The sequence below is a fragment of the Micromonospora matsumotoense genome (assembly GCF_900091525.1).
Lineage (GTDB): Bacteria > Actinomycetota > Actinomycetes > Mycobacteriales > Micromonosporaceae > Micromonospora > Micromonospora matsumotoensis.
This window is the reverse complement of the sequence record NZ_FMCU01000015.1, coordinates 57,672-173,014: the sequence shown is the minus strand read 5'-3', so window position 1 is coordinate 173,014 and position 115,343 is coordinate 57,672. Positions and strand designations below refer to the sequence as shown.

Genomic DNA, 115,343 nt, shown 5'->3' with positions numbered 1-115,343 from the left:
GTGATCGGCGCCATGGTCATCGGCCGACCGCACCTGCGCACGGCGGCCCGGCCGTTCCTCGCCGGGCTCGGCGTGGCCGCGCTCCTGTCCGCCGTGCTGCTCGCCTACCCGTTGTACGTGCAGCTCTTCGGGCCGGGTTCCTACCACGGGCTGTCCCGGTTGATCCGGGGCTACCGCACCGACCTGGGTGCGTTCGTCGGTTGGTCCCGGGAGTCGCTGGCCGGCGACGCCCGGTCCGCCGATCCGCTGGCCCGCAACCCCACCGAGGAGAACGCCTTCTTCGGCTGGCCGCTGGCCGTCCTCACGGTCGCCCTGGTCTGGTGGCTGCGGCGCAACGCCCTGGTGCTCGGCCTGGCCGCGCTCGGGCTGCTCTTCGCCGTCCTGTCGCTGGGCCGGGAGGTGCAGCTCAACGGGCGCAACACCGGCGTCCCCGCCCCCTGGGCGCTGCTGGAGAAGTTGCCCCTGCTGCATTCGGTGGTACCCACCCGCTGGTCGCTGGCGATCACCCCGATCATCGGGGTGCTGCTGGCCCTCGGCGCACAGCGGGCCCGGGACCTCGCCCACCGGCACCCGACGGCCCGGCGACAGATCCGCTTCGCCACGGCGACCGTCCTGCTGATGGCCCTGCTGCCGCTGCTGCCGACCCCGTTGCCGGCGACCCGCCTCGACCCGGTGCCGGAGTTCGTCACCGCCGGCGGGTGGCGTCCCTACGTCACTGAAGGCCGCAGCGTGGTGACCCTGCCGCTGCCCGACAACACCTACGCCGACCCGCTGCGCTGGTCGTCCCGGACCCGGCTGGAGATGCCGCTGGCCCGGGGCTACTTCCTGGCCCCCGACACCCGGCCCTGGTCGCCCGAGCCGGACGCCGCCCTGTTCACCGCGCCGTACCGGCGGACCAGCAACTTCTTCGGTGGGATCGCGCGGACCGGCACCATCCCGCCGATCACCGCCGCGGACCGGCGGGCCGCCGTGACCGACCTGCGCTACTGGCGGGCCGGTGTGGTGATCCTCGGCCCGCACCCGCAGGCCGACGCGCTGCGCCGGGCGATGACCGCGTTGACCGGCATCACCCCCACCTGGACCGGTGGGGTCTGGCGCTGGGACGTCCGGCCGCTCACGGGTTGAGCGGGCCGGGCCGGTTCAGGCCGGGCGGACGCAGCAGCCCTGGCAGACCTTCGGGCTGGGCAGGGTGAACGCCAGGCAGCAGGTGCGCCGCTGCACGGTCGGCTCGCCGCCCCGGCCGGGCACCAGCTCGACCAGGTCCGCCATGCCGAGGGTGTCGAGCAGGGTGTCGATGGTGCACGCCGACGGGCCCGGCAGGACGTCCGCCGCCCGCAGGATGCCGTGCGCGATGCCGGAGGCCACCGAGCCGAGCAGGGTACGGGCACCCACCCGCACCTCCGCCTGGATCGCGGCGATCATCGGGGCGAGGTGGGCGTCGAGCAGGGTGGCCCGCAGGACACCGAGCAGCTCCGCCTCGTCGGCGACCACCCGGACCCCGGGCTGTCCGGTGACGGCGAGCGGGTCACCGGGCAGCACCGCGACGGTCGTCGAACGGCGCAGACCCATGGTGAGCAACTGCCGGTGGTCCTCGAAGTGGATCAGCACGTCGGCCGGATCGAGCAGCGGCACCCGACGGGCCGAAGCCCAGCCGAGCGCCACCGGCAGCGCCGTCCAGTAGCTGTAGGACTTCCAGGCCAGCGCGGTGCAGGCGTGCGGGGTGCCACCCCAGCGGCGGGCGGCGGCGCGCAGGAACTCGGGCATCCGGGTGCCGTCGACCAGGGTGGTGGCGGGGTGCCAACCGGCCTCGTCCGTCACCACCAGACCGGGCGCGAGACCGGGCAGCGCGTCGGTGCCGAACATGGCGCGCAGGGTGGTGGTCACCGGGGCGAGTCGACCGGCGAGATCCTGACCCGGCATCACCGCCGTCATCTCGACCACCCTCCCGTTCCCGCTCGGCCACCGCAGGTTGACGGGGCCTCCTCGGCCACTCCGGTGCCGGAGGGGTCGTCCGTGAAGCTAAGGCTAGCCTAACCATGCCTAGGGCCCGGAGGGAAGTCTCTCCGGAGATGGATCGGGAGGTCGGGATCACGGTGTGCGTCCCGTCGGCCCGGATCACCCGGTTCGGCTACTGCCCGGCGGAACGCAGGGTAACCGCGGGTGATGTCAAGGCATATGTCGGCAACGTGCCAGTTCGGTGCGGGGAGACGGAGAAAACGTGAAGAATTGTCGTCCCGGCTGTGCTGCGTGAGGAAGCTGATGACGACCTCTTCCCTGGAGCGGGCCGCCGATTCGTTCGCGGCGGAACTCGCCCGGCACCGGACGGGGCGAGGGCTGACCAAGAAACAGCTCGCCACGATGATGGGGTTCGACCCGTCGTACGTGAGTCACGTCGAGGGGCGTCGACACCGGCCCACCGAGGACTTCGCCCGCCGCGCCGAAGCCGTCCTCGACGCCGGCGGCGTCATCTGGCAACGCTTCCGCGAGTACGACCAGCTCCGCCAGGCCCGTACCGCCCCCGGCCAGCGTGAACCCGCATCCCCCGGACGATGGCTCCCCCCGGGCACCGGGCTCGTCGTCGAACGGGAGACCGCCACCCTCACCCTGGTCGACGGCACCTACCGGTGCGTGATCCGCCGACGCCTGCACAACGCCGGCACCGAACCGGTCACCCGGTACCTCGTCCGGGTCGCCGTCGACCGGTGGCCCGACGACCCGGGCCGCTCCAACCGGCACCACCGCGAACACCCCCTCACCTTCGCCGAGCTGCGCTTCCGGGCCGTCCACCACGACGGCGGCGCGCGCGAACCGATGCACTGGCGGGTCCGCCACGACCGGGACGCGTACAAGGAGATCTGGCTGCTGTTCGAGAACGCCGACGGGCCGTTCCCGCTGCACCCCGGCGAACGCGCCGAGGTCGAGTACGCCTACCGGGTCGGCCGGGTCAAGTGGGGCCCCTGGTTCCAACGGGCCGTCCGCCTGCCCACCCGGCACCTGGCCGTGCGGCTCGACCTCCCGGCGGCCCTCGACCCCCGGGTCTGGGGGGTGGAGACCTCGCTCTCCGCCGACGAGGGGCCGCTGCGCACCCCGGTACGCCGACACGACCGGGGGGACCGGGTGGTCTTCGACTGGTCCACCGACGATCCGCCGCTCAACACCCGCTTCCGGCTCCAGTGGCGGTTCCGGCAGGAGCCCGCGGAGACCACGACGCCGGTGCCGCCCCGCGCCGCCGACCGGCTGCGCGCCCTCGGCGTGCTGCCCCCCGACGCCACCCCGCCCGGCCGCCCGGCCCGCCCCTTCGACCTGCCCCGGGAAGCCACCGCCGCCCGCGAGGTGGTCGGCCGGCTCACCGAGCTGTTGGCCCAGGCCGACGAGGTACACACGTTCAGCCCCGGCATGGGGCTCGCCGCCCCGCAGCTCGGCCTGGACGCCGCCGTCGCCGTGATCCGCCCCGCCGACCGGGCCGCCCCACCGGTCGTGCTGGTGAACCCCCGGTTGGTCAGCGAGAGCCCGGAAACCGTCGAGCAGTACGAGGGCTGCCTCGCCGCCGCCGACCACCGTGGCCTGGTGCCCCGCCCGCTGCGCGTCGACGTGGAACACGCCCGCTGGGACGGCAGCCGGATGATCACCTCGTTCGCGTACGGGATGGCCCGGTTGGTCGCCCACGAGATCGACCACCTCGACGGTCGGGCCTGGACCGACCGGATGGCGCCCGGCGTGCCGCTGGTCCCCGTCGAGGAGTACCGCGACAGCAACGCCTGAACCCGCGCCCGTCCCGGACCGGTGACCCGCACCGGTCCGAGCTGTGGAGAGGGGACCGGGGCGCGTGCCCCAGGGGGCGGGGGCACGCGCCCCGGTTTCGGGGGGAGTAAAGCTCTACAGGTTGCCGAAGGTGTCGTACCGGATGTGCTGCGGCGGGACCTCGTCCTCGGCGAGCGCCCGCAACGTCGCCCGGACCATCGGGGCGGAACCGGAGACGTAACAGTCGTGCGACGTCCACGGGCCGTAGCGGGCGACCACGTCGGGAACGTCCCCCCGCTCACCGTCGAAGTCCGGGTCGTCACTGCACGACGGGGTCACCGACAGCCAGGGGTGCGCGGCGACCAACTCCTCCAGGCCGGCCAGGCCGTACAACTCGTCGGCGTGCCGGGCACCGTAGAAGACGTGCACCCAGCGGGCCCGGTTCCAGCCGGCCAGTTCCTCCACCATCGCCTTCACCGGGGCCAGGCCGACCCCGCCGGCCACGCAGAGGATGTCCCGCCCGGAGTCGCGGTCCACCGTCATCGAACCCATCGGCGCGGCCACCCGGAGCAGGTCACCAGGCTTGGTCCGGCGGACCAGCGCACCGGAGACCCAGCCCGCGCCGGCCGGCGTACGGACGTGGAACTCCAACACGTTGTCGTCGTTCGGGGCGTTCGCCACCGAATACGTCCGCCACACCTGGGGCAGGTGTCGGGGCACCTCGACGCTGACGTACTGGCCGGCCTGCCAGACCAGCGGATGCTGGAGGGCGCGGACGGTCAACACGGCGGTGTCGGTGCCGTACCGCTCGTGGGTGAGCACCTCCGCATGCCAGTACGGCGGGTTCTCGTCCGACTCCGCGCCGGCCAGCATGGTCGCCGTGATCGCCGCGTACGCGTCCCGCCACGCCTGGTCGTACTCCAGGTTCCAGCCGGTGCCGGCGGTGCTGCGCAGCGCGTCGAGCAGCGCCACCCCCATCGTCGCGTAGTGCGCGGCGTCGACGTGGTATTTGCGGTGGTCCCGACCCAACGAGCGCAGGTACTCGTCGAAGCTCTCCGGGTCGTCCATCACCTGGGTGGCGGTGACGATGGCGTCGAGGATCCGATCGCCCTGGCCGGTCATCTCCACCGGGAAGAGCTTGCGCAGCCCGGGATCGAGCAGGAACAGCCGGGCGTAGAAGCGACCGCTCAGCCGGTCCCGGTCCTCCTCGACCAGGGTCCAACTCTCCTTCAGCAGCCGAGCGAAGTTGTCCACGGGCGGTGGTCCTCCTCTGACGGCGGATCGGGCCCCGATAGAATGTCCACGGAGCGTGTGCGCCGGTCGCACAGAATGTGCGATCGGCTCATCTGGGCCCACCGGCCGGTGCCGTCGGTCCACCCCGTCGGGCAGAGTGGTGCGGTGACCGTTGAGCAGCACACCCGCCCGGCGTCCCGGCGGGTCCTCGGCACCGAGACCATGCTGGTGCTCGGCCTGTCACTCGGGCAGTCGGCCGTCTACGCCGTGGTGTCGCTGACCGCGAAGCTGACCGCCGACGGGCCGCTGTCGAAGCAGACCGCCTCGCTCAACACCTCGCAGTCCGCCCGGCCCTGGCTCGACCTGACGTACCAACTGCTCGGCATCGTCTTCGCGCTGCTGCCGGTGCTGCTCGCCGTACACCTGCTGGCGCGGGACCCCGGCGACCCGGCGCGGACCCTCGGCGTGGACCTGCGACGGCCCGGGTCCGACCTGGCCCGGGGCGTCGGCCTGGCCGCGCTGATCGGCCTGCCCGGCCTGGCCCTGTTCTGGGCGGCGGCGCAACTCGGCGTCAACGCCACCCTGGTCCCCGCCGGCCTGCCGCCGCTGTGGTGGGCGGTGCCGGTGTTGATCCTCGCCGCCGTGCAGAACGCCGTGCTGGAGGAGGTGATCGTGGTCGGTTACCTGGTCACCCGGCTGCGCCAGCTCCAGTGGCGGCTTGGCGCGGTCATCGCGACCAGCGCGCTGCTGCGCGGCTCCTACCACCTCTACCAGGGCTTCGGCGCGTTCGTCGGCAACGCCGTGATGGGCGTCGTGTTCAGCCTGTTCTATCTGCGCACCCGGCGGGTGATGCCGCTGATCGTGGCGCACACCCTGCTCGACGTGGTCGCCTTCGTCGGCTACTCGTTGCTGCCCAAGGACTGGTTCGACTGGCTCTGACCGCCGCCGCCCCTGCCGGCGCTGCCTTCCCCGCCGTCGCGCCGACCCGCTGTCGGTGTTTCTGCGCTGGCCGCTGCTGTCGTTGCGGTGGCCGCCGGTGGTGAGCGGGTTCGGCGGGGTCCGGCCCTACCCGAGGGCCCGGCCCGGCCGGTAGGCGGCCATCGCCCGGACGGCGAGCCGGTCGGTCGCCGCCACGTCACCCAACGCCGCCGCCACCACCGCCGCCCCGGGCAGGAGCCGGGCCGCCAGCCGCAGCGCGGCCCACCCGCCGGCCTGGGCGGCCAGCGGCGCCGCCAGCCGCCAGGCCGCCTCCGCCGCGCGCGGCCACGGCCCGTCCCCGGGCCCGTCCGCCGCCCGCGCCGCGTCCAACGCGCTACGCGCACTGTCCGCGTCCGGGTGTACCTGGGTCAGCACCAGCAGCTCCACCGCCCGGTCCGGGTGGGCCGGGTCCCGGCCGTACGCCGCCGCCAGGTGCAGCACCAGCGCCGACTGCGTCCAGAGCACCGCCGCCAGCTCGGCCACCGGCGCGAACAGCCCGGCCACCGCCGCCGTGGCCCCACCCACCCCGGCCCACCGCACGAACCGCCGGGTGGCCAGCCGGGCCAGCCCGTCCGGACCGGCATCCGGGTACGCCTCCCGCAGGCCGCGCGCCCACTCCCGGGCGCCCGGCCCGATCCCCTCGACGGCAGCCAGGGCCAGCAGCTCGGGTGCGAACCCGGGGTGGGCCAGCAGTCGGACCCGGAGCACCGCCAGCTCCAGTCCCCCGGTACGCCCCACCGCCGTGCTGCCCGTGCTCCCCACCGTGCTCTCCGCTGCCGCGTTGACGGGTGCGCTGATGGGGGTGGGCTCAGGGCTGATCGGTGCGGTGCCGAGGGTCGATCCGGCAGGTGGGCGCTGCCTGGTGGTTGGTCGCCGCCTGGTTGCCGGGCTCTGCGGGGTGGACGGGCTCTGACTGGCGGTCGGGGCCGGGGCCGGGGTGGGTTCCGAGGGCGGGGCGGTGGGTGGGGCGGCTGCCTCGGGGGTGGGGCCGGGCAGGGTCGGCTTCTTCGACGGGGTTGCTCTCTTGCGGGGCGTGGCCCGAGGGGTGGGCCGGCCGGTCTCCTCCGCTGGTGTCGTCTTCCGGGGGGCCCGCTTCCGTGCCGGCGGTCCTGCCGGCGCCGAGATGTCCGTCGCCGTCGGGGTGCCTGTCTCCGCTGAGGTGCCCGCCCCTGTCCGGGTGTCGGGCTCCGCCAAGGTGTCCGCTTCCGACCGGGTGTCCGTTTCCCTGCGGGCGCTGGCGGGCCCGGCGGGGCTGGCGGGCCGGTCGGGCGGCTCCTGGCCGTCCGTCGGAGAGGTGTTGCCGGCAGCCACACCCGCCGCCCGGCTGCGGGTGGTGCGTCGCGCGGCTGGCGTCCCGGGGGTCGCGTCGCGTGCCGGTGGGCCGTCCGTCCCGGCCTCCGCCGATGCCGCCGGAGGCTCGTCCTTCGCACTGGTCGACCCGCCTGCCGGCGGGCTGTCGTCGGCCGCGCCGCGCGGCCGGATGGCGGGCACCGGAGGTGGTACGGGCGACTCGGCGGCGGGCGGTTGGAACAGCACCGGCGGCGCCGCCTTGCCCGGTCGGGCAGGCTTCGGCCGGGCCGGCGCGTCAGCGTCGGAGGGCTGCTGCTGCCGGGGTGGGGCAGGCGGCGGAGTGAAGGTCGCCTCCGGCGAGCGGCGACGCGCCGGGACGCTGGTGGGACGGCGGGGCGGGTCGCTCGGCGGCTGCTCCTGCATGTGGAAGGAGCGTAGTCGCGAACGTGACCTCGCACACGCTGGAATACGCCGCACGGTTCGCTGGGACGGCTGTCCTCGGCCTGCTCCGACCAGCGTGCTGTCACCCGTCGGGATAGTCGCTTTGCCCCGGGTGGGGGCGGACCTGTATCCTCGTCCGCGGTGGTCCGCAGGGTCACCGAGGAGACTTCGCCTAGTCTGGTCTATGGCGCCGCACTGCTAATGCGGTTGGGGTCTTAAAGCCCCTCCCGGGTTCGAATCCCGGAGTCTCCGCGCAAAACCGGTTGTGTAGACTGGTCGAGCACCGGGCGCCCGTAGCTCAATGGATAGAGCATCTGACTACGGATCAGAAGGTTAGGGGTTCGAGTCCCTTCGGGCGCACAAGATCAACAGGGGTCTGACCTGCCGAAATGGCAGTCAGGCCCCTTTGCTTTTCTGTCCCTTGTGGTCGGTTGGGTGCTCGGTGGGTGCTCGTGCGACGAGCATCCCTCACGTCCTGGCCTGTCCGGTGGGCAGTTGTCGTGTCCGGCTGGGTTTTGATCATGGTCTGGCGTGCCGATGCTGACGCCCGGATCCTGGGCCAGCTTTGCTGGGAATCTGCAACGCCATCCAGGCTGGCTCGCGGCATGTCGAGCTGTTCATGACGGGGCTGATGTCTGGGCATCCCCTCGTGGCTGTTTTCGGCTAGTGTCACGTTGCCGTGAGGGATGTGTAGCGAACGGTGATCGCCGCCTCCGGTGATGGTGGAGGGCATCTTGGTGGATCCGCAGCAGATCAGTGACGTGAAGCGGGCGCTTGGGCGGAGACTCGCTGGTCGGCGTCGGGCGCGTGGGCTGACTCAGGATGACGTGGCGCGGCGGGTGCACAGCACGCGAAGCACGGTGGCCAACGTCGAGAGCGGCCGGCAGGTGGTGGATCGGGTTTTCTGGGTGCAGTGCGATTCGCTCCTTCAGGCCGACGGTGAGTTGATCAGCGGCTATGACGAGTACCGCTTCCTCGACGTGCGGCACAAGGAAGAGAAGGCCGAGGCGGCGCGCCAGGCCCGGTGGGGAGCAGTCCTCGATCATCAGGCGATCGTCGAGGCGAGCGCAACCGACCGTGACGCGTCACCCGGTTCGGCGGTACCCGCCCCTACCCTTGGGCTTCGCCGCGATCGTCGTCGGACAGAGCCTGCTGAAGTCGGTTTCCCGGCCGTCATGGATGAGGTTGACGGCCTGCGCCGGTCGCTCAACGAGGCCCTGAGCATGGGACCGGTCACCGCAGCCGGACTCGATGAGTGGGAACGGATCGTTGCCCACCACGGTCGTGCGACTCGTGATCACTCGTCGGGCACGCTGCTTCGTGGGATCGCTGGCGACCTCACTGAGTTGACAGAGCTCATCGGGCGGAGCCCGTCGGCCTCCGCTCTGCGTCGCCTGACCGGGATGGTCGCGCAGATGTCTGGTCTGATGTGCCTTGTTCTGTGCAGGATCGACGACAGGATCGCAGCGTATCGGTGGGCGCGTACCGCCCGGCTCGCGGCCGTCGAGGCGGGCGACCCGATGATTCGATCCTGGGTGCTCGCTCAGGAGGCCCATGTCTACTACTACAGCGCGGACTTCCGCGAGACCGTGAACCTCGCACGCCACGCGCGGGACGTCGCCGGACATGAGGCGTCCGTCGGGACCGTGCTGGCCGCGGCGATCGAAGCGCGGGCGTTGGCCGCGATGGGGAGGCGTGAGGAGACCCGGACGGCTCTGGGGCGCGCCGAGGGCCTGCTGTCCCGCTTGGAGGGAAACGCGCTGAGTGCCTCCGCGTTCGGTTACAGCGAGGCCCAACTCCGTTTTCATGAGGGGAACGCCTACACCCGGCTGGGAGAGGTCGACCCGGCACTGGCCGCGCAGGACCGGGCGCTCGAACTGTGTTCCCCTGGTGACTACACCGACTGGGCACTGACCCGACTGGACCGCGCTACCTGCCTGACCAGGATGGGCCACGCGTCCGATGCGGTGGAGTCGCTCGCGGAGACGATCGGGAGCCTGGATGAGGCGAAGCGGCAGGGCATAATCGCCGAGCGAGCACGCATCGTCCTCGGCGAGCTTCCTCCCGTGCAGCGTTCGTCCTCCACCGCACGAGACCTCCGAGCGGTCCTGGCTTACGTCCGATAGGAAGGCGCAGTTCCGTGGCCCTGGTAGCAGCCGCCGAGCCCGTCCACGTCGATGCGATCGCCGTGCTTCTCGAAGAACTGGACACCTTCTACGGCGGCACCGACGTGGAGCCGCTGGACGTGCGGATTCGCCAGATCAACGAGGCGCTGTTCGGTGACCCGCCCCTGGCGTATGCCGTACTGGCCTGGGACGCGGAAGCGCTGGTCGGGATCGCCACGTACTCCTTCCTGTGGCCTGCCGCCGGCCTCACCCGCTCGCTTTACCTCAAGGAGCTGTACGTGGCGGAGAAGGCCAGGGGTCGCGGCGTCGGGAAGCTCCTCATGGACCGGCTCGTCGAGGTATCGGTCGCGAACTCCTGCAGCCGGATCGAGTGGACCACCGATCGCGACAACGAACAGGCGCAGCACTTCTACGACAAGCTCGGTGTCGCGCAGAACGGCAACAAGATCTTTTACCGGCTAGAGGACGACTTTCTGCCGGCAGATGCCAGGTAAGGGTGTGTCGCTGACCATGATGGTTGCCAAGGACGCGGAGTGAACGCGGGTGCGTGGGGAGGACGGCCAGGGTAACGAGCAGGGAGTCGAGACCGCCGGAGCACTCCCAGGTGCGTGGGAGGACACCTCTTCCCCCTTCAGCAGGGCTCGATGTCGGGCCGATGGTACGGAATCTCACCATCAGCTTCGGAACATGTAGCGTGGCCCACGCAGTAGGTGGCTCTGCCAACGGCCAACTCGCTGGCTCTCACGCCCGTTGGTGCCGGATGTGATCCGACCGCCGCGCGATCCCGCCCGGCCTGAGCGATACCTAGGTCGATGAAGAGCCAGAGTGAAGTCGTGGTGAGTTTGGCTCGCACCAGACCATGCTGCACCGGCCAGGTCGCCGGCATCCGGCCTACCTGAATTCAACCTGGACTCCCGGGCCTGAGGCGACGGAAATCGGTAGCGGCGTTGAGGATGCTTGACTTGTGAACGAGGGTTGGCGTGACGTAGAGGCAGGCCGTCGCGAGCTCGACTGGTCCATTGCGGTCGGTGATCCGGCAGAGGCTGCTTACCTGACACCACTGGGTCGTCAGACGGCGTGTCGCATGATCGAAAACCTCGAGGCGTTCTTCGGGCCGGGTTGGCTGCACAAGGCTGTGCATCCCGTCAACGGTGTAGCTGGTCCGACCATGGGGCCATACTTCGCCTCTTTGATGGGCATCGGCGCCTTCAGAATGGTGGTGGGGTTGTGGGCGCGTCTGCAGTATCTGGTTGATGCCGCGACGCCGGGCGTCGGCCATCTGCGCCGAAACCTACGAGCGAACCCTGTCGCCGACGAATTCCGCCATCACCTTGCTTTGGCGAGGCTCGCGGTGCAGGCGGAGTTAGCGGGCGCCAGGGTGATGCTGGAGCCCAGCAAGCCCCGGGGCGGTCCGGGAGATCTGCGGGCGGTTCGCGCCGGCAGCGACGTATTCCTTGAGTTGCGGACGCTCGGGCCGGACAAGAAGTTCCTGGAGTACAACCAGCAGGTCGACCAGGCGCAAGCGCTTCTCCGGCAGCTCGCGCATCGGTACGGGGTGCACTGGGACGGCGAACTGCCACACGAGCCGACCGATCAGTGGCGGGAAGCCGTGGGCTCCGCCGCGCAGAAGTCCGCGGCAGACAGCGCAACCGTCGAGGTTGCACTGGAAGATACGACTCTCACCGTGCGGCCCGGCCCGGCGCCGGCCGGGACGGGTGTCGCCGGCCCGGTATGGGCGGCGGATCAGGGCCCTCGTCTGCTGCGTGCACTTATGGCGAAGGCCGTCAAGACAGAGTCAGCTGGAGCGGCCTGGCTGTGGTTGGAGGACGCCGGCGCCCTGTGGCCGCTTTCGACGTTTGCCCAGGACTCTCTCCCGCGTAAGGAGGAGGCACTTCGCCAGGCCTTGGACCCGTTGTTCGACGCCCATCCGCATGTCCTGGGTGTGGTCCTCACCTCCGGCCAGCAGCGAGTCGGCACTCCTGGTGACGACATCGATCATGTCGGCCACCGTGGCGTAGCTTTTCGGCGGACGTTGCCAGGTGGGCTGATGCGCGAGAGCGTCGTCGTCCACCGTCGCCTAGCCGTGCCGGGGCAGTACCGCCTCATGGCTGACATGTGCGCCGACGAACCGGCATGGCTTGACCGTGCGCTCGAGGTCCTCGGCATATCCGGCGGCCTCACGGCCCTAACCATCCGGCCTGCTGCGCCCATCCAGCGATTGTCACCCGGAGCGCCACGGCCATCAGGCCTCTATCTGCCGTCGTAGGCCCAGCGTGTGCCCTGTCCCCGGCCTACGGGGTCAGAAGACTACAGGTTTCGAGTCCCTTCGACCGCACAAGATCAAAAACGGCCTGATCTGCCGATATGACAGTCAGTCCCCTTGATCTTCGTCCCTTTGGTCGGTTGGGTGCTCGATGGTTCTCCTGCGACCAGCATCCCTCGTGTCCGGCCCTGTCTGGCGGCGTCCCGCCGGGTACGAGGCCGTCTTCACGGCGATGCGCGCTGTGGGCGTGGCGTGGAATTCGGTTACGGTGGCTTCGCTCTGCGTCAGTTGTCCTTCGCGTTGACGGCGTAGTCGTGGGGGTCGGGGTGTCGTGATCGATCCGCAGCAGGTCCAAGAGGCGAAGCGGGCTCTCGGTGTGAAGCTTGCGGGGCGTCGTCGTGCGCTTGGTGTGACCCAGGCGGATGTGGCGGCGCGGGTGCATACATCAGGCTGCACGGAACTTGCGACGGCCCATCACACATCGTGTGCGACAACACGAGTGATCTCTCAACCCCCACCGACCCGACGGAACAGATGTTCTACGTCATCGACTTGCGGTACGTGCACCTGATCGAGTGCTGGCTGCCGCGCAGTGGCGGTGCTGAAGATGTCGATCGGCACTCGGGCTTGGGCGGCAAGGGTGCGGCTTCCGTAACCAGCTTCTTCGAGTAGCTCGACGCTGCGTCCCAGTAGGGACGGGTGTTCGGTGGCGGTACCTTCGCCGGGCTCGCGACGGCGCCAGCCGCGGGCAGACAGGGTGACCATCGCCTTCTGATAGGTGTTCTCGGGTATCACCCTGAGTTGGCGGCAGCGCATGAGTAGTGCCTGAAGACTGACGCCCCACCGCCCCTTGAGATCAAACAGGGTGTTCCAGTCGGCCCGGGTCGGGAGTTCATCGATGATCGTGTCGGCGGGCATGAGGAACTCGGCGGCGAAGCGGTTCGCCTGGTCCTCGACGATCTTGCTGCCGGGTTCGGAGTCGCCGTGCATGACTAGATGGCCGAGTTCATGCGCGACGTCGAAGCGTTGCCGGTAGTAGTCCTGTTTGATGGGGTTGAGCAGAATGATCGGCCGGTCGCCGGCCTCGATGGAGAAGGCGTCCACGGCTGCGGCTTGGAGGAGGGAGTAAACGACCAGGACGCCATGGTTCTCCAGCAGCCGGATCAAATGACCTGCGGGCCCGGTACCCAGTTCCCAGTCGCAGCGAACCCGTACGGCTGCGTACTCGGGCTGCCCGACAGCTATTTCCTCTGGCGGTACCGGGTATCGCGGGACGTCACGGCCGGGAAGTTCGACGTACTTCTCAAGGGACGCGGCAACATCGGCGGCCAGGCAGCCGTAGGCGTGGGCCTGGTCGCGGACCAGTTGGGTGGTGGAGCGCAGCGACCGGAAGTGCGGCATGGGTACCGGGTTTTGCGGGGAGTCGCCGCCCATGAAGAACGATGGCTCGACCTTCAGCGCGAGGGCGAGTTGAGCCACGGTCGCCGAAGCCGGCCTTTTCGAGCCGTTCTCGTACCCGGCGACCGCGGTCGGGGTCTTCCCGATGAGATCGGCCAGCCCGTTCTTACGCAGCCCGGCGACCTGCCGGGCAAGGGTGAGGCGGCGTCCGTTGAACAGCCGCGCGGCGTCGGCGAGCCGCGCGGCCGGTGGTGGTGCGTTGTTCATGAGCCGGTCGGCTCCCCGGCAGTCTCGCCGCCAGCAATGCGGGGCCGCAGACGCACGGGCGCGTCCGGGACTTCGACACCACGGGTGGGCGGGGTCTGCTGAGGTACGGTCGTGCGGATGCCGTCGCCACTGTCGGGGCGGTGCAGGGGCCGCAGCCAGTGCCAGGGGGATCCGCCGCCGGTGTTGAGCCGCGCCCGCCCTAAGTGGAGCTCGGTGGCGCCGCTGTGCGGGTCGACGCTATGGGCGAGAATCAAGTCAACCATGGCTGCGATGTTCGCCGCCATCAGCTCGCCGACGGTCATCTCGTTCAAAGACTGCCCGACCGGCTGGTCGTAGGTATATGGCAGCAGGATCTGGTCCGGGTTCGCCGATTTGAGCTGACCGGCGATCCGCTGCTTTGTGGGGCTCTTCCGCGTCCAGGACAGTTCGTTGACCTTGCCGAAGTCGAACGCGGTCGGAAACCAACGGTACCGACCGAATTTCCACGCTGGTGAACCGCTGACGTCCGCTCGCTCCACACCCTCGCAATGCGGCAACCCGTCCTGCTCCGTCGCGGCCAAACCTGCGCGTAGTACGTCCTGGCCAGTATCACCGATGCCAGAGTCCTCGCCATCGGTGAGGACGTAGCGCCCCTGTCGGAACACCCGGTCCTGCCGGTCGACCAACAACTTATGCGCGGTGTACCCCAGCACGGCTTGGTCGTGACCGGTCTCGGGGTCGAAATCCGCCCATGCCCGCGCATGCGCCGACCCGGCGGCCCACAGCAGCACAGGGATGATCCCACCCTTAGCCAACGCCGAGATCACGCTTTCCTCTTCGGTCACGTCGAGGACTGTAGCACTTGGTCGAAGTTGATGTATAAAACTGAACCGTTAGGCTACGGATCAGAAGGTTAGGGGTTCGAGTCCCTTTGGACGCACAAGATCATGATGGTTCTGACCTGCGGAACTGCGGGTCAGGCCTATCTTGCTTTCCAGCCTGTGTGGTTGGTGGGTGCGATGTGGGTGCCGCCCCTGATGGTGATTTCTTCTCGCGCTTTGTGGTCCTGGCTTGCGGCTTCGACGCGGCACCAGGGGCGCTGGGGACGACGATCCTGATCACCCACCGGCTGGCCAACGTCCGCCACGCCGACCGCATCTTCGTCCTGCACCACGGCCGTCTCGTCGAGTCCGGCACCCACGACCAGCTCATCACCGCCCACGGACGGTATGTCGAGCTGTTCATCCTCCAGGCCGCCGGTTACGACATCACCACCGGGCCCGCCCCGACGGTGCCCCGGCAGACCACGACCGCCTGACGGAGCACCATGACGATGTCGAATCCCACGAAGGTCGTGTCCCCGACGTTGGTGATCATTAGGGGAAACTCCGGTAGCGGGAAGACCACGGCCGCCCGTGAGGCCAGGCGCCGCTTCGGACGTGGTGCCGCCCTGTTGGAGCAGGACTACCTGCGCAGAATCATTCTCCGGGAACACGACAGCGCCGATATCGACCCGGTTGCGCCGGCGTTCATCACCGCGACCGCGCGCACTGCCCTCGACCTGGGCTACCACGTCATCGTCGAAGGCATCCTGCACACCCAACGCTATGCCACCGTGCTGCACCAGCTCATCGGCGACCATCCCGGACCGGCCGCCGTGTTCTACCTGGATGTGTCCTTCGACGAAACCGTCCGCCGGCACCTAGGCCGGGACGAGCCGATTCCCGTCACCCCCGACGAGATGCGCCGCTGGTACACCCACCGCGACCTGCTCGACATCCCCGGGGAGACCGTCATCGAGGAGACCAGCACCTTCGAGCAGACGGTCACCACGATCCTGCACGCCAGTGGCCTCACCACCGTCGTACCGCAGACGCCCTGCCCGCGACGATGCCCGCACTGCGCCCGCAAAGCCGACCAGACGACCGCTGCGACGGAGGTCCCTTGACACCACGTCCGGACCGGAACTCCGCAGCTCAGAGCAGCCCGTGTCCACCGTGAGATGCTCAAGACGTACGCCGCCAAGGAAGAAACAGGTGCGACCTGCGGATGTGAAGGTGACGTTTTTCGACCTCGCCGACCCTGAGGCCGGGACAACGATGATCGGGCCATCGCCCGGCTGGCCGTGATCGGGCCGGGTCTGCCGTGGGAGGCGAAGAACCAGGCCGTCGTGCACACCTGGTATCCGCAACGGTTCGGCGGACTGCCAGTCCCACCGGTGCGCGGCATCGTCGAGGGGGTCGCCACTTGGCCTGAGTACGCGACCGTCGTCGCGATCCACCTTGACCCCGACAACCACACCGCGGTCTGCGCGCCGCACGGCCTCGACGACCTCCTCGACGGCGTGTGGCGGCGCAACCCCTGCCGAGTCAGCGAGAAGACCTCCCACGAGCGGCTTGCCCGGCACCGCCCGACGCAGCGGTGGCCGGGAGTCCAGGTCACCACTGGTCATCCTGCCTGATGCGGCAGTGGCTGCGGCTGACCGAGCCCGGCGCGGTGTGACTGCTCAGAATAGAGCGGGCTGGGGGGTATGGGACGGTGTCTGCCTCGCGGGGGTCGTCGGTATGCCGGCTACGGCGACCAGTTCGGTGATCGTTGGCGGTGCCGCCCAGCGTTTGTTGATCAGTTTAGGCAGCAGCATCGCTGCGGCGATGGTGTCCCAGAGTGCGCGGTGTGGCTGCGATCCGGGTGCGGCGGCGTTGACGTGATCGGTGAGGCCGAGCGCGTCGATGAGTGAGGCCAGGCTGTGCGGGCGGCCGGTGGCCAGCGTGCGGGCGAGGCGCAGGGTGTCGATGAGGCCGGCGGGCTGGATGCCGGGGACCTGGCGGTGCAGTAGTCGCCAGTCGACGTTGATGTTGTGGCCGACGAGGTAGCGGCCGTTGATCCGGTCGGCCAGGACTGACGGCAGCACACTCGGGCGCGGGGCTGAGCTGACCGCTACGGCCTGCGTGCCATCATGAGCCATGCGTTCTCTGCGGCGCCGGTTGGCTTTGAGCATGGACATGGTGGAGCGACGGCTGTCCCGCGCCAGTGCGATCCGACGACGCTGGCCACTTTTCATGCTGGCCGCCTCGGCGGTTACTACGTGCGGAGTCTTGGCCTTTCTCATCGGTCCGGTGGCTCGATGGCTGACGCCGCTGACGGGCGTGTCCGACAAGGACGTCTCGGCGTCCCTCAACGCGACACGTCAAATGCTTCTCGTGGCCGTTGCCGGCGTCGTGACGGCGGCCGGGCTAGCATTCACTGCGCGTACCTTCTTTCTGACCAGACGCGGTCAGTGGGCAGATCGGTATGGCAAGGCGGTAACGCAGCTCGGGTCCGCAGAGCCAATGGAGCGAGTCGGCGGGATCTACGCCCTGGAACGGCTGATGGCTGAGTCCCCGCAGGACCACTGGACGGTGGTCGAGGTACTGGCCACCTTCGTCCGTCGGCATGCCGCACGGCCGGAGGGCAAGTCAGCTGACGGCGAGTCGGCCGCGCCACCCCTGGTTGACGTTCAGTCAGCCCTGACCGTGCTGTGCCGCAGACCCCGGAGGTCGGAGACCCGCGCTCTCGATCTCTCAGGCACCAATCTCCGCGGCGCGGTGATGTCCGATGGGCATTTGCCCCTGACGCGCTTCGACAACTCGTGCCTTAAGGGGGCTGACCTCAGCGGAGCCGACCTGCGCGGCGCATCGTTTCTGGACGCCGACCTCACGGAGGCGCTACTGGTGAACAGCGGTCTCGAAGATGCGTTCCTTACCGCCGCCGATCTGAGCTGGGCTGCCCTTGCCGGGGCACGGCTGGATCGGGCGAGTCTCGTAGCGGCACGACTAGAGGGCACGATCCTTGAGGGAGCCCAACTCTACGGTGCTCTGCTGACCCCACCGGACGTCAACGGTCTCACCGCCGACCAGTTAACGACAGCGTTGCTGGACGACGCCACGGAGCTACCGTCACACCTTGCCACCTCCTCAGGAACGGACCGGGCCGCCCGTGCCTGACAGCTGCCGGGGCACGAGGAGGCGAACCCACCACCGGCGGTAAACCTGATCGATCGTCTTGCGTGCGGCGTCTAGGGCAGCGCCGCACTCCTTGTTCTCAGCCCGGAGTTGCTGGTTCGCCCGCTGGAAGTTCGCCCTATCTCTGCTCATCTCGGACAGCGACTGCCGCAATTCCACGGCCTCCCGCCCTGCCTTTTCCTGGATCGAGGAAAGCTCCTCGGTTAGCCGCTTCATCCGAATGCCCCATGCCTCGTCGATTTTGCGGAGCTCCTCCTGAGTATCGCGCAGTTGCAGTTCGGCTTGGTACTTAAGCCGTTCCTCATACTGCGCCCGTTCGAACTGAAACTCAACCAGCCGGTAATTCACCTCCGCAAGCTCGGTAGCGATCCGCTCGCGTTCGGTGCTGACGGCGTAGAGCTCGCCCTTCAACCGTTTGATCTCTCGGCGCAGCCGGCGGCGCTCGGACTCCAATTCGTTGATCCGCTGCGCCAGCCGGTCCTCGTCAGCCTTCCTACGCAGGGCCTCGATCAGGGCCGAGACACGGTCGACCTCACCCTCGACCGAGCGCATGCCGCGGACGATTTCATCGTGGTGCTCGCGCTCGGCGTCCGCGCGTCGTCGCAACTGCCGGCCCAGCGCCTGAAGGTGCTCAGGATCACTCGGGATCGCGATGGCGTGCTCCCCGGCCGTCGTGTGGCCCGATCCGGCCTGACCGAGCTCGAAGCTGCCCTCCTCCTTGACGGCGGTAACCCATAATTTTTCGATCACCTGCACGTCACCACCGAGGGCCTCGGTGACTTGCAGCCAGTACTCCCAGGCCGGCAGGGCCGGACCGGAGAACATCTTCATCACCGTCTCCGGGACGACACCACCGGCCGTACGGGCGGCGATCTGGACCGGGTCGAGCATGCCAAGGACGGAACAGACCTCCCGAAAATGGTCCTTGAGGTCTTCGAGAGCCTTGGCCGACGTACGGCCATTCGACGGCATGGCGACTCCTGACAACCGTGACTGCGGGCTCTCTCGATGGAGAACCACCGTACCGGCTACGCAGCCTAATATGACCGCACGAGGCGGCCGGAGGTGTCGGAATCCCGTCCCCCGGAGCAGCTCGTGTACGTGGGGGACGCGCCTGACTACCCGGGCCGCGTGGTCAGGCCCGATGGCAGGCAATACGCGCTGTTGCAGAGTCGAGTCATGATTGCGGTGTGGCCCGCCGCCGGCTGGCCCTCCGGCATGGTGCCTTGCACATCGAGCGGCAGGACGTAATCGGCGTAGTCCGCTAACTTGATCTTTAACCTGCTGGGTGGTGGCATCGGCCCGGATGATCATAGGGACAGCCCTTGATGATCATTCCTCTTGTCTAGTACTCCAGCCGGGTACTGCGTCGATTTACGTGTTCGGCCTGGGTGCGGCGCGTCTGGACAGAACCGTGATCGTGTCCGGGACGGATCACATCCTGGCAGGCAAGAATAACGCTGCTCAGCTTCCATGGTCGTCTGCGGCGGAGGTGGAGTCGCTCAGCAGCTGGTGGAGATAGTCGCACACTGTTCGCCCAGCGCCACGGGCATGCAGTGATCGGACGCACTGACGAGGCTTCCTGGCTGTTCCCGGGCGGGCAGGCCGGGCCAACCGATGAGCGCACGCCACGCCATGCGACGCCTGCAAGCCTTCGATATCCGAGGCCGGCTCGCGCGCAACACCACCCTGATGGAGTTGGCCTCCGAGCTCCCGGCAGTCGTGCTCAGTCGCCTGCTCGGCCTGAATATCGACAGCGCCACCACCTGGAACCCCAGCGCAACCGGACACCGCGCCGCCTACGCGGCCACCTCTCACGCCGCCGGGAGTCTCCCCGCTGGGCCGTCCACGCTGATCTCGGCTCCGCCATCCCCAAAGAAACACCCGACACCGCAGAAGAGAAGACCGGCGGCGAGACGAAGGGCGAAGGAGAAAGATAGGCTACATCGCCGCCGAGCACTTCCGCCGAGCCGACGTCCCGGAGACCACTGGCCGGCGCAATATTGGTAGCTTCCTCTGACGCAAGTCAGATGTCGGAGCTATCTACGATGACGCTCTGACGAGTTGCAACCTTCCTCGTTGAATGGCAGACGGGTTGTCTAGTAACTCGGCTTCCTGAACGACCGCCAGGAAGCCTTTTGCGACTGGGTAGGCATCCCTCGCTTCCAGCGTCGTTTCAATTACTATCGTACTCTCGTCTACATCGACCGAGACCGAGCTGTTGTAGATTTCGTTCCCTTGACTTTCAAAGGAGAGTAGCTTTTCCATCAGCTGTGTAGCGCGTTGACCGAGGAACGCAGGAGAGAGGCCTTGACCTTCGTCTGCCAAAACGGCTGCTCGAAGAGTGATCCGGACCCGCATCTGACCTCGCCCCTTCTTTGCTGCCCTGCCAGCAATTCAACGCAAATGCCCATTGCAGGAGGTCATCGGCGTACTCCTTGGGTTTAGGTGGCATGTTGTTGACGATGCGATAGTGTCGCCGACATGGGCAATATATGTTTCGATAACTTATCGTCTTCTCCTCGTTCTCCTGCGAGTAGCCTATGATGAAGCGGCAGAGTGTAAGGATCCTTACAGCCCGGGCGATCGATGGGTGGACTTCGAAGCGCGGCAATTCTCTCTCCTGTTGCGCTAGCCGACAACCTCTCCAAACGAGAGACATGCTCGAAGGTTGCGCTGTTCAGCAGCGTTTCGACCGGGCGACGGACACCGTGTGCGACATGGGCGGAAAGCTCTGCCGGTCATGAGGTGGGTGGCGAGGTCAAGGGCGCAGGACGGCAGCGGTGCCGGTGTGTGAGGCGGTGGATCCTCCGCTGCGGTGTCCAGTAGACAGCTTTCTGCTGGAGAGGGATGAGTTCTAACCGGGCGGGAGCGCAGGTCATCGACCGGCTGCCCCTTGGCCTCCAAGATCGCGACCAACAGACCGAGGAGGCCGCTCATTCAGCGCGCTGGTGCCCCGAACTCGTCTGCCATGGCCACCAAGCCGTTGATCACCCGCAGAGTGCCCGGACACCCGAGGTCGGAATGCGCGGCTACACCAATGCCGGAGCCCGGTGACCGCAGCGTCTCATTGCCCTCCGGCGAGGCGGGGTGGCGTCAGGCCCGCATCAGTGAGCCTCTGGTGGTAGCGGCCGAGGAGCGTCTCGGCGTCGTGGGGTCTGCCGAGTGTGATGAGTGCGCGGGCAGCTTGGTCGTGGAGGTCTTCGTTGTAGGGGTCGATGTGGAGGGCGTCTTGGAGGTGAAGTAGCCGTGCTGTCGGGTCGGCAGCGTCACGGGCAAGGGCGGTATGGGAGTCGATGACGTGTCGCCGGGTGCTTTCGCGTATCGGGTCGAGCCAGGGCCAGCTGTGGTTGACCGCGATGTCGCCGGTGTAGTGGTCGATGATCGTCTGGTAGGCGTGGGTGGGGTGGGTGACGGTGGTGGCGGCGTGGGCGATGGCGGCGTGCAGTTGCCAGAGGTCGACGTCGATCTGCTGGTGGTTGAGGTGGTATCGGTCGTCGGTGTGGTCGATGGGGTGGGGGTGTCCACTGGTGGTGATGTCTTTGCGCAGGTCGCTGAGGGTGGTGTAGAGGCGGCGGTTGACGGTGTGGGGGGCCAGGCCTGGCCAGATCATGGTGGCGAGATCGCGGGTGGCGAGGCCGGCGGGGTGGACGGCGAGGGCGACGAGGATCTGCAGGGCGGCGCTGCGGCGGATGATTATTGGTTGGCCTTGTGCCCGCAGGATGGGCGTGCCGAGGACATGCAGGGCGAAGGTCTTCGCCGGGGCGGGTTCGGGCGGTGGGGTGGGTTCTGCTGGTCGTTGTCGGGGGATGACCGCCGTGGGTGCCCTGGTGGGGGCGAGAACGGCGAGCAGGTCGAGGGCGGCGGTGGCGGTGAGTACGCACAGTCGCGCCTGCCCACCGCCGTTGGCGGTGCGTCCGTCTGACGCGATGTGCCAGGTCGCCGGGGTCCAGTGGCCGACGAGGGTGCCGGTGGTGTGGGTAAGTGCGGTGGTGAGCCGGGCGGCGGTGGTGGGGTCGGTGGGCGCGTGGGTGAGTAGCGTCGGCGGTGGTCCGGACGGGTCCTTCATCAGCACGGTGATGGCGTCGTCGGGGGTGTCGGTGACGGTCAGTCCGGGCACGTCGTGCAGGGGTGGGGTGTGTGGTCCGAGGAGCGTGTGGAGGTCGGTTCGGCTGGTGACGACGGTGGTGGGGTGTCCGGTGGGGCGGAGGGCTTGGAGCAGGGTGGTGATGAGGAAGCCGCGGGCGGCGTCGGCGGCTCCAGGGCCGGTCAGGCCTACCCCTCCGGTCGGGATGACTGGTGAGGGCACCGGGCTGGCTGGGGTGGCGGCAAGTGTGGCTTGGACGGCGGTGACGGTGGGCGGCAGGGCGGTCAGGTCGCTGTCGTCGCGGTGGCGTCCGGGGGGTTGGGGTAGGTAGACGCGGCGGCGGCGTAACCAGACCGCGGCACCGGCGGCGGCGATCTGATGTGCGGTGTCGGTGGGTATCCATCCTCCTGGTACGTCGACACCTGCGGCGGCTGCCTGCGAGGGCTGGGGACGGGGGTGCTCATCCGTGCTGGTGGGAGTGGGGGCGGGTTGATCGACTGTCGCGGTGGCGGTGGTGGTGGGTGCCCACAGGGCGGCGGCGCCGGCCATGCCGGTGGCGGTGGCCTGCATGGGGGTGGGCAGCGGCACGCGTCGTAGCCGCCGGATGGTCGTCGCCGCGCGTGTCACGGCGGCGCGTAGGGCGATGCCGACGACCAGGAGCCACAGCATCCAGGCGAGGAGCGCCAGACCGGCGGTCAAGGTTTCCTCGGTCAGGGGATCGGAGACCCACTGGTGGAGTTGTCCCTGGGTGAGGTGGGCCGGTAGGGGCCATCCGATGGCGTAGGTGAGCACGAGCGGCGGGCCGACCAGCATCGCGGTGAGTGCCGCCGCGGAGGCGACCTGTCGGGGCCACCTCACCGCGCCCACTCCTGGTGGTCGGGCTGGCCTCCGCACCGAGGGCAGGGGCGGTCGACGGCGGCGGGGTGGTGGCTGGTCATCAGGTGGTGGCCGGGGTGCGGACGAGGCGGGTCCACAGCCGGTACACCCACCACACGGCCACGGCCGTGGCGTAGATACCGGCGAGGGTGCCGGTCATGCGGGGCGCGGTGATGGCGGAGGTGATCACCGCCAGCGGCGCGCCCAGGACCAACCGCAGCGCCCAGGGACGGACCAGCGCCATGACCGTGCCGATGCCGAGCAGCAGTCCACCTACACGGCCGGACAGGTCGATCCAGAACACCATGTCCGGCCACCGGTCCGCAGTCATCGAGTACTGGACCAGGCCTATCCCGACTGCGGCGGTGAGCACGGAACTGGCGGGGAACGACAGCAGGGCCGACCATCCGCCGGGCGGGGTGCGCCACTGGCGGGCGGCGACAACAGCGGCGATGAGGGCGAGGACCGCGACTGGTGCGAGGGGGAGCAGGGCCCATCGCAGGAACGGGCCGACCGGCATCTTCAGGTACTGGGCGGCGATCACCGCGTAGAGGCTCGCGATGGCCGCGCCCAGCGACACGGCCGACAGGATGCCGATACTCACGGTGCCGGCAGGGGATCGTGTCGTGGGTGCGGCGCTGTGGGCGGCGGCCAGGGACCCCAGGAGCGTGCCGGCGCACAGGCAGGCGATGACCGCGAACACGGCGGCCATCGCCAGTTGTCCCCAGGACGGTTCCGCCCACTCGTTGGGGTAGACGCCGCCGCGGGTGACGGTGAGCAGCATCTGCGTGATCATCACCAGCGACGCGAAGCCGGGCACCGCGATGCCCAGCGCCCGCCGTGCCGGCGGCACCGGCTCCTGCCCCGCCGTGTGCTCACCGTTGGCGGTGCTGCTGCTGCTTGCGCCGGCGGCGCCGCGGGCCGCGGCGAGCGCCGGGTCCTCGACGACCCACGGGGCCAGGCCGGCCAGTTCGGCGATCACCGTCGCGGTCTGCGGTAGCCGTGCCGTGCCGCCGACCAGGACAATGCCGGCCAGGTCCGCCGTGGTGAGTTCCGCGGCGGCGACCGCGTCGGCGGTGAGCTGCCCGACCCGTTCCAGGATCGGCCGGGCCACCTGCTCCAGCACCATGCTGGTGGCCACCACCGCCGTGCCGGTGGGCTGCGGCACGGTGATGGCGGCGTGGTAGGCGAGAGTTTCCTTCGCGGCCCGTACGCTCACCGCCCACGCCCACCCACCGCCGTCGGCTCCGCCGGCCAGGATGGCGGCGAGGGCGTGGTCGATGGCATCCCCACCGGCGTCGGGGTCGGCGAGGGTGGCGAGGACCTCGAACCCGGCGGGACCACGCCGCAGGACCGTCACCTCCGCCCCACCGCCGACGTCCACCACCGCCAGGTACGCGCCCACCGGCATCTGGGCACCGGTGGCCAGCAGGTGCTCGGCCACCGCGACCGGCGCCTCCACCAGCCGGGGCTGTCCCAGCCCGGCGCGGTGCGCCGCGTGCCGCATCCACGTGCGCCGTCGGGGCCCCCAGCCGGCGGGCACCACGAGCCGCACATCCTCCAGGGGCGCGCCGGTCAACTGTCCGGCCTGCTCGGCGACCCGGCGCAGGGTGGCCGCCACGAGGTCCGCCGCCTCGAGCTGCCGGCCATCGACGGTGAGAGTCTGTTCGGCGAACCGTTGGGGCGCGGGCACGAACCGGTGCGGCTGACGCACTGCGGCCTGCCACGCCTGCTGCCCGGTCCACACACTGGTGTCCTCGGCCACCCATACGGCGCTGGGCATCGCGGGGGCACCGTCGACGGTGACCGGGGTCCACCGGCCGTCCGGCCACGCGAGCACCGCCACCGTGCTGGCGCCTCCGTAGTCGATCGCCAGCCGCGCCTGCCCCGACATGCGGATCAGTCAAACATGAAAATGATCCTCACGTCACCCGTGAAATGCGCCTCCACGCTGCGCCGAGGCGACACGAGCACATCGATGGACAACATTCACCCGGCAGCCACCGCCCTGCCGCCATCGGCCGCGACGGCCACCGGAGAGACCGTGCCGGTGACGGCAGTACGACGGATAACGATGCCTACCTTCCCTGCGGACGGCCCCGCCCGTCTTCACCCCGAGAACTCGGCCAACGAGGGTATCTGGGCGCTGAGCTGCGTTTGTAAGGTCGTGTGAGGTGCTGTGACCTTCTGTGAACCGCCGCAATGGTCCCCACCAGCCTGTCCGGCCCTAGCGTTGCCCGCACACCCCGGCCCGGTTGGCAGGAAGGGACGTCATGGGCATCCGGACAACCGCTCGCATCGGCAAAACCCTGATCGCCGCCACCGTCATCGGCGCTCCCGCGCTGCTGCTGTGGGACCTCGCCCGCCCCCGCGTGCGGCAGCCGACCGGCGACGAGGTGAAGGCGTGGATCAGCCAGCCGCTGACACCGGAACTCCTCGCCGTCCTGGCGATCGCCGCAGGGTGGGCGCTGTGGGCGCTGCTGGCCATCACCCTGCTCACCCACCTGTCCGACCGCGCGGGACGCCGCCTGCACCGGCTCGCCGGGCTACGTCTGCCGGGGCCGTTGCAGGGACTGACCGCCGCGCTGCTCGGCGCGACCGCCGTCACCGCCGCCGCCAGCGGCGCGACCCCCGCCGTCCTGGTCGCCGCAGACTCGCCGGCAAACCCCAGCCCGCCACCCCTCACCGGCGACCACGGCACCCGCCCCGCCACGCCAACGGTGGGCCCGGACGGCGGTGGCACCGAGAGGCGGCCCACGGTCGTCGTGCGTCGCGGTGACAGCCTGTCCGCGATCGCCGCCCGCCGCCTCGACGACGCCGACCGGTGGCGCGAGATCTACTCCCTCAACCGCGGCGCGCGGTTCACCACCGGCAGCCTGACCGACCCTGACCTCATCCGCCCCGGCTGGCGGCTACGCCTGCCCGCCCACCCGGACACCCCGGCTCCACCCGCGCCCTCCACGAGCTCACAGTGGGCACCCAACACCGACCCGAACAACATCCCATCCCCACCACCCGATACGGACACCCGCCCACCGGCCACACCAGCCACCACCACACCCGAAGCGCCAGCCACACCCCGCCCTGACCGTGACCGTTCACCTGCGGACTGTGACCGCCCCGGGGTGTCCCTCGGCGACCGGGGATGGATCGACGCCGCCTTGGCTGCCGCAGTGCTGGCCGCTGCCACTCTCGCCTGGACCAACCGGCGAACCCCACCTGGCCCCACGTCCTCGAAGACCCACGGACACGATCCACAGACACGGCCGCTGCCCACAGTCCTGGCCCGCATCCGCCGCGCGCTGCCCATGCCCACCCCTTTTACCAGCGGAGATTCCGACAGCAGGCCCCGCCCCCTCAGGGCGAGGGGCACACCCGCGGAGGTCACCGCCAACCCAACCCCCGCCTACCCGGAAATGGTCGGGTTCCCCCGCACCGGCCCGATCGACGCCCTGGCCGACACGAACCCGGTCACCCCCGAGCCGACCAGCCGCACGACCGTCGGGTGGCCGGCGGCAGGACTCGGACTGACCGGACCAGCCGCGCAGGCAGCAGCACGCGGACTCCTCGTCTCAACTCTCGCCACCGCCGCACCCGAGGACCCGGAGCAACACGGCCAGGTCGTCATCCCCTCCAGCGTCCTGACCACCCTGTTGCGGGACCACGCCGACCTGGTGGCAGACACGCCCCGCCTGACCGTCACCGATACCCCCACAGACGCCCTCAACCTGGTGGAGGAGCAGGTCCTGCGACGCACCCGGGTCTGCGGCGGATACGAGGTCGACACCGTCGCCGCGCTCCGCGACACCCACCCGACGGCAGAAGCGCTGCCCCCGCTGCTGCTCATCACCGATGCCACCGCACCACACGAACGTGCCCGCACCGCCGCACTGCTTACCCAGGGACAGCGCCTCGACATCCGCGGTGTGCTGCTCGGCGCCTGGGCGGACGGGAACACCGTCGCCGTCGTCGCCGACGGGTCGACCACCGCCGCCGACGGCGAACAACCCCACGACACGTCCCTACCGGGTGTCGGTCGACTCACCGTGGTGACCCCCGCCGACACCGTCGACCTGCTGGCCGCCCTCGCCCGAGCGCACGCCGACCTCCATCCGCGTTCCCCCCGAGGCCACATCGCTGGCATCCAAGAACCACGACCGCGTCCGGCCGCCGGAGATACGGCCGCCGACGATGGTCTGCCTCCCGACGACGCCGACGAGCCGACACCCACCGAGAGCACCCATACGACGACGATCGCCCACCACCCGAGCATCACACCGTCGGACATCGACGACCAGCCGGACGATCACGGTGAAGGAGTGGCAGTGCAGGTCCTCGGCGGCGCTTACATCCTGCGCAGAGACACCAGCATGCCGCTGCGGGCGAAGGCCCTCGAACTGCTGGTCTACCTCGTCGTGCACGACGGCGAAGCGACCCAGGACACGATCATCGAGGACCTGCTTCCCGACGCGCCCCTGACGAAGGCCCCGCACCGGCTGCACACCTACGTGTCCGCGCTGCGCAAAACCCTCGCCCGCACCGGCGGCCACGGCATCTACCTCACCCACCCCACTCACCGCTACGCCCTCAACCGGCAGACGGTCGACGCCGACCTGTGGCGGATGCGCGCAGCGCTCTGCGACGCCGACCGCGCCACCGATGACAACGACCGGTTGGCGGCACTACGTCGTGCCGTCGACGCCTACGGTGGCAGCCTCGCCGACGGCTTCGACTACGAGTGGATCGAAGCCCACCGCGAAGGCATCCGCCGGCAGGCACTCGACGCCCACCTCGCGCTGGCGCGCACGACACCGGACCCGGACGAGGCCCTCACGGTCATCCGGGCCGCCATCCGACACGACCCCTACGCCGAGCCGCTGTACCAGCAGGCGATGCGAACGTGTGCCACCCTCGGACACCTCGACGAGATTCACGCCCTACGCCACGCCCTCACCCGCCGTCTGGCCGAGATCGACGCCGTGCCGAGCCAGGCCACCCTCGCCCTCGCCGACCACCTGTCCCCCGGCCCGTCACCTGATCGGCTCGCGGGACAACCGCGTACCCGCGGCAACGGACGCCAGCTATGACAGCGCCTTCCCTACCCCCGCGCGGTACCGGTCAGCCCGAACCCTCCACCGCCCCGACCGGACCTGCGACGCCCACCACCGATGACCATCCCGGCCCGCGACCCACACCGCCGCAGCCCTGCGAAGGCACGTCGCGGGAACCCGGCCATGACCGGGTACCCGTACGAGGGTCCAACGCTGTCCCGGCGACCCGCGACGACCTCGACACCGACATCCTTCACGCGGTCAGGCGTGCCACCCGAACCCGCCAGGCGTTCTACGTTCTAGTGCTGGCCGTAGCCCTCGCCGGCCAGGTCACCGGTGCCGCCCAAGCCCTCGGCATCCCGCTCGCCGTCGCCGTCCCCGCCGTCGCCACCCTCGAACTGGGCGGCGTCGTGGTAATGGCCGACGCGGACGTACGCCGCCGGCTCGGCGAGCGGGCAATCGCCTCGCGCCTACTCTCGGCGGCGATCGCCGCCGCGGCGGTGACGTTCAACTGGACCGCCCACCCCCAGCACCTCCTCGGCGGCTTCTACGCCGGCATGTCCGCCCTTGGATACCTCGTCTGGCTCATCCACGCCGGCAACCAACGCCGCGACCGGCTCCGCGCCACCGGGAACCTCCCACCCACACCACCGGCCTACGAGATCGTCGGACACTGGATCCGGCATCCCGCCCTCACCCTGCGAGCCCGGACGATCGCCAAGACAGACGGCCTCGACCTCTACGAATCCCTGAAGGAAGCCCGCACCGCGATCACCCGCGAACACCGCAACACCGCGATCGCCCGACTGCTACACCGCAAGATCCGTACGAACCTGGACGCCACCACCGCCGACATCGCCGTTCGGGTATACGACCTCGACGAGATCGCCACCCGCCTCACCAACACCGCCGACTACCACGGGCTGACCACACTCCTCGCCACGGACCTCACCCCCGAACGCATCATCGCCGCCAACGCTGCTGGCTGCCGCCCTCGCTGGCGCAGACGACAGGGCCACACCAAGACAGCGAGGGTCGCCCAACCCAGCGAATCTCCGCCAGTCGCCTCCGCCCCGCCTGCGGCTGACCCTCCGGAAGACGGCGGACAGGAGCCGCAGTCACAGCGGGAACCCGAGCCCATCACCGACAACGCGCAACACCTGCTTGCTACAAGGCACGACGGTGTTCCAGCACGATCACCCGCGCCGCCGCCGGACGAACCGATCGTCGTGCACTCGGCAGGTCGCAGCGAGAGCGGTAGCGATGCCGCTGGCGATCACGAGGCGTCGGCAATTCCTCAGGGAACCGCAGAGGCAGTCGCCTACTGGCTGCGCAAAGAACCGAACATGGACCCCGAGTTGCTTGCCGAGAGGATCGGCAAGTCACTGCGTTCGGTCTACCGGCACCTGCCACCGGACTACCCCCGACGACCGGGAATCGCCAGAGACCGGACGCGGCAACACGCGCGCCCCGTGCGACGTGCCGGTCAGCGCGAGTGACGCCTGGCAAGCAACGTCCATCCGTCGAACGTGGGGCAGGTCCGCAAGCCAACCGGAGCACCAGGCAGCCCAGTCGAGACTGCATTCGCTATCGAGAGGCGAACCGTGCAAGCTCTTCGAGGATTTCTTCGAAGGCGGCCGATCTCGCACCAGAGCTCGCCACGAATTTTCTTACCTGATTGAGAGTTCTCGATGGGCAGTTCTTGTCAGGGATGTTCTTTTGGTTGAGGAAGTAGCCTTTGCTCGGCACGGGCGTGACAACCAATCCAGTTCCAGCATGAATGTCCTCAACCCCTCCGTCGAATTTGACATGCATATCAATCTGGTATAACCAGATGTCGGAATATTCTGGCAGCTTCCCAATGCCAATTGAGAATACAAGCCTCTCGGTCTTTCCTGCCGGTATTTGATGCCGCACCACTTGATTAATGCTGAACGGAGTAGGCCTGTCTGGGAAGGGGATCTTTATGTCGTAGCGTCCCGCTATCTCGATTGGACTCCCGCCCTTTTCGCAGGTCTCGATTTTCTGCGAGTATCGGAACGTGAAATAGACTTCAGAGACGACTGCGACTTGATCACCAATATTCTTTAGTACCACGTCGAGGACCGGTGACTCTATTTCAGCTTTGCCCGCTGGGGATCCAAGGTCAAGGACGTCAGCCTGTATGCTACTCAGCTTCTCAGCAGAGAAGGCTGATACTCTCAGCTTCGGTCCAATCGGCTCAGGGGCGGGCTTTACTCCTACGTAAAAGGCGGCACTAATACCCGCTAAAGTGGCTATTAAGCCAAGAGAGCCGAGTATTGCGTTGAGGGCGTACGTCTTATTGGCGATTCTGTTGGTTTCTCGCCCCACGGTAATGGCTTCGGTGTTCTCCGCAGCTCCGGGTTGGGGTGCGTGCCCACTTTCGGCGCTCTTCCTCGCTTTCCTTGCCCGGGAAGATCTTGACACGATGACTTACTCCTCCAAAGCTTGATTACCGAACGCCGAACGCCGAACCCAACCGCATACGGTCCGTTCGTCAGTAGTGAGCCGGGCAAGTAGGAATTCCTCGTGTGTTACAGAAACTTCAACGCGACCGTAGACTTCCGGTTCGCCTATTTCCGGAGCCGCTTCCTCTGGGGCGACTTTGGCAGCGATGGGATTCCTAATAACGGCTTTCTGCATGTCCTCGCTGAAACAATCCCTGTCCGGAGCGCTAGGGGCTGGGTGGATCCGAATAGGATAGCCGTTTCGCGCACTTACGAAGTACTGTAATTTCTTCATGGGCGGAGCCGCGCAAGTATCTTTCTGGCTTTTCAGGGAGGTTGATACTTGAAAGCCGGATTCTGCGGGATGGACCTCGGTCTGGGCTGCGTCACACCTTGAGTGTCGGTAGAAAGGGTAGTGCAACTGTTGTGCAGACCCGTCTTGCCATACCCACATGTACCAGGACAGCTGCATTCCTTGATCAGCGGACTGCAGTGCGAGAGCAGCATCCTCATCGCCGTCATCGTCCACGTCAGCAAATGCTGGGGAGCCGAAAATTTCGTACTTTAGGGTTTCGTTTTGCCTCGAAGGAGAGTCAATTTTACCCTCGAATCTTCCATTCTTGAGCTTTAGGTTGAGCAGAATAGGCGTTCCACTCAGAGTCGAATAGTCCAGCCATAAGGTATTTCGAAAGTCGAACGTGCGGATTCCCTGATCAATATCATCCGGATCCGGATTGTTAGTAGGAGGCGATGAGCAGCCGGTGACTGCGGTCACCAAGATCAGTGTGGCCAGTGGAGCCAGCGGGGTCCAGGGTGATCTGCGATGGTCTGGCACGTTGTAATCCTACCGCGTGGCGTCCAATTCCTATGCGGGGTTCATCTGGCCCTCCTCAGCCTGCGTGACTACACGTGGGGCTTTTGACGGGAACAGGTGGACTATTGCGACGCCATTGGACGTAACAAGTCGATGAAGGTCAATCCTGAAGTCCGGGGGTGGGCTGGGGGTTGTCCGCTCAGCCCACCCCCAGACGCCGCCGATCCGCAGGTACCCTTCCGCTGCACTTGGGTGGTGTGGTGAACATGTCCGCGCTCCGGCCTCGGTGTGGTGACGGTCGGGCCACACCATCTGCTGCAGACGGACGCGAGCGCGGCCGTAGCGGGCGATCGCCATCCCCGGGAGCAGGTCAGCGGTGGGTAGGCCGTCGATGATGATGGCGTCGTAGCCGGCGATGAGGTTGCGGATGCGCTGACCGTGGGTGAACCGTTCGGCTCTGTCGTAGACCCGGCGGGCCAGATCGTTGAGCAGGCTGTGGGCAATCTCGGGGGGCAGTCCGGCGGTGATCAGCTCCGGATAGCCGTGGGCGGTGAGCCCGACGGTGTAGGCGAACGGGGTGGTGTCGGGGTCGTCGTCGGTGGGCAGCACCTACGTGACGGCCCAGCCAATGGTGTCGATGATGTGTTCCTGGCGTTGGAAGAAGTCGTCGATGCTCGGCATGTGATGTCTCCTGATCATTGGGGTGTGGAGGTGGAGTCCGGGTCGGGTGGCTCGACTTCGACGAATCCCCAGAGCCGTTGCATGACCTGGAGTTGCCAGGTGCGGTAGCGGTCGGCGAAGCCGCGGCAGACCGCGGGCGGGACCGGGCTGCCGGCGTACGGCAGGGTGGAGTGGCAGATGATGTAGCCGGCGTCGCCGCAGGCCTCGGTGACCATTTGCTTGAGCTGGCCGGGTTCGAGGTGCATCGGGTTGCCGGGTGTGAAGATGCAGGTGGCGCACTCGCGGGCGAGCAGGCGGGTTTTGCGCAGCTGCGGGTCGCCGACGTTGAGCGGGGCTGACCGGTCGGCGTGCGGGTCGTCTGCGGGCGGGAAGGTGCTGTCCATCGTCGACTCCTTGTCGTTACGCGGCGTGGGGCCCGCATCCGTGGATGCGGACCCCACGTGCTGTGGCGGAGACGGGCGGTGTGGCGCCGGTGCGGCCTGGTTCAGAGCTGACCCAGCCAGGTCAGCACCGTGTCGATGTCAGCGCGGCGCAGCCCGTGGTGCGGGTCGACCGGGTGGAGCAGGGTCGGCGCGCCGTCGGCGGTGCGCTGCTCGGCGGTGAAGGGGTCCTTCCCGCCGAACTCGTCGTCGAGGACGGCCAGTGGCCGCCGCGCGGCCCAGGCGTACAGGGCTGGGAGTTTGCGCTGATGACCGAAGCGGACACCGCCCGCGTGGACGGCGATGTGCGGCCAGGTGGCCGGTAGGCCCAGTCGTGGCGCGATCCATGCGGCGGCGAGGTGGTTCCAGCTGGTGCACCACACCAGCTGGGCGTGGTCGGCCAGTTTCCGCAGCCACCGCCCGTGGTCGGGGTGGAGCCAGACGGTGCCGGTGACGTGCCGGCCGTCGGGGCCGGGCCCGTCGTAGCGGTGCGGCCGGTAGCCGAGCGCCGCGGCGCGGGCCGGGTCGTCGGGGTGGAGCACGCCGTCCACGTCGACGGCCACGATCGGCGGGAGCGCGGGGCGCGCCAGCGGGTGGGTGCTGGTCACGGCTGGGCCTCCTGATGGGTCACCGGGTGCAGGGGCACGATGAGCCGGTCGGCGGTGCGGCCGGGTCCGTCGTCGGGCTGCCAGGCGTCGGCTGCGGCGTGGGCGGGGAACGGGCCGACGGCGGCGAACCGGCCACCGGTGCGGTCGAGCAGCACGAGAGCGCAGGTGCGGGCGTCGTAGAGGGCGGGATGTAGGGCGGCGGCGAGGTCGGTCGGCAGGTCGACCCAGCAGGCAGCGGGTAGGGCTGTGGCGGTGGGGTCGTGCAGCGGTGCGGGCCTGGTCGCGGCGAGGGTGGTGCTGTCGAGGGCGAGCGTCGCCGCGTGGGCGCCGGCGGCGGTGGCGCCGCTGGTGGGGCTGTAGGCGTCGAGTTCGCCGCCGGTGTGGACGGCGAGCAGCGTGTACGGGTCGCGGATCTCCAGCGAGTCGAGGACGGCGAGGGTGACCACGTCCCCGGTGGGCATGTCGGTCAGGGTGAGCAGGACCGGCCGGCCGTCCGGGTCACGGGTCCAGGTGATCGCGTCGAAGTGTTCGCTGGTGACGCTGCTGAGGCGTCGCCAGGCCCGGTTGTCGGTGTCGAAGGGGTATTCGCTGTCGGTGCCGTAGCGCATGGGATGAACTCCTCGTGATGGGCGGCGTCGTCTCGCGTCCCGGCCCGGCCTGTCAGGGCCGGTCGGGACGCAAGGCATGCACGCTTCGGTGGCGCGGGATGGTCAAGTCGTGGACCAGCGGCGCAGGCCGTCCGCTGCGGTCCCAGCGAGACACGGGACGGATGGCCGGCGGGAGCCCCGTGATTCCGGGGTTGGGGTCCATACGTCGCGGGTTGCCGCGCGCGGCGCTGCCCGGCCGCAGTCGTCGCAGCGCCGTGGCGCGCGGGGTAGGACTGGCCGGCCGCCAGCCGGGGCGGCCGGGCTTAGGCCTGGGCGAGCGCGGTGACGGCGGCGTCGGCGATCGCGGCGATGGCCTCGACCGGGTCGGTGACGGTCAGAGTGGTGGCATGCGTGAAGGTGTTCCCCCAGACCTGGTCCGGGTCTGTCGGCTCGCCCGGGATGGGTGGGTCGGCGGGGTGCAGCCAGAGCACGGCGCAGCCGGCCCGGTGCAGGGTGGTGACGAGTTGCTGGCCGGCGGTGATGTCGTCGAGGTAGCCGTCGGAGACGACGGCGAGCATCCGCAGGGTGCGGCCGTGGCGCAGGTCGAGGAGCTGGTCGGCGACCTTGACCGCTTCCGGGAAGGTGGCGGTGGCGAAGTCGGTGCGCATCCGCAGCACCTGCTTCGGGTAGGTGCGTGGGGGTATCAGGACGGTGGTGCGGTCACCGAACCCGATGGTGGTGGTCGTGGCGTCGGCGCGGCGGGCGGCGTGGGCGAAGATCCACTCCGCGGACGACATCGCCTCGGTGTAGCGGTCCATCGATCCGGACAGGTCGATCAGGACCGCCAGATGCAGACGGGGTTTCTCCGGTGGCAGCTGTGCGCGCTGCTGCCACGGGGTGGCCGTCGGCAGTTGCCCGGCGGCGATCTGCGCGTCGGCGGTGATGGCGTGGCGGGTGCGCAGCCGCCCGGGTGGGATCGTGGAGGGCCGCCGGCCGGGTTCAGGGTGGCGGGTGCGGGCCTGCCGCAGCCGGTTGGACAGGTCGCGGGCCGCGCGGTGTTCCTGCTCGGTCGGGTCCCGCCGGTCCCACTGCGACGGTGGGCTGTGCCGGCGGGCCAGCATCGACGCGGCGTACTGCGCCGGGGTGACGCCGGCGGCGACGGCGAGATAGTCGACGAGGGCCGCGGCGAGGCGGCCGGCGAACTGCCCGGCGTCCGGTACGGGAGTGTCGTGCTGCTGGTCGGGGTCGATGCCGAGGACCTGGCACCACCGTCGGGCCAGGGCGATCATGGTGTCGGCGTCGGTGTCGTCGCAGGTGTGGGCCTCGCGCCAGATGTCCCGCAGCTTCCGCAGGCGTGCGCGCCCGAGGACGCCGGTGACGGCGGCGCGGACGGGGCGGACGTCCTTGCTGGTGACGATGCGGGCGTCGACGCGGGCCAGGAGCAGTGCGGCGAGTTGCCCCGCGTGCCACGCGTCGTCGACGGCCGAGCCGTCGGGGTCGAGGAGGGTTGTCACGACGTGACGCAGCCAGCGGCGGTCGCCCCGGCGGCGGTCGCGTTGGCGGCCTTCGGCCCGGGATTCCTCCAGCATGTCGGCGACGTCGGCGAGGATCGGCGGTGTGCCGGGCGGGGCGCTCCAGCGGCTGTGCGCGGCGTGCGCGGCGCCGTGCACGAGCAGCCCGTAGCCGGTGGGCACGAGGCGCTTGTGTCGGGCTTTGGCCGGGTCGGTGATGTCGGGGTTGTCTGCGATGTAGGTGGCGTCGACCTCGATGCGGCGCAGGTCGGGGTAGAAGCACTCGGGTGCGCCTCCGGCGGCGCCGGGGGCGACGAGGACGGTGAGGTCGGTGCGGCCGGTCAGCAGCGGGATGTGCTGCGTCCACGCCGCGGACCAGGCATGCCAGTCGCTGGCGCCGGCTGGCGGCGGTGCGCCCTGCTGCAGGTGGGTGTGGGGATGTGACACGGGATGGCTCCTTCCAGAAATCTGGGGGTGGATGGGGTCAGCGCTTGCCGAGGGCGAGCGCGGTGATGGGGGTGCCGGTGTGCCGGGACAGGGCGGCGGTGACGTCGTCGCGGGCGTCGGCGGGGGCGATGCCGGCCAGGTTGGCCAAGGCGGCGGTCATGCCCAGGTGGTCGCGGACGGTCACGAAGCCGAGCAGTTCGCGAAGCTGTGGCGCCCACACGGTCTTGCCGGCGGCGAGGTCGGCGTTGAGGTCGATCGCCGCGGCCACGACCTGCTTGGGGGCGCCGAGTTGGCGGGCGAGGTCCCAGTCGGTGGTGACGTGCAGGTGGACGGTGAACCGGGAGGCCAGGGCCTCGGTGAGGACCGCGCCGTGCACGCCCGGGTTGTGGCCGGCGACGATGTAGAACCCGTCGACGGCCTGCACGGTCTCGTTGCCGTTGGCGGGGATGGTGATGACGCCGCGGCCGTCCATGGCCGGGTACAGCACGGCCAGGACGCGGGGCGGGATGAGCGTGGCGTCGTCGACCAGCAGCACCCGCCCTCCCCGCATGGCGGTGACGAGGGGCCCGTGGACGAACTCGTAGCCGCCGCCGGGGACCGGGTTGTAGGAGCCGAGGAAGTCGTCGACGACGGTGTCGCCGGTGCCGGCGACGGTCAGCAGGTCGGGGAACGCGGCCTCGACCATGGCGGTCTTGCCGGTGCCGGGCGGCCCGTACAGCAGCACCGGCACCTGCTGGGCGCGTAGCCGCCGTAGTTCCTCGACGTCCCAGCCCTTGCCGAGCCGCCGTGGGTGGTACAGCGTCCCGTTCGGTCGCGGTACCGGCGCGGGCCGGGACTGCCGCCCACCACCGTTGGAGCGGGTGCGGGGTGCGGCGGGCGGGAGGGTGCCGGCGGCGTCGATGCCGGCTTGGGTGATCTGGAAGCGGTGGTGCGGGTCGCGGTGGTGGGTGGCGTGCCCGGCGGCGGCCATCTTCTTCAGCGCCCCGAAGACCGCCCCGGACGACGGTGCGCCGAGCGCCTGGGTGATCTCGCCGACCTTGAGAATCTTGTCGGGGTGGGCGGCCAGGTGCAGGGCGACCTTGCGGTAGAGGTAGCCGGACCGGCCGGAACCCTCGGTGGCGGGAGTGCCGACGCCGCTGGCCGGGGCCGGGTCGTTCTGCGGTGAACCGGCCGGCGGGTGTGGTGTGGTCATGGGGTTGCCTCGATTCAAGGGGTTGGGCCCGCGCACCCGTCTCCGGGTGCGCGGGCGGTGGGTACCGCACAGCGGAGACGGGCGGGGCCAACCACTGCCGGCCCTGAACCGGGCCGGGCAGGTGGGCGACCACACCCCGGTGGTGCTGAAGGGTCACGGCGACACGTCGGGTCGCCGCTGGTGCGTACTGGTCGGTGTCGGGGCCACGCGGGCGGTGTCGACGCCGACGATGGAACCCCCGCCACCCCGATCGATCAAGTCGAATGGGTGTGCGATGCCGGGGTACGGGTGCGCCGGCTGACTACCCGCGCACCGTGAGGGCCGGGAGCGACGCTGGCGGCCTGGTCGTGGTCAGTCGGCGCAGCCGCGTTCGCAGCCCTGCGGATCGCACTGCTGTCCCTCGGCCATCCGGGTCAGGGCTGCCCTGGTGTCGCCGTCGAGGTCGTCGAGGAACGGCCAGCCGAACCCGTCGGCGAACGCCTTCACCTTGGGTGCCCCGTACATCGGGAAGCCGGCGTTGTCCATCGTTGCCGCGATGTCGTCGCGGCCGAGGAGCCAGGCGAGTTCGCCGAGCTTGTCCACCGACCGGCTCGCCGAGTTGCCGCGGTGGTCGAGGATCTTCCCGATGGCGAATCGCAGGTAGTCCCGGGCGTAGGTCTCGTGGTCGATCCGCCGGGTCCACTCGCCCGGGTGCCGGGGGGTGATGACCTGGCGGGCGTGGTCGAGGTCGAGTGCCTCCACGAGCACCTCCTCCCGGAAGCCGAAGATGTCCTCGCGGTTCGCCCGCAGAGCCCAGACCCGGGTGACGATCTCCTCTTGGGTACGGATGGTCACTGGTTTTCCTTCCTGTTGGTCTCACCTGTCGTGGTGGTGTCGGGTGCCGCCGCAGCCGGCGCGGCTTTCGGCGACGCGGCGGGGCTCGGCCGGGACGCGGCCTATGCCTGGTCGGGGTCGGGCAGGTCGCCGATGATCCGGTCGCAGGCGTACGGGTCGACGGCCTCCCAGCACCAGATGCGGCCCATCACCACGTACCGGCCGTCGCCGTCGGGGGTGATGCGGTCGACGGCGTCCGGGTCGTCGGCCAGGGCACGCTGGTCGGCGACGATGACGTCACCGTCGAAGGACAGGTCGGCCAACGCCTCGTCGACCCGCCGGTCCAGCTCGCCTGCCGGCACGCCCTGCTCGCGGAGGCAGTGGCGGTACTGGTCGCGGTGGCGCTGCTGGTCGGCGACGATCTCCTCGGCCACCGGGCGGGTGCAGGAGAACACCGCCCACCCGTTCCATGAGTCGATCAGGGTGCCGACGAACCCGACCGCGATCCGGTCGTCGCCGTCCGGGCCGAGGGTGCGCGCCCAGTCGCCCGCGAATACGCCGACGTCGCCGATACGGACACGGTCGGGGTGCAGGTGGGACACATCGGTGCCGGTGGGGCTGGCCGCGAGACGACAGCGTTCGGTTACGTGGTCGGTGACGGCGGTGTCGTGGGCGTCGCGGTAGACGGTCATCGCCTCGTCGCGCTGCGGGATACGCAGTCCGAACCAGGCGGAGACGTCGCCGGTGGCGTCGGCGAACAACTCCCACCCTGCGGTGTCGACGGACTCTCCGGCCAAGGTGAAGTGGGGCAGGGTGTCGAGGACGACGGGGTCGCCGTCCTCGACACCGGCCAGGATCCGACGCGCGGCCAGGCGGGTGTCGCCGCTGGCCCGGGCACCGATGGTGTCCTGCGCCCACCATTGGGCGGCGGTGCGTCCGGCCTCGGCGCCGGCGGCGCGCATCCGCCGCAGCGCGGTGGCCCATCCGGTGGCCTCGTCGACCAGTCCACCGGTCGTTGCCGTCGTGCTGGTGGCTGGTGTGATCCGGTCGCCAGTGTCGAGGCACATCGACAGGGTCGAGCCGCTGTCCCAGGTGACCTCGACGGTGTGGTGTCGCTGGTCGTGGCGGCGGACGGTGCCGGTGTCACCGGGCCGCAGCCAGGTGTGCGGGTCGTCGGTGTGGACCAGGGCGACGCGCTGGCCGGGCTGGTAGTTCATGGTGTGCTCCGATCAGTGAGTGGACAGGACAGGCCACCGCCGGAAGGCGACGGCCTCGGGGTGGGCGTGCTCATGGGGTGCCGTCTGTCGTGCCACCCGTCGGGGGCTGCGGCGGCCAGGGCTTGCGGACGAGGTGGTCGCCGAACATCGGGTCGGTGGCGATCGAGGAGCCGCAGCGGGTGCAGCTGGTGACGGTGTCGTAGCCGTAGCCGGCCATGGACGGCACCTCGACGTGGTCGATCTCGTCGACCGCCCCACACACGGTGCACACCGTCATCCCCTGGCCACCGCCGTCGCCGGCGGGTTCGGTGACGAACAGTTCCTCGACAGGGTCGAGGTGGTGGGCGCTGTGCCGCAGCCAGCGGCCGTGGACCGTCGCCTCGTACACCACCAGCCGCCGCTGGTCGAGGTGCAGCAGGTACATCCACTCGACGACCCCGTCGAGGTCCTCGCGGAGCGAGCCCTGCCGGACCACGCCGTATCCGGTCGGGTAGCCCAGTCCCGGTACAGGCGGCAGCCGGTCCCACCGTCGGCGTTTAGGGTTGACGGCGAGGGCCCACCAGTCGTGGGCCAGCAGCGCGACGCCCATGGCGTCGGTGTCGCGGCCGAACGTGTCGGTCCAGATCCGGCGCAGCAGCGGCACCAGGGTCTCCGGAGCCTCACCGAACTGGAGACGACGGGCGGTGTACCTGCCGCGTAACGCGGCGACACCGATCAACGTGGGTGTACTCATGTGCCTTTTCCTCCTCAGGAATGTGGATGGGGTCGCGGTGGTCGCCCCGGGGCGGGACGATCACCGAGCTGTGGTCGACCGCGGCACCGCGCCGGTAGCCGCGATCGGGGTCCTACGGGAGACGCGGTGTTCGCCACCGCGCGGGATTCCTCCGTGCCGACCGCTTCCGCCGGGGACGCGGAGCCGCCCCGGTGCGGGCGGGTCTGTCGGTGGTCGGCACTACCGTGCGGGGCATGGCGGCACCCATGAGGCGCGCGAAGCACATCGCGGCCGCCCTGCGGGGGACCTACCTGCAGGGCCACGTGATTCGGCCGGAGATCGGCGAGACGTTCGTGGTGAGCGGCGTTGATCCCGCGCGCCTGCTCGAGGCGTGGCAGGCCGCCCACGCGGTCATGCCGGTGACCGGCCGGTGGCCCGTCTTCACGCTGCCGGGCGAGCTACACCACGGCCCGTCCGCCGCGGAGATCGCCGAGCTACGCCGAGAGGCGCAGACCCTGGATCCGTGGCCGGTGTTCACGCGGTACCGCGTCGACGAGCCACGGCACCACGCGGACGTGGAGCGCTACGTGCGGGCGTTCCTGGGTGACGAGATGGTCACCCCGGCGATGGAGCAGCTGGGGCTACCGACCACCACGAAGGCGCTGACCCGGTGGACCTACGACACCCTTCTCGCCAATCCGCACCTCGCCGACCGGGTGGTCCGCGGCTACGAGCACCTCATCGGCACCCGGCAGTGGCACACGTTCTCCGAGGTGCAGTTGGTACTTCTGCCGACGACGTCGCAGTGGCTGGCTCCCGCCTGGGTGCAGTACCACGGCACACCCTGCGAGAACGGCGTTGCGGCGTGGGCGGCGGCGATGCGCCAGTGGGAGCAGCGGTGGGGCGCCGCCCTCATCGCCGCCTGGGGCACCATGCTGCAATTCACCGCGCAACGCCAGCCCCCACCCGGCCCGCGGGCATGGGAACTCGCCGGCCAGCTGATGGCCGTCGGCGGCAGCCTGCAGTGCCAACAGTGGCAACTCGCGATCGCTCTCACCCGCAGCGACGCCTGGTTCCTACACGACCGCCCCTGAACGGTGTCGGTGGTCTTGCTCCCTTCGGCCTGGCGGCCAATGCCCTCCGGGTTCGTGGACAGCCAGGGCTGCGAATGGGCGGTCACCTCGTGACGCTGGCTGTTGCTGGCTGGGTGCCTCAGGTTGGTTCAGTCACTCGGTCGCGGGGAGATAGCGCAGCTGACCCTCTCTGGGGATCAGGTACCCGATGCTGTGGTGTGTGGGTGGATCGGCGGCGAAGGTGGTGGCGTCGATCTGGCCGGACACCTCGTTGCCGATGAGACCTAGGCGGAAGTCGACTGCGGTGTAGACCCGAGCGCCCAGGTCAGCCAACCAGTCGTCGATCGGTCTGCGCCAGGCCAGGGAGGCCGAGTTCTGATCGGGATCGCCGGCCATGTGCTCGTGGGAGCGTGGGTCTGCCCGGCCCAGGGCACCCAGCGGCAGGTAGAAGTCGAGCCAGTCGGGGCCGTTGTCCTCGCGGACGGCCACGACGCCGCAGACCATCGGTGCGCCGTTGGGCAGCGGGACCACGCCGTACAAGTGGCTGGACCGCTCCAGCGATGCCAGGGTGCAGGGAACAACCTCTTGGCTGGTCGCTGGAGTCCAGCGGCTGCCGTAGCAGCCCTCGACCCCGGCGGCCGACCACAGGGCGCCAAGCGCGGCCTCCAGCCGTACGTCGCTGGTGTCACCCAATTCGAGTGCCAGTTCGTAGAAACCGCCGCACCAATTGTCGGCGAGGGTGAAGTCTGCGGACTCGATCACCTGACGATCATCCATCCGCTCCAGCAAGCCGGGCACCCCCATAGCGACACGGTCACCGCTGGCAGCCGCTATGCACGCAGGCGATCCTGTCCTCCTGCCCGCTGTCCGGCCGTGCTCTCTCACCGGGCAGGGGGAAGCGGAGCGTTCCGTGCGGCCATGAAGAGCACCGGATCGACCGCGCCTTGAGGGCCGGGGTCGCCATGGTGGTGCACCTCGTAGTGAAGGTGCGGGCCGGAACTGTGGCCGGTGGAGCCGACGACGCCGATCGGTTGGCCGACGGCGACCTGTTGCCCGACCGTCACCATCGGCGGCTGGTCCATGTGGCAGTAGCGGGTGAGCAGGCCGGCGGTGTGGTCGATGTCGACGTACCAGCCGCAGCCGGCGGTGAGGATCGGGTCACCGTCGCGGTCACACCCCCACTCCGCTCCCGTGTTGGCGTGGACGGCGTTGCAGCGCACGGTGCGCACGGTGCCGGCGGACGCCGCGCGGATGAGGGTGCCGCGTGGGGCGCTCAGGTCGACGCCGTCGTGGCCCGGCCGGCCCGAGGTGCGAAACCCGGATCCGACCGGGGCGCGCACGGGCTGGGTCCACGGGCCGACGGCAGCGTCGCACGCGGCCAGGCTGGCAGGGGGTAGGCCGGTGGTGTCGGTGATCGCGGTGACGAGGTCGGTGGCCGGGGTCTCCCATGTGGCGTAGGCGTCGGGGTAGGCGCTGATCTGCACGGCCTGCGCGGCGTCGGTGAGCGGCATCGTCTGCCAGCCGCTGATGGTGACCAGCTTGCCGAAGAAGCTCTCCGTCGCGGAGACGGGATCCCGGAGTTGGGCCGGGGTGCCCCAGCCCTGGCTGGGACGCTGCTGGAACAGGCCGACCGAGTCCCGGTCACCGCCGGACAGGTTGCGCAGGGTGCTTTCCTGCATGGCGGTGGCGACCGCGATCACCCACCCACGGGCCGGCATGGCGAGACGGACGCCGGTGGTGACGATCGCGGCGGCGTTGCCGACCTGGTCGCTGTCCCAGTCACCGATCGCCGGCCACCCGCCCGGTGGCACGAACGGCGACGTCAACGGCGACGAGACGGCGGAAGACGCGGCCACGGGGACGCACCGGGCAGCGGCATTGCCGCCGAGGAGGAATCCGCCGAGACCGCCGAGGCAAAGGATGAACACGATGGTGAGCGCCACCGTCAACGACACCAGGGATCGAAGTGTCATCCGCGCCTGCAGCAACCGGCGGTGAGGCAGCGGGTCCGGCGCGGACGCCAGCGGACGGCCCGAGCGGTCCTGCCAGGTCGTCCCCGCAGGTGCGCGTCGCGGCCTGGAATACCTGCCCGCAAGCCCGGACATCGAGGGATGAGGGGTGAGGGGTGGATGGGACGGGCAGACGTCGGCACAGCGACGTCGCCGGTGTCGACGGGGCGGGTTGCTCCCACGGTGATCTCCTTGCGTTGGCAGGGGTGGCGAGATGCGGGCACGCCGACGGCCCGACCGCCCATCACGGGCGGTCGGGCCGTCGGCGCGGGCGGGTGGGTTGTTGGCTCAGCGGGCGAGGACGGCGACTTTCTCGCCGTGCAGCAGTGGTGCGCCGTCGGGTCCCTTGATGTGGGCGTGGATCCAGATCCGGTACGCCTGGCCGTGTCGGTCGGTCAGGCGGCGCCAGTGGCCGCGGACGACGAACCGGACCCGGTAGCGCCACCTTGCGGGCCCGTCTGCGGGTTCGGTCAGGCCGGAGGTGCGCCGCAGCATCACCACGCGGGTGTCGTGGACGATGCGGGCGCGTGCGGCGCGGCGGCGGGCGGCCCGGTCCAGCGGCGCCGGAGTGGCGATGGCGATGGGTTGGGCTTGGATGCGCCAGAAGGCGTAGGCGATCGCGGCGCATACGTGGGTGCGGGCGGTGGCGTCGGTGATGACGTACCGGCCGTCGGGTGCGGTTTCCCAGTCCCGGTCGGGTTCATCGACGTCCAGCGGGTCGACGGCGGGCACGGGTTGTGCGATAGGCAGCACGTTGACGTCGGTGAGCACGTACGGGCCGAGTCGTGACAGCAGGGTGGGGTCCTGCCGGGCGTAGGTCTGGATGCGGGCGGCGTGGGGGTCGTCGGGGTCGTCACGGTGGGCCCAGCCGCAGATCAGCCAGGATCGCCCACGGGGGGAGGTGAGGGTGGTCCAGGTGATCGCGGCGATGCCGCTGACCCGGCCTGTCAGGGCGCGGTGGTAGATGGGCTCGGGAAGGAACAGCACGCCGGCGTCGGAAGGGGCGGCGTCGGCGGTGAGCAGGTCGCCGGTGAGGTCGAGGGCGTCGGCTCCGGCGGCGACGACGGCGGTCATGGCGGGGGCGATCACGTAGGCCTCGCCGTGGGCCCATACGGCGCTGTTCGCCCGGTTCAGCATGTGGACGAGCTTGTGGTTCGGGTCCGTTCCGCTGGCATTGTCAGGCGGAGTCAGGGCTGCCCAGCGGGTCTCGACGAACGCCTTGTGGTATTCGTGGCCGGCGACGCTGGCGCAGTACTCGTGCATGCGGGTCTTCATCGCGACAGCGGCGCGCGCGTAGCCGGGAAGAGTGGATTCGGTGCGCAGGTTCATGACGTCCTCCTGAACGAAGTGGTGCGCTTGGGGTTGGGGATCAGGTGGCGTAGGCGGCGGTGAGTGCCGCGCCGGGGACACGGCGTGGTAGCCGCTGCGGGATGCGTGACCGCAGGTGTGTGGCGGTGGCGGCGAGTCCGGCGGTGAACCAGCCGATGAAACCGCTGGCTTCGCGCCGCTGGGGTGCTTGCGGCGGGCGGCTGGTGAGGGCCGGCTGCGGTACAGGAGGGGGCGGGGATGCCGCGCCTCGGGCGGCGCGCATCGCGTGTTGTGCCTGCCGGGCGGCGACGCATGGGCCGGCGCCCTGGTCGGCACACCGCAGGTTGATACACCGGTTGTCGGGTCCGGGTTGGTGAGCGGTGAGGACGTCGACGGCCAGCCGCCACAGCAGCCGGTCGGTGACGTCGCTGGGCACCAGGGCCCGGTGGGAGGGGCGGTTGCGGCTCCGGTCAGACATGGCGGACGACCTCCTTCAGGTTTCGGGCAGGGGCCATCGACCGACCGAGGTCGGCGGTGTCGTGCCTGATGAACGGCGCGGACGATGGCGACACTGATCGACGCTTACCTCTGCGTGAAGGTCAAGTCGTCCGCCTCGGGACGGGCCGGCTGGTGGTCTGGACGAGGCGTGTCAGCCCGGCGCGGATGGCGGGGGCGTCGTCGTGGCCGACGTGGTCGTCGACGCGGACCACGGGCCGCGGTTCGTTGCGCTGCCGGATGATCTGGTAGCTGCGGAGGTCGACGTCGACGGCGTCGATCCGGCGGACCTCGTGGATGTCGTCGGAGGCGACGCGCACGTCCTCGTAGCGGATGCCCCAGGCCAGCAGCCGGACCCCGGGAGTGGGATCGGCGAGCAGGTCGACGATGAGGCAGGTATCGACGCAGGCTGCCAGGGTGGGTCGGCCGACCGGACGGTCAGCGCGCAGCGCGTTGGCGAGATCGGGCAGGAAGTCCACGAGTCCGGCGCGGTAGCGGCCCAGGCGGTGGTCGTCGAGCGGGAGATGGGCGACGCGCATCTGGCGTCGTGTGTCGCTGGCTGATGAGGGGGCGGGCCGGTCCTGGGCGAGCAGCAGCAGGGGCGGTTGGCCCCAGGCCTGAAGGTCGGCGTCGGCCTCGACGTCCAGCAGGCATCCGGTGAGGGTGCGGATGGAGTTGAAGGTCATCACGGTGATCGGCTCCTTGACGTGTGCGAGCCCCGCAGACCGGCCGGCCTGCGGGGCTCGCGTTGTGGCAGAAGGGCTTCCTGTGGGGCAGGTGTGGGTGCGTTACCGCAGGTCGCGGTAGCGGGTGCCGCCGTCCGGTGCCGGGGTACGGCCCGGGTCGTAGGCGCGCGGACCACCGCGGAGGCGTTTGGCCAGGTACATGGCCTGGTCGGCGGCGTGCAGGAGGTCGCGGGGCAGCATGTGTGGCTCGGCGGCGGCGTAGCCGACGCTGGCGGTGAGCGCGACCTGGTGACCCGCGATGTCGAACGGGCTGTCCGAGACGTACCGGTAAGCGGCCCGGGCGGCGGATTCGACGTCGCCGTGGACGACGAGGGCGAACTCGTCGCCGGACAGATGCGCGGCCAGGACCACCGCCGGTCCGAGGGTGACCAGACGCTGGCCGACCTCGTACAGCAGGTCGTTGCCCGCCTCGTGGCCGTGGGTGTCGTTGACCTGCTTGAACCGGTCGAGGTCGATCAGGACGAGCCCGAGGGGCTCCCCGAGCGAGAACATGGCCTCGAGGACGGTGCGGAGGGCACGCCGGTTCGGCAGGTCACTCGTGTCGCTGTGGGTGGCCAGATGGCGCCAGTGGGATCGGTCCTGTTCACGGTCGGCCAGCGTCCGCCGCTGGTGGCCGATGATCCGCCGTTGCCGCATGAGCGGCAACACGGCGGTGGCGAATCCGGCGAGCACGCCGCCGGCCGCTGTCAGGTAGGGGTACAGGTGAGACACTCGGCATCACTCCTTGCTCTAGAAGGAGCACCGGGGTGGGCGTGGTTCCGCCAAGTTCGACGCCCACCCCGGGCTACTACGGGTGTGGGATCAGCGGTCCGGGTGCGGGGCGAGTTGGAAGGCCGCCGGCCTCTCGATGACCTGGACCGCCAGACCGTCGGCGACGAGCTTGTGCACGGCGTTGACGACCGCGCCCGCGCTGGCCTTCGCCGCGCCGCTGCCCGCGTTCGCCTCGTCGATGGCCTTACACAGCTGGCTGGTCCGCAACGGCTGGCCGGGATGGGCTTCCAACACGTCGCGGATCGCCCCCCGCAGGCTGCCCTTCGACCGGCGAGGCTTCCCGCCGGCCGACCCGGCCGCAGCCTCGGCCGGGCCGTTGGCCACCCCCGAGTCGTCGCTGCCCGCCGGATCGGGGGTGTGCCTGGGCTCCGCCCCATCGGCGGTCTCGGCCGATCCCTCGTCCTCGGCGCCGGCCGGGGTGCCGTCGGTGTCGGTCGCGGTCTGTTCGCTGTGGCCGGTGTTCGCCTGGGCTGGCGTAGCCGACGGTGACGGCTGGTCCGTGCCGGCGTGCGGTGTCGGTGATGGCTGGCCGGTTGGCTCGTCTCCCGGCCCGGCCCCGACCGCGGTGTCCGCGCCCTGCTCCAGGGGTGCGGGGAGTCCGTCCGGGTTGGCCGGCCCGGGGTGTTCGGTGTCGGTCGTGCTCGCCGGCAGGCCGCCGCTATCGCCGCGTCCTGACAGGTTGGTGGGCTGTCGCCAGAGCGTGCGCCCGTCGTCGGCGCGGAACGTCTCCGCCTGGCCGGCTTCCTCCAGCAGACGCAGGCGTTTGGTGGCCGTGGAGTAGCCCACCCCGGCTTGCTCGGCGATCGCCGCGGCGGTGTCCTGGCCGAGTGCCGCCAGAGCGGCGGCGACCCTGTCGAGCGCGCTGGGCGTCGCGGCCTGCTCAGGTTCACTGTCCATCGTGTCCTCCTCCTTGGTGGTGATGCGTGAATATGTGGGGGTGTGGCGTGCACTGATGCACGCTTCGACGGCGCCCGTGATCAAGTGCGGTGACCGGACCTTGGGACGCCATCGACGTCGCGGTGGGTTGGTGTGGCTGCCAGGGAGAGGCGGCGGGATCGCACCCGCGACGCATCCGACGCGTGAGCCGGAGGCACAGGGGCTGGAACCTGATCCCGGGCCTTGGCACCGACGGGCATCAGGTCGAACGTCGATCTCCCGGGCGACGCGCTAGCGTCGGGTTCCATGATCGTGTGGCTGAACGGCACCCACGGCGCCGGCAAGACGACGACCAGCGCACTCCTGCAGCGACTGGTCCCGGACTCACGGGTTCTCGACGCCGAGAAGGTCGGCGAGACGCTCATGGACATCACGCCAGGGCTGCCCGAGACGGACAACTTCCAGCACTGGCCGCCGTGGCGACAGCTCGTCGTCGAGACCGCCCGCCGGGTACTCGACTACACCGGCGGCACGCTGGTGATGCCCATGACCGTCCTGGTCGAGCAGTACTGGAACGAGATCAGCACAGGCCTGGCCCACCACGCCATCCCGGTGAGGCACTTCGTCCTGCACGCTGACCACGACACCCTCCGCAGGCGTATCGAGGGCGAACATCCCGTGCCCTCCCCGTTCCGCCTCAGCTATCTCGAGCCCTATGCCGAGGCGGCCCGCACGTGGCTACATGCCGAGGCCGAGGTCGTCGACACCACGCACCTCACGCCCGCCCAGGCCGCTCGGCGAATCGCCGGTGCCGTCCGGACCTGAGGCCCGGCCACCCACCGAACGAGCACGGCCGCACGGCCACGCCCGGGGTGATCGCCTGTCCGACCGGACGTCAGCCGGAGTTGGCGTGGTGCGGGACGTCGAGAGCCGCAGGCCCGGCACGCGCTCAACACCTCTGGTCGCTGCCGGACCACCGCTCCTCACCCTGGCGCTTCCGGTTGACGACCTACCCGGCGTCAAGGATCGCGGCAGCCCGCTGGAAGAGCCGCTCGGCGAGGTTCTCCAGCGGTGTCGGGCTGGTGCTGCGGTACGGCGTGGCAGGGTGCCAGGCCGAGGGGGGTTCGTCCGCGAGTGCGGTCCAGGTCATGGCGGGGGTGAGGACCTCGACGAGGGCGTGGCTCTGCGGCGGGTAGGGGTCGCGGTGGATCCGGGCCCGCAGTCGGTGGCCGCCGCTGGTGCGGCGGATCTCGGTGAGGTCGTAGCCTCCCCCGCGTTCGCCGAAGCTCCGGTCCACCACCGTCAGGCCTCGTGGGCTCGTGTCGGCATCGCCGGTGGGGGTGCCGCCGCAGGTCACCGCTGCTCCTCGTCTTGCTGTTCGGGGCCGGTGGCGGTGTGGGAGGCGGTGGCGAGGTGGCTCGCGGCGGTGCGCAGGGCAACGGCGGCGTCGGTGAGTGATGCCCGGATCGCGGTGGCGTCAGCGTCGTCGAGGCCGTCGCTCTCGCTGCCGCGTGGGCTGTCGGCGAGGTGCTGGAGCCCGCCCATGAGGGTGTGGGTGAGGTAGGTCAGGGAGGTGGTGAGATCGGCGAGGTCGTGCGGGGTGGGGATGGCGGCGGATCGGGCCGGGCCGAGGCAGTCGGTCAGGTAGCTGGCGGCGGTGCCGAGGATCCGCGCGGCGGTGTGGGTCAGCTCCGGGCTGAAACCGGCTTCGTCGCCGAAGGCCGAGCCGACCAGCTCACCCAGGTGCTCGGGAGACGCCTCCTGCGGCTCCTGCGCCACGGCCGGGCTCGCGCTGTTCTCGCCGGATGGTTGCTCGTCGGTTCGCGGTGTGGACGTTGCTCCGGTCAGGGTGGCGAGTGTGCGGATGCGGGACCAGGCCACGCCGGTCGCCTGCGCCGACTGGGCGGACCAGTCGGCGGCGTCGCGCAGCCATACCTGGACGTCTTCGGCGGCGTCGATGACCTCCTCCCGCACGTCGCTGTCGTCGTCGAGGCCGGTGAACTGGGTCTGTCGGGCCTGGTCGAGCAGGTAGGACCCGGTCTGTGCGTGCACGCGGACGAGGAGCCGGTTGGTGCGGTGCAGGTATCCGAGCAGGGAGGCGACGTCGGCGGCGGTGTGCAGGGACAGCAGCGCGCTGAAGGGCCCGGTGGCTGTGTGCAGCCACCGGTGGAGGTGTTCGGCGGCGGTGATGGCGCTGCCGAGTCGGGCGGGGGTGGAGGGGCCGTCGAGGGCGAACAGGTCGGTCATCGCGTCGATCCAGGCGCTGGTTGCGCTGTCGACCGGCAGCTGGTCCTCGACGAAGACCGCCGGGGCGAGGTTGCCGTCGGCGTCTGGGCAGATGGGTCGGTTGTCCGCGAGGTGCCACCATCGGGCACCGCCGTGGTAGGCGCTGGTCCAGTTCTCGGCGGGCTGGTCTACCACCAGCTCGCGGCAGACAGGGCAGATCGGGAGTTGAATCATGGTGCTCGTCCTTTCAGACAGGGTGATATCGGCGACCAGGATCTGGTCGCCGTCGGCTTCGGTGGGGTGACCGGCGGCGGGTGACCGGCGCTCGCGGGTGTCGCTGCCGGTGGTGGTCGTGGAAGAGGGGAAGGGCAGCCGCATCGCCGGCCGGTAGCGCAACGGGTGCCCCTGCCAGGGGCGGCCGGCGGATCACAGGCCCGGCGCCGTGTCTCGGGTACGAGGACTGGGTCTGGGCCGGGGCGGCGAACCTGGGTCGGCTGATCTCGGCCGAGGTGCTCGGCGAACACCGCCCGTGGGGATCGCCTGCTGGTCGGGGACCTGCGGCGGTCGCGGTCGCCCGTGGGGCATGAGGTGGGTGGCGGGGCCGACCGGGCAGCAGCGCGCATCCTTCGGGTACAAGGATGGCGGCTGCTGGCCCGGCCGGTTCCGGGGGGTGTTAGTGCGGGGCGCGGAAGCGTCCGCGGCCGACACCGGGAATGACGGTGCCGTCGATGTAGTCGACGACGAAGGTGCTCCAGCCGGCGTCGACGCCGGACTGGATGAGGTGCAACAGGTCGCTCTCCGGCCCGCGCAGTGGCATGTCGCCGAGACGACCCGGGTGCAGCCGGCGGTAGCGCCTGCCGGTGAGCTCGCCGGCCAGCACCGGTGTCTCCTGCCAGCCGGTGAGGCTGGAGGTGACGGGCCGCAGGCGGTGATGCTCACCCACGGAGGTGCCGTTGCCGGACAGGTAGATCTGGTGGAACCCGTCGTGCATCACCCGCAGCGCCGGGTGGGTTGCCTCGCGGTCGCCTGTGTTCCGGCGGCGGGCGCGGATGCAGGCGTCGGCGAGTTGCTCGACCTCGTCGAGCAGGAACATGACGCGACCCATGGCAGTGTCCTTCCTGTCGAGGCTGGGTCAGAGCGCGACGGCGAGTAGCCGCTGATCGGGGTCGATGGTGGTGAGCAGGCGGAGGGCCTGTTCGAGGTAGGTGACCCGGTCGGCCATGGCGTCGCTGGTTGGGGCCAGCTTCGCGCCGTCGGCGGTGATCAGCGCGTCGGCCGCGACTGCGGTCAGCGCGCTGTGGTGCTGGTAGGCCATGGAGCCGGCCTGGTACATCTCCAGCTCGCCGAGGGCGATCTGCCCGGTGCCGTAGGTGGCGGCGTTGTGCATCCGGATCGCGTTGACCCGGGGCTGGTTGGTGAAGTCCGCCGCTGCCGTGTCGTAGGGGTACTTGGTGGGGTCCGCCAGGTGGCGGGCCTCGTAGACGTGCCATGGGGTGGCCGGCCGGGTGCCGTGCACGACCTGGCTGAACAGCTGGTGGCGGATGCCCGCTCCCATGCCGGCAGCCTGGCGCATGCCGTGCAGGTCGAGCAGTCGTACCGGTCCGCCCGCGCAGTAGGTGGGGCGGCCCTTGCGCAGGCCGAACATCTGGCTGCGCTGCCACGGGTACATGGCGGTGGCCCAGAACCGGGGCGACAGGGTGCCCTGCACACCGAAGTTGCGGTCGAGCTGGTGCGTGGTCAGGGCTTCCCGGGGCAGGTCGTCCGGAACGCAGACGATCATGGTGCTGACCGTCGCTGTGGGCGTGGCGGCCGGCGGGGTGGCCTTGTGGGTCGGGTTCTTGGCCATGGCAGATCCTCCTGGGGTGTGGGCGCGTGAGGGCGCGCGGAGATGACCGGCCCACCGGGTACGTGGGTCGGTCGAAGGGGAGAGGTGCGGTGCGGGGTGGTGCGGTGCGACCTGGGGTCGCCGCCCGGCGCGGTGCCGACCGGCCCTGGGCGGGGCGGGTGGGCGTGGCGCACCGGTGGGTGCGGCGGTGGTTCCGAGGTGGGACCGGACCGGGTGGGGATATATGTGGGTGCTGTTGGTGCCGTGAAAGGTAGCGGCCTGTTCTGTCAGGCCGCTGCGGCGAGATGGTCGCCGAAGAGTGGGGTTGACCTGCGGTGTGAGACATTCCGGCCCAGGCTGAGCCGTCGTCGGCGCGGACGCTGTGAGACTCCACGACTCTCACAAACGATCTTGGCCGGTGACAGACGCGGCCGTTAGCCGACCTGCGCGGAGGCCCTTGGTTCGAGAGATCGGTGCCGCGGTGTGAGTTCTAAAGGTCGTCGAAGCGTTGCGGGTTGGTGACGGTGTCGGGTCCGTGGTCGCAGGGCAGTTCGTGCAGGTACCTGCGGTGGGTGGGGTCCGAGACGAGGGTCCACACCCGGCCGGCCGGGTCGGGTCCGTGCACGGCGGTCGCGATCGGGCTGGCGGTACGCAGTCCGGCGAGCACGCCCAGGAGGCTGGTCTCGCGGCGGCGGCTGGGTACCCAGAACAGGACGGGGTAGCGGGGTCCGAAGGTGGTGAGGCGTTCGTATCCGCGTAGCTTGGCCACGACGCGGGCGAGGTTCTCGGTGTCGTTGTCGTGTTCCAGGAAGAACCCGGTCGCGGTGTCGTCGACGGTCCAGACGCCGTGGCCGTCGGGGCGGATGCCGGCCTGGGCGTAGACGGTGGTGGCGTGCTGCTCGGACCACCACCGCGACAGCCGGACGGTGTCCATACAGCGGGCGGTGGCCAGGAGGTCGGTGAAGAACTGGTTGACCCCGAGCAGGTGGTTGACCTGGCCACTGGCGGCGATGCGCTTGGCGCGTTCCAGGGAACTGCGGGGTGCCTTGCCGCCGTGGCTGTTCGGGTCGTGGTAGCTCGTCGGGTGTAGTTGCAGGCCGACGGGCCCGAGGGTGTAGAGCAGGGATCCGTAGCGGCCGTGGGCGCCGCTGCGGCCGAAGCGGTGCAGCACGTCGAGGCGGTGCAGGATCGTGAGCCGCCGCTGGGCGGTGCGGCGGTTGTCGAAGAACGCGTGGGTGATCTGGTCGGTGGACAGCAGGTAGTGCTCGGCGAGCAACCCGAGCAGGGCGCGGTCGCGGGGAACGATACGACCGAAGACCGCCAGTGGGTCGGGTTTGCTGGAGAGGGATGGAACACGGGAATACACGGTGTTTGCTCCTGGGGAAGAGTGTTCCCTCCCGATCGGGAGGGGTGTCTGGCACGGGAAGAGACGGCACCGGGGGTCTGTCAGGGTGTGTGTGCGGCACTGACAGCCCAGGTCGGGGATGTGCGGCGGGTGTCGGGCGGTCACGGGTGGCGATCCCGGTGGCGAGCCGGTGAGCGACCCGGGCGACGCCACCGGCTTACAGAGGACGGTCAGGTGCGGTCGCTCTTCGGGCGGTTGCGCCGGTCGTCGGGTTTGCGGCTGAGCCGCTCCACGAGGTCGTCGACAGCGCTGGTGTCCTGGGCCGGTACCGCCGCGGCGGCGGCCTGACGGATGGCGGTCGCCTCGCCGACGACCGGCTTCGGCGGCCGGGTCTTCATCGTGAACGCCGGTGTCTGTCGGCCGTCGACGACGAGCCGCGCGGCGGCGGTGTAGGCGTCGAGGTGAGCGAGGTCGTGCTCGCCCAGTTCGGGCATCGTGTGTCGGGACAGCACCTTCGCGTCCTCCGGCGCCACCGTGAAGTAGACCTTGTTGCGGGCGTTCGCGGACGCGGCGGCGAGTAGGTCGCGCGGGAACTGCGCGAGGTCCTGGTGGGCGAGGACGAGCGACAGCCGGTACTTGCGGGCTTCGGCGAGCATCGTGTCGAGGCTGTTGGCCAGGGTGAGGAAGTTCTGCGCCTCGTCGATGATCAGGGTCGCGTCGCGTCGCCGGTCGGATGCTGTGGCGGCGCGGGCGGTGGCGGCCTGCCACACCTGGGCGAGGATCAGGGAGCCGAGGAGCCGGCTGGTGTCCTCGCCGAGCACACCCTTGGGGATCCGGACGAGCAGCACCCCACCGTCGAGGACCTTGCCCATGTCGAAGCTGGAGCGCGGGTAGCGCATGGTGCGCTTGACGAAGTCGCGCAGCAGGAACGACCGCAGCCTGGCCAGGACGGGCCCGATGACCTGGGAGCGGAGGCTGTCGTTGAGGCTGTCGTACCACTGCCAGAAGCCGCTCAACCCGGCCGGATCGTCCAGGTCCACCGTCATCGCGGCACGGAACTGAGGGCTGTTCAGCAGTGGCGGGATGTGCTGCAAGGTCACGTTGTTGTGCCGCAGCAGGGTCAGGCACGCCACCCGCATGACGTCGTCCATCCGCGGCCCCCACGCCTTCTGGAAGATGCTGCCGAAGATGCTGACCAGGTTGTCGACGACCAGGTCAGGATCATCGCCCTCAAGGGGGTTCAGCGTCGGCGGGTTCTCCTGGTCGGGGTCGAAGAGCACGACGCGGTTGGCGACGCTGGCGGGAAGCCGGTCGAGGATGTCCAGGACCAGGTCACCGTGCGGGTCGATGACCACGGTGCCCCGACCGGCCTTGATGTCGTCGAGGGCCATGTTGACTAGCAGGGTGGTCTTCCCGGAGCCCGTCGCACCGATCACATGCATGTGATACCTCGCATCGGGCACCGACAGCCCCACACTGTGGCCACCGATCTCGGCGTCGCCGAGCATCTTCACGCCACGCCCGCCTGCGGGGACGGCGACCGGTGCCGGCATGGACGCCGCCCGCGCCCGGTCGAGGCCGGGCACGGCGAGGTCCTGCGGCAGAGCTGCCAGGGCGGCGAGTTCCGGGGCGGAGGTGAGGAATCCGGGGCCGAGCCGGCGGGCGGCGAGAACGGCCACCGGGGCGGGCATCCGGGCCCGGTGGGTAAGCCGGTTGCGGCCGGTGTGGATGGCGAACGCCGAGGCGAGGGTGTCGGCGATACCCCGCAGCCGCCCCCCCGAGTCCGCGCCGGGACGCCGGTTGGTGGTGGCGACGGCGTACCGGATGCCGGTCTGCCACAACGGGTGCGCCGTCTTGTCCAAGATCGCCCGCACGTCCCGCTCGACCGTCGGATCCCGGCGGACGGCGGACAGGGTGGCCCGGCCACCACCGCCGCTGCCGGGTAGGAACGCGTCGAGCAGCCACAGCAGCGGCGCGGCCGGGTTGATCGCCGGGACAGCGGTCGTGCCGGACCGTAGCCGTCCAGCGGAGCGGCGGGCTCGTGCCGCCCGCCGGGGGGTGGCCGGGCGGGCGAGGATCTGCACGCACGCGTACTCGCCGGCTTTGAGCTGCGCTCCGGCTGACATCAGCGCGCGCAGCGGGTCGGCGTCGTGGTCGGTGGCAAGCGGTAGCCACTCCGCGAACACCGGCAGCAGATGCCCGCCAGTGGCCGGGTGCGCGTGCAGGGGGATCGGCGGGGGCGGGTTGGTGTCGGTGGTGGTGGCCGAGCTGGGCCACGCCGCCCGTACCGCCGCCTCGACCGCCCCTGCCGGGACGGTGCCGGGCACCCAGATCGAGATGAGCAACTGCCGACCGGACCACGTGTACTGCCACACCACGCGCGGGGCGCCGCAGAGCAGACGCCGCCGCCGTGACGGGGTGAGTACACCGGCGAGGTTCGCCCACAACGCGCCCGCGCTGTGCGGGTCGACCTCGGGCGGAGGCGCGATCGTCACTAGACGCGCGCCCCGGGCGTGGTGGCGGTGCCGCCAGATCTCGACCATGTTCCAGGCTGCGACCCAGACGACCAGCAGCCCGGCGGCGACAGCCGCCAACCAGGGCCGCTGTGTGGCCCACACGGCGGCGTCGACCAGGGCGGCCCCCGTTCCTGTAGGAGGCGGAACGGAATCGGTGCCCGGCCCGAACGTGGGGCTGGGCACCGGTGGCGGCGACGCGAGCACGGATCGCAGGGCGTCGAGGGGTGGTGTCACAGGTCGTCCTCCTCGTCGCCCTCGGCCAGCTCGGCCGGGTTCGTGGTGCACAGCGCATGCTCCGCATCGGAGGAGATCGACTCGAAGCTTGTCCTGTTCACCCCGGAGATCAACAGGCCGTGGCCGCGGCGGGCCGAGAGCAGCAGGCGTCGTTCGCCGCCGGTGAGCCCGAACGCTTCCCCGACGGCGTCGATGGCCTGTGGGGCCTGCCGTAGCAGCACCTGGGTGGCGGCGTTGGACACCACGGCCTGGCCGAGTTCGGTGCCGAGTACGTCGGCGGCGTCTTGGGTGACGACAGTCAGCCCGGCGTTGCGTTTGCGGGCCGCCTTGGACATGCGGAACAGGAAGCGGGCGCCTTCGCCGTCGCGCATCAGCAGCCATGCCTCGTCGACGACGACGAGCCGGCGCTGCGACGGGCGTCGCGGTGCGTCGACGGTGCGCCAGATCGAGTCCAGGGCGAGGAGGGTGCCGACGGTGCGCAGCTCATCGGGTAGATGCCGAAGCGACCACACGACCAAGTGCCCGACCGGCACCTGGGTGGTGGGGCCGTTGAACAGGTCGGCGAAGCTTCCTTGCACCCATGGCGCGAGCCGGGCTGCCAGCGTCGCGGCGGCCGGGTCGTCGTCGGTACGCAGCGTCTGCGCGAGGTCCCGTAGCAGCGGCGCCGGTCGGTGGTGGGTGGCGGGTTCTGTGGTGATGCCCGCTTGCCGGTAGACGGCGAGGATGGCCCGGTCTAGGGCGGCCCGTTCCGCCGGTGGCGGCTGGTGGCCGAGTAGGACGCTGATGAGGGTGTGGAGGAACAGGCCGCGGCGGGTCAGGGTGTCGGGGCGGCGGTCGCCGTCGGGCAGGTCGAGGGGGTTGATCTTCACGCCGGGTAGGCCCAACCGGACGACGCTGCCGCCGACGGCGTCGGCCAGCCGCAGGTACTCGTCCTCGGGGTCCACCACCGCGATCTGCACACCGTGGTAGAGGTTGCGCAGGATCTCCAGTTTCACGAAGTACGACTTCCCAGCACCACTTCTAGCCAGGACGATCGAGTTGTGGTTCTCCTGCGCCCACCGGTCCCACCAGACGATCCCGGCGCTGGCCGGGTTGACCCCGTACAGGACCCCGCCGGTGGTGGGCGGGTCGCCGGGCAGCGGTGCGGGCAGGTCCGGGCTGGCCAGCGGGAACGCGGCGGCCAAAGCGGCGGTGTCCATCGTGCGGAGCATCCGCAGCCCGTCGGTGGCCAGTGGCAGGGTGGTGGTCCAGCCGGCCAGTTGCCGCCAGGTCGCCAGCTGCACGTCCAGGAGGGTCGACGCGGCGGCGGCCCGTACCTGCGCGCACGCCTGTGCCAGTTCGGCCTCGGAGCGGGCGTGCACCGTCAGGTACAGGCCCACCCGGAACAGTTTCGCCGCGCCGCGGGCGAGTCGTTCGGCCAGGTCACCGGCGTCCTCGGCGGCGGCGTCGACGTAGGGGTCGGCCAGCCTGCCCCGGTCGGAGTCCGCCCGACGAGATGACTCCAGGCGGGCCCGTTGGGTGCGTAGGCGGGCAGCGGCGATCGGTGCTGGCAGCGGTTCGATGTGCAGGGTGAGGTCGAGGCGGCCCGGCCAGGACAGCAGCGGTTCCAGCCACGCGCCGCCGACCTCGGCGGGGTAGCCGGTCACCACGAGGGTTGCGGCGTATCCGTCGCCGACGCGCAGCCACCGTGGGGTGACCTCGACCGTGGCCGGCGCGACCGCCGACGCCAGCGACGCCGGTTGCGGCTGCGTACCGCCTCCCGTGGTTCCTCTCTTCCTGATCATGGTGTCTTCCTCTTCGTGCGCGCAGGGGCGGGGGTGGTGGCGGTGATGACGGCGTCGGGTGCGGCCAGTCCGCCCGGGCGCGGTGGCCGGTAGGGGTCGGCGGCGGATGCCAGTGCGGCGGTGACCGCCGGGCCGTCCAGCACCCGTGGGCTGACGCCGAGGCCGGACAGCGTCCGTGCCGTGTCGTCGGCGCGACGCAGGCCAGCGTGGGGGCTGTGCTCGCCGGCCGCCGTGTGGTGGACGATCAGGACCTGTCGGCGCAGCGGGTCTCGTCGGGTGGCGAGGTCGGTGAGGAACGTGGCGTGGTCGGCGCACGCTGCCCGCAGCTGGGGGTGCGGTTGGGCGTCTGCGGCGGTGGCGAGTGCCCGGCCGTGGGAGGCCAGGTCGACCGGTTGGGCGGACACGACGATCTGCGTGGGCGTCGACAGGCTGTTGAGCCACCTGCCCCAGCCGTCGATCAGGGCCGCCTGCTCGGTGGGGGTGCGTAGGGCGAGGTTCACCGTGGTGGTGCCGACGATCGCCGCCCTGCCTGCGCCGAGGCTGATCTGCCCGTCGTCGTCGATGGCGTCGGCGGGCAGCCGCAGCGGCGCCGGCAGCGGCACTCGTCCGTTCTTGGGTGTGTCGACCCAGTCCGGCGGCCCGGTGTCCGCGGTGACGTTGGTGTTGGACAGCGAGTGGGGGGTGCGGGTGTGGCGGATGGCGTGCAGTAGCCACACGTCCATGGGCAGGCCGTCGCGGCGGCCGAGCGCCAGGCCGGTGACCAGCCCGCCGAGCACCACACCCGCGCCGATGAGGACCGGTGCCGGCACGACGTCGTGCAGGGTGCGCCACGCGGTGTAGAAGAGCAGGGTGCCGGCGGCGACGATCGCCAGTTGGTGGAACGTCAGGCCGTAGGCGACCTTGTCGAGGGCGTCGACGTCGGCGGGCATCCGCGCCCGGGTCAGGTCACTGTCGGGTTCGGGTCGGGTCATCGGATGGTCCTTCGTAGCGTGTTGAGGCCGGGGACGGCGCGGGTGAGTTGCTGGACCACGACGACGCGGACGACCGCGCCGAGCATGTTCGCGGTGCCGCGTCCGCTCTGGCCCGCCCAGCGGGCCATCAGGGTGGGGATCTTGACGGTGGTCCAGAGCAGGACCACGACGACCAGGAGGTTCAGGGTGCCGCCGGGGTCGGCGGGCAGGCCGAACACCGGCAGCATGGCCGCCGGGTCGAGGAGGGTCTGTTCGCCCGCGGTGAGGAAGAACGCTTGGGCGACGGGGATCGCGAGGCATCCGGTGTAGGAGCGCCACCACAGGCGGGCGAACGGGTCGGTCTGTGGCAGGGCGTGGCAGGCCAGCGCCAGCGGCGCGACGGCCGTCATCACCAGTAACGCCACGAACCGGCCGATCACCTGGAACGCGGTCGTCACGACCAGTACGGCGATGATGAGAACCAGGATCAGGAACAATAGCGGGACCATGTGGTTCTGTGTCGCCGTGAGGTGCGTCCGGATCGCGGTGAACGCCCCCGTGTCGTCGGAGCCGCCCTCGCTGACCGCCCCGGTCAGGGCGTTGGCCACATCGATGAGCTGGGCGCAGGCGAGTTGGGAGAAGTGGGCGGCGGTGAACCCGACGACCAGCCGGGGGAGGAGGTCCTTGATCGTGTATCGGGACTGTTCGCCGCCGCCGGCGACCATGACGAGCACGCCGGCGGCGACGAACGCGAGGACGAAGACGGTGTCGACGATCCAGACCGACCGGCCGGTGAGGGCCTGCACCTGCGGTAGCGCGGTGACCTTCGGGGTGTGGAGCAGGATGCCGGTGATCAGGTCGAAGATCGCGGTGAGGCAGGCCAGGATCGCGGTGGTGAACCAGTCGAGGGCCTGGTCGAGGAACCATCCCATGACGTCTCAGCCGCCGACGATGCCCTGGATGATCTGCAGCAGGATCGGCGCGAGGACCGCCAAGCCGTAGCCGACCAGCGCGTTGCGCAGGGCGAGCTTGGCCTTCTCCACCTGCGACGGGTCACCACCGGCGGTGGCCCAGTACACGCCGGCCAGGACGAGGAAGAGAGTGGCCAGCGCGGCAAGGATCCCCATGACCCAGGCCTGAAGGTTGGCGATCACCACCGGCAGCGAGTTCGCCGCCAGGTAGACGGCGCTACCGGGATCGGCGTACGCGGCGGCCGGGATGGTGAGGGCCAGTCCTGTGCCGGCCAGCGGCACGGCCACGCGCAGCGCGAAACGACCGGCCCGTCGGGTTGTACGGATGTGAGTGGGGGTGCGGGACATTGCGGTTCACCTCCCGCCGCGCCCCGGGGCGCCGAACGGCGTGACCGGGGCGCGGCGATTGCTCGAAGCGGTCCAAAGGGGCCGCCGCCGGGCGTAGGTGAAGGAACCGACGACACCGCGAGCCTCGGGAGGAGCTCGTCCTCCCTTAGGGGTGGGTTGCGGTCATCAATGTGGTGTCAGCGCATCAACGTGGCGCGGCACCCGAGGCACGCGGATCGCGGTTCCTCGTATCGCCCGGCGGCGGGCGGGACCAACGAGCAGCGGTGCCGCTCGGGGAAGTCCCGCACCCCCAAACCGGGTCTTGTGACCTGTGGCGAACACTTGCCGCGCTCCCACGCCGCTCACAACCCTCGGGGCGAAGACTCACAGCGCAGGTCAGGGCTGCTGAACTGCTCTTCCTCAGTGTTCCTGCTCCGGCTGCACGCTTTTCTCCGTCGGAGCGTTCCGGCTGCCCGACAGTGGGTGCTGCCCAGCGGTTTCTGTCAGGGCGGAGGCAGAAACGGCTGTGGCCCGACGTGGTGCACGTCGGGCCACAGCTGTTGCGCTCGGTGGTGCGGGAGGCTGTCAGGCAGCTGCCGCAGCCGCCACCTGGCTGGTTTCGCGGCGGGCAGCCGCAGCGCGGCCTGCCCGTCGCTGACCGCGCTGTTCGGCTTGCCGCCGCAGTTCCGCGACGGTTTCCGGCGACGCGACCCCGGTCAGCAGGCCGTCGGCGAGGGCCTCGGCGATGCGGCTGTCGATGCGCGAGAGCCGCATGCGCAGGGCGTCCACGCTGACGCCGTTGGTGGCGGCGATGGGCTCGATCGCGCGACGCCCGAGCCGGACGTCGATGTAGGCCTGCTCGTCTTCCGGATCGAGGATCCCGAGGCTCACCGCCCGCCGGACCAGGAGGTCCGGATGCCCGTACGGCACCCGCGGGGTCCGTGGGCCGGCGGCGACGTGCTCGATGTCCTCCACCGGCAGGTACTCCTGCTGCTGCAGGCGCAGATCCCGCCCGGCCCGCCACGCCGCCCGGCACAGACCCGCGTACGGCGCCGGTTTCGTCAGGTCCACCCGATCGCGCAGCGCGGTCAGGAAGCCGGTCAGGATCTCGGCATCCACATCTGCCGGGTCGCCGTAGTACCCCTGGCAGAGTCGGGCCGCGTACTGCTGCAGGGCCGGCATCGCCATGCCGGCCGCGGCGACGACCCAGTGCGGCCCGTCGAGGCGGGCACGGCGGATCAGCTCCCGCCACACCTCGTCACGCGCCGTGTAGGCACGGGGGTGGCGCAGCAGCCAGTCCCGCAACGCGGGCAGCGGCATCACCCGCTGCGGCAGACCGGTGTCGGCGCCGAATGCCGCGCAGTCGAGCACCAGCGGCGCGGGTTCGCACGTCAGCGCGGCGAAGGCGGTCGCCGCGGCGTCAAGGGCGGAAGTGGGCCAGTCCGTAGCGTCGGACACGCTCATGTCAAAACTCCTGTGACAGCGAAGGGATTCGATGACCGCCGCCGACGTTGTCGCGGCGAGCGGCGGCACCGATTCCGCCACACGAGCATCACAAGCCTCTGACAGAGCTGCTCAGACCCCCGATCACCGCCCAGCGCCCGGCTTCTGTCACAGGCACACCCCTACCGGCATTCATCGGCTGTGATCGCTGATAGGAGTTCTGGTAAAGGTGGGCTGACCTGCCCTGTGACAGGTTGACAGAGCCCGTCAGGCACGCGTGCGACGGCGCTGTCACCGGGTCACGTCGCAGCCCCGTGACACGACGTCGACGACACTCACAGCCTCGGGAACGGGAGCCTATGACAGTCCGGTCCGCTCACGCACTGGTGTCACCGGTCGCCGTCGGTCGGCCCGCGCCAGCTCGTCTTCGGCACCTCCGACAGCGGCAGAAGCTCTGCCACCGTTGACACGGTCAACCTGTGACAGGGGCACCGAGCCGGTGAAGCCGGGCCCACCCGGTGACACTCACACCACTCTCACAGTGCTGGTCAACGCGGTGATCCACGCCGACGCCGCAGCGTCCCCACGGACCGAGACCGGCATCCCTGCCTGTTCTGTCAGTAACGGACGGTAACTGACAGAAGAGGGTGGAGTTCAGGCTCGCCTGCGGCAGCCCGGTGGCTGCCGCTGGTCGTCGCCACGCGAAGCCGGCTAGGAGAGCCGTCGGAACCGGGACGAGCTGCCCGGCGGTGAGCGCCTGTGAGCGGCGGTGAGTGCGGCAAGTGTTCGCCAGGGATCACAAACCCCGGTTTGGGGGTGTCAGCGCTTCACGGCGCGGCGCGGAGCCGACAGCACATGAGCGAGCACACGCCGCACCAGCACACCCCGGCCGACCACACCGAGCCGGCCGACTCCACACTCATCGACCTGATCGCCGGCGACCCGCCGGTGCCGATCACGGTCTGGCGCACGGCCCGCACCGACGCCGAGCACCACACCAGCCTGCCCGCCCGTCTGGCCTACCGCCTCGTCGCCGCCTACAGCCGGCCCGGCGAGGCGGTCGTCGACCTCACCCGCGACCACGCCCTGACCGCGACCTGCGCAAAGGGCGAGCGCCTGCACCACCGTGCCTGGTTCACCGACACCAGCTCCGGCCTGCTCATCGGCCCGGCCACCACCAGCCGGCCGGCGGCCACCGACACCAACCCGCTTCACCCGACCGCGCACGAGGACGGCGAGGGCGACGACGTACCCGAGCTGATCGAGTGGTTCGGCGACGACCTCACCGACCCCGACCTGCCCGGCATCGGCCCCGACACCGCGGTTGTCCGGTCGGGCGACGACGGACCGCTGGACTCGGTCACCAGCCTGGTGGTCGCGTCCTGGCCGCTGCACGAGACGGACACGGCCGCCCGGGTCCGGCTCGCCTGGCTTCTCGCCGCCTGCGCGCGGCTGCTGCGCCCCGGCGGCTGCCTCGTGCTCGTCGTCGGCGTGCCCACCGGTACGCAGCCCACGCCCGAGGACTTCGGCCCTCTCGTGGCCGCCGCCTCCCGCGTGGGGCTCGGCTACCTGCAGCACATCGTCGCCGTGGAGGCCGGCACCGACGGCGACGAGTTCGTCTACCACGTCGTCGCCGATGAGGAGCTGCTCACCCTCGCCCACGCCAACCCCGAACAGTGGGCCGTCGCGCACCTGCGGGTGCACGCCGACCTACTGGTCTTCACCCCACGGCAGCCCAGCCCGGTTGCCGGGCAGCGACGGCGCCGCGACCGCGACGGTGGTGACCGCCGTGCCTGAACCCACCACCACCGGACACCCCGACCCCAACGAGCCGAACACCTTCAGCCCCGCCGCCGGCGAGGACTACCCGGGGCGGCACCGCGAGTACGACGGCCGCCACCGCGCCGACTCCGACGGCCTGTCTGTCTGGGCCACCGCCCAGTCCACCGGACCCGTCCAACGACGCGGCCGGCACGTGCCGGAGTCGGTCAAGCATCCCGCCCGGATGCTCCCGGCGATCGCCGCCCACGCCATCGCCGCCTACACCCGGCCCGGGGACCTGGTCCTGGACCCGATGTGCGGCATCGGCACCACCCTGGTCGAGGCGGTCCACGCCGGCCGCGACGCCTTCGGCATCGAGTACGAGCCGCAGTGGTCGAACATCGCCGACGCCAATATCCGCCACGCCCATGACCAGGGTGCCACCGGACGCGCGTCGGTCATCCGCGGCGACGCGACCCGACTGATGTCTCTGGTCCCGCAAGTCCTCACCGGGCAGGTGGCCCTCGTGGTCACCTCACCGCCGTACGGGCCCACGGTGCATGGCCTCGTGCGCCCCGGCGCTGACGGGGTCGTCAAGTACGACGACCGATACAACGACGGCGAGGACAGGGGCAACCTCGCCTACCGCGACCTGACCGGCCTTACCGACGGCTTCGCCCAGATCCTGGCCGGCTGCGCCACCCTGCTACACCCCGGCGGCGTCGTCGTGGTCACCGCCCGTCCCTGGCGCAAACACACCGAGCTGGTCGACCTGCCCAGCGCGGTCATCGCCGCCGGCCGGCGCGCCGGCCTCGTCCCGACCGAACGGTGCGTCGCACTCCTCGCCGCCGTCCGCGACGACCACCTCGTCGCCCGGCCGTCGTTCTTCCAACTCCAACAGGTCCGCAAGGCCAGGGCCGCCGGGATGCCGATGCACCTCATCGCGCACGAAGACGTCCTGATCTTCACCAAACGCCCATCACCGCGAGGCGGAACCGGGGTGGTCGCGTGAGCGCACCCACCCACCGCTACCTGTCGCTGGGCGCGGGCGTGCAGAGCACCACGCTCCTGCTGCTCGCCGCCCGGGGCACGATCCCGGGGTTCGACGCGGCGATCTTCGCCGACACGTCCTGGGAACCGGCTGCGGTCTATCGCCATCTGGACCGGTTGACGGGCATCGCTCAGGCAGCCGGCATCGAGGTCGTGCGCGTCAGCACCGGAGACATCCGGGCTGACGCGCTCGACCCGGAGCACCGCTTCGCGTCCATGCCCCTGTTCACGCTCGGGCCGAACGGTCAGCGGGGCATGGCTCGACGGCAGTGCACCTCCGAGTACAAGATCAAACCGATCAAGGTGGAGGTGCGGCGCCGGCTCGGCTACCCGCACCCGACGCGGGTGCCGGCCGGGGTGCGGGCGCGGATGGCGATCGGGATCAGCCTGGACGAGATCGGCCGCGCCCGCGACTCGGACGTCGGCTACATGCACAGCGTCCACCCGTTGCTCGACCTGGGCTGGCGGCGGACCGACTGTCTCCGATACCTGGCCGACCATGGCCTCGGGGACACCCCGAAGTCGTCGTGCGTGGGTTGCCCGTTCCACGACGACGGCTTCTGGGCCGACCTGCGGGCGAACAGCCCTGCGGAGTGGGCCGACGCGGTCGCCTTCGACCGGGCGATCCGCCACGGCTCCGCGAAGGCCAACGCCGACGGGCATCCGCTGCGCGGGCAGTTCTTCCTGCACCGAGCTCGGGTGCCGCTCGACGAGGTGGTGCTGCGCCCACGCCCACGGCCGGCGGATTCTCCTGGCTGTGGGCCGTGGACCTGCCCGCACGACGCGACGGCACCTGCCGCCGCGGGGCGTGGGGAGGTGGCGTGAACGGTGAAGCCACCGCCGCACCACGAGTCGGTTCCCTGTGCAGCGGGTACGGCGGGCTCGACCTGGCCGTCGAGCTGGTGCTCGGCGGCCGGCTCGCCTGGTACGCCGAGACCGACCGACACGCCGCCACCGTCCTGGCCCATCACTGGCCCGGCATCCCGAACCTCGGCGATATCAGCGTCGTCGACTGGGCCCAGGTCGAACCTGTCGACATCCTCACCGCCGGGTTCCCCTGCCAGGACATCAGCAATGCCGGCAAACGCGTTGGTATCACCGGGGAGCACTCCAGCGTCTGGAACTACGTCGCCGCAGCCGTTCGCGTCCTTCGACCGCAGTTGCTGTTCGTGGAGAACGTCGCCGCCCTCCTGCGGAGAGGGCTCGACGTCGTCCACGCTGACCTGGCCGAGATCGGGTACGACACGAGTTGGCTATGCCTACGCGCATCCGACATCGGCGCCGCCCACCAACGGGACCGGCTGTTCCTGCTGGCCACCCCCACCCACCGACTGGGAGGAGGGGGTGCGGACGTTGCCGACACCCTGCGCCCGTGATGGCAAGGGCCCCGGCCACCAGTACGGGCTGCCCGACCTGGTCGAGCCGACCGGCACCCGCCATCACCTGCTGCCGACACCGACCGCGGTGACATACGGGTCGAACAGGTCCCCCTCGGCCGGGGCGACCCGCCGGCCCAGTCTCGCCGGTATCGCCGGGCAGTTGCTGCCTATACCCACTCCGGGAGGCGGCACCGGCTCCATGAGCGGCACCCACCGTGACACCTGGCGGCCGGCCCTGGAATCGGCGGTCCGCGGCTACCGGCCGCAGCGCGGCGGGAAGTCGAAGACTCCGCCGCTGCTGCCCACCCCGCGCGCCAGCGACACCGGCACCCCCGGCCGGCGCGCCGGAGCCGGATGGCGGCCACCGCTGTCACAGGTGCTGCTACCCACCCCGAAGGCAACCGACGGCACCAAGGGCTGCCCGGGGCAACGTGGCTCACACGGGGACCTCACCCTGCCGTCGGCAGCGGTGCGGGTACCGGCCCGGACCTTGCCCACCCCGCGCGCCTCCGACGCGCGGGGACCTGGCCGGCACGGCGACGGCGGCGCGGACCTGCGCACCACCGTCGCCGGGTTGGGTCAGCCCGACGCCGACCGGTGGGGCGTCTATGCCGAAGCGGTAGCGCGGTGGGAGCTGCTGCTCGGCCGGCCGGTGCCGGAGCCGACCCAGCCCGGGCGGCACGGCAAACCGGTCCTGGCGCCGCCGTTCGTGGAATGGCTCATGGGCCTCGACCAACAGTGGGTGACCGACCCGGTGCTCGCGTTGCCGCGTACCGGCGCGCTGCGGGTCCTCGGCAACGGCGTCGTCCCGCAACAGGCAGCCACCGCGTTGCGGATGCTGCTGTGCCCGCACCGGTGGGCGGTGCCAACATGACCGATCCCACCTTGCTGGACGCCTACCGGTACCGGAAGGCCGGCCCGGTCGAGTTGTATCTCGGCGACGCCCGGCAGGTGCTCGCCGCGATGCCCGACGGCAGTGTCGACGCCATCGTGACCAGCCCGCCGTTCTGGTCGCTGCGGGACTACGGCACCGGTGCGTGGCACGGTGGCACCCCCGCCTGCCCGCACCCGCTACCTGCCGGGCCACGCCGCGACGGCACGTCGTGCCGCCGGTGCGGGGCGACGTGGGGCGACCTGCAGTACGGGCTGGAGCCCACGGTGAACGAGTACGTCGACCGCCTGGTGCGCGTGTTCGACGAGGCGCTGCGGGTCCTTCAACCCACCGGGACGCTGTGGCTGAACCTCGGCGACAGCTACACCGGCGGGACCCGTCGCGCCTACGACACCGGCGGCGGGACCACCGGAACATCAGGGCGGTCCGCGCCGTTGCCGGCGAAGAACCTGATCGGCGTGCCCTGGCGGACCGCGTTCGCACTGCAGGCGCGCGGCTGGTGGCTGCGCAACGCGGTCATCTGGTCGAAGACCAACCCGATGCCCGAGTCCGTCACCGACCGGCTGAGCACCGGCTACGAACTGCTGTTCCTGCTCACCAGGTCCCATTCCTACTACTTCGACCTCGATCCGATCCGGATCCCGCTCGTCCGGCCGGAGGCCGCCGACGGGACCCGGATCATCGGCGGGGCACGCAAGGGCCGCACCGGCGGGATCGGCGCGACCGCCCGCCGCTGCGGCGCCACCGCGTACGGCGCCGGTAAGTACAGTGCCGAGGAGGTCCAGGTCGAGCCTCGGGCAGGGCGGGGCAACCTCGTCCCGCTCGGGTACGCCCACACCGCCGCCCATCCGAAGGGACGCAACCCGGGGGATGTGTGGCGGATCGCGACCCGCCCCTACCGGGGGTCGCACGTGGCCCCCTTTCCGATCGACCTGCCGCTACGGGCGATCGCGGCCGGCTGCCCACCGGGCGGCGTCGTCTTGGATCCGTTCTCCGGCGCCGGGACGACCGGGCTCGCCGCGCTGCAGCTCGGCCGCCGCTATGTGGGGGTCGACATCAACGCCGCGTTCCACGACGAGGCGATGGCCCGGATCGTCCCGTACCTGCCCGACGACCTGTCGAACGAGGAGAGCGGGTGAGCCTACGGACGGTGCCGGTCACGTTCGCCGAAGCCTGCGGCTTCGTCGCGGACTGGCACCGCCATCATCGGCCGCCGCGGGGGCACAAGTTCAGCGTCGGCGTGGCCCGCGACGACGTCCTGGTCGGCGTGGCCGTCGTCGGGCGTCCCGTCGCGCGCAGACTCGACGACGGGCTGACCCTCGAGGTCACCAGAGTGGCCACGGACGGAACTCGCAACGCCTGCTCCTGCTCTACGGGGCGGCGTGGAAAGCCGCCCGGGCGTTGGGCTACCGGCGTCTGGTCACCTACACCCAGGACGGGGAGAGCGGGGCCAGCCTGCGGGCGGCCGGGTGGCGCGTGGTCGCCTCCCGGCCGGCGCAGTCGGGCTGATCACGACCGAGCCGCCCCCGCGTCGACCACGGCACCGCCGAGATAGGCCGGCGTCGGTGGGAGCCAACCGGCTGACCACCACCAGCAAAACCCCACCATCCCGAGAGCCCGCCACCACCACGGTGGCGGGCTCTCCCTCTTTGCACGAAGGACCAAATCCCATGGACAGCAAGAAGGCCAGCACTCCCCCAGAGAATCCGCCGGTGTGGACCGTTGAGGGCATCCGGGCGCTCGGAGCGGTCACGGACGTCGCGACCGTCGGCGAGATCTTCGGCATGTCCCGCAGCAGCGCCTACGAGCTGGCGCGCCGCGACCGCCTGCCGGTGCCGGTGTTGCGGGTCGGCTCCCGCTACCGGGTCTCCGTCGCCGCGATCCTGGCAGTCCTCGGCGTCCCTAGCGACCCTCCGCCCGCGACTTGATCACCAGGCCGAAACAAGCGGTGATCACCACGCAACGGACACCCGACAATCCGATGCTCGCCAGAGGGCGGAGTCGGCGAGGAGCGAACACGTCATGGCAGACGGATCCATCACCAAGCGCTGCGGTTGCCGACAGAACGGCCGACGCCTCGGCGCGCAGTGCCCCAAGCTACGCCGCGGCAACGGGTGGAACCCCCACCACGGCACCTGGCGGTACCAACTCGAACTCCCCCTCGACGCCGGCCACGCACGGCGGCAGCTGCGCCGCACCGGGTTCGACACCCGCGAGGCCGCCGCTGCCGAACGTGACCACGCCCGCGCGCTGCTCGGCCTCGCCGGCCGCGACGAGATCCAGCGTCGGCGCATCGCCGACCTGCTGCAGGCGTGCAAACCCCACCAGCCGCTGCCGGACCGCGACCACGTCGCCCGCCGCATCCGCGCCGACGTGCCCGCCGACACTCGGCTCACCCTCGGCGAGTACCTCGCCGAGTGGATCACCAACCGGGTCAGGCTCGCGCCCGCGACCCGCCGCAGCTACCAGGACCACATCACCAAGTACTGGACCCCGCATCTGGGGCAGGTGGCGCTGCAGGAACTCACCGCCGCGCACATCGAGTCGGTCTTCGCCACGATCGAGGCCCGCAACGACGAGATCCGCGCCGCGAAGGCCAGCCCCGTGAAGGAGATCCGCGACGCCGTCAAGGGAATCCGCACGGTCGGCGACGCCAGCCAGCAGCGGATCCTCGCGACCCTCCGCAAGGCGCTCAACGACGCCCGCCGTCTCTATCACCACAAGTTGGTGGACCACAATCCCGCCGAGTCGGTCGAGTTGGCCTCGGGCAGGCCGCCGAGACCTCGGCTGTGGACCGACGCGGCGGTCAACCGGTGGCGCCGCACGCGGCAGCGGCCCAGCCCGGTCATGGTCTGGACACCTGTCCAGGCGGGCCAGTTCCTCGACTTCGCCGAGGCCGAGGACCCCGAGCTGTACGCCCTGTTCGACGTGGCGATCCACCGCGGCCCTCGACGAGGCGAGCTGTGCGGTTTGCACGACTACGACGTCGACTTGGAGGCCGCGGCGATCACCATCACCGGGCAGCGCACCAGCGTCGGTTACCAGGTGATCGAGAAGGGGGTGAAGTCGGCGGCCGGGGACAGGATCGTCGACCTCGGCGACGAGACCGTCACGAGTCTGCGCCGGTACCTGTTCCGCCGGGCGGCGTGGAAGGTCGTCGCCGGCGACGCCTGGGCCGACAGCGACATCTTCTTCGTCCGCAAGCGCGACGGCCAACCGTGGCACCCGGAGACGGTCACCGGCCGATTCGACCGGCTCGTCGAACGCAGTGGCCTGCCGCCGGTACGGTTCCATGACCTCAGGCACATCGCCGCGACCCTGATGCTCGCGGCCGGGGCCAGCATCAAGGAGATCCAGGACACCCTCGGCCACTCGTCCTACAAGATGACCGCCGACATCTACACCTCCGTCCTCGCGGAACTGAAGAAGACGACCGCCGAGGCCACGATCAAGCTCATCCCACGCAGAAACCGACCGAAGGCTGCGTAACGCCCCGTGGGCCGCGCCATCGCTGGCCGGCACCTCGACCAATGCGGGGTCGTCGGCCAGCGGTGGCGTCGAAACTTCCGACGTGGGTCCACCCGGGCTTCAGGCCACGGGGCACGCGGGCACCTGGGGTGCCCGGCGAGACCTGCGCTGGTCGGTAGTGTCACCCCGCCGGATCAGCTGATGGCGCTGGGGCGATCGCGTAGCCGTACGTCTTCTCTGTTCTGCAGGTAGCTCTGGTGGGAGACCTCGACGAGGGTCGCCGTCTGGTGGAATTGCGGCAGGGTGGTGGAGCCGCAGCTGATCATCGTGGAGGTGATCTTGGTGAGGGTGACGGATACGTTGTCGTAGAGGCTGCCGGCGTAGGGGACGTATCCGTCGACGCCCTCTTCGAAGACGAGGGCCTTGCCCTGCCCGTAGCGGGCGGCGTTGCGGGCGCGTTGGCTGCCTTCGCCCCAGTATTCCTTGAACAGTTGCCCGTCGACCTTGACCAGGGGTGAGGGGCTTTCGTCGTAGCGGGCGAAGTAGCGCCCGAGCATGAGGAAGTCGGCGCCGAAGGCCAGGGCGATGGCCATGTGGGAGTCGTGCAGGACACCGCCGTCGGAGCAGAGCGGCACGTACTGGCCGGTCTCGCGGGCGTAGGCGTCGCGTTCGCGGACGACGTCGGCGAGGGCGGACGCCTGGCCGCGGCCGATGCCCTTCTGGTCGCGGGTGATGCAGATCGAGCCGCCGCCGATGCCGACCTTGACGAAGTCGGCGCCGGCCTCGGCGAGGTAGCGGAAGCCGCGTCCGTCGACGACGTTGCCGGCCCCGATGCGGACCGTGTCGCCGTACTGCTCGCGGACGAACTGGAGCACGGTGCTCTGCCAGGTCGAGTAGCCGTCGGAGGAGTCGAGGCACAGGACGTCGGCTCCGGCGGCGACCAGGGCCGGGATCCGTTCGCGGTAGTCGTGGGTGTTGACCCCGGCACCGACCATGAACCGCTTGTCCTGGTCGATGCTCTCCTTGCGGAACTGCTTGTGGAGTTCGTAGTCGCGGCGGAGCACGATCGAGGTGAGGCGGCCGTCCTCGTCGACGATCGGCAGGACGTCTTGGCGGGCGTCCCAGATCAGGGTGTTCGCGTCGGACAGCGAGATGCCGGTGGGTGCGGTGGCGAGGCCCGCAGCGGGGCGCATCCGGGTTTCGACGCTGTCGCCGAGGTCGTGGCGGTGCACGTTGAAGTCGCTGGTGGAGATCAGACCGAGGAACATGCCGCCGGGGCTTCCGTCGTCGGTCACGACCGCGACATCGCGTTCGGCGGCGGCCAGCAGGTCGCCGACCTCACCGAGGGTGGCGGACGGTTTGATGTTGATGTCGCTGTGCCGGAAGCCGGCCTTGTGTCGCTTGACCGCGGCCACCATCTCGGCCTGTGCGGTGATCGGCTGGTTCTGGTGGATGAACGCCAGCCCTCCGCACTGGGCCAGGGCGATGGCGAGCCGGGGTGAGGACACCGCCCCCATGATCGCGCTGACCATCGGGACGGCGATCCGCAGCGCCGAGGGCTCCCCGACCCGGTGTCGCACCACGGGGGCGGACAGATCCACGCGGTCCGGCGTGCACGCCTCGTCGGTGAGGTTGGGCAGGAGCAGGTATTCACCGAAGGTGCGGGAGATCTCGGGCAGGATCCGCACTGCTTTTACTCCTTGAAGAATGGGATGCCGCACAGCGTGGGCGATCGGAAGACGCTATCAGGCAAGTGCGTTGTAACCGAAAACGCCCGTTCTGTCGTGGTGGCGTTGCGCCGCCCCGGGGTGTGTCGGCCGCGCTGAATGCCGCTCGTGAAGGAGTGTGGTGATCTGGTCGAGCCCTGGCCCGGTGAGCATGCTTTCGTGGTCGCCCGCGACCGTGGTCACGTGCGGGTCGCTGCTTCGGGTTCGCCACGTCCGTGTCGCGTTCTCGGTTCCGGGGGTGACGGTGTGCGGGAGGATCAGCTGCAGCGTCGGTGTCTGACCGGCCGGGTGCCAGGCGGACATCGCGGCATGGCAGACGAGCCGGATCCGCATCTGGTGCAGGAGGGACTCGTGCTGGCTGGGCCAGCTCGGCGGGACGATGGACTCCGGGGCGAGGACGGCGGCAAGGGCATGTGCCTGGTCCGGGATCGGCAGGGCGCTCGTGGCGCCCAGAGCGGCGGTGATCGCCTGTCGGGGCTGGTCGGGCCAGCCGTGCTGCATGAGTGCGTACTGGACGTGGGTGATGATCGCGTCGTCGGCGTCGAGAGGCTGTTCGGCGTGGGGCGGGTCGAGTAGGAACAGGTCGTCGATGCGGTGGCTGTCGCCGTCGCGTTGTGCCTGCTGGGTCATCTCGTAGGCCAGCACCGCGCCGAGACACCACCCGACCAGGGTGTAGGGGCCGTCGGGTTTGGCGGCGCGGAGGCGACCCAGGTAGGTCTGGGCTATCGCGGGCAAGGTGTCTGCGTCGGTGGATCCGTCGTGCGGAAGGCCGTAGCAGTCCCAGCCAGGTCCCAGGGCAGCGGCCAGATCGGTGTACCAGTCGATCTTCCCGCCGACGGGGTGGATGAGGAACAGGGTGCGCGCGTCTGCCTGAACGGGCATGGGGGTGAGGGCGATGAGCCGGGCGGCTGCTTCCATCTCGGCGGTGAAGCGGTCGGCCATGTTCTCGGCTGCTTGCGGGGTGACCAGGCCCGTATCGATCAGGAACTGGCAGGACATGATGCCGTCCGGATCGGCGGTGACCGTCAGGTCGATCGGTGTGGGCAGCACGTTGCTCGGGGCGATGCTGGCACCGGTCGGGCCGGGGACAGGGCGCAGGATCCGGTCTCGTCCGGTGGGTTGGTGGTGGCCGAGGTAGTTGACGGTGACCTGGGGGGCGGCGATGGCTTCCAGTTGGCGTCCGAGGGGGGAGTCGGGGTGCAGGTAGCGGGATTGGCCGAAACCGGCTCCGCCGTCGGGGATCGCCGCGAGTTGCCGCTGGAAGTCGGCGGCCACGTCGATGAGTCGTCCCGGGTGTGCGTCGGTGGCGGTGAGGAGGGCCGGGTAGAGGGTGGTCAGCCAGCCGACGACGCCTTCGTGGTCGGCGGATCGGTGATGGGAGCGTCCGTGGCCTTCGAGCCAGACGTACAGGTCGGGGCTGTCGGTGAAGGGCTGCAGGGCTCGTCGGAGCGCGGCCAGCAGGATGGCCTGGGCGCCGACGCCGCGTAGCCGGTGGGCGTCGTGGCGTAGGTACATGCCGGCGTGGGTCGACAGCCGTCGCCGCACGCGGATGCGGGCGCCGACCGGGGCCGGTGGCCCGCCGGAGCCGGTGCCGGTGAGGACCGGTTTCGCCGCTGTGGCCAGGTTCTGCCAGTAGGGGTCGGGTTCCGGGCCGACCTTGGGCGGGGTCGTGGGCGCGGTGGGCAGGCCCGGCGTGCTGCCCTCGGGTAGGGCCTGGCCGGCACGCAGCAGGCGGTAGGCCCTCTCGACGTCGTCGACGAGGATCTGCCAGGACACCGCGTCGATGATCAAATGGTGGGCGATGATGTACAGCCAGCGCTGCCGGCCGTCGTTGTCCCTCACGATAGTGACGGATGCCAGGCGCCCGGAGGCGATGCTGAGATCGTCGTGCAGACCCTCCAGGACGGGGGTCAGCCGTTCGGATGTCGGCTGGTTTCCGGCCGGGGGCAGGGTGTGTTCGCGGATGGGGTCGCCGGGCGTGGCGTCGTCCAGGGCGGCTGTCCACGCGTGGTCGTGGCGGGTGAAGCGGGTGCGGAAGGCGTCATGGCGGTGCAGCGCCCACCTGGCGGCGGCGCGCAGGCTCGGCAGATCGCAGGTGTCGGCGAGGGTGAACAGCCGCGCCTGGTGGAAGTGATCCGGATCGGCGAAGTTCTGGGCGAAGAACCATGCCTGGATGGCGGTCAGCGCGAGCGGTGTGCCGCCGGGACGCCGCGCGGGCGCCGCCAGTGCGACGGTGGCGTTGTCGTCGGGGGTGGTGAGTAGTCGGTCCAGGGCGCGGATGGTCGGGGCGGCCACGAGCTGCGCGACGGTCACGTCGATTTCGAGGTCACGGGCGCGGGCCGCTGCCTGGATCGCCTGCAGCGAGTCGCCTCCGCAGGCGAAGAAGTCGTCGTCGATGCCGAGGTCGGGTCGCTGGAGTTGCTCGCGCCACGTCCGCAGCAGCCGCTGCTGGCGCTGCGTGGTCGGCACGGCGACCGGCGCCGCCGCGGCGACCGGGGTGCTCAGTGTGCTGAGGCGTTCGGGCTGGAGTTTCCCGGTCGCGGTGCGCGGGAGTTCGTCGACGACGACGTAGCCGGCGGGGGCGATGTATGCGGGGAGGCGCTGCGCGGTCCAGGCCCGTAGCAGATCCGGCAGGCATGCCTGGGGGTGAGCGGTGGCGACGATCGCGATCAGCTGCCCCGCGTCGCTGCGGCCTTGCACGGTGACGGCGGCGTCGGTGACGGCGGGGTGCTGGAGCAGGCAGGCGGTGATCTCGCCGAGTTCGATGCGGTAGCCGCGGATCTTCACCTGGTCGTCGAGGCGTCCGAGGATCTCGTACCGGCCGGCGCGCAGGCGTGCCCGGTCACCGGTGCGGTAGAGACGCTGTCCGGCCAGCGGACCCCGTCGGGGCGTCACGAACCGCTGCTGGGTCAGGTCGGGTTGGCGGTGATAGCCGGCGGCGACACCGGCGCCACCGATGAACAGCTCACCTGCGGCACCCGCGGGCAGGAGGTCGCCGTCCGGGCCCAGGACGAACATGCTGTTGTTGGTCAGCGGGAGACCGACGGTCACCCGTGATTCCGCGTCGGGCTCCGGTGGGTGCAGGCGCGCGACGGAGCACCAGACGGTGGCTTCGGTGGGGCCGTACTCGTTGTCGAGGGCCACGTGCGGCAGCCGGCGGGCGTGGTCGCGGACGTCGTCGGGTGCGCACGCCTCACCGCCGATGGCCACGACCTGCAGTGTTGGCTGCCATTCGGTGGGCATCGTGCCGAGCAGGGCACGGTAGAACGACGCGGTGAAGTTGACGTGGGTGACCTGGTGCCGGTCGACCAGGGCGCGGATCTGGTCGGGGTCCTGGGCCTGCTCTGCGGTGTCGGGCAGGACGATGGTGCCGCCGGTCTGCAGCGTCCACAGCATCATGTGCGGCGCGACGTCGAAGATCGCGGGCAGGGTGACCAGGGTCCGGGCGGGCCTCGCGGGTGCGGGCGTGACCGCGTGGTGGCGGGTCCGGGCGTGCAGGGCGGCGCAGGCGTTGCGGTGGGTGGTCACGACTGCTTTTGGGGTGCCGGTGGACCCCGAGGTGTACACGAGGTAGGCGCGGTCGTCCGGACGGACGCCAGGTGCGGCCGGCGGCGGGCCGGCGGGTTCGGGGCCGGGTGCGGGGTCGTCGGCGTAGAGCAGGGCTGTTCCGGCGGGCGGCCATCCGGTGTCGTGGCCGTTCGTGGTCTGGTGGGTGGTGACGATGGCGCGTACGTCGGCGTCGGCGAGCATCAGGCTGGTCCGTGCCGGGGGCTGGCCGGGGTCCAGGCAGACGTACGCGGCGCCGAGACGCAGGGTGGCCAGGATTGTGGTGATCAGTTCGACGCCTGGCGGGCAGGCCACCGCCACGATGTGCCCGGGGCGTACGCCGAGGGCGGTGAGGCGGTGCTGAAGTGCCCCTGCGCGTAGGTCGAGGTCCCGATATGTCCACCGGGTACCGGCGTGTTCGAGCGCGACGGCGTGCGGGTGGGCGGCCGCGGCTGAGTCGAAGCCCGCGTGCAGGGTGCCGAACGGCATGGCGTCGTGCGGGCCGGTGCCCGCGGCCAGGATCCGGGTGGTCTCGGAGGTTCCCAGGAGGTCCAGGTCACGGACCGGCCGGTCGGGTGCCTGCGGCAGGACGTGCAGGATCCGCTCGTAGCCAGCCAGGAGTTCCCTCGCGGTGTCGGGATCGAACAGGTCGCTGTCGAACTCCCACAGGATGCTCATCCCCGGCCGGTGCTCCACCTCGCCGGGGGTCGGTGGGTCGGGCACGCACACGACGTTGAGGTCAGCCTTCGAGGTCCCGTTGTGCTCGATGACCAGCTGCCCGCTGAGCGTCCCGACCTGGAAATCCGGTCGGGGGGTGTCGTGGAAGGCGAACATTAGGTTGAACAGCGGGTTGCCCGGGTCGCGAGGCACATTCAGATGCGCCAGCAGGTCCAGCAGCGGCAACTCCTGGTGGTCCTGCGCCCCCAGCAGGGTGGTCATGGTGGCCTGGAGCAGTGCTGCGGTGCTGGCGTCGGGGTCGACGTCCACGCGCAGCGGCAGCGCATTGACGAACATGCCCAGCAGGGCTTCGGTGCCGGCCTGACGCCGGTTGACCAGAGCCGACCCGATCACCACGTCGCGTGCGTGGGTGTGCTGCCACACCTGCAGGGCGAACGCGGCCAGGAACACCGCGAACCTGCTCACCCCCTGCGCGACGGCCAACTCGTCAAGGTGCCGCACGGTCTCGGATGGGATGTGGGCGACCAGACGGCCACCGCGGTAGGTCCGTCCGGCCGGACGGGGCCGATCAGGGCCGAACGCCACCCCTTCCGGCGGGCACCCGTCCAGCCGTGCCCGCCAGTAGGCGACCTGGTCGGCGTAGTCGCCGGTGCTGCGCCATTGCTGGTACCAGGTGGCGTAGTCGCGGTACTGCACGGGCAGCGCGTCGAGGCGCGGAACCTCGCCGTCGAGGATCGCCCGGTAGGCGTCGCGCATCTCGGCCAGGAACAGCTGCGCGGACCAGCCGTCGTGCGCGAAGTGATGCTCGACCTGGAGCAGCCGCCATGATCGCGGCCCCAGCCGGAACAGGTGCCAGCGCACCAGCGGCAGCACCGCCACGTCGAACCCGGCCGCCACCGCCGCCCGCATCCGGCAGTCCAGCTCCGCCGCCTGGGCGTCGGCGTCGAGGTCGCTGAGGTCGACCAGGTCCACCCGGGCGGCCCACGGTTCGCGCACGACCTGAACCGGCCCGTCCGGGCCGTCGTGGAAGGTGGTGCGCAGGATCTCGTGCCGGGCGACCACGTGGGACAGCGCCGCCTGCAGGGCGTCGAGGTCCACCGGGCCGGACATCCGCAGGGAGAACTGGGTGCTGTACGCCAGCGAGTCGGGGGCCATCTGTGTCAGGACCCAGATCTGGCGCTGTTGACCACTCAGCGGCCACACGCTCCCGTAGACGGTCTCGGGCTCCCCTGCAGCCGGACGGAGAACCGGCCGGCCCGACGGGGTCCCCGCCCGGACCAGTTCGGCGATTTGGTGGATGGCGGACGCGCCGAACAGCGCGCTGATCGGTACGTCGACCCCGTGGTCGTGGGCGATGACGGCGGCGAGGCGGATCAGGACCAGCGAACTCGCCCCCAGGGACGTCAACGGCTGGTCCACCGGCACCGTGGCCACGCCCAAGACGCCCGCCGCCGCCCTGACCAACGCCTGGTGCAGCGGATCTGTCGGGGCATCGGCGGTGGCAGCGGCGGCGGCGACTGTGGGGTTGGGCAGTTTCGCCTCGTCGATCTTCCCGGACGGGGTGCGGGGCAGCTCCGGCAGCACCACGTACGCGGACGGCACCAGATAGGCCGGAACCCGATTCCGCAGGTATTGGTCGCAGTCGCCCGCCATCTGCCCTTCCCCGCCACGGGCCGGCACGGGACTTGAGGCTGTGGGCGCCGAACTGTCCGCGTCCGGGTGGGGCACCAGGTAGGCGACGAGGGTGCTCGACCCGGTGCCGCCGACGCCCGGCAGGCCGGCGACGTGGGCCTGCATGACGCCGGGGTGCCCCATCAGCACGGTTTCGATGTGGCCCGGCTCGACCCGGTGCCCGCCGACCTGGATCTGCCGGTCCGCCCGGCCCAGGAACACGAAGTCCCCGGCGGGATCACGCTCGGCGAGGTCACCGGTCAGATAGGCCCGCTCCCCGCTGGCGAGGGTGACGAACCGCTGCGCGGTCAGCCCGGGGTTGTTCAGGTAGCCGAGGGCGAGGTTCATGCCGGTGATCGCCAACTCACCGGCACCGGTGGCGAGGTTCCTGTCGCTGTCCAGCAGCAGGTAACCCGTGTTGCGTACCGGCCGGCCGATGCTCATCGGCGCCGATCGGGCGTGCGGCCCGTCGTAGAGCAGGGCATAGCTGGAGCAGACGGTGGCCTCGGTGGGGCCGTACTCGTTCACCAGGCATACCGCCGGCAGCACACGGGCGTGCCGTTCGATCAGCACGGGGCTCCAGCGTTCGCTGCCGATCCCGACCGCCACCAGACTGGCCGGCGGCCGGTCGGCGGCCCGGTCCAGGAACGCCCCGTACAACGACGCCGGGTAGATCAGGTGCGTGATGTCGTGCCGGTGGATCAGCGCCACGGTGGCGGCGACGTCGGCGAGCCCGCCCGGTTCGATGACCAGGGTGCCGCCGGACAGGATCGTCCAGAACAGCACGCCGGTGGTGAGGTCGAACGCCGGTGAGTGCAGCAGCGGCACCCGCCCCGCCGGCCCGTACCGGTCGACCCGGGCCGCCGTGGCGTTCAGCAACGCCTCACCCGACACCACCACACCCTTCGGTCTGCCGGTGGACCCGGAGGTGTAGACCACGTACGCCGGGTCCCGCGGCGCCACCTCCGCCGTGCTCACCTGCTTCTCAGGCGGGTGGCCGGTGATGCCGGCGGCATCACCGGTGGCGACGGCGGGGGCGGAGGAGGTCAGGTCGAGGGGGGTCACGACCGGGGCGCGGGTCAACCCCCGCAGGCGGTGAGCACGTTCGCCGCTCGTCACGACCATCGACGGCCTAGACTCGTCGAAGATCTGACCCAGATAGGTGTCGGGGGCGCCAGGATCCAGCGGCAGATACACCGCACCCGCGGCGGCCACGCCCATGACGGTGGCCACGAAGTCGGGACAACGATCGAGCACCACGGCCACGATCGGGCTCCGTCCCGCGGCCGGCGTCGCGGTGCGCACGGCCTCGGCGACACCGTGAGCGCGAGCGGCCAGATCGCGGTAGGTCCACGTGCCGGCCGGGGTGACGACCGCCGGCGTGAGCCCGCTGTCGCGGTAGGCCGCCTCCAACGCCCTCGCCAGGGTCGGCGCCGCGAGCGCAGGGGTGTGAGGGGCGATCACGACGGGCCTCCCGAGGTCAGGGCGGCGCGGACCTCGTCGATCCGCGAGTGCAGCCCCACCCGGGCCGCCTGGTTGAGGCGTGCGCCGACGTGCCTGTCGAACGCCTCCAGGTAGGCCAGCCGGTCGACGGGCGGGGTATCGGGCTGGTCGAGGAACATCAGGTCATGAGGAGTGATCGCGCGGACCGCGAACATCGGCGCCGGGCACCGCATCACCGGCAGGTCGCGGTTGTGGACGCCGCCGACGGTGCTCGTGGGGTGGAACTCCCCGAGCATCAGTCCGCGCTCAACGAACCACGGCCGTACCAGCCGGTGGCCGCCGTCGATGAAGGCAGCGGCGTTCTGCGCCGGCAGGTCGGGGAAGAAGCCCAGCAGCGCCGCCGACTGCCGCTGCTCCGGCGTGGCCAGGCCCTCGAACAGGTGCCCCAGCGCCTGGCTGGCCTCGACCGAGTGCTCAGGTGACGCGCCGGTGAGGGCGATCGCGACTAACCACACCGTGTCGGTGCGCAGAGCGGGCGCCAGACGTGGACACACCGCGCCGGGCCGGCCCAGGTCGGGATGAGAGCGGGTGACGAACCGCGCCAACCACTCCAGGCCCTGCCGGTACATCGGAAACCGGGGGAACAGGTGCGCGGCATCGGCGGCGCTGGTCAGGGAGCCAGGCTCGACGCGGGCGAAGCCGCTCGACGTGCGCTGGCTCGGCAACGGCGCGGCCCTCACCGGACGCGCCCTTCCACAGGCGCCTCGTCCATGGGAAGGTCCGCGCCCAGCGGTGTCCCGGAGAGGGCCCGTGACGTGTACCCATCGGGGCCGACGGGCAGGTCACCGATGATCGTCACCCGGTGCAGGACCCGTTCGACGCCGTCGAGGTGGTCGATGTCCGGGGCCGCCAGGTGCGCGGTGGACCGGTTGTCCCAGAACGCCACGGAGCCCGGCTCCCAACCGAACCGCACCGTGTACTCCGGCCGCGTCACCTGGTCGAACAGCAGTTCCAGCAGCGCGCTGCTCTCGGCCGGGGACAGCCCGACGATCCGCGCGGTGCGCGACGGGTTGACGAACAGCGCCTTCTCGCCGGTCTCCGGGTGCACCCGCACCACCGGGTGCACCGCGACCGGCGCGTCGGGGCCGATCATGTCGAGGATCGCGCGGTCGACCGGATCGGAGGGAACCATCCGATAACCGGCGAAGAAGCTGTGCTCGGCCGTGAGCCCGTCGCACAACGTCCGCAACGGGGCCGACAGCCCGTCGTAGGCCGCCACGAGGTTGGTCCACTGGGTGTCGCCGCCGAAGGGCGGAACCGTTTCGGCCCGCAGGATCGACGCCGCCGGCGGGTTCACCACGTGGGACATGTCGGTGTGCCAGCCGGTTGCGCCGGAGGCCCACCGGAGGCGGTAGTGGGCTTCGTAGTCGACCCCGTACTGGTCCCGGTCGATCTGCGGAGAAATCGTCAGGATCTGCGGATACACGTCGAGGGAGGCGTTGCTCTGCGACCGTGATCGCACGGTCAGCGTCCCGAACCTCTGACCCAACGCGATGTGCGCGGCGTGGTCCAGATTCTGGTCGCGGAAGAACAGCACTTTGTGGGCCAGCAGAGCGTCGCGCAGCGCCGCGATCAGCGGCTCGTCCAACGCGCCAGCGAGGTCGACCCCGTCGACGTACGCGCCGATGTGGCCGGCGGCCCGGCGCAGGGTGAGCATGTCGGCCGCATCCGATTTCGGCATCATCATTTCCCCTGTCCCATTGCTGTGCGACGTCCGGTTGACAATTCGATCGGCCGGGTTATAGCGGCGGTTATGGACAGCCGTGTGGCGCGTCCGCATCGCGCTCGCACCTTGTTCCCGGCTCCAGGTCGTCAGCCCGCAGTCGTCGCCACGGTTCTGAAGCCCGCTGGGTTACTGGCCTTGGCCGGTAGCAGCAGCGCCATCAGCTGGTGAGGTGCCGACCGTTCGCTGCGATATCAGCATCGGTCGTCGACTATCGCTGGGGCTAGACGGCGAGGCGGGGTGCCGGGTGCAACCGGCGTAGACACCGAAGAGGTGTACGACACCTGATCCATGCAGGACAGGCCGGACAAGACCTGAAAGCAGTGCTACCTTCGGGCACGCGAAAAGCCACAAGGACTTGGAAGCGACATGACAGCGACGCACGAATCGCCGCTGCGGGCACATATGACTGCCCTCGGATGGAGCCCCGAACAGCTCATCGCCAGAATCAACGAGGTACGCCGTCAGCGCGGGGCGGCGGCCCTGCACGCCAAGACCGCCTACAAGTGGGTGCAGGGTCGCCAGCCGTCGACTGCGACCATGACCGACATCATTGCCGTCCTTCACCTGCATCGAGGCTTGCGTCTCACGCCCGCCGACTTAGGCTGGGACAGACCGGCCCGGCGGTCGCACGCTCTCGACGACCCCTACGCCGTCACCGCCCGAGAGCTGTTGCTGGCCAGCCAGGGAGACGACATGAAGCGCCGCAAGTTTGTACTGCTCACCGGATCCGCAGTCACCGCGTGCGCCCTGGACCTCCTGCTGCCGGCAGGAGAGAGTCTCCAGCCAGCGCTCAACGGTGACCGCGTGTCTACGTCACTACTGGCCAATATCGAGACATCCGTGCGACGAAGCCGCGAACTCGACGACACCGAGGGCAGCAGACCGGCGCTGCTGTGGGCCGGCGGGCTGTGGAGCCTGCTCGGCCAGGTTGTCACCCGATGCTCCTACGGCGATGCCGAAGGACGACAGCTCCACCGCCTCTACATCGAGATGTCCGAGACATACGGCTGGATGCTCTTCGACGCCGGCGAACACGCACGCGCCCAGCGGGTCTACCTGACCGGACTCCGGGTGGCCCGCGAAGCGGGCCCTGACCCTGCGCTGCACCAGGCCACCGCGAACCTGCTCGCCTCCACCGCCTACCAGGAATCCTGGCTGGGCCACCACACCGAAGCGGCCACGCTGATCGCGACCGCCGCCACCCGCAACCCCGACGCGCTGCCGAGCCGAGTTCGCGCGGTGATCGCACAACGGGAGATCACCCTCGCCGGACGCCGAGGCGACGTCGACGGAGTCGAACGAGCCAGCGCCCACGCCCACGAACAACTCCAGGACGCCAGCCACGACGATCAGCCCTGGTGGACGGAATGGCTGACCCCGACGGCCGTCGACGGGGCGACCGGCCGAGCATGGCTGGCCCTGCGCAAACCCGACCACGCCACGTCCTACCTGACACAACGCGCGAATACCGCGACGAACGCATACCCGAGGGACCGCCTGCTCGCCCTCTGCGACCTGGCCAACGCCCGGCTCCGGGCAGGCGACCCAATCGCCGCCTGCGAGCCGCTCGACCACGCACTGGACGTAGCCACAACAGTCGACTCGCCCCGGGTATCCACATACCTGCAGAACGTGGTCCGGCAGCTCCGCGACGCGCGATGCACCCACCCACAGGCACGTGACGTGCTGATGAAAGCGGCAAGCTGACCACCTGGTGCACGGTCGCGGGCGCGCCGAGACGCCGACCCGGGCGATCGAGCCGTAGGGTGCGACGGCGTGACGGGCATGAACACGCTCCAGACGACAGGTATGACCGGGCCGTCCGCGTACGAGGTGGAGGTCAAGTACCGCATCGGTGATCTCGCCGCGTTGGAGGCGGCCCTCACCGTGCGTGGCGTCGTCCTGTCGGCGCCGGTCGACCAGGATGATCAGGCGTACGCGCCGGTCGGCTGGGAGTACGGCCAGCCGAAGACCGGGGTGCCGTTCGCCCGGCTGCGTACCGAGCGGGGGCGGCATCTGCTGACGGTGAAGACGCCGGTGGCCAACGAGCTGTCGTGTGTCGAGCACGAGACTGAGGTGGCGGATCGGGTGCAGATGGACGCCGCGATCCGGCAGATGGGCTTCTACCCGACGGTCCGCATCCGCAAGGCCCGCCGCACGGCCACGCTCGGGCTGATGTCGCTGTGCGTCGACGAGGTGGACGACATCGGGGCGTTCGTGGAGATCGAGCGGATCGTCACCGACAGCAAGGCGGGTGAGCGGGTCCAGGCCGAGCTGGACCGGTTCGCCGCCACGCTGGATGTGCCCTTGGAACGCACCACCGACACGTACGACTCGCTGATCCGAGCGGCACGGGCGGGGGTTTAGAAGAGGGTCGCCGGCTCGATCGTCGGCGGCATGGGGCGTACGTCGAGCGCGTCTACCTGCAGGTCCAGGTCGAGGGTGACCGCCGCGTGGTCGGTGAGGCGCTGCTCGCGGGGCTCCTGCAGGTAGCTGCCGCTGCGCAGCCGGTCGCGCAGCGCCGTACCGACGTGTAGGTAGTCGAAGCGGTAGCCGTTGCCGGCCCGACCGAACCAGCTGTGCTGCTGTGCTCCAGGGGCGAGGTGGTCGTGTACGTCTGTGAGCCCGGCGGCGGTCAGCGCGTCGAACAGGTCGTACTCGAACGGCAGCCACACCCCCGGGTAGGTGGGCTGGTGATCGCGGGGGATGACGTTGTAGTCCCCGCCGAGCACGAGGTGTGCCCGCTCGCTGGCCGTCAGGTCGCCGATCACGGTGACGAGGGAGGCGACGAAGGCCCGTTTGCGTTCGACCTTGGCGGGAGCGCGGTCGCTGGAGGGCACGTAGACGCCGAGGACGGTGACCGGTGGGTCGGTGTGGACGGTGGCGGCGACGGCCCGGCCGGGGATGCTCAGCCCGGCGGTGATGTCCGAGCGGACGGTGATGGGAACTCGGCTGATCATGGCCGTGCCGCGGTCACCGGGCAGGGGTGGGTGGTGTACCTGGTAACCGGCGCGGCGGAATTGGTCGAGCAGGTGGGCGGTGCCGTCGCCGCCGCTGGTCTCGGTCAGCAGGAAGGTCTGCTCAGGGCGGCCGGAGAGCCAGCGCAGCAGTGCGTCGGCGCGCCGCCGGGAGGTGGCCTGGATGTTCAGGGTCAGGATCGATAACACGGCGTCGAGTCTTCACGCCGCGGGAGTGCGGGCGAGCAACGGGGCCAGCGTGTCGAGGATCGCGGAGACGACCTGTTCGGGGGTTCGGCCGCGGCAGTCGATCATCGCCTGGTGCCACGACTGGCGGTCGAGGAAGTCGAACGCCTGCTGGTAGAGCTGCAACTCGCGTTGCGGGGTGCCGGTGGCCTCCAGCCGGGTCAGCCGTCGGCGCGCGGCGAGCCGGCCGACGATGACCTGCGGGTCGTCGACCAGGTAGAGGGAGATGGCGGGTTGCAGGACGTACCGGTTGTAGCTCCAGATCTCGCGGAGGTCGACCGCGTCGACGCGCTGCAGCACCAGCGAGGACTGGACGTACCGGTCGGTGACGACGATGCCGCCGGCGTCGAGGGCGGGGATGATCTCGTCCTCGACGTGCATGGTGCGGTCGGCGGCGATCGCGAGCGCGAGGGCCCGTCCGTGGATGACGGCCTCGGCCTCGCGCAGCAGTTCCCCCAGGCGGGTGCGTGTGGGCTCGGTCGTCAGGTGCACGGGTTGACCGGCACGGTGGCGGAGCCGCTGGGCCAACAGTCCCGCGATGGTGGTCTTGCCGACGCCGTTGGGTCCCTCGATCACGATCAACATGGCAGGTCAGGCTCCGGTGGATGGGATCGGGATCAGCGGGAGCCGGATCGCCTCGGGCGGGCACTGCTCGGTGTCCGGGGCGCCGATGCGCTGGCCGGCGGCGATCACTGCGGCGGGGCAGCCCTTGCCGCAGGAGGCGTTGACCGCGCACGTCCCGCAGGTCGGGTTGGCTCCGACCTGGTAGCGGTCGTGGAAGCGGTACTGGTCGAGGGCGTCGGCGATCTCCCCGTCGAGGATGTTGCCGACCAGGAACTCGCGGTCGGCGTGTGGGGACTGGGGTGTGCGGGCGGCGAAGACCAGGTAGGGGCAGACGGCGGTGTCGCCGTTGGCGAAGACGTAGATCAGGGTGCCGGCGTCGCAGCCGGACAATGGCTGGGTGTCGTTGGGGAACCGGATCGGTACCAGCTCGACCCGGTCGGCCAGGGGTGCGGTGGCGGCGGCGATGGCCCGCATCGTCTGCTGCGGCGCGGCGAGCCGTCCGTGGGACTTCACGCCCCGGCCGAAGCTCGACAGGGGGTTCATCAGCACGTACGCCGCGCCCAGGTCGGCGGCGAACGCGCACAACTCGGTGAACTCCTGCGGGCGGGTGAGCACGTTGGGCGTCGAGAGGATCCCGTGCAGCAGGCCCGCGTCGGCGAACCGTCGTGTTGTCTCTCGGGTGACGGCGAAGGAGTCACGGTTGCCCCGGAACCGGCCGTGCGAGGCGGGGCGGAATCCGTCGAAGCTGACGTTGACCCGCACGTTGCCCAGCTCGGCGAGGCCGGTGATCTGCTCGTCGCTGGTCTGGGTGGCGTTCGTGCAGATCTTGACGGGCAGGTCCATCCGCGCCGCCGCGGCGCAGATCTCCAGTAGGTGCGGGTGCGCGAACGGCTCGCCGCCGGTCAACGTCAACCGGGTCACCCGGGCCCGCCGCAGCCGGGGCAGCACCACCTCCACCATGTCGTGGAGCGCGATGTCCGTGCCGGTTGCGGTGGAGGACACGAAGCAGTGGGCGCAGTGCAGGTTGCACCGCTCGGTGATCTGCACCAGCGCCTTGCGCTCACCGTCGTCGACCGATGTGCGGAAGTAGCAGGAACTGGCGTGGGTCTCGACGACCAGACGTTTACTCATGAACCCTCCCAGCGCCGACCCGCTCGCAGGAGGCGCCGAAACCGCCTCGCCTACCTCGCGGACTCCCTCGTCCAGTAGGCCGGCATCTACTTGTGTCGAACACCCTCGACGCCGATAACCGACACCGACCAGGTCGGGGCGACTGCCGGAATCCGCGCCAATTCCTCGCGTCGACAGTGTCCGACGCCCCATCGCCGACCAAGACTGAACTCCGGCGGCATTGATCACCACGACGCCACGGCCAATCAGGTCCGGCGCTGGACAGCTACTGCCAGAGTCCGCCGGGTCCCCACCGTCGGCGGAGCCGCTGACAACGTCAACTCAGGGAGGCAGGGTGCGACTCGACGCGTCGGACGGAGGTCCGTCTGGGGCTGGCCTGCCCGCTCGCCTGGTGTGGGTGTGTGTGGCACTGGCCGCTGGGGTGGCGGCGATCGTCCTGGGCGCGGCGACCTGGGCGCTTGCGCGGTCACCGGGGCCTGTTCCGACGGCGGTCGGACTGGCACTGGTGTGCGCGGCGGCGGCCAGCGTAGCGATCACTGCCGGCGCGGCCGTGTGCGTGCATCGACTCGCCCGAGCGCATGTCCGCACCACGGTGGGCGCCTCGCCTGCCGCTGGCCAGCCGGTGGTGGGGCAGCAGGTGGAGGTGTTCGTCGGCCTCGCCCGTCGGCTGCAGGGCTTGGTGCATCGGGAGATCCAGTTGCTGGATGTCCTGGAGGCGCAGGTCGAGGACCCCGACCTGCTCAAGGGTTTGTTCCAGGTCGACCACCTCGCGACCCGCATCCGCCGTTACGCGGAGAACCTCGCCGTGGTCGGCGGGGCGGTGCTGCGGCGGCAGTGGAGCCGGCCCCTGCCGTTGGTCGAGGTGCTCCGCTCGGCTATTGCCGAGGTGGAGCAGTACGCGCGGGTGCGGGTCGTGCCTCCGGTCGAGGGAACGGTACGCGGCCACGCGGGCGCCGACGTGGTGCACCTGCTCGCCGAACTGGTCGAGAACGCGACCGCGTTCGCGCCTCCCCACACTGAAGTGACGGTACGTGCCCGGCGGGTGGCACTCGGCGTGGCGGTTGAGGTGGACGACCGCGGTCTGGGGATGCCGCATCCGGAGCAGGACCGGGTGAACGCGCTGTTGGCGGACCCGGGCCGGGTGGACGTCGGTGACCTGCTGCGCGACGGCCGTATCGGGGCGTGGGTGGTCTCGGCGTTGGCCCGTCGGCACGGCATCACCGTCAAGCTGCAGAGCAACGTCTACGGCGGCCTGCAGGCGGTGGTGATCCTGCCGACGCCGCTGCTCGGGGACCTTGCCCCCGGGCAACCGCCGGCTGTGGAGGCCGGCCGGATGCCACCGCGCGGCGAGCCGACAGGGACGGCGACCTCGTCCGCGCCGGTGGCCGGTGCTTCGCCGTCGCCCGTCGGCGCTCGCCACCACCCGCCTGCGCCGCCGCCAGCGCTGACACGGGTCGCCTCGTCTGCGACGGCGCCCGCGCTCCGTGACGGTGCCGCGGTCGGACAGGTGCCCAGGGAAGCCGGCCCTGCGGGTCCGCTGCTGCCGCGCCGGACGCGGCAGGCGCATCTGGCGGCCCCGTTGGGGCGGAGCCGCCCGGGCTCGGTGAACCAGCGGGCTGGTGATCATGACCCGATGCTGATGGCCGACTTCCTGCGCGGGGCTAGTTCCGGCAGCGGCGAGCCGCCCGCCCCGCGTGCTGTCCCACGCCACTGACTGTTGATAGGAGAAGGAGTTGTCTGCGATGACCGGTACGTCTGGCCAGGAACTGGCGTGGCTGCTGTCCGGGTTGGTCGAGCGGGTGCCGCACACCCGCAGCGCGCTGCTGCTGTCCGCCGACGGTCTGCCTCGCGCCGTTCACGGACTGGCCGACGACGACGCGGACTACCTGGCGGCGATCGCCTCCGGGCTGTTCTCCCTGACCCGTAGCGCCGGACAGATGTTCAGCGGCGGTTCTGGTGTGCGGCAGGTGGTGGCCGAGCTCGACGAGACGCTGCTGTTCGTCACGGCGGCGGGCGAAGGCGGGGTGCTGGCGGTGCTGGCGGGCCGCCAGGCCGACGTCGGCGTGCTCGGCTACGAGATGTCGCAGATGGTCAAGAGCGTCCGACCGTATCTGGCGACACCGGCCCGGAGCGGCGCACCGTCTCCCGTCCTGTCATGACCTCCCGCAGCGCGCATCGAGAGACGTGGCTCGACGAGGCGGCCGGGCGCCTGGTGCGCCCCTACACGGTCAGCGCGGGACGGACCCGCCCCACCACGGCGATGGACCTGTTGTCGTGGGTGGTCGCCACGGGCGTGCGTCCCCGAGGGCGGTTGGAGCCGGACCACGACATGGCGCTGGGCCTGTGCGGCGTGGCGACCACGGTCGCCGAGGTGGCCGCCCGGATGAGGCTGCCGGCCGCAGTCACGAAGGTGGTGCTGTCGGACCTTGTCGCAGTCGGCGCGGTCCTGACCCGCCCACCCAGCCCGGCCGCCGACCCCACTGACCGATCGATCCTGGAGAAGCTCCTTGTCGGCCTCCAACAGCGACTCTGACTGGGCGCCGAGCGCGCTCAAGGTGTTGGTCGCCGGCGGGTTCGGGGTCGGGAAGACCACCTTCATCACGGCCACGAGCGAGATCCCGCCGCTTCGGACCGAGGAGCTGCTCACCACTGCCAGCGTCGGCACCGACGACCTTGCCGGGATAGCGGCGAAGACGACCACCACGGTGGCCCTGGACTTCGGTCGCATCACCATCGACCGCGACAGCGTGCTGTACCTGTTCGGCGCGCCCGGGCAGGACCGGTTCTGGTTCCTGTGGGACGAACTGAGCCACGGCGCCCTCGGCGCGGTGGTGCTGGTCGACACCCGCCGCCTGCCGGACTGCTTCGCCGCCGTGGACTTCTTCGAGTCCCGCGGCATGCGGTTCCTGGTCGCCGTCAACGAGTTCGACGGCGCCTACCGGCACGACCCGCGGGAGGTGCGCGAAGCCCTGAGCCTGCCGCCCGCGGCACCGATCGTGACGTGTGACGCCCGCGACCGGCGGTCCGCGACCACCGTCCTGGTGACACTCGTGCGGCACCTGCTCGCCGCTCCCTCTCCCACACACGCCAACTCCGCATCAACCGAGGTAGGTGATCGCGCATGACCAGCGACAACTTCGAACCCCCACCCCTGACTCCGCCCGACCCGGAGGCACCCCAGCGGCTCCACCGGCTGCGGGCGCTCGGCCTCGGCAGACCGGAGCGGGAGTTCGACGACTTCGCCCGCAACCTCGCCGACGTCACGGACATGCCGTGGGCGATGGTGAACTTCCTCGACGAGAACGGCCAGTTCTTCGCCGGCCTCTACACCGGCCGGACCACGCAGCCCGGCGTGTCGGCAGCGGCCACGCCCCTCGAACCCGGTCGCCGGATGTCACGAGACCAGGGATTCTGCCCGCACGTCGTGCACCGGCGCCGTGCACTGGTCCTCGACGACGTCTGTTCCTACCCGCGGTTCGCCGGCAACCCGGTCGTCGACCAACTCGGCATCCGCACCTACATGGGCGCCCCGCTCATCGACCACACCGGCACCACCCTCGGAACGATCTGCGTGGTCGGCACCGAATCCCGCACCTGGGGACAGCAAGGACTCACCACCATCAAGACCTGGGCGGCCGAGCTGTCCGCACGGATCAGCCAGCGAGAACACCACCCTCGGTAACCAGGCCCACAGCCCGACACCCCCTGATCGCGCCCCCGCGCACAAGACATCCTTCGTCGCCTCGCTGCCCAGGCCGGCAGCTCACATTCCAGGAACTGCTGGTGACCCCGCCACGGCCCTGCCCGTGGCGTTACCCACCGCCCCACCGACGGACACCGTTGGCGACCCACGAGGAGAGCGGCAGATGGTCAACGGCTACCACCTCACCCCCCGCCACACCCGCCTGCGGGACACGGTCCGAGCGTTCGCCGAGGCCGAGGTCCGGCCCCGCATTACGGAGCTGGAGGCGGACCGCAGCGTGGCGCGGGACCTGTCCCGGCAGATCGCCCGCCAAGGATGGCTCGGCGCCACGATCGATCCCACCTACGGAGGCCTCGGACTCGGTCACCTCGCCAAGACGATCATCATCGAGGAGCTGTCCCGGGTCTCGGCCGCCATGGGGGCCATGCTCCAGGCGTCCCACCTCGGCACCGCGAAGATCATCCACTTCGGCAGCGAGGCGCAGAAACAGACCTGGCTGCCCGCCATCGCCGCCGGCGCCTGCCTGCCCACCATCGCCGTCACCGAACCCGGATCCGGCAGCCACGTCCTCGGCATCACCACCACCGCCGTACCCGACGGCGACGACTACCTCATCACCGGCACGAAGACCTTCGTCGGTAACAGCCACATCGGCGACCTGCACGGCGTCGTGGCCCGCACCGGCCCCGGCACCCGCGGACTGTCCGCCTTCCTCGTCGAAGCCGACCGGCCCGGCGTGCGCCTCACCCCGCACCAGCCGAGCATGGGCCTGCACGGTTTCAGCTTCGGCGAGATCGTCTTCGACAACTGCCGGATCCCGGCGACGAACCGGCTCGGTGCCGAAGGCGACGGCCTCGACGTGGCCTACTCCTCCAGCGTCCTGTACGGCAGACCCAACCTCGCCGCCGTCGCCCTCGGCATCCACCAGGCCGTCCTCGACACCACCGTCGCGTACGCGACCCGCCAGCGCCGCTACGGCAAACCCCTGGCCGACCTACCCACGGTGAAACAACGCATCGGCGCCATCCAGTCCCGGCTGATGACCGCCCGCCTGGCTGCCTACCACGCCGTACACCTGCTCGACAGCGGGCGACCCTGCGACGCGGAACTCGTCAACGCCAAACTGATCAACGCCGAACACGCGATCGACTCCGCCCGCACCGCGATGGAGATCCACGCCGCACACGGCCTTCACCCCGCCCAGTCGCCCATCGAGCGCTACTTCCGCGACGCCCTGCACATCTTCGCCCCCGCCGGCACCTCGGACATCCAACTCCTCCGACTGGCCGAACACGCCCTCGGCACCACCAGACAACCCTGGTCAACCCGGTTCCACTCCTCCGTTCCCCCACGGAGGCGAAAGCGTGGCGAGGCGAAGCCCACGCCGCTGGCAGGGACGAGCACAACGGGGTCCATCGCATGCTGACCACCTCCTGCACCCTCGTCAGCGACCAGCCCACCGACACGCTGCCGGTCCTGGCGACATACCTGCACACGCGACTCGGCACGACGCCGCCACGACCACTCGCGGCCATCAGCCTCGACGTGGACGACACACTCATCGACACCAGCACCAGCCTGGCTCACGGCGTGCGGGCGGGAGCCCAGCTCGCGGCCACCCTCGCCTACCGCGTCGACCCAGGCGCACTGATCGACGCCTACCACGCGGCATTCGCCGCCCACTGGCGGCATCCCGCCGCAGCGGGCGCCGGCGGCCTGCAAGACCTTCGTCGACTCGTCTGGCGGACGGCTCTCCGGAGCATCGGTATCACGCTGGACACCAGCGACCTGGACCGGGTGGTGCGCACCTGCGTCGCCGCCCAGCTCGCCATGATCGCCCCGGACCCGGAACTACGTGGCCTCCTGCGGGAGCTGACCGACCTGGCGCCGGTAGCGGTCTGCAGTAACGGGCACCGTGCCGCAGTCCAGCGGAAGCTGGACAAGGCGGCTCTCACCGAGTTCGTCACGGCCATCATCAGCGGTCCGGACAGCGGACTCGCGAAGCCCGACCCCGGACTCTTCCACGCGTGCAGCCGAGCGCTGAACGTCGACCCGAGCCGGTTTCTCCACATCGGCGACAGCTGGCACGCCGACGTCCAAGGCGCCCTCGCCGCCGGCATGGCCCCGATCTGGATCACCCGCCACCCGGCCGCCACCCGGCCGCGATCACCAACCGTGCCCTCGTATCCCACCGTCACCCACGCCATCCGCGACCTCCTGCAGCTTCTCTCTCCGGCACCGCCGGAACGCAGCCACGGCTAGCTGACCCGGCCAGCCCTGCGGCACGGGTCGATCGCTCCTCCGTCATGTCCGGACAACCGACGATGAGGCAACAGTCATGACTCCACTCGACACGCAGAGCCTGCACCGGCGCAGGGGCAACCCGTGGCGTCCGCCACTGCTGGTCGCCCTGGTCGCCGTCACCATCGCCCTGACGGCCGTTATCGCGTACCCGGTCCGCACCGGAGGCGACCGCCTAGGCGCCGAGCCGGCGGTGATCCCCGCAGGCCTCAGCACCGTCCCCGGCGGCACGCCGGCCGCAGCCGTGATCACCGCACCGTGCCTCGCGCAGTTGGCCGACACGCTCGCCGCGGCGGCGAACGCCAGCCATTCGGTCAACGCCACCCCGGCGAGCCCCGCCGCGTACACCCGCACACACACTCAGTCCTGGGTCGCGCAGGACACCATGATCCCGTCGGGGACCAGCAGCCGCACGATCGTCATCACCGAGACGTGGCAGTGGCGGGCCGCTGACGGGTCTGGTCGCACTGTCAGCACCACACCCGGCTCCGCCGGCCACACCGTCACTGACCATCCCGCTGGGGGAATCCCCGCACCGCTCCCCGAGCCGACCCCCACCGACCCGCACACCCTCGCCACCCACCTCGCCGCAGCCCAGCCGCCCGAGATGGGCCCGCAGTGGATCATCCGCGCGGTCGCGGACGTGTATCTCACCCAACACCCCGCCCCGGCCACCCGGATCGCCCTGCTCCGGCTCCTCGCCACCGCCGAGGCCGTCGTCTGCCAGGGCACGGCCGCAGACCGGGCCGGCCGGGCCGGTATCGCCGTCGCCGTCGAGCACCAGCAGGCCCGCGACACCCTGATCATCGACCGGGCCGGCGGGGTCCTCGCCCACGAGAGCACCGACCTCGGCCCGCCACGCGGCATGGACAAGAACGCGCCACACCTGCGCTCATACACCCTCCTCGTTGATTGCTCCGACGAACCCACGATCGACACGGCACAGGCCACGCGATGACCCGAACCCGGACCGGCGCGTTGCTGCTCGCCGTGTCACTTCTCCTCACCGCCTGCGCCGGACCGCCCGTCGTGGTGAACCCCGCGCCGCCGTCTCCGACGTCGTCCCGGAGCAGTACCCCACCGGTCCCGGCCGGACCGGTCCTGACCCGTCTGGCCGGCACCCTCGGCGACGCACCCGCTGACACCACTCGTGGCGACTTCCAGTACGTCGAGCGTCGCACCTGGTACCGCGACGTCATCGGGCCGCCCGGCCCGACCGGGTGGCCCGAACGGGTCCGCGTCGACCAGCTGTGGCGTACCGACGATGCCGCCGACGGGCGGCTGGTCAGCGTGCACGTCGAGAGCGGAAGCTGCATCCCCGACGGCGGAAGCGGCAGCTGGGCCGGCCGGACCGGGGACCGGTTCGACCAGCCACCACCGAGACAACCAGCTGCCCTGCGTACCCATCTGCTCATCGCGGGCGGTCCCGGTGAGACCCGTCCCCAGGACATCGTCGGTGGCATCGCGATGCTCTACGAACGCCACGCGCCCACCCGCCCGGTCCGGGCCGCAGTCCTGCGGCTCCTCGCAGCACAACCCGGTCTCCTCGCGCAGACAGGCGTCACCGACCGCGTCGGGCGCCCCGGCATGGACGTCATCCTCCCGTACACCAACCGTTCCGGCGTGCCGTGGCGCGACATCCTCACCATCGACGAGCACAGCGGGATCCTCCTCGCCGCCCACAGCGTCCTCGCCGGCCCCATCCCACCCCAGGACCCGCGCCTGGGACCCGAAGCCACGGACATGATCATCGCCGAAGCCGCCGGCTACCGGCTCTACGTCGACAGCCGCCGCACCCCGAACACCCACACCCCGGCCGCCGGCTGCCAGCACCCCACCCTCCGGGCAGGCGCAGGACAACGCCTCGCAGCGGTGGGCGGGGACTACGCCCGTCCGGATCTTCGGCCCCCTGGCGGCTCCTCGCGCCCGGATCAGGGTGTCGACCCGGTTGCGCTGGGGCTGCGCAGTCCCCGCAACCCATCGGTCGGAATGCGCCGGAGGAGAGCACCGAGGTGAAGGACTCACTAGCAGTCGGGAAGCTGCCGCCGCTGCGGGACTACCAACAGGAGGCCGTAGAGGCGATCGTGAAGGGTCAGGCCGAGGGTGGTCGTGGCCAGTTCCGGGCCGCGTGCGGTAGCGGCAAATCACTCGTCGCGGTGCACGCTGCCGTACGGCTGTGCCCGACCGGGCTGGTGGTGGTGGCCTGCCCGTCGCTGCCCCTGCTCGCGCAGACCTTGACGGTGTGGGCCGCTGCCGGCATGGCGGCGCAGGTCCTCGCGGTGTGCAGCGACGACACCATCGCCGACACGGCGGTGCACACGACCGACCTTCACTGTCCGGTCACCACCCGGCCGGGCGAGATCGCGGACTGGGTCCGACGAACCCCCACCAACCGGATACGGCTCATCCTGGTCACTCATGCCTCCGCCGCTCTCGTGGGCGAAGGGCTGCACGCCGCCGACACCACCGCGAGTCTGTTGGTCATCGACGAGGCGCACCACACCGCCGGATGGCCCGGCAAACACGTCGCCCTCGTGCACCGTGACGAGCACCTGCCCGCTACCCGACGGCTGTACATGACCGCCACACCACGAGTGCTCAGCGCACGACGCCGCGCGGGCCGTGGCGGTGAGGACGTGTTGTCGATGGACGACGCGGACACCTTCGGCCCGGTCCACTACGACTACCCGTTCGCGAGCGCGATCGCCGATGGCTGGCTCGACGACTACCGCATCGTGGTGATCGGGGTGACCTCCGCGCAAGCGCTGACGACCCTGCGCCGCCTCGACCCCCACGCTGTCGTGCGTGCTGGGGCGGCGCCGCTGCGTACCGCGGTGGTGCAGACCGCGCTCGCCCGCGCCGCCGCCGAGTTCGGCCTTCGCCGGGTCCTGGTGTTCACCCCACGGGTGGCCCAGTCCCAGGAGTTCTCCCGCACTCTGCCGGCCACCCTGACGGCCCTGCCCGAGCAGGACCGCCCGAAGGGCCGCCTGACCGTCGGACACGTCGACGGCACCCAGACGATGACGCAGCGGCAGATCCACCTGGCCCACCTCACCGACCCGCCCGAGGACGGCTGGACCGTGATCTCCAACTCGCGGTGCCTGGGCGAAGGCGTCGACGTGCCCGCCGTCGACGCCGTCGTCTTCACCGCCCCGAAGGAGTCCGAGCCCGACGTCATCCAGGCCGTCGGCCGGACACTGCGCCGCAACCCTGCCGGGTCCGGCATCGCCACCATCCTCCTGCCGGTCCTGCTGCCTGACGACCCGGCCGACACCACCAGCGACCTCGCCGCAGACCTGACCGAGTGGACCACCCTCTTGCAGGTGTTACGCGCGTTACGGGCGCACGACAACGGTCTGGCCGCCGACCTCGACCACCAGCGCACCAAGATGTCCACAGGCGCTGCGGCGCTGCCGCCGCGGCTGCTCGTCCGCCTTCCTGATGGCTATGCCTCCGAGGATCTGCTGCGGGCACTCACCGTGCGGGTGCTGGAGGAGACCACCTCGGAGTGGCTCGTCGGGTACGCCGCCCTACGGGCCTTCCACGCCGACCATGGCCACCTGCGGGTGCCCGTCGGACACGTACGCCACGGGGTGCGATTGGAACGCTGGGTCGCCCGGCAGCGCGCCGAGTACGAGGCACGCCGGCTTCCCCAGGACCGGGTCCAGCACCTCAACGACATCGGCTTCGACTGGACACCCATGACGCGGGCCTGGGAACGGGGCATCGCCGCCGCCACCGCGTTCCATGCCGAACACGGCCACCTCGACGTGCCCACCGGCCATGTCGTCGACGGACTCGACCTCAACCTGTGGATAGGACAACAGCGCCGCTATCACCGCAAGAACACCCTTCCCGACAACCGGATCGCCGCCCTCACCGCCCTCGGAATCGACTGGACCGCCAAACAGCGCTCCTACGAGGTCGGCTTCACCGCCCTCCAGCACTTCCACACAACCCACGGCCACATCCAGGTCCCGTACGGCACGACCGTCAGCGGCATCAACCTCTACGACTGGCTCGCCGCCCGACGCACCGACCACCGACTCGGACGCCTCGACGACGACCGCACACGCAGCCTCGAAGCGCTCGGCATGCAATGGTCGATCCGCGACGCCGCCTGGGAACGCCACCTGGCCACCGCCACCGTCTTCTTCCACCGCGAAGGACACCTGCACCCCCGCAGAGGCCACCGCGAAGACGACATCGACCTATCCCGGTGGATCAACACCCAACGCATCGCACGACGCGACAGCAACCTCCCCCAGGACCGCATCGCTGCCCTCGACGCGATCGGCATGCGATGGGAGATCCCCAGCGGCTGGACCGGAGTACACCAGGTCACCGCCAGCCGAAGCAGCCGCACCAGCGGCGACGACGAATCCCGCGACGGCAGCGACCCCACCGGACCCCGCCCCGCACCGCGCCATCCGGGCGGGCCGGATCCACACGGGCAGCCCGGCGTCTCGCCCCGACCCGCGCGGCATCGGCACCAGCCCGCGCCATCCACCACTTTCGAAGGGACCCGCCCATGACGCGCCTGATGATCGCGACCTACAACTACGAGGCGGGCGGCTACCTCGACGGCACCTTCCACATGCGGTCCTTGCAACAGACGTTCGCCGCACTCGACGTTCCGCCCGCGCTCATCCTGTTCTGTGAAGCCAAGTACTACCGGCGAAACCAGCACGAAGGGCTACGCCTGGCCGAGAGAGCCCTCACCGAGGCCCTCCGTGCCCCCTACGCCGGGCTCCTTGGCACCAGCCAGCACGGGCCCATCCCACCTGCCATCTTCTACCACGCCGGCCTCGTGTCCCACCTGGTCTGGCCCGGCGACGACCCGCGAGATCCCGACGTCTTCGCCGACAAGCGCAATGTCGGCCGGTTCCGGGTCAACGCCACCGGGGCTGAGTTCGGCGCCTGGGTCGCCCACTTCAACTCCCGCAGCGGCGCCGCTCGCCTGGAAGAGGCGAAACTGATCGACCGCTACGGCAACGACCCGCTCCCGTTCATCGGGGGTGGCGACCTCAACTCCACCGCCAGTGGCCCGCATTTCCCCCAACGAGACTGGCAGGCCGCGGACCACCACATCCGCACGCACAAGGGCAAATGGATCGACGACGGTACCCCCCACGGACGCTGGGAAGCCGACACCGACGCCCTCGACCACCTCATCGGCCGGTGGGACCCGATCAACAACCGCCGAGGCGAGGGCGCCGGTTATCATGCCGTCGCCGAACTGGCCTGGCTCGCCAACCCTAACTTCGCTATCGCGCCCACCGTCATCGACAAACCCGGTGAAGGCGGCCACGACCTCATCGACTACCTCCTGGTCAACAACACCATGCGACCACACGTCATCCCCACCAGCTACCACGTCCACATCCCCGACGGGCCGCCGTTCCCCTCCGACCACCACCTCGTCACCGCCGAGATCGACCTTTGACCGACCGGGGTGGCAGCCCGGCACCCCTCTCAGGTCGGACGCAATTACCAACCCCCGACTTGCCTCGGCGCTTCGTGGCGGCGCCCGCCCCACCGCCTACGAGGTGTCAGGTCATAGAGGCTTGGATCAGGACCTGGACCAGGCCGGCAGTGTCGTTGAGTAGGACAGTGTGGTACCGCTGGTCGACCTTGCCTCGACGCAGTCGGTGGATCCACTGCTTCTCGGTGATAACCACATCGCAATAGACCGCCGCGACAGGGAGGGCAAGAATGTCGATGAAGTCGTTCGGCTCCCATTTCTGCTGGGTCTGTCGGTGCTTGGCGGAGCGCATAACGTTGGTGACGTACCGGGTGGGCAGGTCATCCATGAAGTTCATCAAATCCAGAACGGTGGAGCCGGAGACGAACTGATCGTACGTGAGGCCGATACGGTCGAGTGCTGCGATGAGAGCAGGTTGAATGTCGATGAAGTCAGTGCCGCGGACTACCTGCTCGATGGCGTCCCCTTGCAGGCCGTGCTGTGCGATGACCGCGGCGACAGTGTTCTCAAAGTTGACGAATCTCTGTCCGTGATCGGAAGCGGCGTGGTCAAACCCCAATGCGCGGAAGGTGTCGGGACCAGCACGGAGCAGTTGCTCTTCAATAGACTCGGTGATCACGTGTTCGAGCTGAGCTCGCAGCCCACCACCCAGTGACGCGCCACCGTCGGGTAGCGCGGTGATGTCGAGCTTGGGCCAGTTCATGCGCCCGCTGCCGATGTGCTGCATCCCAAGGCCGAAGATCCGCTGCCGGCGGGGGTGTTCTGGTCGGCCGCACCGACGTTGGAGAGCGAAGTCCAGTTCCTGGTCGAGGACTCCGAACGGGAGCGCCATGGCATGTTGGCGCGACAGTTCGCGCATCACGTCTACGACCTCGTTGCGCGACCGGTCGTTACCGCGTTTGCTGGTCTCCCAGTACCGGTACATATCGAGTGGAAATGACACGGTGCCTGACGTGACACTGGCACGGGCCAGTGCCAGTACATCGCTGAAGCGCTCGCCAGCAGGATGACCACTCGCGGCGCGGGCAAGGTCGATCCACTTGTTCTGGTCGAGATAGATGCGCAACACGGACCTACTCTGCACGGATGGCTATGGTGTCGCCAACCAATTTGCCGAGACGTTCGGCGTGACTGCCATTGCGGGTGTCGCCGACCGAGCGACGCGCTGGGCCGTCGCGGAGACTCCGCGGCAGCGCGGATTCGATGTCGACCGGTTCACGAGATGGACTTCGCTGGTGTACGCGCGCTGCGGTCGGCGACGACATCCGTACATCGGATCCGGATCCGCACGTCGGCGTGGCACCACGTCGAGCGGCATGCCAACAATCGACCGCACCGCCGAGCGTGGGACCGCGCGCCGGTGGCCGTGCCGGCGATGTCGCCGGCACGGCCACGGGTCGCTGACGGAGCCCGCTATGCGGTGACGCCGGTGCAGCGCTGCCCGATGAAGGTGGCGTAGTCGTTCTCGTACCACTTCACACAGGACAGTGTTCCACTCGGCACGTAGTAGTCGATGCCGATCGAGAACCAGGCTTCGGCGAAGTTGCAGCCGGCCCGCTGCTGCCAGGTGATTCCGTGGACCGTCCCGTTCGGCAGGATGAAGAAGAACCAGGTCGCGTAGTTGCAGATCTGTCCCGGCAGCACCTTCGACCGGGCGGCCCGGATGCCCGTCACGTGGGTGCCCGAGCCGTAGGTCGTGTTGTAGAGGATGCCGTTCGACACGGAGATGGAGGTGGTTGCGGTGGCGTGCGCGGGCTCGGTGATGCCGACGCTCACGCCGGACGCGAGTAGGACCGCCAAGGCGAGAGCGAGCACTCGCCGGACGCGTCCGGTCCTCAACCGGCGCCCGGTGCCGGTCGCGGTGGGACCGAGGTCCGCAGGGTGGACTGGGCCGTCGTCGTGGTCGCTGCAGTGACGACTGCTGACGGTGGTTGTCATCTCACTCCTTATGAGCTGGTCGTGCTGCCATGAAGCGCCGGACAGGCGGGTCATGTGCTGATGCATCTGAGGATCGCGACTGCGGCCTGGCCGGGCAGGGTTCTGGGGAGTTTCCGTGAAGTCGCGGTTGCCGGACCTCACCACGCCCAGCGATCGTGGAGGGTGTGAACCACGACGACGATCCGGCCCGCCTGCGCGGACGGATACTGCGGGCGTACCGGCTCCGGACCGAGGTGGCGGCGAACGACCTCGCCACGCGGATCGGCGTGGCGGCCAACGTGCTGTCCCAGTGGGAGTCCGGTGTCAACGTGCGGCGGGCTGCCCGGCAACGCCACATAGCCGAGGACGTCGCAACGGCGTTGCGGTTGTCTGCCGACGATCGCGACGCCTTGCTCGGCCTCTGGGCGGCGTCCGGAACCATCGCGCTGGCCCCTCGCCCGCAGTGGTCGCACAACTACCCGCCGGGTGGGGCACCGGCGTGGGTGTGGCTACGCCGGCCACTGGAGCACCGGCCGGGTCGGCGCGTGCACCTGTGGTACAGCGAGCCGCTGCAGGTCACCATCGGCGGCGACGACATCCCGGCCGGTGGCCTGATCCTGCAGGCCCCGGCGTCCTTCCCGAACCCGCCGTTGGAGTGCCGGTTCGACGAGCCGGGCTGGGCCTCGTTCGGCATCGGGATCGTCACTGCGGACATCGCCGAGCAGCTCGACGTGCGGCTCGTCGAAGCGCGCGATCTGGCCGGTACCCCGCAGCCGCGGGTGGATCCACGGCTGCGGCCCGAGGACGAACGCCTCCTCGACCGGGCCTTCGGCATGCTGCGCCGGCTGGCCGAGGGAGCCGGCGTCGCCTGGGCGCTACTGGCCCCCCACGTTGGCATTGCCAGCCCCGCTCACCCACCGCACCCGCGTCCGCCCGATGCCGACCAGGGCTGGCTCGCGGCGCTGCGCCAGGACCCGCAGGGCCTAGTCACGCAGCCGTTGACCAACGGAGCAGACCTGCGCGCGCTGCGCGGTGCGCTGGGCCAGTCCAGGGCCGACACCGCCGCCGCGGTCACCGACCTGGGCGAGGATGCGCTCACGGTGAAGAGCCTCGAACACTGGGAGCTCGACGGCCGCCTTCCGGCCGCTCCCAGGATCATCTCCCGCCTGGACACGGTTCTGCAGGCCGACGGACACCTTGGCATTGAGCGCACCAGCACTTCCGCGGCGGCCGCCCCGGACACGCCGGTCGTCTTCCCCGCCTACTGGCGCGGACCCGTCTGGGTCCAGCTGATCGGCCCGGCAGCGGCCGGGGACGACGAGGAGCTCACCGCCATCGAGGTCCTTCTCCTGCGCTGGCCGCCGTGGCAGCGACGCCAGGAGGTCCGTTCCGGCGACGTGCTCACCACCCGCTGCGCGGGGACGAACTCCGGGCCGCTGTCGATCCACCCACCGGCCGGCTGGGGCTTCGCCGCGGGAACCGGCCACGTCCCCGGGGCCATCGACATCAACCACGGCTGGCATCCGGTAAGCCTCCGGGCGGCGTCCTGGCTGATCATCACCCATATCCGAATGATCCTTAACGCCCGTCGACACCGCGGCTGAAGCGGACCCGGCCGTGACCGCTGTGTGACGAAGGCCCGCCGGGCGAGATCGCCGCCCACGTCGCCGGGGTCTGGGCCGCCGGCGGGCACGACGCGGAGGTGCTGGACGCCCTCCTCGGCCGCCGTCGGGCGCGGATCCTGCGCGAGCTCGACCGGCCGGCTCGACGCTGGAGATCGCGCCGCGGGTGACGACCGGCGCCAACGCGCCGACCGCCGCCCTGTGAAGCTGGGACACCTGATCGAGGCGGCGGCCGTGCACCGTCTCCGGGCAAGATGCCGTTACCACCGCCCCAGCCGGCCGGAGGACCCCACCATCAACGACGCCCGCAACGCCGCGTGCGATGCGCGCCGCGTGTCGCGCGTCGCACACGAAGGGCAGCGACGGCCGGCGACCGGCCGCGGTGCTCGGCGAGATGGCCGAATGGGTGAGCACCCGCCCCGCAGATGCAGCGGCAGATCGGACAGCGGGCAGCTGGAGTCGGAAACGGGTGACCGGTGGCGAATCGTCCAGAACGCCGACCAGCACGCCGGCGGCGTGGCTCGGGGCGGCGTAGCGGGCGTGTCCGAGGCGTCGGAGCGGCCCGCGCGACTGACCCAGCTCAGGGCGACCAACAGTGCGGCACTACTCACCCAGACCAGCAGAAGGTCGGAGTGCCCCGGCAACGTCACCCATGGACGCAAGGAGATCAGGCCGACAGCGTTACCTCGGATGGGCAGCTCAGTTTGTCCAGGATCGCCGCACTGTAGCTGGTCACGTCATCGGGTCCCATCGTCAGCACCACGTCACCGCGCCCGGCCATGCGCGTGATGACCCGGGCCGCCTCATCGGGCCCGGCGGGCAGGAAATAGGAGCCTTCGCGCAGCCGGGCCACGATGACGGTGGGATCCACCCGCGGATGACCGTCCGGCGGGGTGTCGTGCCCGTCGAGCAGCAGAACGTGGTCGGCGTGGTTCGCCAGGACCCGCCCGATCCGCTCCCCGAAGACCCCGACGCGGGCGTGTCCGGACGGCCGGAACACCACGAACACCCGCCCGAGAGCCAGGGTCCGCGCGGCCTCCAGGTCAGCGGCGATCTGGTGCGGGTGGCCGGCGCAGGAGTCGATCACCGTCACCCCGGCCCGGGTGTCGAGGTGCTCGAACCGCCGCCGGACCCCGGCGAACGTGGACACCGCCCCGGCCACCTCCGTGGGGTCCAACCCCAGAGCCACCGCACACGTCATGGCCGCCGCCGCGTTGTCCAGGTGGTGCACCGCCGGCGTCGGTAGAGTGAGCCGCACCTGCGCGCCGTGGGGCATCCGCACCACCGCGGACGCGCTCCAACCCTCGGCACACACATCCAGGAACCGGACATCCGCCGTCCGGTCCCGGCCGTACCGCAGCACCGTCAGGTCGGGCCTCTCGTCGGCGATGACCTCGGCGGCCACCGCCGCTCCCACACAGTCGGCGCAGACGACAAGGACGCCGTTCGCTGCGGTCCGGCAGCCGAACGTGACGTACTCGCGCAGCATGTCGGCGTGACTGATGGAGCTCTCCGGTTTGCCGTCGGTCACGTTGGTGACGACCGCGACCGACGGAGTGAGGAAGTGAAACGAGCGGTCCCGCTGGCTGGCCTCGGCGACGAGCAGTTCCGATCGGCCGAGGTGGGCTCCGGACTCCGGCCCGGTCAGGTCGGCGCCGATCAGGTACGTCGGGTCCTGCCCGAGAGTGCGCAGGATGTGCGCGAGCATGCCGGCGGTGGTGGACTTGCCGTGCGACCCCGCCACCGCCACCAACCGCCGCCCGACGGCCACCTGGTCGAGGACCTGCGCCCGCTGCACCACCGGGATGCCGGCGGCGCGGGCCGCCCGAACCACCGGCGCGATCTGCGCGACCGAGGCGTGCACGACACAGCTCGCATCCCGGATGAACGCCTCGTCATAGCCCACCTGCACCCTCACACCGGCCCTGCGCAGCGCCGTGAGGGTGGCCGAGTCGCACACGTCGCTGCCGCTGACCTGATGGCCCAGCTCGGCCAATAGCCGGGCAAGGCCGGACAACGCTGCACCACCGACGCCCACGAAGTGCGGGCGGGACAGGTCGAGGGGGCCGGTGTACGCCTCGATGGTGGGGTTGCCAGGGATCGCCTCGGTCATGGTGCCGCGTCTCCGTTCGGTTGAGCTGACAGGTTGGTGCCACGACCTGATACGACAGAGGTTCCCCTGCCTCACATCGGTCGGGCCCCTTGCGCGCGGCCGAGATGACGTCGGGTCACCATCTCAGCCGCGCGGGTCCATCGCTCCGCGTCGGCCCATCCACCGGCCACACCTGTGTAGCCGCCGCCCCGCCTGCCATCCACGGTGAAGACTTCTCCAGCGCCTATCGCCGAGCGGTTCGACAACGAACCCGGGCACCTTCCCGAGGGGATCTACCGGACAGTCAGATGCCTCCTGCCAGTGCAGTCCCCCGACGCGGTGTCGAACAGAGCCGACAGTCGATCTCGACACTCCCGGGTGAAGCGCCTACCTCAGCCTGGACTCACAGATGCAGCAGAACGGGCGCGACGAGCACTAAGCCCAGGGCCTGAGCGGGGCGACGACGACCACGACGGCTTTCCACCCAGCGCGAGACTGCGCAGGATCAGGAACAAGAAGTCGAACAGTCACACGAGAAGGACAGAGAGCAGGACCCGCTCGACCAGCCCCGACGGTCCTGTCGTCGGCATACCCCGCAGGAGGAGGTGGTTGACGCATCCCGCTACTCGCAGCGGTCTTCGGCGCCCCGACCAAAGGCCTCGCAACAGTCAGAGCGGTGCCGGTACACCCGCAGGTCGCGCTCCCGCAGGTGGCCGAACTCCAGCGTGATCTCGTACAGGCAGGCCCGCCACGCGACGATTTCGCCGCCGCCGGGCACCACCTGCCCGTCACCGGGCCCGCCGCGCAGCAACACCTCCATCCCCTCGACGGTACGCACGCGCCCGAGCCCACGATCCCGTATTCGACGAGGATCCCGCCACACGCTCGGCGGCCAACGCACCGCGACACCTCGCCGCCGCCAACTCACCGCCGTTCCCAGTCCACGAACTCTGCGCGGGAGTGTCAAGTTAACGGCTGATCTTGGTTGTTGAGGTGGTCAGTGGTTGGCCGGGGTGAGCCGGCCTTCGAAGGCGATCTGGAAGGCGTTCAGGGGTGCTTTCCAGCGCATGGTCCACCGCCGGCGGCCGGTGCCGGTCGGGTCGAGGCTCATCAGCGCCATGTACACGCACTTGAGTGCGGCTTGCTCGTTCGGGAAGTGCCCACGGGCCCGGACGGCCTTGCGGATACGCGCGTTGACGCTCTCGATCGCGTTCGTGGAGCAGATGACCTTGCGGATCTCGACGTCGAAGGCCAGGAACGGCACGAACTCCGCCCAGGCGTTCTCCCACAACCGGACGATCGCCGGGTACTTGCGACCCCAGGCCTCGGCGAACTCGAGGAACCGCTCGGTCGCGGCGTCCTCCGTGGGTGCGGTGTAGACCGGCTTGAGCGCCTTGGCGATCTTGTCCCAGTCCTGGCGGGCCGCGTACCGGAACGAGTTGCGCAGCAGGTGGAGCCGTCAAGAAACAACCTGTCGCTTCCCGATGCTGTCCTCGTTGGACTGTTGTGGCGATTGTGGATGGTGTGCTTGCTCAGCTTGCGGCGCGTCTCGACGCGTTGTTGCCTCATCTGGACGAGCGACAGCGTCGTTTGCTGCTCGGGGTCGAGGCCCGGCTGCTCGGACACGGTGGGATTCGCCTGGTAGCACACATCGCCAGGGTCAGCGAGACCACGGTGCGCCGGGGGGTTTCCGAACTGGATGGTGGCGGCGAACCGATGCCGGTTGGGCGGGTCCGTCGGGCCGGGGGTGGCCGCAGTCGCGCTGAGGAGCGTGATCCAGGGCTGGTGCCGGCGTTGCTCGGGTTGGTTGAGCCGGACGAGCGGGGTGACCCGTGTTCCCCGTTGCGCTGGACGACGAAGTCGTTGCGTAACCTGGCCGCCGAACTGGGCCGGCAGGGCCGAATGGTCTCGGCGATGACAGTCGGACGGCTGTTGAAGGCCAACGGGTTCAGCTTGCAGGGCACCGCCAAGACCCTGGAAGGTGATCAGCACCCCGACCGGGATGCCCAGTTCCGCTATCTCAACGAACAGGTCAAAGACCATCAGGTTGCCGGGCAGCCGGTGATCAGCGTGGACGCGAAGAAGAAGGAACAGGTGGGGCTGCTGCCGATGGCCGGGCGGGAGTGGCGGCCATCCGGACAGCCGGTCCAGGTCGAAGACCACAGCTTCTTCGCCGGCCCACGAGTGGACACGGTCATCCCTTACGGGATCTATGACATGACCGCGAACACCGGATGGGTCAACGTCGGACTCGACCACGACACCGCAGCGTTCGCGGTCGCCTCGATCCGGGCCTGGTGGCAGGCCAGAGGCCGACTGGACCACCCGCAGGCCACACGCCTGCTGATCACCGCGGACGCCGGAGGATCAAACAGCTACCGCTACCGGCTCTGGAAAGCCGAACTGGCCGCGTTCGCCGCCGAAGCTGGCCTGATGGTCACGGTCTGCCACTTCCCGCCGGGCACCTCGAAGTGGAACAAGATCGAACACGGCCTGTTCTCCCACATCACCACGAACTGGCGAGGCCGCCCGTTGACCAGCCACGAGGTCGTCCTCAACACGATCGCCGCGACCACCACCCGGACCGGGCTACGGGTCGAGGCCGTCCTCGACCACGGCATCTACCCGACCGGGGTGGCCGTCAGCCGCGACCAACTGCAGGCCCTGCCAATCACCCCGCACGCCGAACGCGGCCAGTGGAACTACAGCATCGCCCCGACCGGCGCCAACACCGCGCCGCCGTCCGCCGACCAGCGCGCCGCAGCCCGCACCCAAGCCCTGCAACTGCTCGCCGACCCGCGGCTGACCGGCATGAGCACCACTGAGCTGGACGCGCTGCAGGCCCAGCTGGCGCCCGCCCAGGCAGCCCGCAGGCAACAGCACCGCTACGTGCTGCGCGGCGGCCGGTGCGTGGCCACCAACGGCCGCAGCCGATCGCTGCTGCGCGACGCCGACGAGACCCTACTCACCGTCCTCTACCTGCGGCAGGTCTGCCCGCAAAAAGTGCTCTGTGACCTGCTCGGAATCAACCCGGTCACGATCGGCCAGGCCATCAAGGCCACCCGGCAGCTCATCGACGAACAGAAGATCACCATCACCCCGACCGTCGTGCGCTACTTCACCCGCGCCGAGGACCTACGCGCCTGGACCACCAACACCGGACCGGCTACACACCCGCCCACCCGCTACCGGCTGACCGACCCGCGACTGACCGGCATGACCCGTGAAGCGCTGCACACCCTGCTCGAAGAACTGATCGTTCCCTACGCCGCCGCGATCGAAGAACGCCGCCACCGCCAACGCGGCGCTGACCGACGCCTGGGCACCCGCGCCGGGGTCTTCCGGCAGAAGATCACCGACAGCGACCGGATCCTCGCCACGATCCTCTACCGACGTCGAGTCAGCGGCCTCAACACCCTCGCCGAACTGTTCGACGTCTCCCGCAGCACCCTCCGAAACGCCATCAACGACGTCCTGCCCATCCTCGACGACCGCCGCACCACCCTCACCCCCGCCAAGCACCAGTACGCCACCCCCATCGACCTCCTTGCCTCCGTCGAACACCCACCGACCAGAATCCCAGAGCCGCGAAACCTGCAGGTTGTTTCTTGACGGCTCCGGTGAACCACACAGGTCTGCACGATCGTGCGCGGCCAGACCGTCTCCACCGCCTCGGGTAGGCCCTTGAGCCCGTCGCAGACGAGCATCAGCACGTCGGCCACGCCGCGGTTCTTCAGCTCGGTGAGCACGTGCAGCCAGTGCTTCGCGCCTTCACCGCCGTCACCGGCCCAGATCCCGAGGATGTCCCGGTGGCCGTCGACGGTGACCGCCATGGCCAGGTAGATCGGCCGGTTCGCGACCTGACCATCCCTGATCTTGACGTTGATGGCATCGATGAACACGACCGGATACACCCGGTCGAGAGGCCGGTTCTGCCACTCGGCCATCCCGTCGAGGACCTTGTCGGTGATGGTGGAGATCGTCTGCTTCGACACCTCGGCGCCGTACACCTCGGCCAGATGGGCGGCGATCTCCCCGTGCGTCAAACCCTTGGCCGACAACGACAGGACCAGGTCGTCGACCCCGGTCAGCCGACGCTGCCGCTTGCGCACGATCTGCGGCTCGAACGTCCCGGCAGCGTCGCGAGGGACCCGGATCTCGACCGGGCCGACGTCGGTGAGCACTGTCTTGGTCCGGCTGCCGTTACGGGTGTTCCCGCTGCCCCGACCGGCCGGGTCGTGCTTGTCGTAGCCGACGTGGTCGGTGATCTCCCCGTCCAACGCGGACTCCAGGACCCGCTTGGTCAGCTGCTGCAGCAGCCCGCCCTCACCGGTCAGCTTCAGCCCTTCACCCCGGGCCCGATCGACCAGCATCGCGATCAGCTGCTCGTCCGTGACCGCACCGGTCGGCTCCACAGCCGGCTGCTCGATGGTGATCTCGGTCGTCATCTGGCGTCTCTCCCTTGATCGGTCGATCAGCCGTTAGTTGTACACACCCACCTGCGCTGGTCGATCGTCTCGAGGTGCGACCTTCCCAGTGAGCGGAGTGCGCCGGTATGCGGACCGCCGGTGATCTCCTACCACCTCCGGACGACAATCGGCATGAGTGTCGCAGCATCAGACGCATGCTGCTCCCGCCCGGCGGCGCATGCCGGAAGCAGCCGGTGGGCTCTCGTTGGTGTTGTCGTGCTGCGGTGGAAGGCGTATGGCGGCTGACTGAGCCTTTTTCATCCTGCGTAGCGGTTGGTTTCGACGTGGTGCAGCACGAGGATCGCCTGCACGATTGGGGTCGCGCGGCGTGGGCAGCAACGCAGCTTGACCAGGATCTTCCAGGTCTTGAGCGTGGCGATCGCCCGTTCGCCGCGGGCGCGGATCTTGGCGTGAGCCCGGTTGACCGCCTTCTGTCGGCGTGACAGCTTCGGCCGGAAGCGGCGTCGTTTGAACGGGGTGCGCACGGTGCCGCGGGCGCCTTGGTAGCCCTTATCGGCGAAAGTCGTGACGTCGGCGCTGGTCAGGGCCTCGATAATGCCGTGATTGCGGGCGGCGGTCAGGTCATGGGTGGCGCCGGGCAGTGCTGGCGAGGCCCACACCAGGCGCCCGAGCGCGTCGGCGATGACCTGCACGTTCACGCCGTGGCGCTTGTGCTTGCCGGAGTAGTAGGGCTTCTGGTCGGCGACGCGGTCGATCGGGATCAGGGTGCCGTCCAGGATCGCGTACGCCAGCAGCCGGATGCGCCGCATGGCGGTGTCCAGGTCCTCGGCGGCGGCGCTGAGCAGGACGATCGCTTCCTGGACGTAACGCCAAGCCGTCGCGATGCCGATCTCGAAGCCGGCAGCGAGGCGGGTGTAGGTGTCGCCGTTGCGCAGGTGAGCCAGAGCCAGTAGCGCCTGACGGCCGGGGTTGAGCCGTCGCCATCGGGATTTGCGCTGCTGGCGGTGACTGCGGATGCGGTCGGCGAGGTGGTTCAGGGCCCGGCTGGACAACGAGATCGTGGACGGGTAGGACCGCATGGCGAGGCTCCCGGTCGGGGCATCGGGTTTTGGTCGATTTGCTGTCCTACCTGGAGCCTCGCCCTCATCGATCACCGGCCCCTACTACCGGGGCTGACCTGCAAGATCAGGTTGAAAAAGGCTCACTGTGTTTGTCGTACGTATGGCGGTGAAGGTCAGCGGCCGGCCTTGGAGTGGTATTCCTCGACGATTTCCTGGGGAATGCGACCCCGGTCGGAGATGTTCTTGCCGGCCTTCTTGGCCCAGTCCCGGATCGCCTTGTTCTGTTCCCTGTCGGTGGTGACGCGGCTGGGGCCGTTGATGCTCCGCCCCGCAAAGCCTGCCGCGCTCCCGCGGGCGGCCCGGCTGTCGACGGCTACGCCCCCGCGGCCGACTCTGGTGCCGTGAGTGGTGTAGCGGGCCAAGACGCTGCGGAGCTTTTCGGCATTGAGAGCCGACAGGTCGATCTCGTACCGCACCCCGTCGAGCGCGAACCCGACCGTCTCGTCGGCGTCCCCGCCATCCAGGTCGTCAATGAGCCTGTGGATGATCTGCTTGGCCATGCGCACATTCCCTTCACCTCGTCTACCTGCATGAACTACAGAACAGTAACCCGCACAACACTCATCACAAAAGTGGGGTCCATCAGCTTGCTTACCCGCAGGCACTCTCGTGCCGATACGTGAACGAGCCGCCTCCCGTTCTCCCGACATTCGCCCGTCCCGGCGGATACGCGAGCGACCACTTTGAGTAGTCGCCGATGGCGCATGACGAGGAAGGGTGATCGGTTGCGGATGGCGCAACTTCCGGGCGCTGCACTCGGCGGTTCTGTACGTGCGAAAATCCAATATCGTCTATATCACTCCTATTCCGGTTCGGGCATGCCCGTACACGACCAAGGCATGAGGGCGGACATTACGGTGCGGGCCGGCTCTTGCCATCGGTCAGGTCTCGAAACGGTTGACGGACGGGCCTCGTCTCGTGTGGAGTTTGTCAATCGCCGCCCCTGCGCCTACCCGGAGTTGGGGCTGTCGGCGACAGGGCGCTCCTCAGTGCCTGACCCACCCTGGCAATTCTGGTACTGCGGCGGGTCACGGTGTCGGCTCACCCACCCCTCGCTCGGCCGAAGCGCCGCCGCATGACGGTGCCGGTGAACGGTTCGGTCGGCGGCCGCCCAACGCGGGCAGCTCCTCCACGCACTCCCAGAAGGCGGATTCTCTTCATCTACGCCACGAGAGGTTCGGGGACCTCGCAATGGCCTGGCCGGAAGCCTTCCAAGCCTCCATCGGCGGGCGTCAGTGGGGTCGGGGTCGCAACTCATGATCATCGCTTTCTGTTACAGCAAGGTCACGATTCGTCAAGCCATGTAGACCTCGCTACCGATTGTGAGCCTCTTCTGGGTAGCGACGATTCACGTCGTTCACGTCCCCGAGGAGGATGTCCGTGCGTGGTAAACCGTGGTGCGGCGGCATGCACAGTGCGAAGCAGTGCGCCCGTCTCGTTGCCGGCCACGACTGGCGCAGGTCATGCCGGGGGCTTCAGCGTCCGGACCAGATCCGTCCGGAGTCTGGTGGCGCGGGCGCGGGATGCGGAAGGTGACCAGCGATGAGGCGAACGAGCAATTCATCTCCTTCTACACAGCGTGGCGAGGGAAGCTGTTCAAGGCGGTGGCGGCTTGGACCGGCGACCGGCACGCGGCGGAAGACGTCGTGCAGGAAGTCATGATCTTGGTGCGCCACTACTGGGGCCGCTACAGCCGACCGGAGATCCTCATGTACCGGCTGGCCCGCCAACAACTCGCCCGCCGGGTTGCTGCACCCATGCAGATGGACTCGTTGGAACAACGCCAGGAGGCAGACGACCTGCCCGCCGGTCCCGCTCGCGACCTGGACCAGCAGCTGGATCTCCTCGCCGCACTACGTCGGCTGCCCACCCGACAGCGGGAGGTCGTGGTGCTGACCGAACTATGTGATCTCGACCAGTCCGCCGCCGCGGAGATCCTCGGCATCAGCGTGTCGGCACTCAAGACCCACAAGGCCCGCGGGCTGCGCACCCTGCAGGAGCGGCTGGCCGGCGCCAGGGCCGACACCGAAGGAGGGAACAGCGCGTGAGCATCGCAGACGACCTGAAACATGCGGTAGACACCTGCCTCGGCCCCCGATCGACCCGCAACACCTCTGTGGAGGCCCGTCGGGTCCTGCACCTGCACGCGCGGCGCGCGGCCGACCCGCGTCAGTGCCGACAGATGGACGACACCATCGCAGACGCCGAACTCGGCACCGCCGCCTACCTGCTCGGCATCCACTACCAGATTCACGGACGGCGGGACCAGGCCGAGCACTGGCTACACATCGCCGCCGCCCGCGACGTCGCCGACGCTGCGGTACGCCTGGCGATGCTGCTCGAGTACCGCTCCGTCGTCACCGACAACACCAGTATCGACACCCCATCGACAACCGAAGGCGACCTGACACGGGCACGCCGCTGGTACCAGGCCGCCGCGAAGGCCGGCTACCGCACCCACGACGCCGGCGACCCGACGCCTCTTACGCCGCTGGCATTCGACTGCTGCCCGGCCGTGGCCCAGGCCGCCGGCATCGAGACAGCCGACGAGATCATCAGCGCCGCCCGCCGTCAGGCAGCGTTCCTGCTGCGCCAGGCCCGCGCCGACGTCAAAGTGATCATCGACGCCGCCCGCCACGAGGTCGACGACCTCGCGCGACAACGCGCCGAGGTCGAGAAGCAAATGCGGCTCCTGCAGCACGTCGTCACCGACATCGCCGCCACTGAGACCCAACCCCGACGACGCTGGCGACGCCTCCTGGCCAGAGGCAACACCCCCACCCCCCGCACCGTCGAACCCGATGCGTGGCAACAGATGCGCGATCACCTACGCGCGCACGACAGCACCCCACAACGGCGCGCGGTCCGCCGGTCGATGATCACCCGGATCATGACCCTCCTGAAACTCGGAGACGCCATAGAACTGGATGTCCTCGACCTCGACATCGAGACCGAGGACGCAGTCCCAACGTCACGCCACAACTGGGCGCGACCAGACGCGCCGATACGAGCCCGCGCGGGGTGAAGGCGCACCAGACGGCGGCACTGGCCGGCGGACCGACGGAGCGGTATCGAGCAAGACCCGATGATCCACTCGACGATCACCGGAACAAGCGCGGGTCCACTGCATTAGCAACACCGTTCCATCCCGCCATACCTTCCCCGCCTCGATGAACGGGCACACCCCCCGGATCCTCTGGTCCGAGCCCTCCTGCGGGCTTGAACGTGCTACAGCCATGCCGGGGCACGGGCTATGGGCAATCTCTGACGTCGGCAGTCCCCCGCAGCGGGCGACTGCCGACGTCAGGATGTGGGGCGGACTCAGGAGGAGCAGGTGTTGAGCATGCTCTGCAGCGCCGACTTCTCCGACGACTGCAGGCGCAGGCCCCAGGCGTACTTCACGGTGATCCACATCTTGCTGTAGGTGCACCGGTACGACGACAGCGGCGGCTGCCACGTCGACGGGTCCTGGTCTCCCTTGGACTGGTTGACGTTGTCGGTCACCGCGATCAGTTGCGGGTGAGACAGGTCGTTGGCGAAGCTCTGCCGGCGGCTGGTCGCCCAGGAACTCGCGCCGGAACGCCACGCCTCGGCAAGGGGGACCACATGGTCGATGTCCACGTCCGACGCGGCGGTCCAGGTCGCCCCGTCATACGGGCTGTACCAGCGCCCCGAGGTGGCCTGGCACGAGGAGTTGACCACGACCGACGTGCCGTCGCGCTTGAGGACCTGCTCCCGGGTGTCGCAGCTGCCGCTGATGGTGATCCAGTGGGGGAACAGGTCACGGGAGTAACCGCTGGTGGAACCCTCGCTGGCGACGGTCAGGGCGTTGAGCTGCGACTGTGCCGTCGTCTTCGAGGGGATCCCCGGAGGCGTCGCCGTCGCGGTCCCCGCGATGCTGGCCGGGGATGCTGCGCCGATAAGCGTGGCGAGTGCCAGCGTCACGGCGCGCACACGGGGTCGCGCGAGCCCGGGCGTCTTCGTGGTCGGTCGTGCCATGCCATGCCTCCAGATCACCATCAACAGCAACTGAACTCACCATCATCGATGAATATGGCGGCGGGATGGCATTGCTGTGAAGAGCCGGAGAGATCGGAAGCGCCCCGTCTGTGCCTCACCAGCCAAGCGGGTCATACCGGGTAAACCGGCGTCAGTCGTGCTTAGCTAATGCAACAGGGTCGACCAGCTTCGCTGGTTCAGTTTCCGGCTGCTGTGGGCGGCTCATCGGTAGGCAGAACTACGCTGCGAGTCATGCCGGTGCGCAGCGCACTTAAAAGCCACGCACGCTCGGCGTCGCTTCGCGGTCTGGTGAAGTACACCAAGGTGGCGGCTTGTAGCAGTGGCTCACCTACCTCCAGACCGCTGGGAGTGGCAACGACGACGGGGGATGGGCTGCGGTCGGCCGCCACGGCTGGTTCCTTCGGCGGATCCTGCAACGTCCACTCAGTCGTCCGGATCCCGTGGGCGGTCAGATGATCACGTACGTACTCGACCTCAGCACGCAGGGGGCCAGTCACCACGATGACGGGGCCGAACTGACGTCTGTGTAGGACCGCCTCTGTCATCGCTGCCAACCGTGGGTCTGGGCCGAGGCCTTCGAGAGAGTCAACAAGGCTCCATGCCATATCCACGCGACCCAGGTCGTCCCTGCTCGGTTCCTGCACCCCGCCGATCAGCTGCATTAATGCCGAGTGCAAAGCAGGTCGGCTGCGGACGACTTGTCGCCTGTCCAGCAACATCGCCGCCTGCTGAAAGACGGAACGTTCGCCGAGGCTGAGCGCCACCACATAGTCCTCTGGACTGACGTGCCGGTTGTCGCTCATATCGATGGCCTCGGCCGACGTGAGTTGCACCAGTGCGGGATGCTGAAGCCATGGGGGCATGCGCCCCCGTGAGATGTGGTCAACCACGATTGTCTGCCGAGCCCGGTCGACGATGCTCCTGACGGCGGGCAGCGTGGCACCGTCGGGCCTGGGAAGGCCGTCGAGGAGGAACAAGGCCAAGGGAAGCGACTGCAGCGCGAGCCGCACAGGACCCCGGCGGACGCCTACCGTGGTCGTGAGGAGAACCCCGTGGTTGTGCTGGGACTCGGCCGGTGACAGGCTGGCAAGTTCCAACGCGAGGTCAGAGTCTAGCTCGTGTACCGGTGCGTCGCCGTGGTCTCCCAGCACGATGGCCCACTGTTTGAGTAGTTCGCGACGCGAGGACACCACCAGGACGAAACCGGACTCAGCGGCGCGGGCGATGAAGTCCGCCAGGATCCGCGTCTTACCGGAACCGGGGGGTGCGTGTAGCACTATGTGGCGGGCGTCGCGGACGCGGTCCAACCGCTCGGCGAGCAGGATGTGAGCAGGTGCGCGGCCGATCATTGCACCATCCTGACCCTGCGCCGCAGCCACACACGGGCATTCATGACAAGGTCAACCTCATCCGGTGTCACCGCGTCGCGGAAGTGGAAGACCTTGTTGCGGACATCCCGGACGGGTTCAAGCATGGAGAAGACCAACTCGCGGCTGCTACCGAAGGTGCGGCTGAAGACCCGGCCGAAGCGCTCGGGGCTGTTGATGACGGAGATCAACTCACCGAAGGTCAGATCCTCCAGGCGCGCAGCGGCGGTACCGTTGCCGTCGGTCGGCCGAGCGGCGACAACAAGCGCGCGGAGCTCGTCCTCGGTGGCGCACGCCCGTTGCGCCAGGTAACGAGTCGCCAATTCGACATCGCGCACGATCATGAACTGCCTCGCCGCGGTCCAGAGGTAGCTGTTCACGTCGGCGGCGGTGACGACCGCAAGCAGGCGCTCCTCATCGCCGACCAGGACCGCCCCCTTCTGATGGAGCGCCTCCAGTGCGTCTTCGACCTCAGAGCCGGACCTGACGAAGGCCAGGTCCTCAAGGAAGTCGCCGACGGGGTAGGACAGGGGACTGTCCTGCCGGCGTACGATGCCGAGATTCAGCGCGAGTGACCGGTAGCTGAAGACGCCCACCACCACGCCGTGAGATGTCACGGGCACCTGGTCGAAGCCACGATAAGCCATCATCGTGAGCACGTCCGAGACCGACGTCGCAATTTCGACAGTGGACACCTCCTGGTCGGTCGGCACCACCTGGCCAACACGCAGGAAGTTGTGCTGCGGCGTCATGCGGCTCAGCCGTGCCACCTCCCCGGCAACTCACTGCTTCGGCACCGAGCCTACTGGGAGAGAGGACCTCGTTCAGCCCCGGCTGGGTCGAGCTGCTCGCAGTCGCCCCCGAGGGATTCTCGACAATCTCAGGTGGTCAGCGATAGCAGCGCCGTGCCGGGGCAGGTCCCCGATTGGCCGCTATCGGCTTGGGTGAGGCGAATCTTGGCCAGCACGGGGATGAGCTGTGGGCTGTCGGCGCGCTGTCCGACAGTCACCATTCAGGCCAGCGGTAGGCCGGAATACCCCCACGTGCGTGGGGAGGACACCCCACGCACGTGGCCCTCGGACCACCGCTGCAGGAACACCCCCACATGCGTGGGGAGGACACCCCTCGAAGGAGGCTGTCGTGTCGATCATGACCGAGGAGCGGGCCGTTGCGTCTGTGTCGCCGGTGGCGGTGGACGGGAAGAAGGACGAGTTCGGGCCGGACGACTGGGGGCTGGACATCAGCTTCGTCGAGTCCGGCGAGGGCGTCGACAAGCTGATCTACATGACGATGCAGAGCCAGCACTTGACGGCAACCGTGACGGCAACCCGGGCAGAGCAGGACAGCCATCGGCACCCCGCCGTCACGCAACGCGATCGGCTTTACCCGAACACGAGAGCGAGTCAGCGACGCAATACCACCCGATCTTGCCGCCAAACCGGGCGCTATTCGCCACCCCCATCAGCAAAACGGTCACAAGTTACTAGGAGCTCCACGAACTTCCTGAAAGAGTCGGCAATTCGCCGAGGGATACGGTCCTCATCGATATATACGACGGCGGGATCGCCTTGAGGGCCAGATCTAGAGTAGTCAAGCATAACCGCATCATGACCCGCCGAAGGCATATCACAAATGACAACGCCGACATCCGGATAGCCCCACTCGGCAATCATGTCAGCACTTCCCAGACCAGAGTTCGTCTCGATTCCCCACTCTCCACCGATTCCACGAATTGCGCTGATCTGAATGTGGTCGGGCATCCAGGTGGTCTCGAATTCAGTCGGGCAGCACCGGTTCCTTGGAACCCCGCCGTTCCTACGGTACAGCAGGTCAATGTAGGCCTGAGGAAGCCGCACACCAAGGAGATACTCGGCCCGCTGAACCATCGAGGGCTCCAGTTGTGGGCCAGTATAGTAGTCGTCTTCCTCGAAAAGAACGTTCATAACACCCACCCGCTACTTGAAGCCACCGGTGTGCCCAGTCTTTGCGTGTACGGTTCGATCGATGAGCTGCATGAGCCCCTTGTCTTGATGATGATGCCACGTGTACCCAGTCGGCGTACTGGAGAGTCCGGCCGCCCGATTAGCGCGGGCAAAATCAGTCGAACGACTACCCGAAAGAGTGATCCGAACATCCGGCACAGACGGATGCCGCACGGACGAGAAATCAGGGAAACCATGCCTGTCGAATGGGATACCGGTGACCGGATGCGTGTTACCCGCCAATGCCCCGTTGCGAACCTGCGGCACGCCTCCCGTCGCGCATGCACACGTCGATGGATGCCCTTGAACCGAACCACCACAGTTGTGCACCAGTACAGGAGTATTGCCGGCGAGCACATGGTACGTGTGGATTCCTTCGACGGCGAGGTTGTGGACCCTGCGCTCCTGGGTGAACGCCCGTACTGCCTCGACCTGAACGTATGTCCCCGCTGAGGTGCGTAGCCACTGGCCCGGTTCCAGTTCGGTGGCCGGTAACCACTTGTTGAGGTCGGCGATCCAGAACGGGTGCCCGTCGGTGGCGATCACCGAGCCGGACTTGTCGCCCTGCGTACCGTCGGTGTCGACGGTCACCTCGACCAGGGTTTTGCGGCCGTCGCCGACGATCAGGCCGACCACCGTGCGGGCCTCGGTCTGGCCGGTCTCCGGGTCGGTGGCGAGCACCTCGTCGCCGAGAGCGATGTCCTCGATCGCCCGGGTCGAGCCGTCGGCCAGCACCACGCGGGTGTCCGGGGTGAAGCTGTTGCCGGTCTTGCAGGATTTCCCGGCCGTCTCGGCGACGTCGTCGCCCTGTCTGGCTGCCGTGGCTGCCGCGTCGTCGGCCTGTCTGGCTGCCGTGGCTGCCGCGTCGTCGGCCTGTCTGGCTGCCGTGGCTGCCGCGTCGTCGG

The 115,343-nt window shown here is 69.9% G+C and carries 95 protein-coding genes, 2 tRNA genes and 4 pseudogenes (2 of these 101 cut by a window edge); 43 read left to right on the top strand and 58 right to left on the bottom strand.

The features are described from left to right. Positions 1-1,125, top strand: partial view of a DUF6311 domain-containing protein gene (locus GA0070216_RS25000; RefSeq protein ID WP_425413189.1) — the 3' portion only. 771 nt of this gene lie to the left of the window's left edge; only the last 1,125 of its 1,896 coding nucleotides appear in the window; its start codon lies off the left edge, out of view; the stop codon is at positions 1,123-1,125. Positions 1,126-1,140: 15 nt separating this feature from the next. Here GA0070216_RS25000 and GA0070216_RS24995 read toward each other — a convergent pair whose 3' ends face one another. Next, positions 1,141-1,920, bottom strand: coding sequence for a hypothetical protein (locus GA0070216_RS24995; RefSeq protein ID WP_091251088.1), 780 nt, complete (start codon positions 1,918-1,920; stop codon positions 1,141-1,143). Between the two features lie 339 nt (positions 1,921-2,259). Here GA0070216_RS24995 and GA0070216_RS24990 point away from each other — a divergent pair, with 339 nt between their 5' ends. Further along, positions 2,260-3,762, top strand: coding sequence for a peptide deformylase (locus GA0070216_RS24990; RefSeq protein ID WP_091251031.1), 1,503 nt, complete (start codon positions 2,260-2,262; stop codon positions 3,760-3,762). Positions 3,763-3,876: 114 nt separating this feature from the next. Here GA0070216_RS24990 and GA0070216_RS24985 read toward each other — a convergent pair whose 3' ends face one another. Further along, on the bottom strand, positions 3,877-4,995 hold the full coding sequence (locus GA0070216_RS24985; RefSeq protein WP_091251030.1) for a globin domain-containing protein: 1,119 nt from the start codon (positions 4,993-4,995) through the stop codon (positions 3,877-3,879). A 201-nt stretch (positions 4,996-5,196) separates the two neighbouring features. On the opposite strand from GA0070216_RS24985, the gene GA0070216_RS24980 reads away from it, so the two are divergent. Next, positions 5,197-5,913, top strand: a complete 717-nt coding sequence (locus tag GA0070216_RS24980) for a CPBP family intramembrane glutamic endopeptidase (protein WP_425413192.1) — start codon at positions 5,197-5,199, stop codon at positions 5,911-5,913. A gap of 126 nt (positions 5,914-6,039) precedes the next feature. Here the strand turns inward: GA0070216_RS24980 and GA0070216_RS24975 are convergent, their stop codons facing one another. Further along, a complete protein-coding gene (locus tag GA0070216_RS24975; RefSeq protein WP_245722702.1) occupies positions 6,040-6,714 on the bottom strand; it encodes a hypothetical protein in 675 nt (224 codons plus the stop codon). Here GA0070216_RS24975 and GA0070216_RS35755 point away from each other — a divergent pair. The 6 genes from GA0070216_RS35755 to GA0070216_RS24950 all read left to right on the top strand — a co-directional run bounded on the left by GA0070216_RS35755 (position 6,695) and on the right by GA0070216_RS24950 (position 12,075). After that, the gene (locus GA0070216_RS35755; protein ID WP_245722701.1) at positions 6,695-6,865 is read left to right on the top strand and encodes a hypothetical protein; all 171 of its coding nucleotides are present in this window, start codon (positions 6,695-6,697) and stop codon (positions 6,863-6,865) included. The two genes, GA0070216_RS24975 and GA0070216_RS35755, sit on opposite strands and share 20 nt — an antisense overlap. 979 nt (positions 6,866-7,844) lie before the next feature. Next, a tRNA-Ser gene (locus GA0070216_RS24970) sits at positions 7,845-7,935 on the top strand. A 35-nt stretch (positions 7,936-7,970) separates the two neighbouring features. Next, positions 7,971-8,043 (top strand) — tRNA-Arg (locus GA0070216_RS24965). Between the two features lie 359 nt (positions 8,044-8,402). Further along, positions 8,403-9,809, top strand: coding sequence for an NsdA family TPR-like regulatory protein (locus GA0070216_RS24960; RefSeq protein ID WP_245722700.1), 1,407 nt, complete (start codon positions 8,403-8,405; stop codon positions 9,807-9,809). Between the two features lie 14 nt (positions 9,810-9,823). Beyond that, positions 9,824-10,303 carry a GNAT family N-acetyltransferase gene (locus GA0070216_RS24955; protein WP_245722699.1) on the top strand — a complete coding sequence of 160 codons (480 nt, stop codon included), beginning with the start codon at positions 9,824-9,826 and terminating at the stop codon, positions 10,301-10,303. A gap of 590 nt (positions 10,304-10,893) precedes the next feature. Further along, the gene (locus GA0070216_RS24950; protein WP_091251028.1) at positions 10,894-12,075 is read left to right on the top strand and encodes a hypothetical protein; all 1,182 of its coding nucleotides are present in this window, start codon (positions 10,894-10,896) and stop codon (positions 12,073-12,075) included. Between the two features lie 504 nt (positions 12,076-12,579). Here the strand turns inward: GA0070216_RS24950 and GA0070216_RS24945 are convergent. Both GA0070216_RS24945 and GA0070216_RS24940 read right to left on the bottom strand, forming a co-directional pair. Beyond that, positions 12,580-13,737 carry a helix-turn-helix domain-containing protein gene (locus tag GA0070216_RS24945; RefSeq protein WP_091251027.1) on the bottom strand — a complete coding sequence of 386 codons (1,158 nt, stop codon included), beginning with the start codon at positions 13,735-13,737 and terminating at the stop codon, positions 12,580-12,582. After that, on the bottom strand, positions 13,734-14,561 hold the full coding sequence (locus GA0070216_RS24940) for a hypothetical protein (protein ID WP_091251026.1): 828 nt from the start codon (positions 14,559-14,561) through the stop codon (positions 13,734-13,736). The genes GA0070216_RS24945 and GA0070216_RS24940 overlap by 4 nt, the downstream gene beginning before the upstream one ends. A 257-nt stretch (positions 14,562-14,818) precedes the next feature. On the opposite strand from GA0070216_RS24940, the pseudogene GA0070216_RS24935 reads away from it, so the two are divergent. From GA0070216_RS24935 to GA0070216_RS24925, 3 genes and pseudogenes are all read left to right on the top strand, one after another. Next, positions 14,819-15,034, top strand: a pseudogene (locus GA0070216_RS24935) (ABC transporter ATP-binding protein); the annotation flags it as partial. A 15-nt stretch (positions 15,035-15,049) separates the two neighbouring features. Next, on the top strand, positions 15,050-15,664 hold the full coding sequence (locus GA0070216_RS24930) for an AAA family ATPase (protein ID WP_091251075.1): 615 nt from the start codon (positions 15,050-15,052) through the stop codon (positions 15,662-15,664). Between the two features lie 177 nt (positions 15,665-15,841). Continuing rightward, positions 15,842-16,177, top strand: coding sequence for a nucleotidyltransferase family protein (locus GA0070216_RS24925; RefSeq protein WP_245722698.1), 336 nt, complete (start codon positions 15,842-15,844; stop codon positions 16,175-16,177). 45 nt (positions 16,178-16,222) lie between these two features. Here the strand turns inward: GA0070216_RS24925 and GA0070216_RS24920 are convergent, their stop codons facing one another. Continuing rightward, the gene (locus GA0070216_RS24920; RefSeq protein ID WP_245722697.1) at positions 16,223-16,825 is read right to left on the bottom strand and encodes a PolC-type DNA polymerase III domain-containing protein; all 603 of its coding nucleotides are present in this window, start codon (positions 16,823-16,825) and stop codon (positions 16,223-16,225) included. Between GA0070216_RS24920 and GA0070216_RS24915 the strand changes: the two genes are divergently transcribed. Continuing rightward, positions 16,812-17,699, top strand: coding sequence for a pentapeptide repeat-containing protein (locus GA0070216_RS24915; protein ID WP_245722696.1), 888 nt, complete (start codon positions 16,812-16,814; stop codon positions 17,697-17,699). The genes GA0070216_RS24920 and GA0070216_RS24915 overlap by 14 nt on opposite strands. On the opposite strand, the gene GA0070216_RS24910 is transcribed toward GA0070216_RS24915, so the two are convergent. The 3 genes from GA0070216_RS24910 to GA0070216_RS24895 all read right to left on the bottom strand — a co-directional run bounded on the left by GA0070216_RS24910 (position 17,670) and on the right by GA0070216_RS24895 (position 24,574). Beyond that, on the bottom strand, positions 17,670-18,689 hold the full coding sequence (locus tag GA0070216_RS24910; RefSeq protein WP_141723198.1) for a coiled-coil domain-containing protein: 1,020 nt from the start codon (positions 18,687-18,689) through the stop codon (positions 17,670-17,672). The genes GA0070216_RS24915 and GA0070216_RS24910 overlap by 30 nt on opposite strands. Before the next feature lie 2,095 nt (positions 18,690-20,784). Then, positions 20,785-22,662 (bottom strand): AfsR/SARP family transcriptional regulator, encoded by a 1,878-nt coding sequence (locus GA0070216_RS36225; RefSeq protein ID WP_141723197.1) that lies wholly within the window; start codon positions 22,660-22,662, stop codon positions 20,785-20,787. Between the two features lie 79 nt (positions 22,663-22,741). Next, the gene (locus GA0070216_RS24895; protein ID WP_091251013.1) at positions 22,742-24,574 is read right to left on the bottom strand and encodes an Hsp70 family protein; all 1,833 of its coding nucleotides are present in this window, start codon (positions 24,572-24,574) and stop codon (positions 22,742-22,744) included. 379 nt (positions 24,575-24,953) lie between these two features. Here GA0070216_RS24895 and GA0070216_RS24890 point away from each other — a divergent pair, with 379 nt between their 5' ends. After that, a complete protein-coding gene (locus tag GA0070216_RS24890) occupies positions 24,954-27,767 on the top strand; it encodes a BTAD domain-containing putative transcriptional regulator (protein ID WP_091251012.1) in 2,814 nt (937 codons plus the stop codon). Positions 27,768-28,147: 380 nt separating this feature from the next. Further along, the gene (locus tag GA0070216_RS24885; RefSeq protein WP_141723196.1) at positions 28,148-29,230 is read left to right on the top strand and encodes a hypothetical protein; all 1,083 of its coding nucleotides are present in this window, start codon (positions 28,148-28,150) and stop codon (positions 29,228-29,230) included. Between the two features lie 88 nt (positions 29,231-29,318). On the opposite strand, the gene GA0070216_RS34020 is transcribed toward GA0070216_RS24885, so the two are convergent. The 11 genes from GA0070216_RS34020 to GA0070216_RS24840 form a co-directional block, all read right to left on the bottom strand. Further along, a complete protein-coding gene (locus tag GA0070216_RS34020) occupies positions 29,319-30,179 on the bottom strand; it encodes a hypothetical protein (RefSeq protein WP_141723195.1) in 861 nt (286 codons plus the stop codon). A gap of 6 nt (positions 30,180-30,185) precedes the next feature. Further along, entirely contained in the window at positions 30,186-30,974 is a 789-nt protein-coding gene (locus GA0070216_RS34015; RefSeq protein WP_141723194.1) for a hypothetical protein, read from the bottom strand. 90 nt (positions 30,975-31,064) lie between these two features. Further along, positions 31,065-31,622, bottom strand: coding sequence for a DUF4262 domain-containing protein (locus tag GA0070216_RS35745; RefSeq protein ID WP_245722695.1), 558 nt, complete (start codon positions 31,620-31,622; stop codon positions 31,065-31,067). 86 nt (positions 31,623-31,708) lie between these two features. Beyond that, entirely contained in the window at positions 31,709-32,077 is a 369-nt protein-coding gene (locus GA0070216_RS24875) for a hypothetical protein (RefSeq protein ID WP_091251009.1), read from the bottom strand. 101 nt (positions 32,078-32,178) lie between these two features. Next, a complete protein-coding gene (locus tag GA0070216_RS24870) occupies positions 32,179-32,721 on the bottom strand; it encodes an HAD domain-containing protein (RefSeq protein ID WP_091251007.1) in 543 nt (180 codons plus the stop codon). Continuing rightward, on the bottom strand, positions 32,718-33,329 hold the full coding sequence (locus GA0070216_RS24865; protein ID WP_091251004.1) for a hypothetical protein: 612 nt from the start codon (positions 33,327-33,329) through the stop codon (positions 32,718-32,720). The genes GA0070216_RS24870 and GA0070216_RS24865 overlap by 4 nt, the downstream gene beginning before the upstream one ends. Positions 33,330-33,631: 302 nt before the next feature. Beyond that, positions 33,632-35,266 (bottom strand): VWA domain-containing protein, encoded by a 1,635-nt coding sequence (locus tag GA0070216_RS24860; RefSeq protein ID WP_091251001.1) that lies wholly within the window; start codon positions 35,264-35,266, stop codon positions 33,632-33,634. 37 nt (positions 35,267-35,303) lie between these two features. Continuing rightward, positions 35,304-36,458 carry an AAA family ATPase gene (locus GA0070216_RS24855; RefSeq protein WP_091250999.1) on the bottom strand — a complete coding sequence of 385 codons (1,155 nt, stop codon included), beginning with the start codon at positions 36,456-36,458 and terminating at the stop codon, positions 35,304-35,306. Positions 36,459-36,809: 351 nt separating this feature from the next. Then, positions 36,810-37,292 carry a hypothetical protein gene (locus tag GA0070216_RS24850; RefSeq protein WP_091250996.1) on the bottom strand — a complete coding sequence of 161 codons (483 nt, stop codon included), beginning with the start codon at positions 37,290-37,292 and terminating at the stop codon, positions 36,810-36,812. Positions 37,293-37,393: 101 nt separating this feature from the next. After that, positions 37,394-38,488, bottom strand: coding sequence for a DUF4314 domain-containing protein (locus tag GA0070216_RS24845; protein WP_091250994.1), 1,095 nt, complete (start codon positions 38,486-38,488; stop codon positions 37,394-37,396). 70 nt (positions 38,489-38,558) lie between these two features. Then, positions 38,559-39,221: a hypothetical protein gene (locus tag GA0070216_RS24840; RefSeq protein ID WP_091250992.1), complete on the bottom strand. Its 663-nt coding sequence runs from the start codon at positions 39,219-39,221 to the stop codon at positions 38,559-38,561. Between the two features lie 233 nt (positions 39,222-39,454). On the opposite strand from GA0070216_RS24840, the gene GA0070216_RS24835 reads away from it, so the two are divergent. Then, positions 39,455-40,294: a DUF4253 domain-containing protein gene (locus GA0070216_RS24835; protein ID WP_141723193.1), complete on the top strand. Its 840-nt coding sequence runs from the start codon at positions 39,455-39,457 to the stop codon at positions 40,292-40,294. 132 nt (positions 40,295-40,426) lie between these two features. On the opposite strand, the gene GA0070216_RS24830 is transcribed toward GA0070216_RS24835, so the two are convergent. The 7 genes from GA0070216_RS24830 to GA0070216_RS24800 all read right to left on the bottom strand — a co-directional run bounded on the left by GA0070216_RS24830 (position 40,427) and on the right by GA0070216_RS24800 (position 46,499). Continuing rightward, entirely contained in the window at positions 40,427-41,062 is a 636-nt protein-coding gene (locus GA0070216_RS24830) for a hypothetical protein (protein WP_245722694.1), read from the bottom strand. Between the two features lie 92 nt (positions 41,063-41,154). Then, positions 41,155-42,246: a M23 family metallopeptidase gene (locus GA0070216_RS24825; protein ID WP_091250987.1), complete on the bottom strand. Its 1,092-nt coding sequence runs from the start codon at positions 42,244-42,246 to the stop codon at positions 41,155-41,157. A gap of 324 nt (positions 42,247-42,570) precedes the next feature. After that, positions 42,571-43,611: a hypothetical protein gene (locus GA0070216_RS36220; RefSeq protein WP_091250985.1), complete on the bottom strand. Its 1,041-nt coding sequence runs from the start codon at positions 43,609-43,611 to the stop codon at positions 42,571-42,573. A 40-nt stretch (positions 43,612-43,651) separates the two neighbouring features. Next, positions 43,652-44,068, bottom strand: coding sequence for a hypothetical protein (locus tag GA0070216_RS24815; RefSeq protein WP_091250982.1), 417 nt, complete (start codon positions 44,066-44,068; stop codon positions 43,652-43,654). A 121-nt stretch (positions 44,069-44,189) separates the two neighbouring features. Continuing rightward, entirely contained in the window at positions 44,190-44,771 is a 582-nt protein-coding gene (locus tag GA0070216_RS24810) for a hypothetical protein (protein WP_245722693.1), read from the bottom strand. 102 nt (positions 44,772-44,873) lie between these two features. Further along, positions 44,874-45,542, bottom strand: a complete 669-nt coding sequence (locus tag GA0070216_RS24805) for a GGDEF domain-containing protein (protein ID WP_091250978.1) — start codon at positions 45,540-45,542, stop codon at positions 44,874-44,876. 90 nt (positions 45,543-45,632) lie between these two features. After that, positions 45,633-46,499: a hypothetical protein gene (locus GA0070216_RS24800; protein ID WP_091250976.1), complete on the bottom strand. Its 867-nt coding sequence runs from the start codon at positions 46,497-46,499 to the stop codon at positions 45,633-45,635. A 285-nt stretch (positions 46,500-46,784) separates the two neighbouring features. On the opposite strand from GA0070216_RS24800, the gene GA0070216_RS24795 reads away from it, so the two are divergent. Next, positions 46,785-47,303 (top strand): AAA family ATPase, encoded by a 519-nt coding sequence (locus GA0070216_RS24795; protein WP_091250974.1) that lies wholly within the window; start codon positions 46,785-46,787, stop codon positions 47,301-47,303. 184 nt (positions 47,304-47,487) lie between these two features. Here the strand turns inward: GA0070216_RS24795 and GA0070216_RS24790 are convergent, their stop codons facing one another. The 11 genes from GA0070216_RS24790 to GA0070216_RS24745 form a co-directional block, all read right to left on the bottom strand. After that, the gene (locus tag GA0070216_RS24790; RefSeq protein ID WP_091250971.1) at positions 47,488-47,835 is read right to left on the bottom strand and encodes a hypothetical protein; all 348 of its coding nucleotides are present in this window, start codon (positions 47,833-47,835) and stop codon (positions 47,488-47,490) included. Beyond that, positions 47,832-49,082 carry a hypothetical protein gene (locus tag GA0070216_RS24785; protein WP_091250969.1) on the bottom strand — a complete coding sequence of 417 codons (1,251 nt, stop codon included), beginning with the start codon at positions 49,080-49,082 and terminating at the stop codon, positions 47,832-47,834. The genes GA0070216_RS24790 and GA0070216_RS24785 overlap by 4 nt, the downstream gene beginning before the upstream one ends. 295 nt (positions 49,083-49,377) lie before the next feature. After that, complete coding sequence (locus GA0070216_RS34725; protein ID WP_176739118.1) at positions 49,378-49,809, bottom strand: hypothetical protein; 432 nt, start codon at positions 49,807-49,809, stop codon at positions 49,378-49,380. 27 nt (positions 49,810-49,836) lie between these two features. Continuing rightward, positions 49,837-50,550 carry a hypothetical protein gene (locus tag GA0070216_RS24780; protein ID WP_091250967.1) on the bottom strand — a complete coding sequence of 238 codons (714 nt, stop codon included), beginning with the start codon at positions 50,548-50,550 and terminating at the stop codon, positions 49,837-49,839. Positions 50,551-51,019: 469 nt separating this feature from the next. Next, a complete protein-coding gene (locus GA0070216_RS24775; protein WP_091250965.1) occupies positions 51,020-51,895 on the bottom strand; it encodes a replication-relaxation family protein in 876 nt (291 codons plus the stop codon). A 209-nt stretch (positions 51,896-52,104) separates the two neighbouring features. Then, positions 52,105-54,603, bottom strand: a complete 2,499-nt coding sequence (locus GA0070216_RS24770) for a helicase HerA domain-containing protein (protein ID WP_425413191.1) — start codon at positions 54,601-54,603, stop codon at positions 52,105-52,107. Between the two features lie 17 nt (positions 54,604-54,620). Continuing rightward, the gene (locus tag GA0070216_RS24765; RefSeq protein WP_091250962.1) at positions 54,621-56,408 is read right to left on the bottom strand and encodes a VirB4 family type IV secretion system protein; all 1,788 of its coding nucleotides are present in this window, start codon (positions 56,406-56,408) and stop codon (positions 54,621-54,623) included. After that, positions 56,405-57,337, bottom strand: coding sequence for a PrgI family protein (locus GA0070216_RS24760; RefSeq protein WP_091251066.1), 933 nt, complete (start codon positions 57,335-57,337; stop codon positions 56,405-56,407). Before GA0070216_RS24760 ends, GA0070216_RS24765 begins: the two co-directional genes overlap by 4 nt. A 38-nt stretch (positions 57,338-57,375) precedes the next feature. After that, positions 57,376-58,290 carry a TrbL/VirB6 family protein gene (locus tag GA0070216_RS24755; protein WP_091250960.1) on the bottom strand — a complete coding sequence of 305 codons (915 nt, stop codon included), beginning with the start codon at positions 58,288-58,290 and terminating at the stop codon, positions 57,376-57,378. A gap of 6 nt (positions 58,291-58,296) precedes the next feature. Next, entirely contained in the window at positions 58,297-58,677 is a 381-nt protein-coding gene (locus tag GA0070216_RS24750) for a pilin (protein ID WP_091250958.1), read from the bottom strand. 564 nt (positions 58,678-59,241) lie between these two features. After that, positions 59,242-60,120, bottom strand: coding sequence for a hypothetical protein (locus GA0070216_RS24745; protein WP_091250956.1), 879 nt, complete (start codon positions 60,118-60,120; stop codon positions 59,242-59,244). 834 nt (positions 60,121-60,954) lie between these two features. Here GA0070216_RS24745 and GA0070216_RS24740 point away from each other — a divergent pair. From GA0070216_RS24740 to GA0070216_RS24700, 9 genes and pseudogenes are all read left to right on the top strand, one after another. Next, on the top strand, positions 60,955-61,896 hold the full coding sequence (locus GA0070216_RS24740; RefSeq protein ID WP_091250953.1) for a hypothetical protein: 942 nt from the start codon (positions 60,955-60,957) through the stop codon (positions 61,894-61,896). Continuing rightward, positions 61,880-62,872, top strand: a complete 993-nt coding sequence (locus GA0070216_RS24735) for a TRM11 family SAM-dependent methyltransferase (protein WP_425413188.1) — start codon at positions 61,880-61,882, stop codon at positions 62,870-62,872. Before GA0070216_RS24740 ends, GA0070216_RS24735 begins: the two co-directional genes overlap by 17 nt. Beyond that, positions 62,869-63,735: a hypothetical protein gene (locus GA0070216_RS24730; protein ID WP_091250951.1), complete on the top strand. Its 867-nt coding sequence runs from the start codon at positions 62,869-62,871 to the stop codon at positions 63,733-63,735. Before GA0070216_RS24735 ends, GA0070216_RS24730 begins: the two co-directional genes overlap by 4 nt. After that, entirely contained in the window at positions 63,732-64,286 is a 555-nt protein-coding gene (locus GA0070216_RS24725) for a DNA cytosine methyltransferase (protein WP_091250948.1), read from the top strand. Before GA0070216_RS24730 ends, GA0070216_RS24725 begins: the two co-directional genes overlap by 4 nt. Positions 64,287-64,488: 202 nt before the next feature. Continuing rightward, positions 64,489-65,163, top strand: a complete 675-nt coding sequence (locus tag GA0070216_RS24720; RefSeq protein WP_245722692.1) for a hypothetical protein — start codon at positions 64,489-64,491, stop codon at positions 65,161-65,163. Continuing rightward, a complete protein-coding gene (locus tag GA0070216_RS24715) occupies positions 65,160-66,320 on the top strand; it encodes a DNA-methyltransferase (protein ID WP_091251059.1) in 1,161 nt (386 codons plus the stop codon). Before GA0070216_RS24720 ends, GA0070216_RS24715 begins: the two co-directional genes overlap by 4 nt. Continuing rightward, positions 66,317-66,690: pseudogene (locus GA0070216_RS36660) on the top strand (XF1762 family protein). Before GA0070216_RS24715 ends, GA0070216_RS36660 begins: the two are co-directional and overlap by 4 nt. A gap of 161 nt (positions 66,691-66,851) precedes the next feature. Beyond that, a complete protein-coding gene (locus tag GA0070216_RS24705; RefSeq protein ID WP_091250946.1) occupies positions 66,852-67,109 on the top strand; it encodes a helix-turn-helix domain-containing protein in 258 nt (85 codons plus the stop codon). A 94-nt stretch (positions 67,110-67,203) separates the two neighbouring features. Then, the gene (locus GA0070216_RS24700; protein ID WP_091250944.1) at positions 67,204-68,670 is read left to right on the top strand and encodes a tyrosine-type recombinase/integrase; all 1,467 of its coding nucleotides are present in this window, start codon (positions 67,204-67,206) and stop codon (positions 68,668-68,670) included. 173 nt (positions 68,671-68,843) lie between these two features. Here the strand turns inward: GA0070216_RS24700 and GA0070216_RS24695 are convergent, their stop codons facing one another. The 4 genes from GA0070216_RS24695 to GA0070216_RS24680 are packed head-to-tail and all read right to left on the bottom strand — an operon-like array spanning position 68,844 to position 79,455. Beyond that, the gene (locus GA0070216_RS24695) at positions 68,844-70,337 is read right to left on the bottom strand and encodes an IMP dehydrogenase (protein WP_091250941.1); all 1,494 of its coding nucleotides are present in this window, start codon (positions 70,335-70,337) and stop codon (positions 68,844-68,846) included. A gap of 57 nt (positions 70,338-70,394) precedes the next feature. Continuing rightward, entirely contained in the window at positions 70,395-77,735 is a 7,341-nt protein-coding gene (locus tag GA0070216_RS24690) for a non-ribosomal peptide synthetase (RefSeq protein ID WP_091250939.1), read from the bottom strand. Next, on the bottom strand, positions 77,732-78,454 hold the full coding sequence (locus GA0070216_RS24685; RefSeq protein WP_091250937.1) for a DUF6875 domain-containing protein: 723 nt from the start codon (positions 78,452-78,454) through the stop codon (positions 77,732-77,734). Before GA0070216_RS24685 ends, GA0070216_RS24690 begins: the two co-directional genes overlap by 4 nt. Then, on the bottom strand, positions 78,451-79,455 hold the full coding sequence (locus GA0070216_RS24680) for a TauD/TfdA dioxygenase family protein (RefSeq protein ID WP_245722691.1): 1,005 nt from the start codon (positions 79,453-79,455) through the stop codon (positions 78,451-78,453). Before GA0070216_RS24680 ends, GA0070216_RS24685 begins: the two co-directional genes overlap by 4 nt. A 411-nt stretch (positions 79,456-79,866) precedes the next feature. Between GA0070216_RS24680 and GA0070216_RS24675 the strand changes: the two genes are divergently transcribed. Both GA0070216_RS24675 and GA0070216_RS24670 read left to right on the top strand, forming a co-directional pair. After that, positions 79,867-81,207, top strand: coding sequence for an NsdA family TPR-like regulatory protein (locus tag GA0070216_RS24675; RefSeq protein WP_141723192.1), 1,341 nt, complete (start codon positions 79,867-79,869; stop codon positions 81,205-81,207). A 78-nt stretch (positions 81,208-81,285) separates the two neighbouring features. Beyond that, on the top strand, positions 81,286-81,867 hold the full coding sequence (locus GA0070216_RS24670; RefSeq protein WP_245722706.1) for a class IV adenylate cyclase: 582 nt from the start codon (positions 81,286-81,288) through the stop codon (positions 81,865-81,867). On the opposite strand, the gene GA0070216_RS24665 is transcribed toward GA0070216_RS24670, so the two are convergent. Genes GA0070216_RS24665 through GA0070216_RS35735 form a run of 3 tightly spaced genes read right to left on the bottom strand, consistent with a single transcriptional unit; the run spans position 81,864 to position 84,398 of the window. Then, the gene (locus tag GA0070216_RS24665; RefSeq protein ID WP_091250931.1) at positions 81,864-82,667 is read right to left on the bottom strand and encodes an exodeoxyribonuclease III; all 804 of its coding nucleotides are present in this window, start codon (positions 82,665-82,667) and stop codon (positions 81,864-81,866) included. The genes GA0070216_RS24670 and GA0070216_RS24665 overlap by 4 nt on opposite strands. Before the next feature lie 12 nt (positions 82,668-82,679). Then, positions 82,680-83,288 (bottom strand): dTMP kinase, encoded by a 609-nt coding sequence (tmk, locus tag GA0070216_RS24660; RefSeq protein ID WP_091250929.1) that lies wholly within the window; start codon positions 83,286-83,288, stop codon positions 82,680-82,682. Between the two features lie 6 nt (positions 83,289-83,294). Beyond that, entirely contained in the window at positions 83,295-84,398 is a 1,104-nt protein-coding gene (locus GA0070216_RS35735) for a radical SAM protein (RefSeq protein WP_091250926.1), read from the bottom strand. Positions 84,399-84,732: 334 nt separating this feature from the next. Here GA0070216_RS35735 and GA0070216_RS24650 point away from each other — a divergent pair, with 334 nt between their 5' ends. From GA0070216_RS24650 to GA0070216_RS24600, 11 genes are all read left to right on the top strand, one after another. Continuing rightward, positions 84,733-86,112: an ATP-binding protein gene (locus GA0070216_RS24650; protein WP_245722690.1), complete on the top strand. Its 1,380-nt coding sequence runs from the start codon at positions 84,733-84,735 to the stop codon at positions 86,110-86,112. 28 nt (positions 86,113-86,140) lie between these two features. Continuing rightward, positions 86,141-86,557 (top strand): roadblock/LC7 domain-containing protein, encoded by a 417-nt coding sequence (locus GA0070216_RS24645; protein WP_091250922.1) that lies wholly within the window; start codon positions 86,141-86,143, stop codon positions 86,555-86,557. Next, complete coding sequence (locus GA0070216_RS24640) at positions 86,554-86,931, top strand: DUF742 domain-containing protein (protein WP_091250920.1); 378 nt, start codon at positions 86,554-86,556, stop codon at positions 86,929-86,931. The genes GA0070216_RS24645 and GA0070216_RS24640 overlap by 4 nt, the downstream gene beginning before the upstream one ends. Continuing rightward, on the top strand, positions 86,906-87,523 hold the full coding sequence (locus tag GA0070216_RS24635) for a GTP-binding protein (RefSeq protein ID WP_091250917.1): 618 nt from the start codon (positions 86,906-86,908) through the stop codon (positions 87,521-87,523). Before GA0070216_RS24640 ends, GA0070216_RS24635 begins: the two co-directional genes overlap by 26 nt. Beyond that, positions 87,520-88,080, top strand: coding sequence for a GAF domain-containing protein (locus GA0070216_RS24630; RefSeq protein WP_091250915.1), 561 nt, complete (start codon positions 87,520-87,522; stop codon positions 88,078-88,080). Before GA0070216_RS24635 ends, GA0070216_RS24630 begins: the two co-directional genes overlap by 4 nt. Positions 88,081-88,264: 184 nt before the next feature. Next, positions 88,265-89,527, top strand: coding sequence for an acyl-CoA dehydrogenase family protein (locus tag GA0070216_RS24625; RefSeq protein ID WP_091250912.1), 1,263 nt, complete (start codon positions 88,265-88,267; stop codon positions 89,525-89,527). Continuing rightward, positions 89,521-90,363, top strand: a complete 843-nt coding sequence (locus GA0070216_RS24620) for an HAD family hydrolase (protein ID WP_091250909.1) — start codon at positions 89,521-89,523, stop codon at positions 90,361-90,363. Before GA0070216_RS24625 ends, GA0070216_RS24620 begins: the two co-directional genes overlap by 7 nt. Positions 90,364-90,439: 76 nt before the next feature. Continuing rightward, the gene (locus GA0070216_RS36215) at positions 90,440-91,360 is read left to right on the top strand and encodes a hypothetical protein (RefSeq protein WP_091250908.1); all 921 of its coding nucleotides are present in this window, start codon (positions 90,440-90,442) and stop codon (positions 91,358-91,360) included. Continuing rightward, positions 91,357-92,418 (top strand): hypothetical protein, encoded by a 1,062-nt coding sequence (locus GA0070216_RS34720; RefSeq protein ID WP_176739123.1) that lies wholly within the window; start codon positions 91,357-91,359, stop codon positions 92,416-92,418. Before GA0070216_RS36215 ends, GA0070216_RS34720 begins: the two co-directional genes overlap by 4 nt. Beyond that, positions 92,415-94,937 (top strand): DEAD/DEAH box helicase, encoded by a 2,523-nt coding sequence (locus GA0070216_RS24605; protein WP_176739122.1) that lies wholly within the window; start codon positions 92,415-92,417, stop codon positions 94,935-94,937. Before GA0070216_RS34720 ends, GA0070216_RS24605 begins: the two co-directional genes overlap by 4 nt. Then, a complete protein-coding gene (locus GA0070216_RS24600) occupies positions 94,934-95,848 on the top strand; it encodes an exonuclease/endonuclease/phosphatase family protein (RefSeq protein WP_141723191.1) in 915 nt (304 codons plus the stop codon). The genes GA0070216_RS24605 and GA0070216_RS24600 overlap by 4 nt, the downstream gene beginning before the upstream one ends. 106 nt (positions 95,849-95,954) lie before the next feature. Here the strand turns inward: GA0070216_RS24600 and GA0070216_RS24595 are convergent, their stop codons facing one another. Together GA0070216_RS24595 and GA0070216_RS24590 are read right to left on the bottom strand one after the other, a co-directional pair. Beyond that, on the bottom strand, positions 95,955-96,956 hold the full coding sequence (locus GA0070216_RS24595) for a hypothetical protein (protein WP_141723190.1): 1,002 nt from the start codon (positions 96,954-96,956) through the stop codon (positions 95,955-95,957). A gap of 344 nt (positions 96,957-97,300) precedes the next feature. Next, on the bottom strand, positions 97,301-97,663 hold the full coding sequence (locus GA0070216_RS24590; protein ID WP_141723189.1) for a hypothetical protein: 363 nt from the start codon (positions 97,661-97,663) through the stop codon (positions 97,301-97,303). A gap of 326 nt (positions 97,664-97,989) precedes the next feature. Between GA0070216_RS24590 and GA0070216_RS24585 the strand changes: the two genes are divergently transcribed. Further along, a complete protein-coding gene (locus GA0070216_RS24585; RefSeq protein WP_091250894.1) occupies positions 97,990-99,408 on the top strand; it encodes a helix-turn-helix domain-containing protein in 1,419 nt (472 codons plus the stop codon). A gap of 685 nt (positions 99,409-100,093) precedes the next feature. On the opposite strand, the gene GA0070216_RS24580 is transcribed toward GA0070216_RS24585, so the two are convergent. The 3 genes and pseudogenes from GA0070216_RS24580 to GA0070216_RS24570 form a co-directional block, all read right to left on the bottom strand. Beyond that, the gene (locus GA0070216_RS24580) at positions 100,094-101,539 is read right to left on the bottom strand and encodes a Mur ligase domain-containing protein (RefSeq protein WP_091250892.1); all 1,446 of its coding nucleotides are present in this window, start codon (positions 101,537-101,539) and stop codon (positions 100,094-100,096) included. 601 nt (positions 101,540-102,140) lie between these two features. Continuing rightward, a complete protein-coding gene (locus GA0070216_RS24575) occupies positions 102,141-102,338 on the bottom strand; it encodes a hypothetical protein (protein ID WP_091251054.1) in 198 nt (65 codons plus the stop codon). Between the two features lie 177 nt (positions 102,339-102,515). After that, positions 102,516-102,974 (bottom strand): annotated as a pseudogene (locus tag GA0070216_RS24570) (transposase); the annotation flags it as partial. A 50-nt stretch (positions 102,975-103,024) separates the two neighbouring features. On the opposite strand from GA0070216_RS24570, the gene GA0070216_RS24565 reads away from it, so the two are divergent. Further along, entirely contained in the window at positions 103,025-105,130 is a 2,106-nt protein-coding gene (locus GA0070216_RS24565; protein ID WP_245722689.1) for an ISAzo13 family transposase, read from the top strand. Here the strand turns inward: GA0070216_RS24565 and GA0070216_RS24560 are convergent. The 3 genes and pseudogenes from GA0070216_RS24560 to GA0070216_RS24550 form a co-directional block, all read right to left on the bottom strand. Next, a pseudogene (locus GA0070216_RS24560) lies at positions 105,130-105,891 on the bottom strand (IS256 family transposase); the annotation flags it as partial. The gene GA0070216_RS24565 and the pseudogene GA0070216_RS24560 sit on opposite strands and share 1 nt — an antisense overlap. 353 nt (positions 105,892-106,244) lie before the next feature. After that, complete coding sequence (locus tag GA0070216_RS24555; protein WP_091250888.1) at positions 106,245-107,027, bottom strand: transposase family protein; 783 nt, start codon at positions 107,025-107,027, stop codon at positions 106,245-106,247. A gap of 155 nt (positions 107,028-107,182) precedes the next feature. Next, a complete protein-coding gene (locus GA0070216_RS24550) occupies positions 107,183-107,569 on the bottom strand; it encodes a histone-like nucleoid-structuring protein Lsr2 (protein ID WP_091250886.1) in 387 nt (128 codons plus the stop codon). Positions 107,570-108,601: 1,032 nt separating this feature from the next. Here GA0070216_RS24550 and GA0070216_RS24545 point away from each other — a divergent pair. Both GA0070216_RS24545 and GA0070216_RS24540 read left to right on the top strand, forming a co-directional pair. Further along, the gene (locus GA0070216_RS24545; RefSeq protein ID WP_176739121.1) at positions 108,602-109,117 is read left to right on the top strand and encodes an RNA polymerase sigma factor; all 516 of its coding nucleotides are present in this window, start codon (positions 108,602-108,604) and stop codon (positions 109,115-109,117) included. Beyond that, positions 109,114-110,094, top strand: coding sequence for a hypothetical protein (locus GA0070216_RS24540; protein WP_141723187.1), 981 nt, complete (start codon positions 109,114-109,116; stop codon positions 110,092-110,094). Before GA0070216_RS24545 ends, GA0070216_RS24540 begins: the two co-directional genes overlap by 4 nt. A 296-nt stretch (positions 110,095-110,390) precedes the next feature. Here the strand turns inward: GA0070216_RS24540 and GA0070216_RS24535 are convergent, their stop codons facing one another. The 5 genes from GA0070216_RS24535 to GA0070216_RS24515 form a co-directional block, all read right to left on the bottom strand. Beyond that, positions 110,391-111,068, bottom strand: a complete 678-nt coding sequence (locus GA0070216_RS24535; RefSeq protein WP_091250882.1) for a GmrSD restriction endonuclease domain-containing protein — start codon at positions 111,066-111,068, stop codon at positions 110,391-110,393. Positions 111,069-111,265: 197 nt separating this feature from the next. Beyond that, entirely contained in the window at positions 111,266-112,438 is a 1,173-nt protein-coding gene (locus tag GA0070216_RS24530; RefSeq protein ID WP_091250880.1) for an ATP-binding protein, read from the bottom strand. After that, positions 112,435-113,226, bottom strand: coding sequence for a CBS domain-containing protein (locus GA0070216_RS24525; protein WP_141723186.1), 792 nt, complete (start codon positions 113,224-113,226; stop codon positions 112,435-112,437). The genes GA0070216_RS24530 and GA0070216_RS24525 overlap by 4 nt, the downstream gene beginning before the upstream one ends. A gap of 675 nt (positions 113,227-113,901) precedes the next feature. Next, complete coding sequence (locus GA0070216_RS24520) at positions 113,902-114,342, bottom strand: SMI1/KNR4 family protein (RefSeq protein ID WP_245722705.1); 441 nt, start codon at positions 114,340-114,342, stop codon at positions 113,902-113,904. Between the two features lie 69 nt (positions 114,343-114,411). Further along, on the bottom strand, positions 114,412-115,343 hold the 3' end of the coding sequence (locus GA0070216_RS24515; RefSeq protein WP_141723185.1) for an RHS repeat-associated core domain-containing protein. The gene runs 5,980 nt beyond the window's last position; 932 of the gene's 6,912 nt are visible here — the last part of the coding sequence; the start codon falls outside the window, past its right edge — the gene reads right to left on this strand; the stop codon is at positions 114,412-114,414.

Coding starts and splice junctions, on each gene's coding strand:
- GA0070216_RS24995 (WP_091251088.1), bottom strand. CDS start 1,920: ATGCCGGGTCAGGATCTCGCCGGTCGACTCGCCCCGGTGACCACCACC.
- GA0070216_RS24990 (WP_091251031.1), top strand. CDS start 2,260: ATGACGACCTCTTCCCTGGAGCGGGCCGCCGATTCGTTCGCGGCGGAA.
- GA0070216_RS24980 (WP_425413192.1), top strand. CDS start 5,197: ATGCTGGTGCTCGGCCTGTCACTCGGGCAGTCGGCCGTCTACGCCGTG.
- GA0070216_RS24960 (WP_245722700.1), top strand. CDS start 8,403: ATGGTGGAGGGCATCTTGGTGGATCCGCAGCAGATCAGTGACGTGAAG.
- GA0070216_RS24950 (WP_091251028.1), top strand. CDS start 10,894: ATGATCGAAAACCTCGAGGCGTTCTTCGGGCCGGGTTGGCTGCACAAG.
- GA0070216_RS24945 (WP_091251027.1), bottom strand. CDS start 13,737: ATGAACAACGCACCACCACCGGCCGCGCGGCTCGCCGACGCCGCGCGG.
- GA0070216_RS24930 (WP_091251075.1), top strand. CDS start 15,050: ATGTCGAATCCCACGAAGGTCGTGTCCCCGACGTTGGTGATCATTAGG.
- GA0070216_RS24920 (WP_245722697.1), bottom strand. CDS start 16,825: ATGAGAAAGGCCAAGACTCCGCACGTAGTAACCGCCGAGGCGGCCAGC.
- GA0070216_RS24910 (WP_141723198.1), bottom strand. CDS start 18,689: ATGCCGTCGAATGGCCGTACGTCGGCCAAGGCTCTCGAAGACCTCAAG.
- GA0070216_RS24895 (WP_091251013.1), bottom strand. CDS start 24,574: ATGTCGGGGCAGGCGCGGCTGGCGATCGACTACGGAGGCGCCAGCACG.
- GA0070216_RS24890 (WP_091251012.1), top strand. CDS start 24,954: ATGGGCATCCGGACAACCGCTCGCATCGGCAAAACCCTGATCGCCGCC.
- GA0070216_RS24885 (WP_141723196.1), top strand. CDS start 28,148: ATGGCCGACGCGGACGTACGCCGCCGGCTCGGCGAGCGGGCAATCGCC.
- GA0070216_RS24875 (WP_091251009.1), bottom strand. CDS start 32,077: ATGGACAGCACCTTCCCGCCCGCAGACGACCCGCACGCCGACCGGTCA.
- GA0070216_RS24865 (WP_091251004.1), bottom strand. CDS start 33,329: ATGCGCTACGGCACCGACAGCGAATACCCCTTCGACACCGACAACCGG.
- GA0070216_RS24855 (WP_091250999.1), bottom strand. CDS start 36,458: ATGACCACACCACACCCGCCGGCCGGTTCACCGCAGAACGACCCGGCC.
- GA0070216_RS24845 (WP_091250994.1), bottom strand. CDS start 38,488: ATGAACTACCAGCCCGGCCAGCGCGTCGCCCTGGTCCACACCGACGAC.
- GA0070216_RS24840 (WP_091250992.1), bottom strand. CDS start 39,221: ATGAGTACACCCACGTTGATCGGTGTCGCCGCGTTACGCGGCAGGTAC.
- GA0070216_RS24835 (WP_141723193.1), top strand. CDS start 39,455: ATGGCGGCACCCATGAGGCGCGCGAAGCACATCGCGGCCGCCCTGCGG.
- GA0070216_RS24825 (WP_091250987.1), bottom strand. CDS start 42,246: ATGACACTTCGATCCCTGGTGTCGTTGACGGTGGCGCTCACCATCGTG.
- GA0070216_RS36220 (WP_091250985.1), bottom strand. CDS start 43,611: ATGAACCTGCGCACCGAATCCACTCTTCCCGGCTACGCGCGCGCCGCT.
- GA0070216_RS24815 (WP_091250982.1), bottom strand. CDS start 44,068: ATGTCTGACCGGAGCCGCAACCGCCCCTCCCACCGGGCCCTGGTGCCC.
- GA0070216_RS24810 (WP_245722693.1), bottom strand. CDS start 44,771: ATGACCTTCAACTCCATCCGCACCCTCACCGGATGCCTGCTGGACGTC.
- GA0070216_RS24800 (WP_091250976.1), bottom strand. CDS start 46,499: ATGGACAGTGAACCTGAGCAGGCCGCGACGCCCAGCGCGCTCGACAGG.
- GA0070216_RS24795 (WP_091250974.1), top strand. CDS start 46,785: ATGATCGTGTGGCTGAACGGCACCCACGGCGCCGGCAAGACGACGACC.
- GA0070216_RS24785 (WP_091250969.1), bottom strand. CDS start 49,082: ATGCGGCTGCCCTTCCCCTCTTCCACGACCACCACCGGCAGCGACACC.
- GA0070216_RS34725 (WP_176739118.1), bottom strand. CDS start 49,809: ATGGGTCGCGTCATGTTCCTGCTCGACGAGGTCGAGCAACTCGCCGAC.
- GA0070216_RS24780 (WP_091250967.1), bottom strand. CDS start 50,550: ATGGCCAAGAACCCGACCCACAAGGCCACCCCGCCGGCCGCCACGCCC.
- GA0070216_RS24765 (WP_091250962.1), bottom strand. CDS start 56,408: ATGATCAGGAAGAGAGGAACCACGGGAGGCGGTACGCAGCCGCAACCG.
- GA0070216_RS24760 (WP_091251066.1), bottom strand. CDS start 57,337: ATGCCCGCCGACGTCGACGCCCTCGACAAGGTCGCCTACGGCCTGACG.
- GA0070216_RS24755 (WP_091250960.1), bottom strand. CDS start 58,290: ATGGGATGGTTCCTCGACCAGGCCCTCGACTGGTTCACCACCGCGATC.
- GA0070216_RS24750 (WP_091250958.1), bottom strand. CDS start 58,677: ATGTCCCGCACCCCCACTCACATCCGTACAACCCGACGGGCCGGTCGT.
- GA0070216_RS24745 (WP_091250956.1), bottom strand. CDS start 60,120: ATGAGCGTGTCCGACGCTACGGACTGGCCCACTTCCGCCCTTGACGCC.
- GA0070216_RS24740 (WP_091250953.1), top strand. CDS start 60,955: ATGAGCGAGCACACGCCGCACCAGCACACCCCGGCCGACCACACCGAG.
- GA0070216_RS24720 (WP_245722692.1), top strand. CDS start 64,489: ATGAGCGGCACCCACCGTGACACCTGGCGGCCGGCCCTGGAATCGGCG.
- GA0070216_RS24715 (WP_091251059.1), top strand. CDS start 65,160: ATGACCGATCCCACCTTGCTGGACGCCTACCGGTACCGGAAGGCCGGC.
- GA0070216_RS24705 (WP_091250946.1), top strand. CDS start 66,852: ATGGACAGCAAGAAGGCCAGCACTCCCCCAGAGAATCCGCCGGTGTGG.
- GA0070216_RS24700 (WP_091250944.1), top strand. CDS start 67,204: ATGGCAGACGGATCCATCACCAAGCGCTGCGGTTGCCGACAGAACGGC.
- GA0070216_RS24680 (WP_245722691.1), bottom strand. CDS start 79,455: ATGCCGAAATCGGATGCGGCCGACATGCTCACCCTGCGCCGGGCCGCC.
- GA0070216_RS24675 (WP_141723192.1), top strand. CDS start 79,867: ATGACAGCGACGCACGAATCGCCGCTGCGGGCACATATGACTGCCCTC.
- GA0070216_RS24670 (WP_245722706.1), top strand. CDS start 81,286: ATGAACACGCTCCAGACGACAGGTATGACCGGGCCGTCCGCGTACGAG.
- tmk (WP_091250929.1), bottom strand. CDS start 83,288: ATGTTGATCGTGATCGAGGGACCCAACGGCGTCGGCAAGACCACCATC.
- GA0070216_RS35735 (WP_091250926.1), bottom strand. CDS start 84,398: ATGAGTAAACGTCTGGTCGTCGAGACCCACGCCAGTTCCTGCTACTTC.
- GA0070216_RS24645 (WP_091250922.1), top strand. CDS start 86,141: ATGACCGGTACGTCTGGCCAGGAACTGGCGTGGCTGCTGTCCGGGTTG.
- GA0070216_RS24640 (WP_091250920.1), top strand. CDS start 86,554: ATGACCTCCCGCAGCGCGCATCGAGAGACGTGGCTCGACGAGGCGGCC.
- GA0070216_RS24630 (WP_091250915.1), top strand. CDS start 87,520: ATGACCAGCGACAACTTCGAACCCCCACCCCTGACTCCGCCCGACCCG.
- GA0070216_RS24625 (WP_091250912.1), top strand. CDS start 88,265: ATGGTCAACGGCTACCACCTCACCCCCCGCCACACCCGCCTGCGGGAC.
- GA0070216_RS24620 (WP_091250909.1), top strand. CDS start 89,521: ATGCTGACCACCTCCTGCACCCTCGTCAGCGACCAGCCCACCGACACG.
- GA0070216_RS36215 (WP_091250908.1), top strand. CDS start 90,440: ATGACTCCACTCGACACGCAGAGCCTGCACCGGCGCAGGGGCAACCCG.
- GA0070216_RS34720 (WP_176739123.1), top strand. CDS start 91,357: ATGACCCGAACCCGGACCGGCGCGTTGCTGCTCGCCGTGTCACTTCTC.
- GA0070216_RS24600 (WP_141723191.1), top strand. CDS start 94,934: ATGACGCGCCTGATGATCGCGACCTACAACTACGAGGCGGGCGGCTAC.
- GA0070216_RS24580 (WP_091250892.1), bottom strand. CDS start 101,539: ATGACCGAGGCGATCCCTGGCAACCCCACCATCGAGGCGTACACCGGC.
- GA0070216_RS24575 (WP_091251054.1), bottom strand. CDS start 102,338: ATGGAGGTGTTGCTGCGCGGCGGGCCCGGTGACGGGCAGGTGGTGCCC.
- GA0070216_RS24555 (WP_091250888.1), bottom strand. CDS start 107,027: ATGCGGTCCTACCCGTCCACGATCTCGTTGTCCAGCCGGGCCCTGAAC.
- GA0070216_RS24550 (WP_091250886.1), bottom strand. CDS start 107,569: ATGGCCAAGCAGATCATCCACAGGCTCATTGACGACCTGGATGGCGGG.
- GA0070216_RS24535 (WP_091250882.1), bottom strand. CDS start 111,068: ATGGCACGACCGACCACGAAGACGCCCGGGCTCGCGCGACCCCGTGTG.
- GA0070216_RS24530 (WP_091250880.1), bottom strand. CDS start 112,438: ATGATCGGCCGCGCACCTGCTCACATCCTGCTCGCCGAGCGGTTGGAC.
- GA0070216_RS24520 (WP_245722705.1), bottom strand. CDS start 114,342: ATGGTTCAGCGGGCCGAGTATCTCCTTGGTGTGCGGCTTCCTCAGGCC.